Here is a 115,343-nt window from a genome sequence, read left to right as displayed (position 1 = left end):
ATCCCGTCAACAATGCCCAGGCCCGCTTCAACCGCTCCATCGCCCTGCTGACGCTCGGCCGGCTGGCGGAGGGGTGGGACGAGTATGAGCAGGGTTGGACGGTATCCTCCGGCCGCTTCCCGCGGGTCGGCTTTCCCCAGCCGCTTTGGGACGGGAGGCCCTTGGCCGACGGCGGGCGGGGCGGCGGCGGGCGGGGCGGCGCCCTGCTGGTGTGGGGCGAACAGGGGCTGGGTGACGAGGTGATGTTCGCCAGCCTGATCCCGCAGCTGGTCCGGGATGGCTTGCGGGTGGTGCTGGACTGCGACGCGCGGCTGGCCCCGCTGTTCGCCCGCGGCCTGCCGGACGTCACCGTGGTCGCGCGCACGGAACCGTTGAGCAGCCGGCTGACCGCGCCGGAGGTGGTCGCGCAAATCCCGGCCGGCAGCCTGCCGCGCCTGATGCGCCGGCGGATCGGGGATTTCACCGGCCGCCAGCCTCCCTTCCTGAAGGCCGATCCCGGACGGGTGGCCGAGCTGCGGCGGCGGATCGGGGGTGGCCATGGGAATGGACACCGGCTGGTCGGGCTTTCCTGGAGCAGCAAGAACGCCTCGGTCGGGCATCTGCGCTCCATCCCGCCCGGCCGGCTGGCCGGCGCGCTGGACGGTGCGGATGTCAAACTGGTCAGCCTGCAATATGGCGATGTCGCGGCGGAGGCCGCCGCCGCCGGCATCGCCGATCCGGGACTGGATGCCTGGAGCGACATCGACGGGCTGGCGGCGCTGATCACCGCCATGGATCTGGTGGTGTCGGTGGACAACTCGACCGTCCATCTCGCCGGCGGGCTGGGACGTCCGGCCTGGGCGCTGCTTCCCCATGCCGCCGACTGGCGCTGGATGCAGGGGGGCGGCGACACGGTCTGGTATCCGTCGGTCCGTCTGTTCCGGCAGGATGCGCCGGGCGATTGGGGCGGCGTGCTGCGGAAACTGCGCGCGGCGCTCTTGGAGAGTTAGGGGCAGCCGCGGAAGGCGCGATTTTGCACCCGCCATTCGGCTTGCCTTTTGCTTTCAAGAGAACATATTAGGAACATCGGAACGGGAGAGGAAAGCCCCCACGGTGGATGACGCGCTGCTCGACAAGCTCGGGATTCTCGCCGACGCGGCGAAATACGACGCCTCCTGCGCGTCCTCGGGGGCGAAGCGGCGGACGGGCGGGCCGGACGGCATCGGCTCCACCACCGGGGCCGGCATCTGCCACGCCTATACGCCGGACGGGCGCTGCGTCTCGCTGCTCAAGATCCTGCTGACCAACCACTGCCTGTTCGACTGCGCCTACTGCATCAACCGCCGCTCCTCCAACGTGCGCCGCGCGCGGTTCAGCGTCGATGAGGTGGTGCGGCTGACCTTGGGCTTCTACAAGCGCAACTGCATCGAAGGGCTGTTCCTGTCCTCCGGCATCATCCGCTCGCCCGATTACACGATGGAGCAGCTGATGCTGGTGGCGCGCACGCTGCGGCGCGACCATGGCTTCGCCGGCTACATCCATCTGAAGACCATCCCGGAGGCCAGCCCCTGGCTGATCGAGCAGGCCGGGCTGTGGGCCGACCGGCTGTCGATCAACCTGGAACTGGCCTCCGACCGCAGCCTGAAGCAGTTCGCGCCGGAAAAGAACGGCGGCGCGATCAAGGCGGTGATGGGGCAGGTCGGCGAACGCATCCTGGAGGCGAAGGAGGAGAAGCGCCGCTTCTCCCCCGCCGGGCAGAGCACCCAGATGATCGTCGGCGCCGACGCCTCCACCGACCTGTCGGTGCTGGAGACCAGCGACACGCTCTATCGCCGCTACGGGCTGCGCCGGGTCTACTATTCCGCCTTCAGCCCGATCCCGGAGGCCAGCTCAGCCCTGCCGGCCAAGCCGCCGCCGCTCCAGCGCGAGAACCGGCTGTACCAGGCCGACTGGCTGCTGCGCCATTACGGCTTCACCGTGGAGGAGATCGCCGCCGGGGGCGAGGGCGGGATGCTGGATCTCGGCATCGATCCCAAGCTGGCCTGGGCGCTGAAGAACCGCGAGCGTTTTCCGGTGGACGTGAACAGCGCCGACCGCGAGATGCTGCTGCGCGTGCCGGGGCTGGGGGCGCGGGCGGTCGACAGGATCGTCGAGGCGCGGCGCCACACCAGCTTGCGGCTGGAGGATGTGGCCCGGCTGTCGTCGGGGCTGAAACGGGCGCGCGCCTTCCTGATCGCCGCCGACCACCATCCGGGCGGGCTGACCGACCGCGCCGACCTGCGGCAGAGGCTGGTGGCGCCGCCCAGGCAGCTCAGCCTGTTCTGACCATGTACAGCGTGGAGCTGAAGGACGGCGCCGATCTGGACGGCTTCCGCCGCGCGCTGCGCGGGCTGGTCGCGCTCGATGTCGAGCCGGAGAAGGTGGTGTGGAGCGGCGGGGCGGCGCCGTCCCTGTTCGGCGATGAGGCTCCGCTGCCGGCGGACGCACCGCCGGTTCCGCTGCCGCGCCCCGTGGGAGCGCTGATCGAAAGCGTGGTCTGCCACCGCGACCCGGAACGCTACGCCCTGCTGCACCGGCTGGTCTGGCGGGTGCTGCGGGGAGAGCGCGACATGCTCGGCCACCATGCCGATCCGCTGGTCCACCGGCTGGCGCTGCTGGACAAGGCGGTGCGGCGCGACCTGCACAAGATGCACGCTTTCCTGCGCTTCCATGAGGTGCGGGATCCGGATGGGGCGGAGCGCTATCTCGCTTGGTTCGAGCCCGACCATTTCATCGTCGAGGCGACCGCCCCCTTCTTCGTCGAGCGCTTCGAAAGCCTGGTCTGGACGATCCTGACGCCGGTCGGATCGCTGCTGTGGGACCGGCGCTCGCTGACGGTCGGGCCGGCGGCTTTGAGGCCGGAGGGGCTCGACCGCGACGACCGCTTCGCCGAGGGCTGGCAGCGCTACTATGAGAGCACCTTCAACCCGGCGCGGGTGAACCCCACCGCGATGCGGGCGGAGATGCCGCGGAAATACTGGGCCAATTTGCCGGAAGCCGCCGCCATTCCGGCGATGATCCGCTCCGCCCCGGCGCGGGTCCGGGCGATGATCGAGGCGGAAGCCGCCGCCCCCCGCCGCCGCTCCCCCGACAAGGCCGTCGCCGCCATGGCCCGGCAGGAGCCGGCGACGCTGGCCGAGCTGAACCGCATCATCCGGACAGCAGACCCCCTGGTGCCGGGGGCGACGCAGGCGGTGCTGGGCGAGGGGCCGGTGGGAGCCGCCATCGCCATCGTCGGCGAGCAGCCCGGCGACCTGGAGGATGTGGAGGGCCGCCCCTTCGTCGGCCCGGCCGGACAGCTGCTGACCCGCGCGCTGGAAGAGGCCGGGATCGGGCGCGGCGCCGCCTACCTGACCAACGCGGTGAAGCATTTCAAGTTCGTCGTCCGCGGCACGCGCCGGCTGCACCAGTCGCCGACCGCCGGCGAGGTGAAGCATTACCGCTGGTGGCTGCTGAAGGAGCTGGCCTTTGTCCGCCCGCGTCTGGTGGTGACGCTGGGCGCCACCGCCGCCCTCGCGCTGACCGGGCGCAGCGTCCCGGTTTTGCGGGAACGCGGGCCGATGGGATTCGGCGATTGGGAGGGGTTCGTCACCGTCCACCCGTCCTATCTGCTGCGCCTGCCGGCCGGGGCGGGGGCGGAGCAGGCCTATCAGGACTTCGTCGCCGACCTGCGGCAGGCACGGGGGATGGCGGAGGAGAGCGCGATAGGCGTTGAACCGGATCGCGTAAAATCGGACTCGATGTGAAGCCTGGCCCGATCGTCAGTCGAAAAGCCATGGCGCCGTGCGTTTCATAGCAAACGCACGGCGCCATGGTAAGCCCAGCTCTTTACTTCGACATTTCGACGATGGCGTTGACCAGCTTGTCGCCATTGGCCTTGGTGAAGCCATCCCAGACCTTGCGGACGGCGGCCTGGAAGGCGGCCGAATCGACGTCGCGGTTGACCTTCATGCCCTCCTTCTCCAGCGCCGCGATCATGCCCTCTTCCTTGGCGATGTTCATCTCGCGCTGCTTGGCGACGGCGTCGCGCGCGGCTTCGACGACGATCTTGCGGTCGGCCTCGCTCAACGACTGGAACTTCTTGTCGTTCATGACCATCGCCAGCGGCGAATAGGCGTGCTGGGTCAGCGACAGGTACTTCTGCACCTCGTTGAACCTGAAGGAGACGACGATGCCGACCGGATGGTCCTGGGCGTTCACGACGCCGGTCTCCAGCGCGGTGTAGAGCTCGGCAACCGGGATCTGCTGGGGGTTGGCGCCAAGCAGGGCGAACATGTCGTTGAGGGCGCGCGAGTTGTTGACGCGCATCTGCAGACCCTTGAGGTCGGCGGGAACGCGGATCGGGCCGCGGCTGTTGGTGATGTTGCGGTAGCCGTTCTCGGGGAAGCCCAGGACCTTGAGGCCATGCTTGCCGAACTGTGCGGCCACACCCGAACCGATCTCACCGTCGAGAACCTTGTAGGCGACCTGGCGCGTCGGGAAGATGAAGGGCAGCTCGAACACGCCGGCTTCGGGAACCAGGCCGGTGAAGTTGTTGAGGCCGGAGATGGTGATGTCGGTGATGCCGGACCGGGTTCCGTCGATCATCTGGGCATCGTTGCCGAGCTGCCCCTGCGGGAACACGGTGACGGTGATCGCGCCCTTGGAGCGGGATTCGACCTGCTCCTTGAAGTAGAGCGACATCGTCTGCTGCAGGTCCGTATCCGGCGCCGCGTGGCCGAGCTTCAGCTTGACCTGCGCGGAGGCCGAGACGGAGACAAGGGCCAGGACGGCCGCCAGTCCCAGGGTCTTGAGCGTGTTCATTGGTATTCCTCCCTTGATTGACTTGGCCTTGAGTGACCGGCCCCGATCAGCCGGCCCCGATCAGCCGGCGAAGAACTTCATCGGGACGATGATGAGAGACGGGAACAGGACGAAGACGACCAGCAGAAGGGTGTAGGCGACGATGAAGGGCAGCGCTCCTCTCACCGCGGTGCTCATCTGCGCGTGGCCGACGCCGCAGACCACGTTGAGGACGGTTCCGACCGGCGGCGTGATGAGGCCGATCGAGGTGTTGATGACGAACATCACCCCGAAATACACCGGGTCGATGCCCGCCATCTTCACGATCGGCATGAACAGCGGCACCAGGATCAGGATCGTCGGGCTGAGATCCATCACCATGCCGACCATCAGAACGATCAGCATGATCACGCCCATCAGCACGCGTGGATGATCGACCAGCGGACCGAGAAGTTCCGCCAGCTGCTGCGGCAATTGCGCGACGGTGATCAGCCAGGCGGCGACCATCGCGGCGCCGACCAGGAACATCACCATGGCGGTGGAGCGGCCGGCAACGATCAGGATGTCGTAGAAGCCCTTCAGGGTCAACTCGCGGTAGACGAGCGTGGACACGGTGATGGCATAGACGGCCGCGACCACCGCCGCCTCGGTCGGCGTGAACAGGCCGAAGCGGATGCCGCCGATGATGATGATCGGCAGAAGCAGCGCCCACACGCCTTCACGCAGGGCGGCAAGACGCTCGGCACCCGTGGCGCGCGGCGTGGTTTCCACCGTTTCCTTGCGCATGATCATCCACCAGACGACCATCAGGACCGCGCCCATCATCAGGCCGGGTGCGATGCCGCCGAGGAACAGCTTGGCGATGGAGATGTTGCCGGCCACGCCGATGATGATCAGCGGCAGCGACGGCGGAATGACCGGCGCGATGATGCCGCCCGACGCCAGCAGGCCGATGGACGGGCCTTCCGGATAGCCGGACTTCCGCATCATCGGGTAGAGGATCGACACCAGCGCCGCCGCGTCGGCCACGGCCGAACCGGACAGGCCGGCCAGCAGAACCGAGGTGATGACCGCCACATAGCCCAGCCCGCCCTTGCGATGGCCGACCAGGGTGGCCGCCAGTTGGACGATGCGCCGCGACAGGCCGCCATGCGCCATCACCTCGCCGGCGACGAGGAAGAAGGGCACGGCGAGAAGCGGGAAGCTGTCGACGCCGTTCATCAGCGACTGGGTCAGCACGTCGGCGCTGAACAGGTCCAGATGCAGCATCAGCGCCATGGAGGAGAGAAGCAGCGCGAAAGCGACCGGCAACCCCATCAGGATGCTGATGAGGAGAACCGAGAGAAACAGAAGCATGACCATTATTTGCTCTCCGGCGCAGGCTTGACGGTTTCAGGCGGACCGAAAAGCCGCATGATCGCCACGAACGCCATGAGGAGGCCGGACACGGCGCCGGCCAGATACATCACCCCGGTCGGAAGCCCGGTGAGTGGCGAAATGTTGTGCCAGTTCGCGATGGTCTGCCCCACGGCGCCCCAGAACAGCATCGAAACCGACACGAGAATGACCAGCCACGAAAAGCGGCGCAGGATGGGGACGGCGCGCGGAAAGAAGGCTTCGGAAAATTCGGAAACCGCTAAGTGTTCGCCCCGCCGCAGGGCGACGACGGCGCCCAGCATCACCACCCAGACGAAGCCAAGGCGGGACAGTTCGACGGAAACCCGAAGTCCCGACGAAAAGCCGTAGCGCATGACCACGTTGGTAAACACAAGGACGATCATCGCCGCCATCAATATTGCCATGATGGCGTCGATCCAGGTCCAGAGGAACGACACAAGTCGGCCCATGGCACTTCCCCCCAATTGTATTCTTCTGCTGCCCCAATCACCGTGCTGTGCACTTGACAATAGGGCGCACCTTGAACGTACCGTTTAGTGTTATCGATAACACCGCATGCGTCAAGGGGGAACGGGGCCGCAGGGCGCCATTTTGTCGGGGGCACGCGGGCTCTGGCGCATCGGAAAACGACGCGGGGACGGATCCAGCCGCCGGGCTTGAGGCCGCCCGCGCTCCGGTGGTATCTGTGACGGATTCTTCGTGCCAAAGCGCCAGGGTATGATATCGTTAACATCTGCGACAAAAGGTCTGACCCTGTGGATGGCGGCGATGGCGGGCAGCCGTCCGTATCGGCGGTTCGCGGGGCCGTCTCCAGAATGCCGTGCGTCGCGGTGATCCCGAATCGGATGCCCCAAGCCAGAAGAGGCACATGACCAAACGCCCAGCAAAGCCCACGATGCGCGACGTGTCGCGCCTGGCCGGCGTGTCCACCATGACGGTGTCGCGTGTCCTGACCGACCCCAGCCTGGTGGCGGAGGAAACCCGGCAGCGCGTCCTCCAGGCAGTGGAGCAGTTGCGCTATGTTCCCGACCGGGTGGCGGGCAGCCTGTCGTCGCGCCGGAGCGGGTTCGTGGCGCTGATCCTGCCCACACTGATGAACTCGAATTTCGCCGATACCGCCCAGGCCTTGAGCGAGGGGCTGCACAGCGCGGGCTATCAGCTGCTCATCGGCTACACGCTCTACCGGCTCGACGAGGAGGAGCGCGTCATCCAATCCGTGCTGACGCGGCGTCCGGAAGCGATCGTGCTGACCGGGATCGAGCATTCCCGGAAGACCACGGCGATGCTGTTCGAGGCCGGCGTGCCGGTGGTGGAAATCTGGGACCTGCAGGACCGGCCCATCGACTATGTGGTCGGCTATTCCAACTTCGAGGTCGGCCGCGCCGCCGCCCATCATCTCGTCGGGCTGGGGCACCGCCGGGTCTGCGCCGTCGGCCCCTGCGACAGCGGGGAGGCGCGCGATTTCCGTGCCGAACAGCGCCTCGCCGGCTTTGCCGCCGGCCTGCGGGAAACCGGCACTCCCGACGACCTGATCTTCCGCCACTCCCATGTGCCGCTGTCCTTCACCGAGGGGGCCGAGGCGATGGAGATGGTGGCCCGCGAGGCCCCGGACGCGGAGGCCATCTTCGCGGCGTCGGACCTGCACGCCGTCGGCGTGCTGATGGAGTGCCAGCGGCGCTCGATCCGCGTGCCGGAGGACCTGTCCATCATGGGATTCGGCGATTTCGAGATCGGCCGGCAATCCGTTCCGCCGCTGACGACGATGCGGGTCGATGCGCGGGCCATCGGCCTCAGGACCGCCGAGGTGATCCTGGGGGCCCTCGGCGTGCAGCCGCCCCAGGAGAGCACATCCGAGGAAACTGCATCCAAGAACTCTCCAGCGCGGGTTCACGACCTGGGATTCGAGGTGCTGACCCGCGGCAGCACGCGCCCCGGAAACTGGAAACGCTGAGGCCGGCCGGCGGTTGACGGGCGGCGCTTGTCGGGCGGAGGCGGCGGGGCTCCCTCCCCGCCGCCGGTCCGGTCAGTGCTGCAGGCTGGAGCTGGGGAGCGTCGGATCGAAGGCGATCTGCACCTTCATCGCCCGGCCGCGGTCGGCGGCGAGGTCGAAGGCGGCGCGGGCGTCGGGCAGCGCGATGGTGTGGGTGATCAGCGGCTTCACGTCGATCAGGCCCTTGCGCATCAGGCCGACGCCGATGGCGAACTCCTCGTGGAAGCGGAAGGAGCCGCGCAGATCCAGCTCCTTGGCGGTGATCGCCATCATCGGCAGCGACATGTCGCCGCCGAGGCCGAGCTGGACGATCACGCCGCGCGGCCGGAGCGCCCCGATCCCGGCGGTGAGCGCGGCGACCGCGCCGGAGCATTCGTAGAGAACGTCGAAAGTGCCCTTGTCGGCCGAATAGGCCGCGAGCGCCTCCGGCTCCTCCCTGGAATTGATCGTGCGGTCGGCGCCCGCGGCCTTCGCGAGGTCGAGGGTGAAGTCCATCAGATCGACGGCAACGATCTCGGACGCGCCGGCGCGGCGGGCGGCGAGGATCGACAGCACGCCGATCGGGCCGCAGCCCGTCACCAGAACGCGCTTGCCAAGCAGATCGCCGGCCCGCCGCGTGGCGTGCAGGGCCACGGCCAGCGGTTCGGCCATCGCCGCCTCGCCGGCGCTGAGCCCGTCGGCCGGGACGCATTGCACGGCGTCGGCGACCAGCGCTTCCCGGAAGGCCCCCTGGATGTGGGGAAAGGGCATGGCGCTGCCGTAGAAGCGCATGTTGAGGCACTGGTTGTGCAGGCCCTGCTGGCAGTAGCGGCAGGTCCGGCAGGGCCGCGACGGCGACACCGAAACCAGCTGGCCGACCTCCAGCCCGGTGACGCCGGGACCGATCTTGGCGACCCGGGCCGAAACCTCGTGGCCGAGGATCATCGGCTGCTTCAGCCGGACGGCGCCGAAGCCGCCATGCTGGTAGTAATGCAGGTCGCTGCCGCAGATGCCGCCGGCGGCGACCGCGAGCCCGACCTCGCCTTCGCCCGGCTCGGCATCGGGATGCTCCTCGATGCGCAGATCCTTCGCGGAATGGGCGACGATGGCTTTCATGGAGGATCTCCTCAGAGGACCGGTGTCGGAAGCGGCTGCCCGGCGAATTGGGCGGCGATGTTGTCGCGGACGAGCTGGCCCATGGCCTTGCGCGTCTCGACCGTGCCCGAGGCGTGGTGCGGCTGGAGCAGCACGTTGTCGAGGGCCAGGAAGCGCGGATTGAGTTTCGGCTCGCCTTCGAAAACGTCAAGGGCGGCGGAGCCCAGCGTCCGGGCCTCCAGCGCGTCGAGCAGCGCCTCCTCGTCGATGTTGGACGCGCGGGAGATGTTGATCAGCATTCCGTCCGGCCCGAGCGCAGCGATCACCTTGCGGTCGATGATGTGGCGGGTGGCGGCCGACGCCGCAAGCGTCACGAACAGGAAGTCGGAGCGCTCGGCGAGGGAGACCGGATCGGCGATGAACGCCATGTCGGCCGCATAGCTCTTGGGCGCCACGTCGGTGTAGGCGATCTCCATGCCGAAGCCCTGGAGGCGCTTGGCCACCTCGAAGCCGATGCGGCCCAGCCCGACGATGCCGGCGCGCCGGCCCCAGACGCGGCGCTTCAGCGGATAGAGGCCCTTGGCCGCCCAATCGCCGTTCCGGACCCAGCCTTCGGCGCCGATCATGCCGCGCGACTGGCAGAGCATCATCGCGACGCCGAGATCGGCGACGTCGTTGGTCAGCACGTCGGGGGTGTTGGTCACCCGGATGCCGCGTTCGCGGCAGGCCTCCAGATCGACGGCGTCATAGCCGACGCCATAGACCGCGACGATCTCCAGCTTCGGGCAGGCCTCGATCATGGCGCGGTTGGCGCCGAGTTCGCCACGCGTGGCGATGGCGCGGACCGACGGGCCGACCTGGGCCAGGAAGGCCGCCTTGTCGGCCGCTTCGAAATAGCGGTGCGTCCGGTAGGCCTCGTTCAGCGGCCCCTCGTCCCACTCCGGATAGGGACCGACCTGCAGAATCTCGGGTTTTTCCATTTTGAATTCCTCCCTCGGAAAGCGCTTGACCGTAGTGTTATCGATAACATAAACAGGGGGTGCGATGCCTGTCGAGGCAAAAAAATCGGGAGGAAACGGTGTCTCTGGAACTTTTCAGTCTGAAGGGCCGGCGCGCTCTCGTGACCGGCTCGTCGCAGGGCATCGGGCTCGCCCTGGCCAAGGGTCTCGCCGCCGCTGGCGCCGCCGTGGTCCTGAACGGCCGGGATGGCGACAAGCTGGCGCGGGCCGCCGAACAGATCGGCCAACAGGCCGCCATCCTGGCTTTCGACGTGACCGACCATGGGGCCGTGCGCGAGGCGGTCGACCGGTTCGAGGCGGAAAGCGGGCCCATCGACATTCTCGTCAACAATGCCGGCATGCAGTTCCGCACGGCGCTGGAGGATTTCCCGGCCGACGCCTTCGAGCGGCTGATGCGGACGAACGTCTCCAGCGTCTTCAATGTCGGGCAGGCCGTCGCCCGCCACATGATCGGCCGCAAGGCCGGCAAGATCATCAACATCGCCAGCGTCCAGACCTCGCTGGCCCGCCCGTCCATCGCCCCCTACACCGCGACCAAGGGTGCGGTCGGCAACCTGACCAAGGGCATGGCGACCGACTGGGCGCGCCACGGCCTGCAGTGCAACGCGATTGCGCCCGGCTATTTCGACACCCCCCTCAACGCAGCCCTGGTTGCGGACGCCGACTTCTCGGCCTGGCTGGAGAAGCGGACGCCGGCCGGTCGCTGGGGCCGTGTCGAGGAACTGGTCGGCGCCTGCGTGTTCCTGGCGTCCGACGCCTCCTCCTTCGTGAATGGGCATGTGCTCTATGTCGACGGCGGCATCACTGCTTCGCTCTGACACGGGCGGCGTCAGCCGCTTCGTGCTGATGGGGGTGTCGGGCTGCGGAAAATCATCGGTCGGCGCTTCGCTGGCCGAGCGGCTCGGCGCCACCTACGTCGATGGGGACGATCTCCATCCCGAACCCAACATCCGCAAGATGGGCGCCGGCATCCCGCTCACCGACGAGGACCGCTGGCCCTGGCTCCTGCGTGTCGGACAGGCGCTTGCCGAAGGCGGGCCGATGACCTTCGTCGGCTGCTCGGCGCTGAAACGGGCCTACCGCGACCGCATCCGCGAGACGACCGGGATGCCGGTTCGCTTCATCCACCTCGCGGGCGCCCGGGACCTGATCCTGGCACGCATGAATGCCCGTCCCGGCCATTTCATGCCATCCTCCCTGCTCGACAGCCAGTTCGCGGCATTGGAGCCGCCAACCGCCGACGAGGGCGCCGTTATCGTTAACATCGACCAGCCGCTGGACCGGATCGTCTCGGCGGTGATCGCAGCGTTGCAGGAGGGGGAGCGATGAGCAGGGCAATCGCGCTGATCGGCGCAGGCGCCATGGGCGGCGCCATCGGTGCTCGGTTCCTGGAGACCGGCAACAGCCTGACCGTCTTCGATCTCGATCCCGTAAAGGTCGCCGCGCTGGAAGCCAAGGGAGCCGCCGCCGCAGCCAGTGCCGCGCAGGCGGCGAGCGTGGCCGATTGCGTCATCCTCAGCCTCAATTCGCCGGGGATCGTCCGCGCCGCCGTGTTCGGTCCGAACGGCGTCGCCGAGGGGGCAAGGCCCGGAACGCTGATCGTCGACATGTCCTCGATCGATCCCGACGCCACCAGGGCGCTTGCCGCCGATGCGGCGGCCAAGGGCCTGCGCTGGGTCGACAGCCCGCTGTCCGGCGGTGCGCCCAAGGCGCTCATCGGCCAGCTCACCCTGATGCTCGGCGGGGCGGACGGCGACGTCGCCGACGCCCGCGAGGTGCTCAAGGATGTGGCGGGCAACATCACCCATATGGGTCCGTCCGGCGCCGGCCAGACGACGAAGCTGATCAATCAGGTTCTCTGCGGGCTGAACTTCCTGGCGGTGGCCGAGGCGACCCAGCTTGCCATCGATGCCGGCGTCGATGCCGCCAAGATCCCGATGGCGCTGAAGGGCGGCAGGGCCGACAGCGCCATCCTCCAGGAATACATGCCGCGCTATGTCGCCAGGGATTACCGGCGCACCGGCCGCATCGACAACATGGTCAAGGACCTCAACGGCGCCCAGGACCTCGCGCGGCGCACCGGCACGGCCATGCCGCTGACCGCCGTCTGCGCGGAGGTTCACCGCATGCTGACCGCCGCCGGCCTCGGCGGCGAGGATCAGGCGGCGCTGATGGAGTTCTTCACGGGAGCAAAGAGGGAGTTTCCGCAATGATCACGCGTTTTGCCCTGTTCGAGGGCACGGTCAAGGCCGGCCAGACGGAGGCCTTCCGGGCCGCGGTGCTGGAGACCATCCTGCCGAGATGGAAGGCAATGCCCGGCGCCCTGGATGTCCGCGTGTCCTTCACGGAAGACCGCGATCCCGGCGCGCCGGAATATCCGCTGATCCTGGCGGTCAATTATCCCGACCGCGAAACCGTGGAGCGGGCGCTGGTAAGCCCGGAGCGCGACAGGGCGCGGGAGGCGACGGAAGCCGTGCTCGCCCGCTATTTCGAAGGCCGCATCCATCACCATGTGACGCAGGCCAACGAGTTCCCTCTCTGATTGGAGGTGCCGGGCGCAGGCCCGGCGACCTGCTCCCGGTTTCCCGACTCTTGCACACATTCTTCGTCGATCACCCGCTCAGGAGCGTTTGTCCCCGAATCGGATCCCGGCTGGAGGGCCGCCGTCTCTCGACAGAATGAGGCGTGATCATTATCGTGCTCGGCACAAGAATAATTGTGCAAAGCAAGCAGATCGATGTCGAGCGAGCCCCTGTCCCAGATCGGTCCATACCGGCTGACCCATGTGATGGGAAAGGGGGGGATGGGGGTGGTCTATGCCGGGGAGCATCTCCGGACGGGCATGAGAGCGGCGGTCAAGACCGTCACCAGCGTCGAGCTTTCGAAGCTAAGCCAGATTCGCCGGGAAATCCGCTCGCTCGCCCGGCTGTCCCACCCGGGCGTCGTCGTGATCCGCGACCACGGCATGAACGACGGGGTGCCCTGGTATGCCATGGAACAGCTGCGGGGCTCCACACTCGCCGATCTGTTCGACCGCCTGTGGGTCGCCCATCGCAACGGGACCGACAGCGAGGGAAGCAAGACCTCCGCGGAGATGGCGACCGACGTCGACGCGACCGCCGAGATCGGTGGCGTGCCGGACGGCTCTGCCGGAGCGGCTGGAGAAACGGCCGACGACGGGTATGCCTTCGGCGCCGGACGGAAGGCCGCGGCGGGCCATCTCCCCGAAGTGCTGTCGCTGGCATACCGGATTTGCGAAATCCTCTCCTACGTTCACGGCGAAGGGATCGTCCACCGCGATCTGAAACCGGCCAACATCTTCATCCGCAGCGACGGCTTGCCGGTTCTCGTCGATTTCGGTCTGGTCAGCGAGACGCGCGACGCCGTGGGGCGCGAGGTCGCCGATCCGGCGCAGCGGGTCAGCGGATCGCCGCCCTACATGGCTCCGGAACAGATCACCGGCGATGTCCTGGATGCACGGTGCGACCTTTACGCGCTCGGCTGCATGCGCTACCAGCTAGTGACGGGGGTCCTGCCTTTCACCGGCACCCGCAGCCAAATCTTCAACGGACATTTGGAGTAGAAATTATCATGACTGAAAAATTCCAAGATCTGAGCATAGACTACGAGTTTAAGAATGAAGAGCGCGATGAGATCATAAGCCATTTAGAGGAAATTAAGGTAAATCCTTACAAACACTACCCGTCATTCCGAAGGGTTGTTTTGAACGAAACAATTTCTTTGGCACCGATTAGGCGCTTCATTAAATTTCTTGAGCGCAGAAATTCTACGTCAAACTTCGCGAATCCCTTTGTTTTTATTAGAAATTCTCCTATCGATCGTACACTTCCAATTTTTAGCAATGACAACCCTGTCCATGAAAAATATCAGAAGAAAAAGACCTATGTTACAGAAGGTTTCTTGCAGATTTACGCCGAACTAACTGGACAACATATTATATCATACATGAATGTAAATGATGGAGATGCTTTTCACGATATTTTTCCATCTACTGAGATGGCAGAATCACAATCTCAAAAAGCATTTGGACCAATTTATTTCCATGGAGATCTATCAAATCATTTTGTTAGGCCGGATGTTGTGAATATCGTAAGCTTAAGGAGCTCGATTCAGAATGAAATATACACAACATTTGTTTCAAACAAAGAAATTTTTGAAATTCTGAGTGAAGAAACCAAAAAAATTCTTTCTGAAAAAATTTTTCTTACGCCTTATGGAGATCTAAATTCAAGAAAAAGCAAAGTCCTTCTCGGATCAGCTCCCAAACATTCCATAATTACAAATGGCATTAATATCTGTCTTGCAGAAAACCGTACATTTTCAGATGAACAGCGCGGACAAGATGCGCTCGCAGAACTTTTGAAGGCAGCACATATGAAGAAGAAAAAACTTCTGATGATGCCCGGAGATTTTGTATCGATACACAATAATCTATCTTTGCATGGAAAAGAAATAGGAGTTGTTTCAGATATTGAACAACAATGGCTTCGTTGGAGTATGAAAACTATAAATGTATACTCTATTTCTCCGCACTTAAAATATATCGAACCCGGGTCTGATTATCTTGTACATGGGTAAAAAATCCAGCCCATGCTTTATGCAGAAAAATAAAGCAGAATCATCTAAATGTGTGTTGACAGTCAAACACACATTCAACAAAAATGCTTTTGTTGCGTGCATTCTATGGATGCAACAGAAGATTGAAAATACCGGAGACAGAGATATGACGAAAAAAAGCAATGCGCTGATGGAAAAAGTTATCAATCTGGTTAACAATGGTGTTTCCAAGAAATCAGTTCATTCTCTTTCAGAGAGCTCGGAAAGCCGGCTTGGAGCAACCTGCTATCTACAAAATCTGGGTGCGACATGTTATGTTAATAATATAGATTTCTTGAGCCGCGCATGACCGTTACTTCCCAAAATTTTGGGGAAAAAAATAACGCTGGGGATGAAGGAATACCATCCCCAGCGTCAATCGGATTTTCCTCTACACAAGTCAAGCGTTATCGCTATGGAACTCATAGATCAATTTCGCCAGATGAAACACTCGAACGAATTATGCCGCATTTAAAGAAATTCGGCATAACAAGAGTGGCAAATATTACTGGATTAGATAGTATTGGCCTTCCTGTTTTTTCTGTTTATAGACCAAACTCACGATCTCTAGCAGTATCCCAAGGAAAAGGATTGGATTTATCCGCTGCCCGTGTTTCCGGCCTTATGGAAGCAATAGAATTTTATCATGCGGAACGTGTGAAGCTGCCGCTCCGCTGGGCCTGTTTCACGGAATTGCAACAAGAAGCCTCCGTTCTCGACGTGTCTCGCCTGCCCCGCATGACGACCAGCCGCTTTCACCCCTTCCGGCCAATCCTGTGGTGCGAGGGTCGAGACCTGATAGGCGGTGAACAGGTCTGGGTGCCCTATGAATCGGTTCACACCGATTTCTCATTGCCGCTTCCCGGCGGCAGCGGCAATTTTCAGATGAGTTCAAATGGTCTTGCAAGTGGCAATCATTGGCTCGAAGCCGTCGGCCACGGCATCTGCGAGGTGGTGGAGCGCGACGCCCTAGCACTTTGGTCCATCGACGGCGCCAGCGCCAACCCGGCCGGACGTCTCGATTTGTCGACGGTTGACGACCCAGCCTGCCGACAAGCGATCAACCTCTTCCGCGCAGCTGGACAGGCGATCGGCGTATGGTCGATCACCACGGATATCGGACTTCCGGCCTTCGCCTGCGTCATCGCCGACCGAGAGCCCAACCATCTTGACCAATTCTATTCAAGCGACGGCAGCGGTTGCCATGCAACGCGTGAGATCGCGCTGTTGCGTGCCCTGACCGAAGCCGCACAAACTAGGCTAACCTATATCGCCGGCGCCCGCGACGACGTCCATCGTGACTTCTTCAAATCGGCCCGCGATCCGGCCCGAGTCGCGCTGATGCTCGCCCGGATCGAACGGGACGAGATCGCGCCGGCGCTGTCCTTTCAAGCTATCCCGACTATGGACCAGGACAGCTTTGACGACGACATCGCCCATCAACTCGCCCGACTGCGCGCCGTCGGTATCGAGCAGGTGGTCGCCGTGGATCTCGGCGGCTATGTTCCGGGTATTGAGGTGGCGCGGGTCATCATTCCCGGTCTGGAAGGGTTGCACGACGCTCCGGGCTATTGTCCCGGCCCCCGTGCCCGCATTCGCGCCCGCAGGGAGTGCGATCATCAATGAAAGTCGTGGTGTTCCTCGGCCCTAGTTTGCCAACTCCGACGGCGAGAGCGGTCCTTGACGCCGATTTCCGACCTCCCGTCTCCCAGGGCGATGTCTATCGCGCAGTCCAGGACGGCGCCCATGTCATCGGAATCATCGATGGCTTCTTTGAGCGCATTCCCGCCGTCTGGCATAAGGAGATCCTCTGGGCACTGACCCAGGGCGTCCATGTGTTCGGCGCCGCCAGCATGGGAGCCCTACGGGCGGCGGAACTGGCCGACTTCGGAATGATCGGCGTCGGACGGATCTTCACCGCCTTCCGTGACGGGATCCTGGACGACGACGACGAGGTGGCAATCGTCCATGGTCCCGCCGACCTGGAATACCCGACCCTCAGCGAGGCGATGGTCAACATCCGCGCCACACTCGACCGGGCGGTCGAAGACGCAGTGATCGGTGGCACGGTCCGCGACCAATTGCTGATCATCGCGAAATCGCTGCATTTCCCTCAGCGCAATTACGAACGTATCTTCGCCATAGGCACGGACCAGGGACGAGAAAAAGACATCGGAGCCCTGCGCCGCTGGCTTCCAACCGGTCGCCTCGACATCAAACATGACGACGCCCTGTCAATGCTGCATGCTATCTCCGACTTGCTGGCCCATCCTCTGGAACCGAAGACGACGAATTATCCCTTCGTCCATACCGACACCTGGGAACGGATGATCCGTCAGATGGAACCGGCGTCCAGCGACGCGGCACAGGAGGATCTGCTGGAAGAACTCCGACTGAATCCAATGATCTACGACCACATCATGGATCTGGCGATGGCACGTGCCCTGGCCCTGCGCGATGCCGACCGGCAGGGCGTGACATCCGATGCGGAGCGGTTCGACGAGACTCTCAACGGCTATTTCGTGCGCCGCAACCTCGTTTCCGGGCCAGATATTCAATCCTGGATGGCCGACCAGGAGTTGGATGCCGCCGGACTGACCACGCTCATCGAACACGAACAGCGCATCGACATGATGAAGACCCTGCTCCGGTCTGATGTTCACAACGCGGTTCCCGAAAGCCTGCGCGTCTCCGGTCGTTTCGGCGTTCTGTCGCGCCGGGTGCGGGACAAGCGACGCTGGCTGGCCGAAAACGGCTTGGAGGGAGCCGACCTGAGCGCCACCGGCCTCAGCGAGAAAGAATTGGTCTTCTGGCACTTCAGAACCCGTCTTGGCATTCCGGTTCCAGTGCATCTCGACACCCATATCCGCGCTCTGGGCTTGGAGAACCGACGGTCATTCCTCCAGGCCCTTGCGCGGGACTATCTCTATAGCCGGCGCGGCGTCGAAACCGATCAGAGCCTGTTTGAAAAGGGCTTGCGTTAACAGCATGATATGATTCAAATTTTAGATGTAAACTGAAGCGGCTCGCAGCCGGAGGCCAGGATCGAGATGAAAACGAAGCGGTATTCGAACGGACCTGACCGATGAGGAATGGTCTCTGATAGAACCGCTGATGCCACAGAAGGACCCCACCGGCCGTCCGAGGTGTGTGGACCTTCGGGAAGTCTTGAACGCCTTGCGCTACTTGGCCCAAATGGGCTGTGGCTGGCGGCTTTTACCAAAGGACTTCCCGCCGTGGCAGACGGTGTATTGGAGGTTCTGGCATCTCCTGCGGCGCTTGCTGTTTCAGACGATCCAACGGTCTCTACGTCAATGGCAAGCGCGTGGACCGTTGCTGGCTCAACAATCAGGACGTGATTCGCATCGGCGGGGAGACGATGCTTCGGTTCTCGTTGCTTTCTGCCAACGAGATCGAGTTCATGGAGAAAATGTATGAGGCAGCCGTCCTTGATCCGTTAACTCGAATTTACAACAGAAGATATTTCTTCGGACTTCTTCATCAGTACATTGAAAAAAACATGCGGGCCAAACAACGGCTGGCATTGATAATTATTGATATCGACCATTTCAAGATTCTGAACGATACATATGGTCATCAGGTCGGAGATTTTGCGCTGCGTCATGTTTCTTCTCTGATTTGCCTGACTGTTCGCGCCGGCGACAAGGTGTGCCGCTTCGGTGGCGAGGAGTTCACGATTTTGCTGAACGAGGTCGATCTGCCTGAAGCCACGTCGATCGCAGAGCGCATCCGGGCCACCGTGGAGGACAACCCCTTGCTCTATGAGGGTGCGGTCATTCCGATGACGGTCTCGATAGGGGTTGCGACCCTCGACCATGCCTTCGGCAGTCCCGACCGTCTGTTCGCCCTCGCCGATGCGCGGATGTATGAAGCCAAGAATGCGGGGCGCAATCAGGTCTGCAACGGTCCGGTGGCTTTGCCGCGTTGAAAGCGTCGTTGTCCGGGTAGAATGAAAATCACCGCAGAGGCGTCAGGCGCCGGCGGGACCGGATCGGGGAAATCGCCCGCCGGTCCGGAACGGCCGGCGGCGGGCGAACCACCAGACGGTGGAATGATCCGGGACATTCGGGAAGCCGAACAGGCGGGGGAGACGCTCCTGCACGAGCAGCGCGGCGCACCACGGCGTGGGCGAGCCGCGCAGATTTCAAATCACCCCGCGCCGCCGCAGCTCCCCGACCACCTGGGCGACCATCTCTTCGGTGCCGTGTTCGGCGCCCTTCAGCGTGATCTCCGGCGCTTCCGGCGGCTCATAGGCGCTGTCGATGCCGGTGAAATGGGGGAGCTGGCCGGCTCTCGCCTTCCGGTAGAGCCCCTTGGGGTCGCGGGCCTCGCAGACCTCCAGCGGGGTGTCCATGAAGATCTCCACGAACTCGCCGTCCTCCACCAGGGAGCGCGCCATCCGGCGCTCCTCGCGGAAGGGGGAGATGAAGCTGACCAGCACGATCAGACCGGCCTCCACCATCAGCTTCGACACCTCGGCGACGCGGCGGATGTTCTCCACCCGGTCCTCGTCGGTGAAGCCCAGATCCCGGTTCAGCCCGTGGCGGACATTGTCGCCGTCGAGGATCATGGTGCGGCGGCCGAGACGGTGCAGCTCCTGCTCCAGCCGGTCGGCGACGCTGGACTTGCCGGAGCCGGACAGGCCGGTGAACCACAGCACGCAGGGCTTCTGCAACCCGCCGGCCCGCGCCGCCTTGTCCAGCTTCGAGGCGTGGCGGTGGATATTGGAGGCGCGGCGCAGCGGGAAGCGGATCATGCCGCAGCCGGCGGTGGCGTTGGTCAGCCGGTCGATCAGGATGAAGCTGCCGGTCTCGCGGCTGTCGGCATAGGCGTCGAACGGGATCGGCCGGTCGAGCGCCAGATTGCAGAAGCCGACATCGTTCAGGTCGAGATGCTTGGCGGCGGCATGCTCCTGGGTGTTGACGTTGATGGCGTGCTTCAGCTCCGTCACCTGCGCGCCGACCGTCGCCGTGCCGGCGCGCAGCAGATAGGAGCGGCCGGGCAGCAGCGGCTGCTCGTCCATCCACACCACATGGGCCGCGAACTGGTCGGCCACCTCCGGCCGGCCGGCGGCGGCGACGATCATGTCGCCGCGGCTGGCATCGACCTCGTCGGCCAGCACCAGGGTGACCGCCTGTCCGGGCAGCGCCGTCTCCAGATCGCCGTCCATGGTGACGATCCGCGCCACCCGGCTGGTCCGCCCGCCGGGCAGGATGGCGACCTCGTCGCCGCTGCGCAGCGCGCCGCCGGCCACCGTGCCGCAGAAGCCGCGGAAGTCCTGGTTGGGCCGGTTCACCCACTGCACCGCCATGCGGAAGGCGCCGAGCTTTTCCTCCGCAGCGGCGTCGACGCTCTCCAGATGGCCGAGCAGGGTGGGGCCGCCATACCAGCCCATGGCGTCCGACGGCTTGGTGACGTTGTCGCCGGTCAGCGCCGAGACCGGGATGCAGGTGACCTCGTCGATGCCGATGCGCTGGGCGAAGACGCGGTAGTCGGCGGCGATCCGCTCGAAGGTCGCGCGGTCCCAGCCGACGGCGTCCATCTTGTTGACCGCCAGCACGACATGGCGCACGCCCAGCAGCGAGACGATGGTGCTGTGGCGCCGGGTCTGGGTCAGCACGCCCTTGCGCGCATCGACCAGCAGGACCGCGGCGTCGGCGGTGGACGCGCCGGTGACCATGTTGCGGGTATACTGCTCGTGGCCCGGCGTGTCGGCGACGATGAACTTGCGGCGGTCGGTGGTGAAGAAGCGGTAGGCGACATCGATGGTGATGCCCTGCTCGCGCTCCGCCGCCAGCCCGTCGACCAGCAAAGCGAGATCGAGCTGGCCGGCGCCGGTGGTGCCGAAGCGGCCCGAATCCGCCTCCAGGCTGGCCAGCTGGTCCTCAAAGAGGCATTTGCAGTCGTAGAGCAGCCGGCCGATCAGCGTCGACTTGCCATCGTCCACCGAGCCGCAGGTGATGAAGCGCAGCAGGTCCTTGCCGTTCTGGCGGGCCAGATACTCCTGCACTTGCGTGGCGGCATCCATGGGGGCGGCATCCGCAGGAGCGGCGGCGGGATCGAGATCCGTCAGCATCAGAAGTAGCCTTCCTGCTTCTTCGCTTCCATCGAGGCGGCGGCGTCCTGGTCGATCACGCGGCCCTGCCGTTCCGAACCGGTGGACAGCAGCATCTCGCGGATGATCTCGGGCAGGGTGGCGGCGGTGCTGCGCACGGCTCCGGTCAGCGGATAGCAGCCGAGCGTGCGGAAGCGCACCCAGGCCATCTCCGGCACCTCACCGGGCTTCAGCGGCAGCCGGTCGTCATCGACCATGATCAGCGTGCCGTCGCGCTCCACCACCGGACGCGGCTTGGCAAAATAGAGCGGCACCACCGGGATGGCCTCCTGGTGGATGTATTGCCAGATGTCCAGCTCGGTCCAGTTCGACAGCGGGAAGACGCGGATGCTCTCGCCCTTGTGAATGCGCCCGTTATAGAGGCTCCACAGCTCCGGCCGCTGGTTCTTCGGCTCCCAGCGGTGGGTGGAGGTCCGGAAGGAGAAGATGCGCTCCTTGGCGCGGCTCTTCTCCTCGTCGCGGCGCGCCCCGCCGAAGGCGGCGTCGAAGCCGTGGGCGTCGAGCGCCTGTTTCAGCGCTTGCGTCTTCATCACGTCGGTGTGGACGGCCGAGCCGTGGCTGACCGGGCCGATCCCCCGGCGCACGCCGTCCCGGTTGATGTGGACCATCAAATCGATGCCCAACTCCCGCGCCATGCGGTCGCGGAACTGGATCATCTCCCGGAATTTCCAGGTCGTGTCGACATGCAGCAGCGGGAAGGGCGGCTTGGACGGATAAAAGGCCTTCATCGCCAGATGCAGCAGCACCGCGCTGTCCTTGCCCACCGAATAGAGCATGACCGGCTTTTGGAACTGGGCCGCCACCTCGCGCATGATGTGGATGCTCTCCGCCTCCAGCCTTTGCAGGTGGGTGAGGCGGGCCGGCGTGGTCACGATGGCGGACAAGCTGGCCTCGGAGCCGGTGACTGAACCGGTGATGGGCCCGGAGCCGGGGATCTCCCTGGCCGCGGGGCGGGTGTCGAGAAGCGGATCAAGGAGCATAGCCGGCCTTCTTCTGCATGTCTCCGGCCACGGCATCGAACACGGTCCGACGCTTGCGCGACCATTGGATCGGGCGCTTCGACGGGTCGAAGCCTTCGGGTTTCTCGACGGGCGTCCAGCTGACCTCGCCATTGCTGCGCGAGGCGCGGGACGATCCCAGGATGGGAAGGTCGCCGATCCGCTCGAACGGATAGCGCCCCTCGTCCAGCTCCAGAAAGCGCATAAGGTCGCGGACCGTGCCGTCGGGGGCGGCCACCGCATCCTCGAAGCGGACCAGCCGGCAGGCGTCGGCGCTCATCCGGCTCTGCGCCTCCAGCGCCGCCTCGGTGCCGAAGCTCCATTCCCGGCAGACGTCGGCAAAGGTCCGGCCCAGGAAGCGCAGAGGCCAGGTGTCGATGGTGGACTGCACGGCGCGGCGGCCGTCGCGCAGCACGATCAGGCAGCGCTCCGCCGGGAACAGGTAGGGGAAATAGCGCATCATCCGGGTGTGGGGCGACTTGATCACCACCGTCTTGCCGGCCGGGAACTCCGCTTCGATCCGGCGCAGGAAGCCGCTCACCATATAGCAGAAAGTCTCCAGATCGTGGAACGAGTCCCGGTTGCGCCGGTAGAGGCGCAGAAAGCGCCCCTCATAGCTCCGCGCATCCTCCAGTGTGCTCAGGAAGGGCAGTTCCCGGATGCCGAAGGGGTTGACCGCCACGTCGGGATGCAATTCCAGCAGACTCTGCAGATAATTGGTGCCGCTGCGCGGCATCACCCCCTGCAGAAAGACGATCCGCGGTGCACGCCGCGGGCTGGCGCCGCCGACGGCAGCATCCTGCGGGAGCCCGCGGACCGACTGCGCCACCGACCTCAGATGACGGGCATTCTCTTCCCCGAACCAGGGATCGAAGAAACTCGACCGTTCCGTGCTGGGAAGTCGAAGAAGCCGTTTCCCGACGAAACCGATCTCCTTACGAAGTCGATGAACAGCGCCGCCTTCGAAGTGATTTCGAAGAGACGCGACATAATGATCGACGTTCAAGGTCTTCGCATTTCGAAACACACCGGCCTCCTTTTGCGTCACCTCTGCGCTTGGCATATCGGATTTTCCTGATCTTCGACGGTCGACGCGCCATTTCTGCAAATTCGGCAATCGCCGTCTTCCACAGCTTGTTATGGTCCTATCGGATTGGCTTTTTTAGTTCTAATCCGGATCTAACCCCATGGTCTTACAAGTATGCGGGTACGGTCTCCAATGGTGTGATGTTCATGACATAGACTTACCATTGAATTCAAAGTCTCTATCCTGCAAGTAGAGAAAGCGCACTTGGGCATCTCTTTGTTTTTATTGATACGGATGCGAGGATCTTTCCTTGTGTATTCTGTAGAATTAGCCCATTGAAGCCAGATTTTTGACTTATTTATTCAAAGATTTTCCCTCAGGATAACTCTTCTTTCTGAGCGAAACTGCCGTCTCTCCGATCTTTCGGGTAACAGGGTGAAACCGAAGGTTCGTGCCCCCGCCCGTTCTTTTTCCGTGAGGATGGTCGGGCGGGCACCCTGCCGCTTGGCCGGGATGCTTTCGCTTGAACGCCGCCGGAGCGGGGGTTATGGTCGGCCCGCCGCAGACGGGGAATACTCTAAATTGTTTAACTCTCAGTCAGGAAACCCCACAGTGGCGGGTTTCGGCGCCGGTCCCTTTGCCCTTTTCCAGACCGCCTGGCACCACAGGTCGCTGATCCTGCGGCTGGCCCGGCGCGAGATCGACGCCCGCTACCGCGGGTCGATGCTGGGCATCGTCTGGGCGGTGCTGAACCCGATCCTGATGCTGGCGGTCTACACCTTCGTCTTCTCGGTGGTGTTCCAGGCGCGCTGGGGCGTGACGGGGGAGAGCAACACCGAATTCGCCCTGCTGCTGTTCTCCGGCCTGATCCTGTTCAACGTGCTGGGCGAATGCCTGAACCGGGCGCCCGGCCTCTTGCTGGAGAATGTCAGCTACATCAAGAAGGTGGTCTTCCCGCTGGAAATCCTGCCGCTGGTGTCGCTGGCGGTCGCGCTGTTCAACGCCGGCATCGGCTTCGTCATCCTGGTGGTCTTCCACCTGGCGGTCGCCGGGTTGCCGCCGCCGACAGCGCTGCTGCTGCCGCTGGTGCTTGTGCCCTTGTGCCTGACCACGCTGGGCTTGAGCTGGTTCTTCGCCGCGGCCGGGGTGTTCCTGCGCGACATCCGGCAGGTGGTGGGGGTGGGTGTCACCGTGCTGATGTTCCTGAGCCCGATCTTCTACCCGATGACCGCGATTCCCGAGCGTTTCCGCGCCATCCTGCACCTGAACCCGATGACCGCGATCCTGGAACAGTCGAAGGACCTGCTGTTCTGGGGCCGCATCCCGTCGCCGGTCGAGTGGGGTCTGGCGACGCTGGGCGCCTGGGTGGTGGCGTGGCTCGGCTATCTCTGGTTCATGAAGACCCGCCGGGGGTTCGCCGATGTCGTCTGATACTCCTGTCGTCATCCGTGCCGAGGGGCTGGGCAAGGCCTACGCCATCTTCAAGCGCCCGCAGGACCGGCTGAAGCAGATGCTGGTGCGCGGCCGGCGCAAGTACTATGACGAATATTGGGCGCTGCGCGGCGTCGATCTGGAGGTCCGCCGCGGCGAGACGGTCGGGCTGATCGGCCGCAACGGCTCGGGCAAGTCGACCTTCCTGCAGCTTCTCTGCGGCACGCTGACGCCGACCTCCGGCCGCATCGCGGTGGATGGGCGCATCGCGGCGCTGCTGGAGCTGGGCGCCGGCTTCAACCCCGAATTCACCGGGCGCGAGAACGTCTATCTCGCCGCCTCGGTGCTGGGCCTGTCGAACGAGCAGATTGCCGAGCGCTATGAGTCCATCGCCGAGTTCGCCGGCATCGGCGACTTCATCGAACAGCCGGTGAAGCTCTATTCCAGCGGCATGTACGCCCGCCTCGCCTTCGCGGTGGCGGCGCATGTCGATGCCGACATCATGATCGTCGACGAGATCCTGGCGGTCGGCGATGCATCCTTCACCCAGAAATGCATGCGCTTCATCCACCGCTTCAAGGAGCGCGGCACCCTGTTCTTCGTATCGCACGACACCGGGCAGGTGGTGAACCTCTGCGACCGGGTGGTGTGGCTGGACAACGGGTCGGTGCGGGCGGTCGGCCCGGCCAAGGAGGTCTGCCACGACTATCTGGCCGCACTCTACAGCGACCAGGACACCTCGCGCGGCTTCCGCATCGGCGGGGCGCGGCAGGCGCTTCCCCAGGCCAAGCGCGAGGAGCCGGTGGAGGACGCCCGCGCCGAGCTGCTGAAAGCCTCGCAGCATCGCAACGCCATCGAAATCTTCGATTTCGATCCCAATTCGCCCTGGTTCGGCGAGCGCGGGGCCAGCATCACCGACGTCCGGCTCCTCGACAGCGGCGGCATGCCGCTGAGCACGGTGGAGGGCGGCGAGGAGATCGTCCTGCAGGTGGCCTGCCACGCGGAGAAGGATCTGTTCCAACCCATCGTCGGGTTCTACATCCGCGACCGGCTGGGGCAGAACCTGTTCGGCGACAACACCCATCTCACCTACCAGCTCGACCCCATCCGCGTGCCGGCGGGACAGGATTTCGCCGCCCGCTTCCGCTTCCAGCTGCCCTACCTGCCGAGCGGCGACTTCTCCATCACGGTCGCGATCGCCGAAGGCACGCAGAACGACCATGTCCAGCATCACTGGATCGAGGACGCCCTGTTCTTCAAGGTCCATTCCAGCCATGTGGTGCAGGGTCTGGTCGGCATCCCGATGCTGAGCATCTCCATCGACACGCTGACCGGCGGCACGCCGCCCGGGACGGCCTGATGCCGCTTGGCCTGATGCAGCAATGACGCAAGGTTCCGCGCATCTTGCCCGCCCGCCCGCGGGCGGGCGGGGGTCCAGGTTGACAGGGCTGGGGTTTGGCGATAAGCCACAGCATCTTGTGGTTTCTTGCCGTCGCTGCCGGCCATCGTGCCGGCCGGTCGAATGCGTGAGAACCCCATCGGGATTGGACAGGCCTTCAAGACGCCATGGCGCCACGCAACACAAAGCCGCCCCGCCTGTCGGCTTCCCGGCGCAGCAGCCAGCCTGATCCCCAGCCAACCATGACCGGCAGCACCCTTTCCCCTGCCGCCGATGCGGCATTCCGGGACGGCGCCGGCGCGCCTGGGGCTCCCCCCGCCGCGATGCCCCCCACTGTGCACAGCAGCCCCGAAGACCAGCCGGATATGCCGCATCAGATGCCCGATTCCACCCTCAGCCCCCACCCCGCCAACCATGCCGGGGACCGCCCCGGAACGCGGCCGCTGGATCTGCAGGCCCTCTACACGCCCATCGTGCTGAGCGAACCGAACCGGCTCGTCTTCCCGCCGCCCTGGATCGGCCACATCCCCTTCGCCTTCTGGATCATCGACGCGCTGCGGCCCGCGTCCCTGGTGGAGCTGGGAACCCACAGCGGCAACTCCTACTGCGCCTTCCTGCAGGCGATCGCCGCCTGCGGCCTGTCGACCTCCTGCTATGCGGTCGACACCTGGGAGGGCGACCCCCATGCCGGGCTCTACGGCGACGAGGTCTACGAGGATCTGCGCGCGCACCACGACGCCGCCTATGCCGGCTTCTCGCGCCTGCTGCGGATGACCTTCGACCAGGCGCTGGAGTATTTCCCCGACGCCAGCATCGACCTGCTGCACATCGACGGCCTGCACACCTACGAGGCGGTCGGCCAGGACTTCCGCAGCTGGCTGCCGAAGATGAGCGGGCGCGGGCTGGTGCTGTTCCACGACATCAATGTCCGCGAGCGCGGCTTCGGCGTCTGGCAGGTGTGGGAGGAGGTGAGCGCCGCCTATCCCTCCTTCTCCTTCCTGCACTCCAACGGCCTGGGCGTGGCCTATGTCGGCAAGCCCGAGGCGATGCCCCCTGCGCTTGCCTGGTTGTTCGAGGCTGCCGGCGAGCGCGACCGCAACGCACTGGTCCGCCGCCATTTCGACCGGCTGGGGCAGGGGCTGGTCGACCGCTTCTGGGCGCAGCACCGGCTGAAGCAGATCGGCGACTACACCCGGCACGCCGACGCTCTGTCCGCACAGGTCGCCGACCGCGAGGCGACGGTCGAGCGGCTGACCGGCTGGGTCGCTGACCGCGATGCCGACATCGGCGCGCTGCAGGCCCATGCCGCCGAAACCGACCGGCAGTTGCATGCCCTTGCCGTCGAGACCGACCGGCAGCTCCATCTGCTGATGGACCGGCTGGGCGAACGCGAAGCCCAGCTCGCCGAGGCCATGGCCGAGGCGGAGCGCCAGACCGCCGAGGCCCGGCGCCAGGCGGCCCATGCCCGCGCCCTCCAGGACGAGCTGGCACGCCAGACCCACCGGCTGGAGGCGATGGAAGGCTCTACCTCCTGGCGGGCCACCGCCGGCCTGCGCTGGGCAAGCGCACGCTCGCGCACCGCAATCGTCAAGGCGCGCTTCATCGTCGGCATCTCCCGGCGCGCCCTGCCGATGCTGCTCTGCCAGCCGGAGAGCCGGCACCAGACCCTGGAGTCCCTGCGCCGCGACGGCCTGCGCCCGGCATGGCGCCGGATCATCCAGCAGGTCCAGGGCGGGCGGACGCCGTGCGCCGCCCCGGCGGCGCTGGACGCCCCCTCCTTCCCGGAGGTCGCCCGCCCGATCGAGATCGACCACAGCGTGGCCGTGCCCTTCGGCCATCGCCCGGCACTCGCCACCGGCCCCGACGGCACCCCTCCGACGATCGCCGTCGTCTGCCACCTGTTCCACGAGAACCTCGCGGTGGAGTTCCGCCGCTATTTCCTGAACATCCCCGTCCCGGCCGACCTGTTCATCTCGACCTCCGACCCCTTCAAGAAGTCGGTGATCGAGAAGGCCTTCTCCGGCTGGGACCGCGGCACGGTCGATGTCCGCGTCACCCCGAACCGCGGGCGGGACATCGCGCCCAAGCTCCTCGGGTTCCGCGACGTCTACGACCGCTACGATCTGGTCCTGCACCTGCATTCCAAGCAGTCCGACCATGCCTCGGTTCTGGCCAACTGGCGCGGCCAGCTGCTGGAAACCCTGCTGGGCTCGCCGGAAACCGTCGAGAGCATCGTCGGCGCCTTCGTCCAGCGCCCCGACCTCGGCATGGTCGGCTCGCAGCATTTCGAGCCGGTGCGCCACTGGATCAACTGGGGCAACAACTTCCCCTATGCCGACAGGCTGATGGCCCGGCTCGGGCTGACGCTGAGCGAAACCCGGGTGCTGGACTTCCCCTCGGGCTCGATGTTCTGGGCGCGCTCGGCGGCGCTGAAGCCGCTGCTCGACCTCGGCCTGTCCTATGAGGACTTCGCCGAGGAGCGCGGCCAGATCGACGGCACGCTCGCCCATGCCATCGAGCGCACCTATTTCCATGTCTGCGAAGCCGCCGGCTTCGGCTGGATCAAGGTCGCCGACCCCGCCCTGTTCCCCGACACGCCGGCGATCGCGCCGATCGACAGCCCGGCCGACCTCGACCGCTTCATCGTCGAGCATGGCCTCAAGCTCACCGGCAGCGACCTGCCGGCGCCGCGCAGCGTCCACCCGACGCCGATCGCCCAACCCGATCCGGCACTGATCGACCGGCGCAGCGCCAAGGCCCTCGGCCTAGACCGCGCGGTCGCACCGGCGACGGTCGCCGTCGGCATCGTCACCTACAACAACGACGAGGCCGCCGTCCGCCGCATCGTCGAAAGCACCCGCCTTGCCCTGGCCGAGGCCGGCTGCCCGACCGACGGCCGCATCCTGGTCATCGACAACGGGGAGTCGAGCGCGGCGACGACGGCCGGCGATCCCGCCATCCATCGCCTGGACAGCGCCGGCAACATCGGCTTCGGCGCCGGCCACAACCGCCTGATGGCCGCCGCCTTCGCCGCGGGGGCCGACCATTACATCGCCGCCAATCCCGACGGCGCCTTCCATCCGCAGGCGGTCCTGGCGCTGCTGCGCATGATGCAGGCCCAGCAGGACCGGGCGCTCGTCGAGGCCCTGCAGTTCCCGGTCGAGCATCCCAAGCCCTACGATCCCTTCACCTTCGAAACCCCCTGGCTGTCGGGCGCCTGCCTGATGATCCCGCGCCGGGCCTTCGAGGAGCTGGGCGGCTTCGACGAAACCTTCTTCATGTATTGCGAGGACGTGGATCTGTCCTGGCGGGCGCGAGCCAGCGGCTTCGTCCTGTGCAGCTGCCCGACGGCGATCTTCCTGCACGAGGTGACCAACCGGCCGCGCAATCCGGCCGTCCTGCGCATGATCCATGAGTCCGGCATGCTGCTGGCCCGCAAATGGGGAGCGCCGCCGGCCTTCCAGAGCTGGGTCGCCGGCGAGCTGCGCGGGCTCGGCCATCCGCCGCCGGAGACGCAGCCCGAACCGGTGCCCGCCGACTGGCGGCGCTGTGCCGATTTCTCGCATCACTTCAGCTTCGCGAAGGCCCGCTGGTAAGCCCCATGCACGCCATGCAAGACGACACCCACCTGCTGGACTGCATCGTCCGCTTCCACGACCCCCGCCGTCTGGCGGAGCTGGAACGTTGCGTCTTCTCCCTGATCGGTCAGCGCTATCGGCCACTGAACATCGTCCTGGTGCTCCAGCGCTTCACGCCGGCCGAGGTGGCGGCGACCGAGGCGGCGCTCGCCCCCGTGCTGAGCCTGCCCGGCGCCCCCTCCCTGACGGTGCGGAACTGGAACGGGGAGACGGTCGCCGACGCCCGCACCCATCTGCTGAATTGCGGGGTGGAGGCCGCCCAGGGCCGCTATCTCGCCTTCCTCGACTATGACGACCTGCTGTTTCCCGAGGCTTATGAGCTGCTGGTGGCGAAGCTGCGCGACCAGGAGGCGGCGATCGCCTTCGCCTCGGTCCAGGTGATGCAGGTCGAGGTGCGCGACCGCTTCTTCCGCACCATCGGTCCGCAGACCCCCACATACCGGGGCCGGGATCTGGGCGACCTGCTCGACCATAATTTCTGCCCGATCCACAGCTACCTGCTCGACCGCTCGAAGCTCCCCGCCGATCTCCTGCGCTTCGATCCGACGCTGACGATCGAGGAGGATTACGATCTGCTGCTGCGGATCTGCGCCCAGTATCCCGCCGATTTCTCGCTGATCGGCACCGAGATCGGCTACTACATCTACAAGACCGACGGCAGCAACACCGTAGGCCAGGCCGGCGGGCTCAGCGGCGAGAAGCTGGCGCTCTACGAGACAGTGCAGCGCCGCATCCGCGAGCGCAAGGCGATGACCCCGGTGTCGGTGCCGATCCAGGCACGGCTCGGGCTGGCGCATCCACAGGCCGGCCGGTCGATCCTGGAGGTCCACCGGCAGCTCCAGACCAGCGGCCGGCTCAAGCAGAAGCTGGGCGAACTGACGAGCCTGCGCTGAGAGCGCGGGCACCCCGATCCCTGCGGATCGATGTTTGGACAACGTGCCGTCGGCGGCGGAACCGCCCGGCCGCCAGCCGGAGATGAGACATGGACGTGCTTTCCCTCGACATTCCCGACGTGAAGATCATCCGTCCTAAGAAGTTCGGCGACCATCGCGGCTTCTTCTCGGAAACCTACACGAAGAAGACCTTCGAGGCGGCCGGCCTGCACCATGACTTCGTGCAGGACAACCACTCGCTGTCGGCCGAGGTCGGCACGGTGCGCGGCCTGCATTTCCAGCTGCCTCCCTTCGCCCAGGACAAGCTGGTGCGGGTGGTGCGCGGCGCCATCCTGGACGTGGCGGTCGACATCCGCAAAGGCTCGCCCAGCTTCGGCCGCCATGTCAGCGCGGTGATCAGTGCGGCGGAGTGGAACCAGATCCTGGTGCCGGTCGGCTTCGCCCACGGCTTCTGCACGCTGGAGCCGGACACCGAGGTCATCTACAAGGTGACCAATTATTATTCGCCCGAGCATGACCGCGGCCTGCTGTGGAACGATCCGGCGCTGGGCATCGACTGGCCGGTGACGGCGGACAAGGCGCGGCTGTCGGACAAGGACCACAAGCATCCGCCCCTCGCCCGGCTTGGCGATTTGTTCTGACGGCGCTATGGAGTGGAAGCGGTCCCTCATGCTACCCAGGACGGACCGCTTTTGATTTTTCGGCATGGTCGGGTAAGGTGGTTTGATGACGCGCATTCTCGTCACCGGCGGCGCCGGTTTCATCGGCTCGGCGGTGGTCCGCCAGCTTCTCGCCGAAACCGACGCCTTCGTCGTCAATGTCGACAAGCTGACCTACGCGGCCAACCTGTCCTCGCTGCCGGGGGCCGAGGGCAATCCGCGCTACGCCTTCGAGAAGGTCGACATCTGCGACGCCGCCGAGCTGCGCCGTGTCTTCGACACCCACCAGCCCGACGCGGTGATGCATCTCGCCGCCGAATCCCATGTCGACCGCTCCATCGACGGGCCGGGCGAGTTCATCCAGACCAACGTGGTCGGCACCTTCCGCCTGCTGGAAGCGGCGCGCGGCTACTGGTCGGCCCTGCCGGCGGAGCGCAAGGAGCGCTTCCGCTTCCACCACATCTCGACCGACGAGGTGTTCGGCACGCTGGGCGACGACGGCTTCTTCACCGAGACGACCGCCTACAGCCCCAACTCGCCCTATTCGGCCAGCAAGGCGTCGAGCGACCATCTGGTCCGCGCCTGGCACGAGACCTACGGGCTGCCGGTGGTGCTGACCAACTGCTCCAACAATTACGGCCCCTACCATTTCCCGGAGAAGCTGATCCCGCTGATGATCCTGAAGGGTCTGGCGGGCGAGAAGCTGCCGGTCTACGGCAAGGGCGACAACATCCGCGACTGGCTCTATGTCGAGGACCATGCCCGCGCCCTGCGGCTGGTGCTGGAGAAGGGCCGGGTCGGCGAGAGCTACAACATCGGCGGCCACAACGAGCGCACCAACCTGGAGGTCGTCCGCGCCATCTGCGCGCATCTGGACGAGATGGACCCGGCCGGCGCCCCGCACGACCGCCTGATCAGCTTCGTCACCGACCGCCCCGGCCATGACAAGCGCTATGCCATCGACGCCGGCAAGATCGAGCGCGAGCTGGGCTGGACCCCGCAGGAGACCTTCGAGAGCGGCCTGCGCAAGACGGTCGCCTGGTATCTGGAGAACCGCGACTGGTGGCAGGCCATCCTGAACGGCTCCTACCAGGGCGAGCGGCTCGGCCTGAAGGAAGAAGGAGCGGCGTCGTGAAGGTCCTCGTCCTCGGCAGCAACGGCCAGCTCGGCTTCGAGCTGATGCGCGCCAACTGGGCGCCGGGCACCGATGTGGTCGGCCTGCCCTATCCCGAGTTCGACGTGACCCGGCCGGGCGACGTGGACAAGGCGGTCGCCGCCCACGCGCCGGACCTGCTGGTCAACGCCACCGCCCACACCGCCGTCGACAAGGCCGAGAGCGAGGTCGACCTGTCCTTCGCCATCAACCGCGACGGGCCGGGCGCCATGGCGGCGGCCTGTGCCGCACGCGGCATCCCCTTCATCCATGTCTCGACCGACTATGTGTTCGACGGGACGAAGGACGGCATCTACACCGAGGACGACCCGATCAACCCGCTGGGCGTCTATGGCGCCAGCAAGGCGGCGGGCGAGCAGGCGGTGCGGGCGGCGACGCCGAACCACGTCATCCTGCGCACCTCCTGGGTCTACAGCGCCTACGGCAACAACTTCGTCAAGACGATGCTGCGCTTCGGCAAGGAGCGCGAGGAGATGCGGGTGGTCGCCGACCAGCACGGCTCCCCCACCGCCGCCGCCGACCTCGCCGCCGCCATCGTGCAGATCGCCCAGACCATCGAGAAGACGGGCAGCGCCGCCTGGGGCACCTACCACCTGACCGGCAGCGGCTATACCACCTGGCACGATTTCGCCGAGCGGATCTTCCAGCGGCTGGAAGAGCGCACCGGCAAGCGGCCGCGCCTGACCGCCATCGGCACGGCCGACTACCCGACCCCGGCGCGCCGCCCGGCCAATTCGCGGCTGGACTGCAGCCGTGCCAGGGAGCGTCTCGGCGTCTCCTGCCCGCCATGGCAGGACAGCCTGGACCGCGTGATCGACGAGCTGTTCACCAACCCGCCGCAGGCGTGAGGACGAGGACCATGAAGGGCATCATCCTGGCCGGCGGGTCCGGCACCCGGCTCTACCCGGTGACGCGGGCGATCAGCAAGCAGCTGCTGCCGATCTACGACAAGCCGATGATCTATTTCCCGCTCAGCACCCTGATGCTGGCGGGCATCCGCGACATCCTGGTCATCACCACGCCGCACGACCAGCCGCTGTTCCAGACGGTGCTGGGAGACGGGTCGCAGTGGGGCCTGAACCTGACCTACGCCATCCAGCCCTCGCCCGACGGGCTGGCCCAGGCCTTCATCATCGGCCGCGAGTTCGTCGGCAACGATCCTTGCGCGCTGGTTCTCGGCGACAACATCTTCTACGGCCACGGCCTGACCAACATCCTGCGCGCCGCTGGCGAGAAGGCCGAGGGCGCCAGCGTCTTCGCCTACGCCGTGCGCGACCCTGAACGCTACGGCGTGGTGGAGTTCGACGGTCAGGGCCGGGCGCTGAGCATCGAGGAGAAACCGGTCAAGCCGCGTTCCAAATGGGCGGTGACGGGGCTCTATTTCTACGACAACGACGTGCTGGACATCGCCGCGGCGGTGAAGCCGTCGGCCAGGGGCGAGCTGGAGATCACCTCGGTCAACGCCGCCTATCTCGACATGGGCAAGCTGTCGGTCGAGCAGATGGGCCGTGGCTATGGCTGGTTCGACACCGGCACCCACGACAGCCTGCTGGAGGCGGCGGAGTTCGTCCGCACCATCCAGCACCGCCAGGGATTGCAGATCGCCTGCCCGGAGGAGATCGCCTACACCTCCGGCTGGATCGACGCCGAGCAGGTGAGCCGTCTGGCCGAGCCGCTGAAGAAGAATGATTACGGGCGTTACCTGCTGGGGTTGCTCGGCTGAAGGACCGAGTGGTCCTTCAGCAGCCGCTCCTCCCAGGCGAGCGCCGAGGCCACGATGGTTTCCAGATCGGCGTGACGCGGGGTCCAGTCCAGCGTCACGCCGATCCGCTCCACACCAGCGACCAGAGCCGGAGGATCGCCGGCGCGGCGCGGGCCGATGCGCATCGGCAGCGGCCGGCCGGTCACCCGCTCCACCATCGCCAGCACCTCGCGCACCGAATAGCCGCGGCCATAGCCGCAGTTCAGCACCTCCGAGGCACCGCCCGCCTCCAGATGGCGCAATGCCGCGACATGGGCGTCGGCGAGGTCGCTGACATGGATGTAGTCGCGCACGCAGGTGCCGTCCGGCGTGTCGTAATCGTCGCCATGGATCTGCAGCTCCGCCCGCTGGCCGGTGACGGTCTGGGCGGCGATCTTGATCAGGTGGGTGGCGACACGCGACACCTGGCCGGAGCGGCCCTGGGGGTCGGCCCCGGCGACGTTGAAATAGCGGAGCGCCACATAGCGGAACGCAGCGGGGCGCAGGCCGTGCGCCGCCGCGGTGTCGCGCAGCATCCACTCCGTCATCAGCTTGGAGGCGCCGTAGGGGTTGATCGGCATCAACGGCGTCCGCTCGTCGATCGGCAGCCGCTCCGGCATGCCGTAGACGGCGGCGGTGGAGGAGAAGATGAAGCGGCCGATCCCGGCCTCCACGCAGGCCTCGATCAGGGCGTGGCTCTTGACCGTGTTGTTGCGGTAGTAGGCGAGCGGCCGCTCCACCGACTCCGGCACCACGATGCTGCCGGCAAAATGCATCACGGTGCCGATGCCATGGCGGGCGAAGAGGTCGGCCAGCAGCGCCTTGTCGCCGACATCGCCCTCGACCAGCGGCACGCCATCGGGGACCGCGGAGCGCCGGCCGGTGGACAGATCGTCCAGCACCACCACGGCCCGGCCCCGGTCGCGCAGCGCCAGCACCGCATGGGAGCCGATATAGCCGGCGCCGCCGGTCACCAGCACGGTGGCGCTGTCGCTCTTCTCTCCGGTCATCATCCGCTCGCCTGCATCCAGTTGGCACGAAACCGCAAAGATAATGGTTCGCGCCTGCAGCAACGCCGGCTTTTTCGCGGGATGGTCCGCCTCATTCGAACAGCTTCGGATGGCTCTCTCCGGATGGCGGCCGGACGGCGGCGGCCATGCCCTTGTTCGGATAACCGACAGTCGACGGCCGGCGCTTTCCGATTTTCCAGGAAAAAAAGATCGGCGCACGTAAGCCGGATGCTTCCGACCATGTTCAGCACCGGCCAAGACGATCAGTTCCTCGCGGCATTTCACAATCAAACAACCATGATGGCGGCCTCCGCCGGCCAATCCGACCACCGCGGCGACTTGACAGCGCCGACTGGACTTCGCCGCCGGAGGCATTGTAATTCTTCCCCCATTGAAGGGCGGCGGTCCATTCGAGGGAGACGACCATTCGTATCGCAATGATCGGAACGGGCTATGTCGGACTGGTGTCCGGAGCCTGTTTTTCGGAATTCGGCGTTCATGTCACCTGCATGGACAAGGACAAGGGCAAGATCGACCAGCTCCTGCGGGGAGAAATCCCCATCTACGAGCCCGGTCTCGACGATCTCGTGGCCAAGAACGTCAAGGCCGGACGGCTGACCTTCACGCTCGACCTGGCCGAGGCGATGAAGGGCGCCGACGCGGTGTTCATCGCGGTCGGCACCCCGACACGGCGCGGCGACGGCCATGCCGACCTCACCTATGTCTATGCCGCGGCCGAGGAGATCGCCGCCAACCTCGACGGCTACACGGTGGTGGTCAACAAATCGACCGTCCCGGTCGGCACCGGCCGCGAGGTGGAGGCGATCATCCGCAAGGCGCGGCCCGATGCCGAGTTCGACGTCGCCTCCAACCCGGAGTTCCTGCGCGAGGGAGCCGCGATCGGCGATTTCATGCGGCCCGACCGCGTCGTCATCGGCGCCGAGTCGGAGCGCGCACGCGACACCATGCGCCGGCTCTACCGGCCATTGCACCTGATCGAAACGCCGATCGTCATGACCAACCGTGAAACGGCGGAACTGACGAAATACGCCGCCAACGCCTTCCTGGCCACCAAGATCACCTTCATCAACGAGATCGCAGACCTGTGCGAGAAGGTGGGGGCCGACGTCCATGACGTGGCCAAGGGGATCGGGCTGGACGGCCGCATCGGCAAGAAGTTCCTGCACCCCGGTCCGGGCTACGGCGGCTCCTGCTTCCCCAAGGACACGCTGGCGCTGGTGCGCACCGCCCAGCAGCACGAGGCGCCGGTGCGCATCGTCGAGACGGTGGTGGACATCAACGACAAGCGCAAGAAGTCGATGACCTCGCGCATCGTGGCCGCCTGCGAGGGCTCGCTGGCCGGCAAGACGGTGGCGGTGCTGGGGGTGACCTTCAAGCCGAACACCGACGACATGCGCGACGCCCCGTCGCTGGACATCGTCCCGGCCCTGCAGGCCGCCGGTGCGCATGTGCGTGCCTTCGACCCGGCGGGCATGCACGAGGCGGCGAAGCTCCTGCCCGGCGTGGACTGGCGTGCCGACGCCTACCAGACGCTGGAGGGCGCCGACTGCGTGGCGATCCTGACGGAGTGGAACGAGTTCCGCGCGCTCGACCTCAATCGCTGCAAGGCCCTGCTCAAGCGGCCGGCCATGGTCGATCTGCGCAACATCTACAATCCCGCCGAAATGGCCGCCGCCGGCTTCCTCTATTCCTCGATCGGCCGGGGAAGCGCACCGGCCGGCCGGCAAGCCGGCTGAGCCGGCCCCGCCCGTCCGCCGTCGCCCACCCCACACCCAGAAGAGAAGACCCCCGATGATTTCGCCACGCGGTTACAACAAGCGCATTCTTGTCACCGGAGGAGCCGGCTTCCTGGGATCGCATCTGTGCGAGCGGCTTCTGGCGGCCGGGAACGACGTCCTGTGCGTCGACAATTTCTTCACGGGATCGCGCTCGAACGTCGCGCACCTGCTCCCGAACCCGCATTTCGAGCTGATGCGCCATGACGTGACGTTCCCGCTCTATGTCGAGGTGGACGAGATCTACAACCTCGCCTGCCCGGCCTCGCCCGTCCATTACCAGCATGATCCGGTGCAGACGACCAAGACGTCGGTCATCGGCGCCATCAACATGCTGGGGCTGGCCAAACGGCTGGGCGCCAGGATCATGCAGGCCTCGACCTCGGAGATCTATGGCGACCCGGCGGTCCACCCGCAACCCGAGGAATATTGGGGCAACGTCAACACCATCGGCCCGCGCGCCTGCTATGACGAGGGCAAGCGCTGCGCCGAGACCCTGTTCTTCGACTATCACCGCCAGCACAAGCTGTCGATCAAGGTCATCCGCATCTTCAACACCTACGGCCCGCGCATGCACCCCAACGACGGGCGGGTGGTGTCGAACTTCATCATCCAGGCGCTGAAGGGCGAACCGATCACCATCTACGGCGACGGTCTGCAGACCCGCTCCTTCTGCTACGCCGACGATCTGATCGACGGCTTCATCCGCTTCATGGCCACGCCGGCCGACGTCACCGGACCGATCAACCTCGGCAACCCCGGCGAATTCACCATGCTGGAATTGGCCGAGAAGGTCATCCGCCTGACCGGCTCCTCCTCAAGGATCGAGCACAGGCCGCTGCCCCAGGACGACCCCAAGCAGCGCCGGCCCGACATCGCCAAGGCGCGCTCGCTGCTGGAGTGGGAGCCGAAGGTGCCGCTCGACGAGGGGCTCACCCGCACCATCGACTATTTCAAGACCCGCTTCTTTGCCTAGATGAAGACTTACCATGAGGTGAATGCTAGATGACGAATTCCTCCATGTCGGCATCCAGCGAAAAAAGACTCCGGTAATGAAGCTGGATCGATCAGCATGGATCGATGAAGAGATAAATTTTTGAGAGGCGTTATGGCTATTAGCAAGTTCAAATCAGTCAATATTTTTGCATTCATTGCAATAATAGTCATTGGCCTCTCTATAGCGATTCACTCAATATTCGTGTCTTTTATACATATGCATGTTTTCCCCTACATGGATATGGTTTCTCTTCAGTATATTTACTTTCACGCTTCAATCAAAGAATTACTCATATTTCGCGACAACGAACATCTTCCATTCGTTGCCATGCCTTTCTTCATCATGGACAATTTGCTGTTCAAGGCGAGTGGTGTCTTCCTGATCGCCATGCTCCTGGCACTGAATGGCCTGATCGCCGGTTTGGTGACGGATGAACTGCGACGGGCCTGGGGAAATCGGCACAAGCTGTCCTTGGCGGCGGCGGCAAGCTTCGTCGTCATGGCTCTGTTCTGGCTGATCCATTACGAGAATCTGCTTTGGCCCAAACAGATCCACATGTATCTGTCGGCGGCCTTCTTCGTGCTCGCGAGCCGCGTGTTGGTCGGCATCGACGAGCGGATGCGATCCGCTGCGCCGCCGGACTGGGGCCGGATTATGGGGGTGGCGGCCCTATTCAGCGCCTCGACATTCTCGTTCGGCTATGGCGCCATCGGTTGGATCGCGGCCCTGATGCTGGTGGTGACCGGCCGCTGGCCATGGCGGGCGACCTGGAGCCTGCTGGCGGTCTTTGCCCTCAACGCCATCGTCTATGCCGCCTTCTACAACTACTCCACGCTGGAGTATCATTCCTCGCCCCTGACTTCGATCGGCTCTCCCCTGGAGTTAGCCAAGTTCACGGTGGTCTATTTCGCCAGCCCGGCCTACGCCCTCCTCAACAACCATATGGCGGCGAACCTGCTGTCCCTGGCCGCATCACTGGCGGGGCTGTGGATTCTGTTCCGGAACCTCCTGCTTCGCCGCCACAGCGTCAGCAGGGTCGAGCTGTTCGCCTGTCTCCTGATGCTGTTCGGGTTCGGCAGCGCCTTGATGACCGGCCTGTCGCGCATGAAGTTCGGCCTCGAAGTGGCGACGGCGCCGCGTTACGCCATCGCCCAGGTCCAGTTCTGGATCGGCCTGTGGCTGATCGCCGCCGTGACGTTGCGCAAACCCCTGCAGGCATGGAAGACGCCCATCGCGCTTTCCTGCCTGGCGGTCGCCGGTCTGTTCGTGCTGTCCCAAGTCCGTTACGCACGCATGATCGAAGTCATGTCCCAGGCCCACTGGCAGGGGGTGCTGGCCGTTATCAATGGCGTGGCAGATGACGACGTTCTTTCGCGGGAAATCCATCCGGACCGTCAGGCGATTGAGGCTCTGGTTCCCGATTTTTCCAAGCGGCACTGGTCGGTCTATGCCAACCCGCAACCCTGGTGGCTGGGACAGCCGACCCGCGATCTGTTCCGTGTCGAAGCGGCCGACCGCTGCCGCGGCAGCCTCGACCTGGTCAGCGACCTCGGCCGGCTGAAGGGCCAGAGCTATGTCGAGGGATGGGCCTGGGACAAGCAGGCCGGCCGCACCCCGGAATGGGTCGTGCTGGTGGACGGCGCCGGCATCGTCCGCGGACTGGCCCGCAGCGGCCTGAAGCGCCCGGATGTGGAACGCGCCTTCTCCGCAGCGGCCGGCAGCGCTCCCGGCTGGCACGGCTATGTCGCCGCCCCCACGCCGCTGGCGGGAACGGAGGCCTATGCCGTGCTGGCCGACGGCACCTCGATCTGCCAATTGACCCGCAATGCGCCGCCCAAGGCCGGCGATGGAGTCCACTGACATGGAAAAGCCGACGCTCCGGGAGGACGGGCAGCCGACGCTCGCCATCGTCATTCCCGTGTTCAACGACTGGGAATCCGTGGCGATGCTGATCCGCGGGCTCGGCCGCTCGCTGGGAAGCGACGAGCGCGCCGTCCATCTGGTGATCGTCGACGACGGTTCGACCGAGCCGGAGGCTGGGCTGAAGGAGGCGGTCGCCGAGACGCCCTTCACGGGAACCCTGCTGCGGCTGGTGCGCAATGTCGGCCACCAGCGCGCCATCGCCATCGGCCTGTGCCAGGCGGTCGAGCTGGCCGCCGACAGGGTTGTCATCATGGACGGCGACGGCGAGGACCGGCCGGAGGATGTGCCCCTCCTCCTCGCCGGCCTGCGCGACAATCCCCGCTCCATCGTGGTCGCCGACCGCCGCAGCCGCAGCGAGGGACCGAGCTTCACCCTGTTCTACCGGGTCTACAAGAAGGTCTTCTCGCTGCTGACCGGCACGCCGATCTCCTTCGGCAATTTCAGCGCCATGGGGCTGGCGACGGCGACCCGGCTCGCCTCCATGCACGAGCTGCTGCTGCATGTCCCGGCCACCATGATCCGCTCGCGCTGCCCCATCGTCCGGGTGGGCACCGACCGGGGCCATCGCTATGCCGGACAGTCCAAGATGAACCTGGTCTCGCTGGTGGTGCACGGCCTCAGCTCGATCGCCGTGTTCAGCGAGCGCACCTTCACCCGCATCCTGCTGTTCTCGGCGGCGATCTTCGCACTGTCCGGGCTGGCGGCGGTCATCGCCGTGCTTCTCAAGATGCTGGGGATGGCGACGCCCGGCTGGACGACGACGGTGGCCGGCATCGTGATGGTCGTCCTGGTCCAGAATGCCGCCGTGTCGCTGGGCGGCCTGTTCGTCGTCCTCAACAACAAGCGCGACTTCGCGCTGATCCCCAGGCAGATCGCCCCGATCTTCCTGGCGGAAGCCGTCAGGCTCGATGGACGTTCCGAAACACGAAATGCTGGTTCAGAAGAAACGTCAGAATTGGCGATATGATCAGGGTGAGGAACAGCGGGGCCAGGTAATGGAGGCCGAGCGTGGCCTCCATCACGTACATCGCCCCGCCGTTGAAGCCCATGATGAGGGAATAGACCAGCAGGAAGCGGGGCAGATGGTGGGCATGCCCGCCCTGCGCCCCGAAGGTCCAGGCCCAATTTCCCAGATAGGATGTGGCGATCCCGACCACGGTCCCCAGGATGGTGGCGAGCGTCGGACTCGCCATGCCGATGCCGTCGACCAGCAGGATCGTCGTCCCGGCATGGGCGGCGGTGGCGGTTCCGCCGACAAGGATGAAGCGGACGAGGCGCTGGGCCAAGAGCACGCGGACGGCGTCCACCAGACGATGGACGAGCGGCCGGGAAGCGGCGGAAGGCATGGAAGAAGGCTCCGAAGCACCAGGGACTGAAGCGGGGGGAGGCGGAACCGCCGAGCCTTCGGCCCGCGGGGGCGGCGAACACCCCGTCGGTCCCTCTCCGACCCCGCAAGAGGCTCTACTGCATCGGCCCCTCCGCCGCAACTACGGCTCGCGGATGCCCTCGTCGAGCACGCGGATCACCGGATAGAGGAAGTAGGACAGCACCGACCGGGTGCCGACGCGGATCTCGGCCGAGGCGACCATGCCGGGGCTGAGCCGCGTGCCCTCCGGCACCTCCTCCAGCCTCGTGTCGGCCAGGCGGATGCGGGTGCGGAAGACGGCGCCGGCGGTCGGCCGGGGGCCGTCGGAGTTGGCGGCGCCTTGGGCGCCCTGGGCCGGGTCGTGGGTGAAGGCGTCGGCGCTGATGGTGCGGATCTCGCCGGGAAGGGTGCCGTGGCGCTGGAAGGGAAAGGCGTCCAGCTTCACCCGCACGACATCGCCGACCCGGACCAGACCGATGTCGCGCGATGGGATCTCCGCCTCCACCTCCAGCGGCACGTCGGCGGGAACCAGCGTGACCAGCGGCTCGGCCTCGCGGATGACCGAGCCGACGGAGCGCTTGGCCACCTCCAGCACCACCGCGTCGACCGGGGCGGTCAGGGTGACCAGCGAGCGGCGGCGCTCGGCCTTGGCGATCTGCTCCACCAGCGTGGCCCGCTGGCGGGTCTGCTCGACGAGATCCTCCGCCGTCTTGCGGCGCCACTCGTCGATGAAGGCGGCGCGGTCGGCCTGGACGCCGCGCAGTTCATGCGCGCTCGCCTGCTCGCGGTCCTGCAGGGCGGTCAGCTCGTCGCGCAGGCGCAGCCGCTCGACCCGCGCCTCGAGATACGTCAGGCGGGAACCGGTCTGGCGCTCCTGAAGCTGGCGGCGGATGTCCTCCACCTCGCCGACCACGGCGAGCCGTTCGGCAAGCCCGGCCTGGGCGCGGCGGCCGGCGGCGATGGCGCTGTCCAGCTGCCCCGCCTTCTCGTCCAGCGAGGCGAGGCGGGAGCGGTATTCGGCGCGGCGGCGCTCCAGGATGGCGGCCTGCACCGCCGCATCGGGGGTGTCGGCGGGGATGAAGTCGCTGCCGTCCAGCTCGGCGCGCAGCCGGCCGATCTGGGCCTCGACGCTGGCGAGCTTGGCGGTCAGGTCGGCCAGATCCGCCGCGGCGAAGGTGGGGTCGAGCGTCGCCAGACGGTCGCCGGCCCGCACCCGGTCGCCGACCTGCACGTCGACGCCGCGCACCACCGCGGTCTCCAGCGGCTGGGCCACCACCAGCGGGGCGGTGGTCACCAGCCGGCCGCCGGCGGTGACGATGCGGTCGACCTGGGCGAAGCCGGCCCACAGGACCAGCGCCACCAGGAGCCCGGCCAGCACATAGAGGGTGGAACGCGCCGCCCGGGGCAGCGGCGCATGTTCGATCGCCGCGCCGTCCGGCAGATAGTCCAGCGCGAAGCCCGGCGACGGGGCGGGCAGGGCGGTGCGGCGGCGGGCCGGGGGAGCAGGGGCAGGGGCTTCGGTCTTGGCCGGGACAATCTCGCGGCCGGTCCCGGCCTGGGCGGCATCCTGGCCGTCGATTTCGGGCATCCGCCTGTCGGGCATGGCTCAGCGCCCCCGGTTCTGCTGCTGCCACAGATGCCGGTATTCGGCGCAGCGGTCGAGCAGGGTGGGGTGGGGGGCGAGGTCGAGCAGGCGGCCCTGCTCCAGCACGGCGATGGTGTCGCAGCCGGTCAGGGTGGAGAGGCGGTGGGTGACGATCAGAACGGTGCGTCCGCGGGCGATGCGCCGCAGGTTGGCCATGACGATGGCCTCGCTGTCGGGGTCGAGCGCGCTGGTCGCCTCGTCCAGGATCAGGATGCGCGGCTGGGGCAGCAGGGCGCGGGCGATGGCGATGCGCTGCTTCTGGCCGCCGGACAGGTTGCTCGCCCCCTCCTCCACCAGCGTGTCGTAGCCGTCGGGCAGGCGGTGGATGAACTCGTCGGCGCCGGCCAGCCGGGCGGCCTCGACGATCTCCTCGCGGCTGGCCTCCGGCATGGTCATGGCGATGTTGTCGCGGATGGTGCCGCGGAACAGGAAATTCTCCTGCAGCACCACGCCGATGGAGCGGCGCAGATGGGCCAGATCCAGCTCGCGGATGTCGAGCCCGTCATAGCGGATGCTGCCCTCCTGCACCGGGTAGAAGCCCTGGAGCAGCCGCATCAGCGTGCTCTTGCCCGAGCCGCTGCGCCCGACCAGCCCGACGACCGAGCCGTCCGGCACGGTCAGGGTGACGCCGTCGAGCGCCGGCGGCCGGTTGCGGTCGTAGCGGAAGCACAGCCCCTCGATCTCGATGCGGCCGATCAGGGAAGGACAGGCGCCGCTGCCCTCGCGCCTGGGCTCGGCCGGGTGGTTCATCACCTCGCCCAGCATGCGCACCGACAGGGCGGTCTCCTGATACTGGTGGATCAGCGAGACGATCTGGACCAGCGGCGTCACCACCCGGCCCGACAGCATCTGGAAGGCGATCAGGGCGCCGACCGACAGCTGGCGGTCGAAGACGTCGAAGGCGCCGACGGCGACCACCGCCACCATCATCGCCTTCTCCAGGAACTCGGTCACTGTGCGGGCGGCGATGGAGATGCGGCCGACCCGGTAATGGCTGGTCACCGCGCGGGCGGCCTTGCGGTCCCAGCTGCGGCGCTGCTGCGGTTCCAGGGCGGAGGACTTGACGGTGCGCATGCCGTGGATGGTCTCCACCAGCATGGCCTGCCGCTCGGCGTCGGCGTTGTAGAGGTCGCCGAGCCGGCTGCGGTAGACCGGCACCAGAGCGACCATCACCCCGGCGATCAGGCCTGCGAACAGCAGGGCCACCAGCGTCAGCTTGACCGAATAGAAGAACAGCACCGGCAGGAAGACCACCAGCACCAGGCTGTCGAGCACGGTGGACAAGAGGTTGCCGGTCAGGAATTCGCGGATGCGCTCCACCTGCTGCATGTGGCGGACGGTGACGCCGGCTGAATGCCCGTCGAAGAAGGTGATGGGCAGGTCGAGCAGATGGCCGAAGGTGCGGTTCAAAAGGCGGATGTCGATGCGGTTGGCCGCCGCCAGCAGGATGAACTGGCGCAGGAAGCGGAAGGCCGCCTCGAACAGCAGGGCGCCCAGCACCCCGATGGTCAGCACCTGCAGGGTGGCGACGGTCTCGTTCACCAGCACCTTGTCGATCACGATCTGGAAATAGACCGGGACGGCAAGGGCGAGCGCGTGCAGGACCAGCGCCGCCGCCACCACGTCGCGGAAGGCCGATTTCTGGCGCAGGATCTCCGGCACGAACCAGCGCAGGCCGAAGGGCTGGCGCGGATCGCCGAGGCCGTGACGCGGCTTGAGGAAGACCAGCTCGCCGTCCCAGCGCTCCAGGAAGCGGTCGCGCGGCACGTCGATCACGTCCAGCCGGTCGGCCAGCGGATCGACGACGCCGACCACCGGTTCCTCATCGGGACGGGACGGACGCGACAGTCCGACCAGGATGACGGTGTTGCCGTTGGTCAGCCGCGCCAGCAGCGGGAAGACGGGGGGAAGGGACTGCAGCCCCTTCCAGTCGAGCCGTCGGGCGGTCGCCTTGAAGCCGGTGGCGGCGGCGATGCGCAGCAGGTCGGCGGTGGACGGCTCACCGTTTGGTCCGCTGGGGCCGGGGGCGACACGGGCGCGCAGGGCGGACGGCGAGGCCGACAGGCCATGGTGGCGCGCCACCAGCGTCAGGCAGCGCAGCGCGGTGCTCTCGTCGCGGTCGGGGGCGGCGTCCGGACCGGGCGGAGGGGACGGCGCGACGGTCGTGCTGGCGTCCGGCATCGGTCAGCCGAAATTCGGCGAGCGGGGCCGTCCGGGCGGGGAGGCAGGGGTCGCGGGGCCGGTGGACGGACCGGTGGGGGAGGCCGGCTGGATCGGGGCCGGCACCGGGCTCTGGAACGCCGGAGCGGCAGGGGCCGGCGCAGGCGGCGGCACCATGCCGGAATTGGGCGGCAGCACGCCGGCGGCCTCCAGCCGCTGACGCATGCCTTCCAGGGCGGACAGGCTGGCGAGGAAGCCCGGCAGGCTCATCACCACCCGCTGGCGGATGGCGGGCAGCGGGTGGCCGTTGGCGTCCTTGCGCAGGGCCGACAGGCTGAACAGGTCGATGCGGACCATGCCGTTGCCGAAGCCGATGTCGAAGACCCCGTCGGCATAGAGTTCGGGGATGCGGTCGTCCGGCGGCGGATCGATGGTCATGATGGTCCCGGCAGCAGAAAGCGGGGCGCCGCTGCGGCACCCTCGCATCGTCTTTTTACCGGAAGGCGGCGACCGGGACCAAGCCGCCAATGCCACCGCCCGCAAAGAGACACAAGCGACGCTTGCGCTTCATGCCTCTTTGCGGTCGGTCTGCGGATCAGTTGCGGCCGTACACGTCCTCGAGCCGGACGATGTCGTCCTCGCCCAGATAGGAGCCGGACTGCACCTCGATGATGGTCAGCGGCACCTTGCCGGGGTTCTCCAGCCGGTGGACCGTGCCGATCGGGATGTAGATCGACTGGTTCTCGTAGACCATCACCTGCTCCTCGCCGCGGGTGACCAGCGCGGTGCCGTTGACCACCACCCAATGCTCGGCGCGGTGATGGTGCTTCTGCAAGGACAGGCGCGAGCCGGGGGCGATGGTCAGGCTCTTGACCTGGAAACGGTCGCCGGTGTGCAGCGACTGGTAGGAGCCCCAGGGGCGATGGACCCGGCGGTGGCTGACCGACTCGCTGCGGCCCTCGGCCTTCAGCCGGTCGACGATGCGCTTGACGTCCTGGGCCTGGGAGCGGTCGGCGACCAGAACGGCGTCGTCCACCACCACCACCACGGCATTCTCCACCCCGACCACCGCGGTCAGGTGGTTCTCGCTGCGGACGTAGCAGTCGCGGGCCCCCTCCAGCAGCACATCGCCGACGATGACGTTGCCCTCGCCGTCCTTGTTGCCGACATCCCACAGCGCCGACCAGGCGCCGACGTCGGTCCAGCCGATCTCGCAGGGGACGACGGCGGCGCGGTCGGTGCGCTCCATCACCGCATAGTCGATGGAGATGCTGGGCGCCTTGGCGAAGGCGGCGGCATCCAGGCGGAAGAAGTCGAGGTCCCTGGCCCCCTGCTCCAGCGCCTCGCGGCAGGCAGCCAGCACCGCCGGGGCATGGCGCTCCAGTTCGGCCAGCAGGCGGGCAGCCGGGAACAGGAACATGCCGCTGTTCCAGGCATAGCTGCCCTCGGCGAGATAGCGCTCCGCCACTTCCAGCGACGGCTTCTCGACGAAGGCGGCGACGTTGTAGGCGCCGTCGGCCTCGTCCATCGAGTGGCCGCGGCGGATATAGCCGTAGCCGGTCTCCGGCCGGGTCGGGGTGATGCCGAAGGTGACCAGCCGGCCGGCCTGGGCGGCGCGGGCGGCGATGCCGACGGCGCGGCGGAAAGCCTCGGCGTCGCGGATCTCGTGGTCGGCCGGCAGGATCAGCAGCAGCGCATCCGGATCGTCGGCCGCGACCGCCAGGGCCGCGAGCGCGCAGGCGGCGGCGGTGTTGCGGCCGGCCGGCTCCAGAATGATGCCGCGCGGGGTGCAGCGCGACTGGCGCAGCTGCTCGGCGGCGAGGAAGCGGTGCTCCTGGTTGCAGATCACCAGGGGAGCCGCGAAGACGGCCTCCGCAAGCGCGCCGGACTGCATGGAGCCGGGTTGTTGCGCGCTGACCCGCAGGGCGGTGTCCTGGAGCATCGTCCGGTCAGAGCAGAGCGGCAGGAACTGCTTGGGATACAGTTCGCGCGACAAGGGCCACAAACGGGACCCCGTACCGCCGGACAGCAGCACCGGGACGATCTTCTGCGCGGAATTGCCGTTCATTGGGCTCTCCGTATAGAGGGCGCCGCCGATCGGCGGCAGAGGAAGTATGGGTGTTCGGCGGCAGAACAAAACTTGAACATTGCCGCAACTCCTGGTATAAGAATTCTATGAATCCGGTCGAATGCTCCTACCGTTTTCGTTTCTATCCCACGACGCAGCAAACGGACTTGCTGAATCGAACGTTCGGCTGCGTGCGTGTTATCTATAACCGTGCCCGTACACTGCGAGAAGCGGCGTGGAAGGAGCGCAAGGAGCGATGCGGCTTCACCCAGACGAACGCCATGCTGACGGCACTGAAAAAACAGCCCGAGTTTGTGTGGTTGAACGAAGTGTCCAGCGTCCCGCTCCAACAGTGCCTGCGCCATCTTGAGGCGGCTTACCAGCGCTTCTTTCACAAACGCGCCCGTTACCCACAATTCCGCCGGAAGGACAGCCGACAGTCGGCGGAGTTTACCAAGTCCGGCTTCACCTACCGCAATGGCATGCTCACGCTGGCAAAGATGAAAGAGCCTTTGGCCGTGGTGTGGTCGCGTGTACTTCCTGGTGAACCGAGCACGGTCACGGTGATTCGGGAGCCGGACGGGCGCTGGTACGTCGCTTGCCGTGTTACGGCCTCCATCAAACCTTTGAGCGGTGGCAGTGCGGTGGGCATCGATCTCGGGCTGACAAACCTTGCTGTCCTCAGCACCGGAGAGAAAATTGCCAACCCGCGCCATCTGTCCAAACGTCAGAAGCGGCTGGTTCGAGAACAGCGCCGTCTGGCGCACAAACAAAAAGGCTCCAGAAACTGGACGAAGGCTAAGTTGAAACAGGCGCGCGCCCATGCTGCCGTCCGCCACGCCAGACAGGACTTCCTGCATAAGCTGTCTCGTCGATTGATCAACGAAAACCAAGTGATCGCGGTTGAGACATTGTCGGTTGAAGGTATGCTGCGGACAAAGCGCCACAGTCGTGCGATCGCCGATGCCAGCTGGGGAGAGCTTCTCCGTCAGCTGAACTACAAAGCGGCGTGGTATGGAAGAACGCTGGTTCAGATCAGTCGGTTTTATCCGTCGACCAAAACCTGCAGCGCGTGTGGAGCGACCGGACATATACTGACACTGGCTGATCGTGCATGGGTGTGCCCGCACTGCGGTGCTCATCATGACCGGGACCATAACGCCGCACAAAATATTCTGGCCGCCGGACTGGCGGTGACTGCCTGTGGAGGGGATGTCAGTCCTGGGGTGCCTCGGCATCCTGGGCAGTCCTCGGTGAAGCAGGAACTCATGCCGTGAGGCTTGAGAATTTGCCGTCCATGGACGGTAAAGAAGGTCAACCTGCCGCCATCTGTTGTGTGAGCGTGTGGTGGGGCGCCGGAAGCCCCTGTAAGGCAAAGCCTGGGGGCCGGCGCCATGGCGGTTCGTTATAGACCGCGTTTTCCGCGCTTCACAAGCACCCCTCCGAGACCCACCCGACCGGAGCGCCCCTTCCGGGAGGAAGGCGAGACAAGACTCCAAACACGCCCCCTCGGGCAACGCGCATCCGGGACCAGGGGAAACACCAAGGCCAGGATGAAGGTTGGAGTCTTGTCGCGCCCCCCTTGCCGCCTTGCCGTCGGACAGCCCCGCCGCGAGCCGGATGGGGCTCTCGCGAACGGCTCACGGGAGAGCCGAGCCGGAAAGGGCGCGACAGAACTCCAAGCCCGGCTGCGGGCAAACCCGCGGGGAGCGGCATGGAAAGGTGTGAATCATCGACGAGTCGTCGTCGATTCGCTTACGCGACTCGGAAATGAGCGACTCCGAAGCGATTCGGGGCCGAATCGAAATGTCCCGCTTGGAGTCTTGTCGCGTCAGCCGAAAAATCCACAGGCAATGCGGACTATCCGCTGGAGTCTTGTCGCGGGAGTTCTGGAGTTTTGTCGCGCGACTCGCGATTCTCTACTGGAGTCTTGTCGCGCAAACTATTAACTGAATCAAATAACCGTACAAATAGTTTGAGCGACAAGACTCCAAATTGCTGGCACTAACCGAGCGTGATATAGCGTTGACCGCAAAGTCGTGCCAAGGTCAGCTCGCTATGGGACAGATACACACCCTGATCACCCAGTTGGGACGCGACCAGGCGAAGGCGCTCCAAACCGATCCGGATCAGCGTTCGCTAGTCGATGTCGCCGCTGCCGTCCTCGAAGAGGAGCGGCAGGAGCTTGGCATCACCTATTCAGGTTTTGCGCTGACGGCCCTGCCGCATCGTCGTCTTCCCGATGACCAGCCCTGGGAGCGTCGCGGACATAAGATCCGCTTGCTGATCGAACCCGGACGACTGCCGATCCGCAACGGTGGCTTTAAGCTTTACGGTGTTCCGTACGGCAGCCGCGCGCGGATGATCCTGCTGTATCTGCAGACACGGGCGATCCAGACAGACAGCCGCGAGGTCGAGCTGGGCCGCAGCATGCACGAGTGGCTGGACCGCATGGGCCTGTCGGTGGGCGGCCAGACCTATCGCGACATCCGCGAGCAGGCTTCGCGCATCGCCGCCTGCAACCTGACCTTCGCCTGGGAGGACGCCCACAGCATCGGCTTCGAAAAAGGGTCGATCGTCAAGGGCGGCATCCATTTCTCGACGAATGCCGGTGCGGAACCGGGCCAGGGATCGCTGTGGGAAGACCGCGTCCTGCTGTCCGAGGCCTTCTTCCGCGAGCTGAAGGCCCATCCGGTGCCGATCTGGGAACCGGCGCTGCGCCATATCCAGAACAACAGCACCAGCATCGACATCTATATCTGGCTGGCCTACCGGCTGCACAGCCTGAACCGCTCCACTCCCATCACCTGGCCGGCGGTGTTCGAACAATTCGGCGCCGGTTACAGCCGCCTGCGCGATTTCCGCAAGCGCTTCATCGAAGCGCTTCAATTGGCACTCGCCGTCTATCCCGACGCGCGGGTGGATGTGGAAGAGCAGGGATTGATGCTGCACCCCTCGCCGCCTCCGATCCCGGAGCGCAAGTTCGCGCAGCTTTGCCGGTGACACTGGCTTCGGAGTGCCGGTTCATCAACTCTCCAACCGACCGGAACCGGCGCTTCGTCTGCACAATCCTCATCCCTGCGGGGCCGGCACCCCCTGCGACAAGACTCCAAACCCCGTCTCTCAGGGATTGGCGCCCAACGCTTTCGCCAGCGGGTGGAACAGACGGCGAAGCATTGAATCCAAAAGATTTTCCTCAACTCCACCGGAGAGCGCCAAAGCCTGGGGCGGTGTCATGAAAAAGGGCGCGCCGCCGACGGATCCAGTGCGCTGAAGGGTCGCAGCGAGCGCAAGGAGCCGCCCGCCCTGTCCCTTGTCATCCGGGCGCAGCGTGGCATGGACCAGCAGCAGCAGGGTACCGGGATCGGCGATGCGGGCATCGTTGGGGGCGAATGCCGTGACCGCCGGGCCGGAGGCCAGCAGGTCCGACAACACCGCAGCGGCCCGGCCGCACAGCGCATCGTCGCCAAGGCCTGCCCCGAGATCGGCGGACAGGCCGCCGTCGGCATCCACCACGCAAAGCAGGCCGACGCGCTCGACCCGCTGGAAGAAGGGCAGGGGCGACATGGCGGAGATCCCGGACGTGTGAAGGAGCAGGCTGGCGGCGAACAGCAGCGCCGGACGGATCCGCATCATGGCAACACCCCGGTGTCCGCAGGGCCGCCGTCATCGTCCGGCAAGGCGGAGGTTCCGGGAGAGGATCCGGTGGAGGACAAGGAAGGGGCGCTCCATCTTGCGGTTCCCCGGCCAATGCCGGCAAACCGATACCTTATAGACCGGGCGGCAGGGACGGAACGATCCTTCCGGCTGGGTCTTCCCCATCGACAGCGGCGCCGGATGGTTGCAGGCTATCGCCCCGTTCTTCGTCTTCCGGGTACTGTTTTTCCATGCGGATCCTGTTCGTTCACCAGAACACTCCCGGCCAATACAAGCATCTCGTCCGCCATTTCGCGGCGGATCCGGCCCATCAGGTCGCCTGCATCGGCAAAGCCAGGCGCGAGCTGCCGGCCGGCGTGCAGATGGCGCTCTACCGGCCGACGCGCGAGCCGGGGGAGAACACCCACCCCTACATCCGTATGTTCGAAGGGCAGGTCCTGCACGGGCAGGGTGCCGTGCGCGCCGGGCTGGCCCTGCAGAAGGAGGGGTTCACCCCCGACGTGATCTGCGCGCATCCCGGCTGGGGCGAGGCCCTGTACCTGAAGGATCTGTTCCCGGACGCGCGCCTGCTGCTCTATTGCGAGTTCTTCTATCGGGCCGACGGCTCGGATGTCGGCTTCGACCCGGACCGGGCGGTGACGCTCGAGACACGCTGCCGCATCCGCACCAAGAACGCCGCCCTGCTGGCCGGGCTGGACGCGATGGACTGGGGCGTCAGCCCGACGGAATGGCAGCGGCGTCAGCATCCCGACGCCTTCCGTCCGCGCATCTCGGTGATCCATGACGGGGTCGATACCTCGGTATGCCGGCCGGATCCGGCCGCCACCGTCACCCTGCCCGACGGCCGCCGCCTGTCGCGCGAGGACGAGGTGGTGACCTATGTCGCCCGCAACCTGGAGCCCTACCGCGGCTTTCCCACCTTCATGCGGGCGGCGGCGGAGCTGCTGCGGCGCCGGCCCAATCTGCACATCCTGATGGTCGGCGGCGATGAGGTCAGCTATGGCGCTCCGCCCGAGGGCGGCGGCAGCTGGCGGGAGACGATGTGGCGGGAGACGATGCTGGACGCCGCCGGCACGCCCAGACATGAGGCGGCGCGGCTGCATGTGCTGGGAAAGCTGCCCTATGAGGACTACCTGTCGGTCCTGCGCATCTCGCGCGCCCACATCTACCTGACCTTTCCCTTCGTCCTGTCCTGGTCGATGCTGGAGGCGATGGCCTGCGGCACCGTCATCGTCGGGTCCGACACGCCGCCGGTCGCCGAGGTGATCGAGGATGGGGTGAACGGGCTGCTGACGGATTTCTTCGATCCCATGGCGCTCGCCGACCGGGTGGAGACGGTGTTGGACGACCCGGACCTGCGCGCCGCCCTGTCCGCCGCCGCAAGGATGACGGCGGTGGAACGCTTCGACCTCGCCTCCATCTGCCTGCCGGCGCAGATCCGCCTGCTGGAGGAGGTTCAGGCCGGCCGGTCGCCTGCCGGCCTGAACCCGCCGGCCTGAACCCGCCAGCCTGAACCCGGTTGTCTGCCGACGGGTCTTGCGCCCGGGGGCGTCCTGAATTAACCCGATCCTCAGAAAGCACCGGTTACGGTCGGGGTTCATTCCAGTCCCGATGCGATGCCCGTCCCGACCATCCGGCCGGCGGGCCGGTGGCTTCGGGCGATGCGGCTTCAACGGACGGAACCGGCGGTGACGACACACTCCAGCAAGACGGGCGGAGCCAAGCCATGGACTGCGGCCCCAGGGATCGGGAGTGGATCGGACGGTGCCGTCCCGTCCGGCGACGGCACCGGGCTTGAGGCGGGGCTGCGCATGCTGGATGGCCGCTCGATCCTGGTGACGGGGGGAACCGGGTCCTTCGGGCGCCGCTTCGTCGAGACGGTGATGCGGCATTCCAGGCCGCGCCGGGTCATCATCTTCTCCCGCGACGAGTTCAAGCAGTACGAGATGCAGCAGCGCATGCCGGCGGACTGGGCGCCGACGTTGCGCTATTTCATCGGCGACGTGCGCGACCGCGAGCGGCTGGAGCTGGCGATGCGCGGCGTCGATTTCTGCGTCCATGCCGCGGCGCTGAAGCATGTGCCGGCCGCCGAATACAACCCGATGGAATGCATCCACACCAACGTCTATGGGGCGGAGAATGTGGTGCGGGCGGCGCTGTCGATGGGGGTGCGGCGCGTCGTCGCGCTGTCGACCGACAAGGCGGCCAACCCGATCAACCTCTATGGCGCCAGCAAGCTGGCGTCGGACAAGATCTTCATCGCCGCCAACAACCTGTCCGGCGCGCTCGACACCCGCTTCGCGGTGGTGCGCTACGGCAACGTGGTGGGGTCGCGCGGCAGCGTCGTGCCGCTGTTCCGCAAGATGATCGCCGAGGGAGCCGACCATCTGCCGGTCACCGACGAGCGGATGACCCGTTTCTGGATCACCCTGCAGCATGGCGTCGATTTCGTGCTGTCCTGCTTCGCCATGATGCAGGGCGGCGAGATCTTCGTGCCGAAGATCCCCAGCATGCGCATCGCCGACCTCGCCCGCGCCATGGCGCCGGACCTGCCGCAGAGGATCGTCGGCATCCGGCCGGGCGAGAAGCTGCACGAGGTGATGATCACCGAGGACGATTCCCGCCAGACCTACGAACTGGCCGACCGCTATGTCATCGAGCCGGCCTTCACTTTCTGGCAGCATGCGCCCTATGAACGGCTGAACGCCCGCCCGGTGGCCGACGGCTTCCGCTATGCCAGCGACGGCAACGACGACTGGCTGGACGGCGAGCGGCTGCGCGACCTGCTGGCGGAAGCGCCCTGATGGCGGGCCCCTCGACAGGGGACCTGCCCTTCCTTCCCTATGGCCGCCAGTCGGTGGAGGAGGAGGACATCGCCGCGGTGGCGGCGGTGCTGCGCGGCGACTGGCTGACCCAGGGGCCGGCGGTGGCCGGCTTCGAGCGGGCGCTCAGCATGCGGGTCGGCGCGACCGAGGCCGTGGCCTGCGCCAACGGCACCGCGGCGCTGCGGCTGTCCTACGCCGCACTCGGCATCCGGCCGGGCGACGCGGTGGTGGTGCCGTCCAACACCTTCCTCGCCACCGCATCCGCCGCCCGCCACTGCGGTGCGGAGGTCGCCTTCGCCGACGTCGATCCCGACAGCGGCCTGATGGGCGTCGCCGAGGCCGAGGCCGCCATCGCCCGTGCGCGCAAGGCCGGCTGGCGCGTCCGCGCGCTCGCCCCCGTCCATTATGCCGGGCAGACGGCCCCGATGGCCACCCTTGCCGCGCTTGCGCAGGCGGAGGGGCTGGCGCTGGTCGAGGATGCCTGTCACGCCATCGGCACGGTCGATCTGTCCGAGGGAGGCGAGAGGCCGGTCGGCGCCGGCCGGCCGGAGGTGGAGGCGGGATCGCTGACCGTCTTCTCCTTCCATCCGGTCAAGACCATCGCGGCCGGGGAGGGCGGGGCGGTCACCGGCAACGACCCGGCGCTGATGGCGCGGGTGCGGCGCCTGTGCAACCACGGCATGATGCGCGCGCCCGAAGCGGGGCAGGGCTTCGCCGACCCCGACGCCGCCCTGGATGCGGAGGGGAAGCCCAATCCCTGGTATTACGAGATGGCGGAGCCCGGCTTCAACCACCGGCTTTCCGACATCCACGCCGCCCTGGTGCTGAGCCAGCTCGGCCGGCTGGACCGCTTCGTCGAACGGCGGGCGCGGCTGATGGCGCTCTATGCCGAGCGGCTGGCTCCGCTGGCCCCGCTGGTGCGGCCGCCGGCCCTGGTCCCCTGGTGCCGGCCGGCCTGGCACCTGTGCGCCGCGCGCATCGGCTTCGAGGCGGCGGGGCGGACCCGCTCGGCCGTGATGGCGGCCCTGCGCGCCCTGGGCATCGGTACCCAGGTGCACTATATCCCGGTCCATCGCCAACCCTACTGGCGCCGCCGTTACGGCGATCTCGCCCTGCCCGGCGCCATGGCCCATTATGCCCATACGCTGTCGCTGCCGCTGTTCCCGGCCATGGCCGACGGCGACGTCGACCGGGTCGCCGCGGCGCTGGAACGGGTCCTGTCCTGATGGAAGATCAGGGTCCACACAGTCCGGCCCGCGATTCCGTTAGCGTTTTGGGCAGGATGGACGGATAACAATGTCGTCGTCAGGACGGCATAGGCCTAGGTCTAACGGCTGAAGAGCCGAATGGCCGGGGTCGGGTCATCCCGAACGCCGCTCCACAGTGCCTTGCGTACGGACCTCCGAATTTGCTTCGCAACACGCTCTGGAATCTGCTTGGCGAGGGGCTGCCCATGGCGGCGGCCCTGCTGTCGATTCCGTTGCTCATCTCCGCCGTCGGGATGGAGCGTTTCGGCGCGCTGACCCTGATCTGGGCTCTGCTCGGCTATCTGGGCGTGCTCGATCTCGGGCTGGGGCGGTCGCTGGTGCAGGTCGTCGCCGACCGGATCGGGCATGCGGGCGGATCCGGGGCGGAGCATGAGGCGGGGCAGGACACTGCGAATACGGCGGGCATCGCCGGTCCGGCCATCGCCCTGATGGGCGCCATCGGCCTCTTGACCGGCGGGGCGGTGGCGCTGGGCGCCGGGCTGCTGGCCGACCGCTTCCAGCTCGACACCGGCACTTCGCCGGACGAGATCCGGATGAGCCTGCTGATCGCGGCGGCCATCGTGCCGATCGCGCTGGTTTCCGCCGGCCTGCGCGGCGTGCTGGAGGCCCATCAGCGCTTCCGGCCGATCAGTCTGGTGCGGATGACGGTGGGGGTGCTGAATTACCTGAGCCCGCTCTGCGTCCTGCCCTTCAGCCAGAGCCTGGTGCCGGTGATCGCCGCCATCGCGGCGGGCCGCTTCATCGGGCTGGTCGGCTATGGCGTGCTGGCGGTGCGACAGATGCCCGACCTGCTGCGTCCCGCCCGCTGGGGCCGCCCGTCCTTGCGCGGGCTTTTCACCATGAGCGCCTGGATGATGCTGAACAACCTGGTCGGGCCGGCGATGCTCTATGCCGACCGCTTCATCCTGCTCAGCCTGGTGCCGGCGGCGATGGTCGCCTTCTACACCACCCCGTTCGAGCTCTTGTCGCGGCTGATGGTGATCCCCGGCGCCCTGTCGGTGGCGCTGTTCCCGCTGGCCTCCAGCCTGTTCCGGCGCGATCCGCCGGCGCTGGGCCGCATCCTGGATGCCGGCGGCCACCTGACGCTGGCGGTGTTCCTGGCGATGCAGGCCGCCACCATCGTCGGCGGCGAGACGGCGCTGGAGCTGTGGCTGGGACCGGCCTTCGCCGCCAACAGCGCCACGGTCCTGTCGATCCTGATGCTGGGCGTCTTCTTCAACGCCACCGCCTATGTGCCCAACACGCTGATCCAGAGCGTCGGCCGCGTCGACGTGACCGCGCGCCTGCAGATGGCCGAGCTGCCGGTCTATCTCGGCGTGCTGTGGCTGCTGGCCGACCGCTATGGCGCGATCGGCGCCGCCGCGGCCTGGAGCCTGCGCACCGCGGTCGATTGCGGGCTTCTGCTGCTTCTGCTGCCGCGCGTGGCGCCGGGCACGGGGGCGGTGGCGCTGACCATCGGCCTGCGCGCGCTGCTGGCCGGGGCGGCGGGAACGGCCGGGCTGCTGGTCGGCGGGCCGGTGGGGGCGGCGATCAGCCTGACCGGTCTGCTGGCGGTCGGCCTGGGCGTCGCCGGCCGGCTGCTGCGTACCCGGTCCTGGGAGAAGCTGTCCGCCCCGCTGCGCAAGTCCCGCCCCGCCCGGCTGATCGACGGAACAGCGGCCGACCGTACGTAACATCACCGTGTCGGGACACGGCCGGGTGGTCCGGCCGCGCGCGACCGCCACGGTGCGCGGGTGGTTCCTTTGCCGCCGGAAATGCGCTATGTGAGCGGAAACTCTGTGCAACGCTGGTTGGAGTTCGAAGGCCATGGCCGAGGGTACTGTGGACTATTACGCGATGGTCGAAGAGGCTTGGCAGCTCAGCGACACCGCGCGCGACTATGTGAAGAACGCCGGCCGCGAGGTGGACAACACCGAGCTGTGGGATAAGGTGTTCGCCTCCTCGCCGCTGATCGACCTGGAGCGCACCCGCGCCGAAGGCGGCCAGCCGCTGCAGAAGATCTTCTTCAAGAATCCCTACGGTCTGCAGTACCGTGCCGACCACAAGGACTGGATCCCGTTCCGCCACGGCGCGCTCGACCCGGCCTATCTCCAGGTGATCTGAGGGCCAGGTCGTCTGACAGCCCGTTCCGCCGGCCGCTCCCGAACCTGACAGGCCGGGAGCGGGAGTGCCGGGACGGGGAGGGGCGCGAGCAGGGGAGAGGGCATGGCGCGGCTGGTGGCGGGGCAGGGCTTCGCCCTCGATCTGGATGAGGCCCGGCTGGCGAACGGGTTCGTCGCCGACGCCTTCACCACCGTGCCGGCCATCTCCGCCATCTCCGCCGGTGCCGGCAGCCTGACCGTCACCCGCCAGGTCGCCGGCCGGGCGCACGCCACCCTGCTGGATTATGCCGCCTCCGGCAGCGGGGCGACGGCATCCGTCCGCTTCACCGGTCTGACCGACCGCGATGCGGCCGGTCTCTTGCGCTACCGGATCGAGGGGCTGGACGTCGCGCTGACGGGCGGGACGCTCGACCGGCTCGGCGCCCGCATCTTCCAGCAGATCGACGGTTTCGCCGGAGCGGACGCCAACGACAGCCTCTATCTCGGCGTGCCGGGCGGGCGCAGCTTCGACGGCGGCGGCGGCATAGACCGCGCCATCTACACGGCCGACCCGCGCCGCTACGCCCTGCAGGGGGGCGCCTACCGCGCGGAGACGCCGGTGGTGGTGGCGCTCGACGGCAGCGGCCGGCGCTATGCCGTGGTGTCGAGCCGCAGCGCCGATACGCTGACCGACGTCGAGCTGGTCACCGTCGATGGCCTGACCGCCGCCCCGGCGGCGCTCGCCTTCGACGCGCGGAACTATCTCGCGGCCAACCGCGACCTCGCCGTCGCCTTCGGCGACAATGTGGTGGCCGCCGCCGCCCATTATTCCTGGCACGGCCGGAACGAGGGGCGCAGCCTGGGCGGTTTCGACGCGCTGGGCTATCTGGGTGCCAATCCCGACGTGCTGCGCGCCGTCGGTGTCGACGCCGCCGCGGCCTTGCAGCATTACCTCGGTCATGGAGCCCGCGAAGGGCGGACGGCCGGCTTCGACCCCTACGGCTATCTCGCCTCCAACCCCGACGTTCTGGCCGCCTATGGCGCCGATCCGGCGGGGGCGCTGACCCATTATGCCCAATATGGCCTGCGCGAAGGGCGGACGGCGTCCGGCTTCGACGCGCTGGGCTACCTCGCCTCCTATTCCGACCTGATCGCCGCCTTCGGCGCCGACAGCAGGGGCGCGACCCGTCATTACGTGACCCATGGGCGGCAGGAGGGGCGCGCCGTCACCTTCGACGCGGCGGCCTATCTGGCGGCCAATCCCGACGTCGCCGCGGCCACCGCCGGCAACGCCTCGGCGGCCGCGGCCCATTACATCGCCTATGGCCTGCGCGAAGGGCGGGCACTGCGCCCTGCCGCCCGTGCCGCCGCCGCCCCGGTGGCGGATCTGCCGCCACAGGCGGCCGCAATGGGCGCTGCCTTGGGAGCTGGGGCGGCAGCGGTCGTGCTGACCGGCACGGCCGGCAACGACACGTTGAGCGGCAGCGCCGCCTTCGATGCGCTGGGCAATCCGGTATCGGACGCGGTGGACGGGCTGGGCGGGATCGACAGCTTCGTGCTGACCGGCGTGCTCGCCTCCTATTCGCTGGCCATCGATGCCAACGGCATTCTCGTGGTCAGCGGTCCCGACGGCACTGACACGCTGACCGGCATCGAACTTCTGCAGGCCACCGACGGGATCTATCCGGTGGGATCGCTGGTCGGCTTCTCGCAGCCGTCGCTGACCGGGCTGACCGTTTCGGCTTCGGCTTCCTCGGGCGACGATTATCTGGTGGGCGGGGTGCAGGGCGACGCCATCGGCGGCGGGGCGGGCAACGACACCATCGCCGGACTGGGCGGCAGCGACACGCTGTTCGGCAATGCGGGCAACGATGTTCTGTTGGGTGGCGACGGTGCCGACCAGCTGGAGGGCGGGGCGGGCAACGACCTGCTGTTCGGCGGGGCGGGCGACGATCTGCTGCGCGGCGACATCATCGACGTCACCGGCAACGACACCCTGCTGGGTGAGGACGGCAATGACTGGCTCGACGCCGGAGCCGGCAACGACTGGCTCGACGGCGGCGTCGGCAACGATACCCTCTATGGCGGGGTGGGCGGCGACGTGCTGCGCGGCGGCGGCGGCGACGACATTCTGTTCGGCGACGTCTACTCCGACCGCAACCGCGAGATCTCGGTCAACGCCGCCGACACCGTCACCATCTATGAGGACGTTCTGCTGGGCGGCTCCGGCAACGACACGCTGGTCGGCGGCTATGGCGCCGACCTGATGGACGGCGGGGCGGGGGTGGACGTCTTCTCCATCCGCAACCTGACCGAATCCACCCTGGCCGCTCCCGACGTCATCATCAATTTCAACGGCCCCGTCGTGGCGGCCGAGGCGCTGAAGGGGTTGGCGAGCTATGCCACCGTCGGCGCCGAGGGCGACCGCATCGACGTTTCGGAGATCGACGCCATCGCCGGCACCACCGACAACGACGGCTTCACCTTCGTCGGCACCGCCGGCTTCAGCGCGGCCGGCCAGCTGCGCTACCAGGCGTCCGGCGCGGTGACGCTGATCGAGGGCGATGTGAACGGCGATGGGGCGGCCGACTTCCGCATCCAGGTCAACATCGCCAACTACAGCTTCTCCGCCTTCGACTTCGTGCTGTAGGCGGATGCCGGCCACCCTCATGATGTTCACGCTCGTCAGGACCGAACGGTTCGAACAGGAAATCAAGAAGAGCCGCTTCCTGGCCCAGGCTGCCCCGGCCGGCAGCGAGGAGGAGGCGCGCCGCTTCATCACCGAATCCAGCATGCCCGACGCCGGCCACAATTGCTGGGGCTTTCGGGTCGGCGACATCTATCGCTTCAGCGACGACGGCGAGCCGGGCGGGACCGCCGGGCGGCCGATCCTCCAGGCCATCGAGGGCCAGGAGATGGATCGGGTGGCGGTGGTGGTCAGCCGCTGGTTCGGCGGCATCCTGCTGGGGGCGGGCGGGCTGGTGCGCGCCTATGGCGGTTCGGCGGCAAGCTGCCTGAAGGCGGCGGCGCGCGAACCCATCGTCGCCTATGCCAGCCTGTCCATCGCCTGTGCCTTCGCCGACGAGGCGCGCATCCGCTCCAGCCTCGGCAGCTTTCCGGGCACGCGGGTGGAGACCATCGGCTTCACCGCTGACGGCGTCCAGCTTCAGGTCACGCTTCCCCGCGACCAGGCCGATGTGTTCATCCGGCTGGTCACCGACATCTCCCGCGGGCAGGCTGCGGTGGTGCGTGGCGAGGAATAAACGTGTGCGGACCGGCGGGGATGCATTTATTTCCATAAATCTGATTATGCGTTGCTGATCGCTGCTGCGGAGCGCGTTGCTCGCCTGAGCGTGGGTTGCTATCGTTGCTCCGGTGGTGCCGGGAGGGCGGATGACAGCCGATTCATTGCATGCTCTGAGCAGATTGTCGGATACGGAGATCGACCGGGAACCTTTTCCCCACTTGGTCGTGCCGGATTTTCTGCCCACCGACCTCTATGCCCGAGCCTGTGCCCATTGGCCGGACCCCGCTGCCTTCGGTGTCCTTCAACCCGACGAGTTGCCGTCGCGTTATCAGGTGCCGCTGACCGAAGGGTGGCTGGCACGATGCGGCGGCGAACAGGCAGCGGTGTGGCGTGCGGTGCGCGACTGTCTGTTCAACCCTGACATCGTCGCGTTGATGGCCGACCGCTTTCCCCAGGTCCGCGACAAGCTGGGCTGGGTCGATGCGCCGCCGGTGCTCAACATGCGTATCATCGAAGACCATACCGGCCATGCCATGTTGCCGCACACGGACATCGAGGTGACGCTGTTCTCGATGCTGCTTTACATGCCGGCGGACGACGCCCCGCCCAATCCCCTGGCACCGCATTTGGGGACGGCGCTGTACCGGTCCCGCAACCCCGATTTCCGCGGAAGGGGGATGGACCGATACCCGCGCACCGATTTCGAACTGGTGGCCCAGGCTCCCTACCGGCCCAACCATCTGTTGGCCTATGCGCCGTCCGACCGCTCGTTCCATGGGGTGGAGCCGGTTGCGGCTCCCTGCGAGCGGCGGTTGCTGATCGCCTTCGCGGTGATGGAGACCCGTCATCCGTCACGGCGCGGCACGATATGAGAAGGTGGCTGGACGGCGTGCCGGTAGCGCGCCGCCGGCACATGGCCGGCAGCGCATGGTCATCACAGCGCTCTGCCGGCCGCCGGTCCGCGGTCAGACCTCCAGGGCGTTGATCGCTTCGGCCCAGGCGTGGGCGCCCTGGATCGGATGCAGATGGTGATCGCGGGGGTTGGGGCTGCGGTAGGCGTCGGCGATCAAGCCGGTTCCGGCGTCCAGGACACGCGCGGAAATGTCGGTATAGGGAATTCGCCGCCGGGCCGCTTCTGCCGCAAGCTGTCGATTGTAGCGCATCGTCAGGTCGGTGCGTTCGCGCAGGCTTGCGCTCACCGTGTGACGGGCACGCGCCACGGCGCCCTGGCGGTGATTGTCGGGAATGGTGGGAGGGACGGCACCCGTCACCACGACCCGGCTGTAGCCGGCATCGATCAACGTGTCGATGAAACACGCATAAGCCTCTATGGAAGCCGCCAGCTGCGCATCCACCGATTCGCCGAGGGTTTGCGCCCGCCACCAGATGACGAAGCCGCAATCGACCTCGCCAAGCTGGATGACCGGCATGACGCCCGGCAGAACGGGCAGCAGCGCCTTTTGGAAATGGGCTATGGCCTGGGTGTGGCTTTCCGGATTGCGCAGGCCGACGGCGGTGGCGCCGGGGACGATGAGGAAGTGGGACTGGCGGCGGAACAGACCGAGCGTGGCGGCAATCTCGAAGGCCTGAACGTGACTGTCACCGACGAAATACCAACTGTGCATCGCGGGCCTCTGTCCATCTCGCCACCAAAAATACCGATATCTTGACCGAAGCCAATGCGTTTGGTCGCGAACTTCGATCGAATTTCAATCCATGGTTTTGATTGCCCGGACGGCCACGACCTGCTGCTCGACCGTTGCCGGCCATCAAGGGCATGATATAATGATTTGTTGTCATGTTTTAATAAGTTGATGAATGCTGCGATGGGATCGCGGCGGGGAACCTACCGCCGTCCGTCCGCCAGTTCGTCGATCCAGGCGAACTGGCGCGGCAGGCAGACGCTGCGCAGATCGTGGTTGGCACGGATGAAGGCACGGGCCACGGCGCCCAGCCGGTTGCGCGCCTCCCGGTCCGCCAGCAGGTCGGCCACGCTGTCGGCCAATCCGCGATGGTCGAAGACATCCGTCAGCCTCCCGGTCCGGTCATGCTCGATCATCTCGCGAACCGGAGCGGTATCGCCGGCGACCACGGCGGCGCCCGCGCTCATCGCCTCCATCACGCTCCAGCTCAGCACGAAGGGGTAGGACAGGTAAACGTGGACGGAGGAAAGCTGGAGCAGCGGAACGAAGTGTTCGTAGGGAATGTTGCCCAGGAAGAACACCCGTGACCAGTCGGCGTCCGGAATGGAGCCGCGCACCTCCTCTATGAAGAGGTCCCGCCAGTTTCCCGATGGCGGCGGCGGCCCATAGGTGGTGCCGGCTCCGCCGACGATCAGCACATGGGCCTGCGGGCGCCGGGCCAGAAGCCGCGGCAGGGCGCGCATGAAGCTGTGATATCCCCGATGGGGCTCCAGGGTCCGGTTGACGAAGGTCACCACCTCGTCCGTCCGCGCCAGCGTGAGGGTGCCGTTCAGCGTGGCCCTGGCGTCGGGGTTCGGGGCCACCGCCTCGGTGTCGATGCCGTCATGCACCACGGTGATGCGGTCGCGGAAGAGAGGGGGAAAGCCGTCGGCCTGCCAGCGGGTGGGAGACAAGCCGGCGTCGGCGGTCTCGAACTGCAGCAGGTTTGCTGCGTTCTTCAGGCGCACACGGCACGGATCGCCGGCATCGAGAGCCGGGAATTCGGGATCGAAGCCGATATCCGCGCCTTCCATCCGGTAATAATATTCGCAATAGATGCCCAGCCGGGCCTGCGGCCAGACCTCCTTCACGAACAGGCTGTCGCCCCAGCCGGGATGGGCGACGATCACGTCGGGGACATAGCCCTCCGCCTTCATGGTCAGCGCCCGTTGGAACAGCGCCTCGCCAAGAATCGCGTTGGTTTCGAATTCGGCGGCCCAGGGATGGACGCCAAAGGTCGGCAGCCGCAACGGCGCATAGGGAACCATGGTGATCCCGCCCCAGCCGGACGGAACCTCCATCGACCGGCTCAGGGCGTGGACCGTGTGCCCGCGCCTTACCAGGCCGGGTGCCAGGGCCTTGAATTGGCCGGGAAAGGCGGGGTGGATGAACAGGATCTTCATGGAGGGCGCCACGGTCCGGCAAAATGGGCTGCGGAGGGGGTATCATGCCATGGCGCCATCGTGAAGCACCGCTGGAATTTCCCGCATTCGGTGTGAGATTCCTCGAGCGCCGTCCTCCTGCGCTTTGGGGCTGTTCCAGTTTCGCGTGATCCGATCCGGCTTTCGGAGGCGCAGCACCGCCAGGCGGGCTGGCGGCGATCAGCGTCCGGCGCATATGGAGCGCAGTCAGGAGTCCGGCCGCCGGTCCGGTTCCGAGGATCGTTGAGTGCGTTGATTGACGTTGAACGCCCATACGGCCGGTTCGCTGCGGCGGACCTTCCTTTAGCGGGCCTTGCGGTCGGCCTTCGTCATGGAGGGCAGCGCCAGGTCGATCACCAGCCGGTGGCCCCGTTCCTTGTCGGGGGGCAGGGTCGAAACGGCGAGCAGCCGAACCGCTTCTCCTTTGCCATCGCCCTTGCCGTCGGTTCCGCCATTCTCGTCGCTGAACAGCAGGCGGGTGCCGGTGCCGGTGCGGTCCGCCCGGTAGCCGAGCGCCGTCGCCGGCAGGCGTCCGGACGGCGGGGCCCGCCACAGCGTGCCGGGAAGCGTCACCTCCAGCCGGCCGTCGGGGCGGCGCACCGGCGTCTCGAAGCGCGGGTCCTGGTCGAGGTCGAGCACGACGCGCAGCCCGTCGCCGCCATTGGCGGTGCGGATGCGCTCCACATGGCGGGGGGCCGTCGTGCTTGCCACGGCCTGGATCGGGGTCGGGCGGGCGGGCGCGTCGGGGACCGGCTTGACGCCGGGGCGCGGGAACTCGGCCGCCGGTTCCGTCCGCAGGGCTGGCGCGCCGCCCTGCGGTTCGGGCTTCGCCGCCGGCAGCGGGGGAGCCGGGGCTGTTTGGGCCGGGCCTGCTGGCGCGGCAGTCGGTTGGGCCGTGGCCGGCTGGGCTTCCGCCGGCGGCTTCCTGACCGTCTCAACGAAGCCGCCGCTGCGGCCTTCCGCGCGGCCCTGCTGGACATAGTGGACGTAGCCGCTGGAGATCTGTCCGTTGCGGACGGCGGCGGCGACGTCGGGGTTGGCGGCCAGATAGGCGCGCTCCCGCCAGCCGGTCGGCTGTGCCGTGGTGGTGTTGACGTCCGAGGCGCGGCGCCAGTTGGACATCAGCGACGGCATCGTCCCGTACAGGCCCAGACCTTCCACCGCCAGCGACAGCCACAAGGGCGTCAGCAGCAGGAGCAGAAGGCGCAGGAGCTGTGAGATCGGCGACAAGGCGTCTTGTGTCCGGCGAAGGGGGAAAACGGCGCCGGTCCCGCTGGTCCGGCTGTCCTGCATGCCTACTCCCAAGCACCGCATCCGGTCCAGGAAAAGCCGTGGACCGGGCGGGACCATCGGGAGAGCGCGGAAGAGTGTCAAGGCGATGACGCCGGATCGTGGGTCTCGCACCAGGCGTGCAGGCCATGGGCGGCGTTCTCGAAGCCGGAGACCGTCTCCGGCATCCAGGCGGCCATGCTGTCGGCGATTCCGTGCCACGCCGCATCGGCCGACACGGCGTGGCCCAGCAGGTCGCCGGCCTGAAGCTCCGCCACCTGCGCCTGGGACGGGGGCTGCGCACCGAACAGGCTCTTGTCGGCGGCGACCACCAGCGTGCCGTTCCACCACATCCCGCTCTGGCCCTCGACCACGTCGCGCCCGTCGGGCGCGCCCTTGTCGTAGGTCACCGCGGCGTCGGTGGCGGCATAGCTGCGGCCGTTCACGGTGACGCTGTCGACGAACAGGTTGCGGTCCTGGCCGCCGGCGAAGCCGTCATTGTCGTAGCGGATCTGCACCGTGTGGGCGCTGTCGGCCGACACGCCGGCGGTGAAGGCGTAGGTCTTCGCCGCGCTGCCGACGGTGGCGCCGCCGACGGCCTGGCCGTCGACCAGCAGGGTGAAGTGGGCGTTGACCCCGGCGGCGGCCGTGCCCTTGGCGTTGACCAGGATGGCGGCGGTCGCGGTCGCGTCCGTCCCGGTGCCTGGCGTCTCCGGCGCGCCGTAGGTCTCGCCGATCTTCGCCAGCAGCGCCTGGGCGTTCAGGTCGGTGTAGCCGGTGGCGCCGACCGGCGTCCCGGTCTGCTTCGCCAGTGACAGGAACTCGTCCTGGCTCAGGGCGCTGCCGCGCAGCGCCAGAGCCTCCTGCTGGGCGAGGGCGACCGCGGCGGTCACCGTCGGGGCGGCGAAGGAGGAGCCGTTGGCCGTCACCGTCCGCCCGGCCAGATCGGTCAGCCGGATGTCGGTGCCGTCGGCGCACAGGTCGGTGATGCCCGGATTGCGCTGGGCCCAGCCCGGCAGCGTCCCGTCGCCGGTGGAGGCGCTGACGCAGATCGTGTTGTGGTCTGCGGCGAAATAGGACACGTCGGTCGCCGTCCCGTTCTGTCCGGCATTGCCGGCGGCGGCCGACACCAGCACCCGCTTGGCGGCGAGGCTCGCCAGCTCGTCCGACAGGATGGTCGTCATCTCCGACGAGGCGGAGCCGCCGGCCAGCGACAGGTTGACGCCGACGACATTGTGGTCCGACGCATGGGCGACGACCCATTGCAGAGCCTGCTCGATCACCGCCCCCGATGCGGTGGTGGAGCCGTCCTGCATCACCTTCAGCGCGATGATGCCGACGTCCGGCGCTTGCGACAGGATGCGGGAGGCCACCAGGGCGCCATGGGTGTCGGCGGCGGGGTTGCGCGCGTCGCCGTCATTGTCGGCGTAGTCGTGCTGGTAGACCACGGAGGCGGCCGTCTCCCAGGTCGGCGACCAACCGCTGTCGATGACGACGACCGTCCCGCCGCTGCCGGTATGGATGCTGTTCGCCATGCTGTCGGTCCCCGCTGTCCGCCGTCGATGAAAGATGCGGAATGGAGTATGGCGGCGGGCGGTGTGGCCTTCGGATGATAAGGACGGGGCGGTTTTGGGGACCGATTGACTTTGTCGGACAAACGTCCTAGAAATTCCCATGTCGGTTGACCCAATAGGTGGCCGGGCCCGAGGGCCAGGCCGCTCATTCGAAGCGGTGGGACAGGCCGCACACTGGCGTGGGGAGAAGACGATGGGCGCAGCAGGCACACGCCAGCGGATCGTGGAGGCTGCCGACCGGCTCTTCTATGAGCAGGGTTTCGAAGCGACGTCCTTTGCCGACATCGCCGCGGCCGTCCGCTTGTCCCGCGGCAACTTCTATTATCACTTCAAGACGAAGGACGAGATTCTGGATGCGGTGATCGCCCTGCGCCTGATCAACACCGCCAGGATGCTGGAGGCCTGGGAGGCCGGGACCGACGATCCGGCGGAGCGCATCCGCAGCTTCATCCACATCCTGGTCATGAACCGGGCGAAGATCATGCAGCACGGCTGTCCGGTCGGCACGCTCTGCAACGAGCTGTCCAAACTCGATCACGTCGCCAAAGAGGACGCTGCCAAGCTCTTCGCCCTGTTCCGCGGCTGGCTGGCCCGCCAGTTCGCGGCACTTGGACGCGACGCCGACGCCGATGCGCTTGCGATGCATATCCTGATGCGGAGCCAGGGCGTCGCGACCCTTGCGACGGCCTTCCGCGACGATGCCTTCATCCAGCGCGAGGTCGAGGACATGTGCGCCTGGGCGGAGGCGCAGCGTTCCGGGGCGGGCCGGCGCGCCCCCCTTTCCTCCCCTCCCCCCTGACGGAGCCGTTCCGCATGTTCGTCGTCATGCTCAGATTTTCCGCAAACAGGGCGCAGGCCGCCGGACATATGGACGGGCACAACGCCTGGATCCGGCGCGGCTTCGAAGACGGCGTCTTCCTGCTGGCCGGCAGCCTTCCCGCCGGTGCCGGCGGTGCCGTTCTCGCGCATGGCCTTTCGCGCGGCGATCTCGACGCGCGTCTGCGGGAGGATCCCTTCGTGGCGGAGCAGGTCGTCGAGGCGGACATCCTGGAAATCGCGCCCGGCCGTGTCGACGACCGCCTGGCCTTCCTGCGGGGCGGCCGATGAGCACGACGGTTCCCGGGCCGGATGGCAGGCCGCGGTGCCGCTGGTGCGCGGCGGCGCCCGAATTCTTCGCCTATCACGACTCCGAATGGGGATTTCCCGTCGGCGACGACCGCCGCCTGTTCGAGAAGCTGTGTCTGGAGGGCTTCCAGTCCGGTTTGAGCTGGCGCACCATCCTCGCCAAGCGGGAGAATTTCCGCGCTGCGTTCGAGGGGTTCGATTTCGAACGGATCGCCGCCTTCACCCAGGCCGATGTCGAACGCCTGATGACGAACGTGGGCATCGTCCGTCACCGCGGCAAGATCGAGGCGGTCGTCAACAATGCCCGGCGCTTGCGGGAACTGGTGGAACGGGAAGGATCGCTGGCCGCCTATGTCTGGAGCTTCGAGCCGTCGTCTGACGAGTGCGCACCGCCGCAGACCGCCTCCAGTTCCCGGGCGTCGGTCGCCCTGTCGAAGGACCTGAAGAAGCGGGGCTGGTCCTTCGTCGGTCCGACGACCGTCTATTCCTTCATGCAGGCGATGGGGCTCATCAACGATCATGTTGAAGAGTGTGCGGTGCATGGCGCGGTGGAACGGGCGAGGGCCGAATTTCAGCGTCCGCGCCGCGTCGCGGCCTGACACCCCGGCGCCGGACTGCTGGAGCGGGAAGATCGCCGGCTCCCGGATCCGTTCCCTTATGCGTTGTCGCATAAACGGGGCATGCGGCATGACTCTGGTCTCCCCCGTCCGGCGCCCCACCTGTTGGGTGAAGGTCGGGCAAGAGGGAGCAGTGCCGTGCGAGGAGTCTGGATGAGGGTGCCGGTCCAATACTGCTGGGGGGTCGCCGCCCTGCTGTTCCTGCCGTCCGCGGCATCCGCCCAGCCGCCTGCCGGCCGTTTCCCAGCCGGGGCGCCGGCGCTGGAACTGCCGGTCCGCTGCCGGATCGGCGCGGACTGCTTCGTCCAGAATTATGTCGACACCGATCCGGGGCCGGGGATGCAGGACTTCGCCTGCGGGCGCCTGACCTATGACGGACACAAGGGGACGGATTTCCGCCTGCCCGACCTGGAGGCGATGCGGCGCGGCGTGGCGGTGGTGGCGGCGGCTCCCGGCACGGTCGCCCGCGTGCGTGACGGCATGGAGGATGTCAGCATCCGGCAGGCCGGCGGCTCTCCCGCCGGGCGGGAGGCCGGCAATGCGGTGGTGGTCGACCATGGCGACGGCTGGGAAACCCAGTACAGCCATCTGAAGCGCGGCAGCATCGCGGTCAGGCCGGGCGACCGGGTGGAGGCGGGTACGCCGTTGGGCCAGATCGGCCTGTCCGGCAACACCGAGTTCCCCCATGTCGATTTCGGCATCCGCCATGACGGCCGTACGCTCGATCCCTATACGGGCAGGGAGGCCGGCGGCGGCGGGGCGGCGTCCTGCACCGTCCCGGCCGGCGGAGAAGCCCTCCCCCCGGACACGCTGTGGAGCGCCGAGGCGCGCCGGACGCTCGCCTACCGGCCGAGCGCCCTGCTCGGCGCCGGTCTGGCGCCCGAGGCGCCGAAGGCTGAGGTGGCGCGGGACGGCGGTTATGGCGGCAAGCCACTGCCGGCCGGCACGCCGACGCTGGGCGTGTGGGCGGAGCTGATGGGCGGGCGGCTGGGCGACCGGGTGACGCTGGAGGTGAGCGGTCCCGACGGCCGCCGCCTGCTCCGCAGCGAAGGGGCGGTGCCGCGCCCGCTGGCCGTGCTGTTCTTCGGTACCGAGGTGAAGAAGCCCGCCTCCGGCCCCTGGGCGCCCGGTCCCTACCGGGTGACGGTGACGCTCCGCCATGGCGACGAGACGGTGCTGCGGGAAGAACGGCGGGTGGAGCTGCGCTGAACAGGGTTGAGCCGGAGGCGGTCAAGACAACGGCAAGGCTGTGGCAAGTGACAACTGCCTGCCTTGGTGTCGTTGTCACGAAATGAACACGGGATTTCCGTACGAAAGGATAGCTCCGAAAGGGTGAGACTACCTCCTTATTAAGTATTTGCGCCGTGAGATTGCCCTGTATCGGCAAGGCAATCCGGCAATGACAGACACGCAGCAGGCTTTCTACGTCGCGACCAACGGCAACGATTCCTGGTCGGGGCGTTTGGCGGCCCCCAATGCCGACGGGACCGACGGCCCCTTCGCCACGCTGGAACGCGCGCAGGGCGCGATGCGGGCGACCGGCATCCGCGACACCTATGTGCGCGGCGGCACCTATGCGATGGCGCGCACGGTGACGCTGACCGGGGCCGACAACGGCGTCCGCATCATGGCCTATCCTGGCGAGACGCCGGTCTTCAGCGGCGGCGAGCGGGTCGGCGGCTTCACCGCCATCGGTGGCGGGCTCTATGCCGCGGCGACCTCCGCGACGGGGCTGGACCTCTCGATCGGCGGGGTGCGGCAGACGGTGGCGCGGACCGGCGACTGGAACGCCGGCGATCCCCGCTCCGGCTGGTCGGTGCTGGAGGCGGCCTCCGGCGGCGCCAGCCGGACCAGCCTGCGCGTCGGCGCCGGCGACGGGGCGATGGCGGCGGTGCTGGCCGCCGGGGTGCAGCCCGGCACGCTGATCCAGACCTTCGACACCGAGCGGCTGTCCGACAATATCGTCGGCGTCGCCTCCACCGATGCCGGCAGCCGGACCGTCACCTTCACGCAAGGGGTGAAATACGCCCTGCGCAGCGGCGGCACCTATCGTCTGCTGAACGACGACGCCTTCATCCGCGACGCCGGCGAGTTCGCCTGGCAGGCCGAGACCGGCCGGCTGGTGGTGAAGCCGCAGGACCCCGGCGCGCTGCTGTCCCAAGGCGCGGTGGTGGCGCGGCTGGGCACGCTCCTGTCGCTGAACGGGGCAAGCGGCGTCACCCTGCAGGGGCTGACCTTCGCCGATACGACCTGGGACGGCTCGGCGCTGACGCTGACCAATGCGTCCGCCAACAGCATCGCCGGCAACCGCTTCGTCAATGCCGGCACCGCGATGACGCTGACCGGATCGTCCGGCAACGTGATCGAGGCCAACCGGATGGAGCATCTGGGGGCGGGCGGCATCAAGCTCGCCTATGGCAGCAACGGCAACCGCGTCAGCGCCAACAGCATCGCCGGCATCGGCGAGGTGCTGAAGGACGTCGCCGGCATCCAGCTCTACGGCACCAGCGGCACGCTGATCTCTGGCAACGACATCCGCAACAGCACGCGCTACGGCATCTCGATCAAGAACTGGGACGGCGCCACCGTCAACACCGACACGGTGGTGGAATACAACCGCCTCTACGACACGATGACCGAGACCGCCGACGGCGGCGCCATCGAGATGCTGGGGCGGTCCAACCTCGACACCCGCACGATCATCCGCGGCAACGACATCCGCACTGTCGGCGGGCTGGCGACCGACGGGTCGGGCTGGCTCGACCGCCACAAGAGTTTCGGCATCTATCTGGACGACATGGCCAACGGCGTCACCGTCCAGGACAACTTCATCCAGAACACCGGCTGGGCCAGCGTCTTCATCCATGGCGGCGATGCCAACAGCGTCGTCAACAACTTCGCCGTCCTGTCCAACCCGCGTGAACGCTTCATCCGGCTGGAATGGGTGCCGAGCGCCGGCGCCGTCGGCCTGCTGACCAACAACAGCGTCACCGGCAACGTCATCTCCTCCTCCACCGGCGCGGATTACTGGGAGTTCTGGACCCCCGGCTCCTACAGCGTCACCGGCAACCTGCTGCAGGGCGTGCGCGGGCTGAACGGTGGCGACAGGCTGTCGTCCGGCCTGTTCGTCGACCCGTCGGCCGGCGATTTCCGGCTCGGGAGCGGTGCCGCGGCGGAGCTCGGCATCCATGAGCTGGACTGGGCGCGGATGGGCAGCGCGCCGCTGACGGTGCCGGGGATCCCCGCGCCCGGTGCGGGGATCCCGTCGGGACCGGCCTTCTCGCCGCTGGCCTACATCGCCTCCTATGCCGACCTGTCGGCCGCCTTCGGCACCGACGCCGCGGCCGGCGCCGCCCATTACATCGCCAACGGCCGGAGCGAGGGCCGGACGGTCAGCTTCGACCCTCTGGCCTACATCGCCTCCTACGGCGACCTCGCCGCCGCCTTCGGGACCGACGGCAGTGCCGGTGCCGCCCATTACATCGCCAACGGCCGGAGCGAGGGCCGGACGGTCGGCTTCGACCCTCTGGCCTACATCGCCTCCTACGGCGACCTTGCCGATGCTTTCGGGACCGACGGCAGTGCCGGCGCCGCCCATTACATCGCCAGCGGCCGGCGCGAGGGTCGGACCGTCAGCTTCGACCCGCTGGCCTACATCGCCTCCTACGGCGACCTCGCCGATGCCTTCGGCACCGACCGCAGGAGTGCCGGAATCCATTACATCGCCAACGGTCGGAGCGAGGGCCGGACCGTCAGCTTCACCCCGCTCGCCTATCTGGCGGCCAACGGCGACGTGGCCGCCGCCGTCGGCACCGACGCCACCCGGGCCGAACTGCATTATCTGACCCATGGCCGGAAGGAAGGGCGGACGACCGGCTTCAACGCCTCCTCCTATCTGGCGGCCAACGCCGATGTGGCCGCGGCCACCGGGGGCGACCTGACGGCGGCGATGCGGCATTACGTCCTATATGGCCGGCAGGAAGGCCGAGCCTTGAGTCCCGTACCGTCCACCGTCCGCGCGGCGGGGCCGGCTCCCGCCGACGGCATGCTGGCGGCCGCCGGAGTGAGCTGATCCACCTCCCTTTTCCCGGCTTGTCCTGGTGGCAAGCCGGCTCGCTACCCACGCGGCTGTCGAGTTGCTCAACGACCTGCGTGCCCATCTCACCATCATCACGCGCTTGCGCCTGGATGCACGCTTGTTCGAACCGGCCCCGCTACGATTTCCAGGAACGATCGGGCGTCCTCGGGTATCGGGTGCCCGGTTGCCGTCCTTGGCGCAACTCCTGGAGGATGCCGGAACCTCCTGGCATTGCGTTCGGGTGAACGGCTGGTATGGCGGCTTCGAGCCGCAGGGCTTTCTCTGCACCGACCTCCACGTCGATCCACTCGATGTGCTGCGCTGGTTCGTTCGGCGCTGGGCCGTCGAAGTGACCTTCGCCGAGGCGCGCCGTCCCCTGGGGGGTGAGACCCAACGGCAATGGTCGGACCCGGCAATCGCACCCCGTGCCGCGCTGTGGTATCGAAAAGTTGAACCAACCTTCAGCGATGCTCTCGCGGCCGTACGCGTCCAACTCTGGCGCGATATGACTGTCTCATCATCAGGCCGTCTGCTTCCCTGCGTAATGCGCAAAGTCCAGCTAAGTTCCGGGCGCTCCGCCGTCGATGCGTCGGCTGCCACCGACTGTACCGTGTATGTTCTACAGGAGAGGGAGCGGATGTCGGGTAAAGCAATACTCCGCGGATGGTTCTATTGTTCCAGGGGAAAAGGCTTCAAGTCCTGTCGAGAGGTGCTATAGAGTGGCCGTTGGGCTCGAAAGACGCTTTGGAAGGATGTGCGTCCATGATGTCGATAGCGCGGTTGTTCGAGCTTGATGGCCGCAGCGTCCGTTTCCTACGGGTCTATGTCTTCTGTGCGGTGGCTCTGTGTATCCTCGCGGGGGTGGTGGTCAGCGCCGGCGATGTTTGGACGTTCGGCGGGATCGATTTCCGGGCCCGCTTGGTAGGTGCGCGTCTGCTGTGGTCCGGCATCGACCCCTACAGCTATGTCTGGATGCCGGACGATCCGTTGCGCTTCGGCGATCCCATCGCCCGTTATCCAGGACCGAGCCGGGCCACCTATCCACCTCCTCTGCTTGCCTTTTATGGTCTGTTCGACTGGCTGCCCTATACGGTACAGCGCGGTGTCTGGGCAATGTTGGAATGGGCGGCCTTCTTGACGACGGCGGCCCTGTCTCTCCGCTTGATCCCCACCCGCAGCGTACGCTTTCTCTTCGTTGCCGCGGTCATCGCCTTCATGGCGTCCAGCCATTACTGGCGCCTGCATGTCGAGCGTGGGCAATATTATGTGTTCATCGCGCTGCTGCTGGCCATCGAGCTTGTCCTGCTGGACATGTCGACCGGATGGCGCAGTCGCTTGCGTGGCGTGGCGCTCGGCATCGCCTGCGCATTGCGGCCGACGGTCGGACTCGTGGTGCTCCTGTTGTGGTTGGGACGTGACCGGACAGTGGCTGTCCGTGCCCTGGCAACGGCGGCGGTCCTGGCCGTGCTCGCCACCTTGCCCGTCGGCGGCAGCATGTGGCTCAGCTACAAGGCCAATGTCGATGCCATTTCGGAGTGGGTCGACCATTATGCGGAGACGGATTACGCCGATCGCACTTTCGGCCCGGTGACGCACACTGCCCCCACAGTGATCGAAGGGTACGACCTGACGCGTTCATTGGAGGCGCGTTCGCGCAATGCCACCGTGCAGGGGCTGATGAATGGCGGTGGCAAACCGTTGGCGACTGCTTTGCTTCTCGTTTGGGTGTGCATGTCGGCGGCGATGCTGGTCTGGCTCGGCCGCTGCCGGGCGTCCCGGCGGACGGTGGCTTTCGTCAGCCTGGTTTGCATGGTTGTCAGTGATCTTTTCATGCCGATCCGCTTCGGTTACGCCGATGTGCTGTTCCTGCCGCTGGCCGCGCTCGGCATGACCTTGTGGCCGGGATTGCCACGTCCAGTGCGGGTTGTCGCTGGCTTGATGGCGGCGATTGCCTGTGTGCTGTCGCTTCCCTGGCTCGACAGCGGCACCATCACGGTGGCACGAGACGTCTGCATGTTCGCCGCATGCGGCATTCTTGCGCTATGGTGCGTGGCCGCAGCCCGCCCCCATCCAAGCGCCCTGGCCGCTTCGGCCTGATCGGGGATGATCCGTGGCATGCCTGTTGTCTTGGTGGCGACCCCATGTCCGTCTCATGCTCGTTCATGCGCGCGGTCGGGCGATTTCCATTCTCGCCCTTGTCACGCTTTCGGCAATAGCTGGCAGGCCTCTATCCTTTCTTGAAATATCCTATGCAATTTCCCTCAAAACAGGCTGATGTCGTGGAAAACGTGCACCAAAATAAAATCGCATCGATTTCAATGAATCGAGATAAAAACTTAAGAAAAATCCTTTTGTCTATATTTTTATTATTCGCATTTTTATTGATGTCTGTCGCTATCGCGGCACGATTTTGGTTGTCGGTGGACTCTACGTATCTTGTGATCGGCGGTTTGCTTCCCTGGTCAGATTCCCATGGCCATGCCTTCAGCGGTCTTCATCTGCTGCAGGAAGGCGCGCTGGATGTCTTCGGAACCCGCCGATCACTGTCTTCGGCATTCAGCGCGACCCGCCTGCTGCTGGGGGGCCTGTCCCTGCAGGGTGCTCTGCTGGTGCAGGCGCTTCTGTTCGGGATCGCAGTCTTTCTGGCGGCGCGGGCCGTTCTGCGAACCCACGGCTGGCTGGCTGCGGCGATCCTGTCCGCCCTGTGTCTGTTCGCAGCCCAGGAAACCCTGCCGACCAGCCTGTCGGAAACCTCGGGTGTCATCTTCGGCGCGGTCGCCCTGGCCATTCTCTGGCAGGCGTTGGGTGCCGGCAGCGTCCGGCTCTATGCCTTGGGAGTGCTGGTCCTGGCGGTCGGACTGAACATCAGACCCGGCGATCTTGCCATTTTACCCCTGTGCGTTGTTGCTGCCGCCTATTTCTTTCCCGGCCGCGGCACCCGGTGGCAGGCCGTGGGGCTTGCGGCCTTGGCCGTTCTCGCCGCCAGCGGAGCGGCGATGGCCTGGGGGCTGGCCTTCGGCAATCCGGCGGGCGCTCCGCAAGCCAATTTCGCCTATACCCTCTATGGCCTGTCGGTGGGGCAGGATTGGGGCGCGGGGTTCCGCGACCATCCGGATCTGCTGCAACGCCTTGCCGTCGAACAGGAGCGCGTCGTCAGCGGCTTCCTGTTCGACCGGGCGGTCGCCAACATCCTGGCCGATCCGCGACCGCTCATCGGGCAGTGTCTGGCGAATCTGGGCCATTATCTCGTTTCGACGCCGCTGATCGGCTATCATGGCGGCATGGGCGGCACCAGTTTCCTGACCGCCGCCTTGAGTGTTGCCGTCCTTCTGTCGATACGGCGTTCGGCGTTCGACACGCTCGTCGCCCTGGCCATCGTTTCCACCTTTCTGTCGGCGGGCCTCGTCTATGGCGATGGCGGCTGGAAGTCTGCATCGACCCTTTTTCCCTTCTGGGCGGCGGCAATCGCCTTGACGGCCTCTGGGATCGTGACGGGGCTGCGGGGCTGGCTGGCCCGGCGCTCAGGTCGCTCCTTCCCCATTCCCTCGGCCCCCATCTCCTTGGACGGGAGGTCGGCCGGCGGCGTGGCCGCGGCGCCCCTGTTCGGCTGCGTGCTTGTCCTGTTCGCCGTCTTCGTGCCGGCGGTGGCGGCCGTGACCGGCCTTGCCCGCCAGCCGGTTCCGGGAAAAGCCGGAATGGCGGCCGTGCCGGACTGTCCGGAGGGACAGGACGGCATTGTCCTGCGTCCCGGATTTCCAACCGCCACGCTTCGTCTGCATCCATCGGGGCCGTCCAGTCCGCACCTCGTCCCGGATATCGGGATCGACGACTTCCGCAGGGGGCTGGAGCATTCGCAGAGCGAGGTCGTGCCCTATCTGAAGGATGTTCCGGCGGGTTTTTCCGTCTCGTATGTCTATGATCTGCGCCAGGACCGTCCCGAGTTGTCGCGCTGGGCCTTGCGCGCCGTCTATCTGGTGGCGCCAACCGGGCTGGTGCCTGCCTCCGGGGGGCTGATCGCGGTGTGCGGCACGCCCGTTTCCGTATCGCTGTTCGGTCCCCGTCTGTTGCGGGCGACGTCGGCGCGGCCGCTGCCTTGATCTGGAGTCCGGCTCGATGATGTCAAAACCGATCGGTACGGCTGCCGACCGCCTGCTGGTCCTGCTGCTGGGACTGGCGGCGACGCTGCCCTTCGTCAATTACCACGCCCGTCTGGTCCTGGAACCCGATTTCCCGCTCGACGCCATCGGCCTCTATGTCCGGACGATCAGGGACTGGTCGTGGGGCCGCCTGCCCGCCCCGTCCGCAGCGGTGTATTTCGACGGCCACAGCATGATCTATGCCGTCGCCACCTATGCTTATGAGATGGTGGCGGGTCTGTTCGGCCGCACCCCGTCCTTCGTGCACAGCGCGGTCGTGTCCGTGGGGCTGGTGAACGCGGCGGCGCATATCCTGGCGACCCTGGTCTTCTTCTCGACGGCGAAACTGCTGACCGGGGAGCGTCTCGTCGCCCTGTGCGTGACGGTTCTGTTCGCCATCTCGCCTCAGTTCCTGACCATCGGCTTGGAGCGGGTCGACCGTCTGATGATCTTTCCGCTCGTCGTTCTGATGCATGCCAGCGTCGTCATCCTGCGCGGCGGTGGCGGAGTCAGGCTGGGGGCGGCGGTTGGTGCGGCGATGGCGCTGTTGGCGGCGACGAAGATATCCGGCTTCCTGTTCGCCGTTCTTCCCGTTTCCGCACTGTCGATCGCATTTGCCGGCCGGGGCGCGTGGCAGGCCGGTGTCTGGCGGGGGATCGCCCGGCGGCTCGGCTCCACCCTCGCCGTCGCGGTCGCCGTCGGCGGGCCGCTGCTCGCCATCCTGATGCTGCGCCAGATCCTGTACTACGACGGCTTCATCGAGCGTCTGAAAGCCGGCTATGGCATGCAGATGCTGTGGACGGCGGTTCTGCCGTCCACGCCTCGCTTCTATTACAACATCGATCTTTTTGCCGGCTACGGACAGGTCTTTCTCCTTCTCTCCCTCGCCGCCTTCATCGCCGTCGTGATTCACGGTCTGCGGAACCGCGACCTCTGCTGCCTGTGGCTGTCCTTCAATTTCATCCTCTTCTCCGCTCTTGGCTTTGCCGCCTTCAAATATGACCGTGGGGGCTATCATCTGGTCCCCTTGTATCTCTATGCCCTGGCCATCGCCGGGGGGCTTGCCCGGCGGGGCGCGCATCGCATGCCCGTCCGGGGCCGGATTCCGGGCCGGCTCGCGGCGGCCTTGCCGGTTCTCTGCCTTCTGGTTCCAGTTGCCGTGGTCGCCCGGAACTATACGGACGTCGCGGCGGTGGCCTGGGGACGGCCGGAGGCGATCGAGCGAACCCGCTTCGAGCCGCGGGACTGGATTGTCCGGCATTTCGCGGCGGGGTCGCGCATCTGCATGCTGGGCGGATCGGAGTGGGCCGGCCCGGCGCTCAAGGATACGGAGATGCGGATCGTCACCACACCTTTCGACTTCCCCTATCTGGATGTTCCCGCCATGGGAAATTTCGTCACGCCACGGCCCTATCAGATCCGGTCGGCATGCGACGCGATGGTGTTCAACGACTTCCACAAGGGATTGTATCCGGGTTTCCTGCGCCTGCAGGGGCACGACGCTCGCGCGGCGGAGTGGGAGACGCTGTTTCGCTCCATGTCCGACGCCTATCCGCCGGTTGTCTTCGCGTCCGATCACCCGGCCTATTACGTCTCGAAGATCGAAATCCACGATCTGCGCGGCCCACCATCCGCTGGAGCAGCCCAGCCGGAGTGGGAGATGACCGATCCGAAGCTTTCCCCCGGTGCAGCGGTGCGGATCGGAGAGACCGGCTTGACCATCGGCGATGCCGACTTTCCCCTGCGCCGCGGCCGGTTCGCCGGTTCGGTCGACGTCGCCGGACTTCACATTCACAACGCCGCATCCGAGGTCGATGGCAAAGGAGCGGCGATCTCCGTGCAGGGGTGGGCTGTCGACCTGGAGCGGCGGGAGATGGCATTATGGCTTCTTCTCGTTCGCGGATCCCATCTCCAGGCGGTCAGCCGTGTGGAATTGGTCCGCAGGCCCGATGTTGCCGCCCATTTCACTCAACCCGATCTTCAGCTCGCCGGTTTCAGGGGATGTTTGCCCCTGGCCGGCGATTGGGGTGGCGGCGATGAGCCCATCCTCCTCTTCGTCCTGCAGCATGACGGGACTGCGGCGGAAATGCCGCTCCCGCCCCTGCGGAAATCCGGCGCGGACGATCCCGGAGTCTGTCACTGATGTGAGAGCGAGGAAAGCTGCCGAAAGCCGGGCCGTGTCGTGTCCGAGTATCCGTTCCGCGGTCGCTTGACCTGTCCACAAGCTATAGTGCCGATCGGACGCGCCTGCTTCTAACGGCTGTGGCGATCCTTGCACCTCTTCCGGAACGAAGGATGACAAGCCAGGAGAGAGCCGGTAAAAGAACAGCCTCCGATCTGTGATGAGGCCGTAGCCAAGGCGGTCCGGTGCAGGCTTTTCGCGTGGGGATGATGTCACAGTTTCCTCTTGCCCCTTCCCTTGCCGGGCCGGTCGGGGCACCCTCAGGCAAGCCGGTCGGACGGCGGTGGCCGCTGCTGGTCAAGCTGGCGGTGACGGTCGTGGTGCTGGGCGCGCTCGCCGCCGGAGCCGACTGGCCGGGCATCCTCGCGCGCCTGTCGGCCGCCGACCCCCTGCTGTTCGCCGCCGGCTTCGCCGTGAAGGCGCTGACCCTGCCCTTCGCTTCGCAGCGGTGGCGGGCGGTCGGCCGGGCCGCCGGTTTCCGGCTGACCCGCTGGACTGCCTTCCGCCTGCAGATGGCCAGCGGCTTCCTGGGGCAGGTCCTGCCGGGATCGGTCGGGGCCGACCTGCTGCGCGGCTGGTTCACCTGGAGGCTCGGCCATCCGGCCGGTCCGGTGATGCTGGCCCTGCTGGTCGACCGGCTGATGGCGCTCCTGGGCGTGGTGCTGATCGGGCTGGCCGGGCTGCCGCATCTGGCCGCGGTGGCGCCGCCCGCCGTCGCCGGCACCGTGCTGGCGGGCGCGCTGGTCCTGGCCGTGGCCATGGGGCTGCTGCTGCTGGCCGGCCGCATCCCGCGCGACCGGCTGCCGATCCCGAAGCGGCTGCGCGACGGAGCGCCGGTGCGGACCGCCTGGGGGGCGGTGGCGCAGCTGCGCGCCATGGCCGGCACCCCCGCCGCCTGGGCGGCGCTGGGCCACAGCGTCGCCGTCCATCTCGCCACCATCGCCGCCACCATCCTGTTCGCCCGCTCGGTCGGCCTGCCGCTCGGCTGGCTGGACGGGCTGGCGATCGTGCCGGCCGCCATCGTCGCCGCAGCCCTGCCCGTCTCGCTCGGCGGCTGGGGTGTGCGCGAGGGGGCGATGGTCGCCGGCTTCGCGCTGCTCGGCTTCGATGCCGACGCGGCGCTTCTGGTCTCGCTGCTGATCGGGCTGTCGATCGCCGTCCTGTCGCTGCCCGGCGGCCTGTTCTGGCTGCTGCTGCGCAACGAGACCTCCTCCCTGCCCGATCCTGTCGCCCCCGATCCTGTCCAGCCGGGCATCGCTGCGCCCGCTGCCCTTTCCACGGATTCCTCCCGATGACCGACCAGCCCTTGCCGACGCTCGACCGGACCGCCTCCCTGGAAGCCTCCTCTCCGGAAACCGATGCCGTGCCGCGCGCCCTCTCCCCCCGGCAGGAGCGCATCCGTGGGCTGTTCGACGCCATCGCCCCCTTGCGCGACCGCTGGGCCGAGCGCAACCGCGCTTTCCACGAGGCCGACCGCGCCTATCTGCGCTTCCTGATCCCGGAAGGGGCGACGGTGCTGGAGATCGGCTGCGGCGTCGGCGACACGCTGGCGGATCTCAAGCCGTCGCGCGGCGTCGGCATCGACCTCAGCCCGGCGACCATTGCGGTGGCGAAGGCGCGGCACCCGCAGCTGGAGCTGATCGCCGCCGACGCCGAGAATCCGGCGACCATCGACGCCGTGGAGGGGCCGTTCAGCCACATCCTGCTGTCGGGCACCATCGGCTTCCTCGACGACATCGAGGAGACGCTGCGCCTGCTGCGCCGGGTCGCCACCCCGAAGACCCGCATCGTCGTCAGCTATCACTCCCGCGTCTGGGAGCCGATCCTGTGGGCGGCCGAGAGGCTTGGGATGCGCATGCCGCAGGGCCAGCAGAACTGGCTGTCGACCAGCGACATCGTCAACTTGCTGGACCTGGCCGGCTGGGAGCCGGTGCGCCGCGAATGGCGCCAGCTGATCCCGAAGCGGCTGTTCGGGCTGGGCACGCTGGTCAACCGCTATGTGGCGCCCCTGCCGGGCATCCGCCGGCTGTGCGTGCGCAACTATGTTGTCGCCCGGCCGCAGCCCACCGTGGAGGAGGTCACCGTCGACGGCAAGCCGGCCTCGGTCACCATCCTGATCCCCTGCCGCAACGAGCGCGGCAACATCGAGAACGCCATCCGCCGCCTGCCCCGCTTCGCTCCCGACATCGAGGTGATCTATGTCGAGGGCAACAGCCAGGACAACACCTACGAGGAATGCCTGCGCGTCCGCGATGCCTATCCCGACTGGGACATCAAGGTCATGAAGCAGCCCGGCAAGGGCAAGGGCGACGCGGTGCGCGCCGGCTTCGCCGTGGCGCGTGGCGACATCCTGATCATCCTCGACGCCGACCTGACGGTTCCGCCGGAGACGATGGGGAAATTCTATCAGGCCATGGTGTCGGGACGCGGCGAGTTCGTGAACGGCACCCGGCTGGTCTACCCGATGGCGCCGGAGGCGATGCGCTTCCTGAACTTCCTGGCCAACCGGGCCTTCGCGCGCATCTTCTCCTTCCTGCTGAACCAGCGCTTCACCGACACGCTGTGCGGCACCAAGGTGCTGTGGCGCAAGGATTACGAGACCATCGTCGCCAACAGGCATTACTTCGGCGACTTCGATCCCTTCGGCGATTTCGACCTGATCTTCGGCGCCGCCAAGCAGAACCTGAAGATCGTCGAGGTGCCGGTGCGCTACGCCGACCGCAGCTATGGCGAGACGCAGATCTCCCGCTTCACCCATGGCTGGCTCCTGGCCCGCATGGTGGTGTTCGCCTGGAAGAAGCTGAAGGCTTTTTGAGCCCGGCCTCGGCTGGAGGGGTCACGCTTCAAGCAGAATCGCTTGAAGCGTGACTCACACGGAAACCCCTGATCCTCCTCGGCTGCGGCGACAAGACCATCGCAGGAGGGCGACCGTGCCGTCGCCGTCCCGCTGACTGGTGACAATCCTAACCGATGGCAGGTCGGCAGTGGGCCGATGACGCACGCGGAATGAGCGTCGGAGGCGAGATCCGGATGCGATCATTGGGCGTCGCCGCTCCCCGGCACAGCAAATCCAGGGCTTCCGCCGCGATCCGGTCAAAGGGCACGCGGACCGACGTCAGCGGCACGGACAGCCGGCTGACGATGGGAATGTCGTTGTACCCGACCAGGGAAATATCCTCCGGCACGGACAGCCCGAGCTTTATCAGGGCCGACAGCGCGCCGATGGCGGTATTGTCGTTCATGGCGAAGATCGCGGTCGGTCGTGCCGGTATGCCCATCAGCCGTTCGGCCGCCTCGGCACCGGAATCGATCCCGAAACTCGATTCGACGATCCAGTCAGGATCGATCGCCGCCCCCGCCTCGGTCATCGCCCACCGGTAGCCGGCGAGCCGTCCGCGGCTGCTCGACGCGTAGCCTGGCCCCGCGATGATGCCGATCCGACGATGCCCGAGATCCAGCAGATGACGGGTCGCCAGATAGCCGCCCAGCTTGTCGTCGCCGACCGACGACATGCTGCGGCCATCGCTTCTCAGCGCAAGCACATAGGGAATGCCGCGCTTTTCCAACCGGACCGGGAAATCGTCGCCCTCCCTGGCGGTCGACAGCACCAGACCGTCCACCCCCCGCTGGAGCAGGCTTTCCGCCGCGGCACGGTCGGCCTGCGGTTCGTCGTCGGTCGTCGCCACGATGGCGAAGCGTCCCGAGCGCGCACAGGCATGGGCCAACGCTTCGTAGAGCATCGCCATGACCGTGTCGGTCAGCCGCGGCACGATCACGCCGATGGTGTTGGTGTTGCCGCGGCGCAGGCTGGCCGCCGCCACATCGCGCATATAGCCGAGTTCCGCCGCGACCTGCCGGACCTTGCGGGCGGTCTCGCTCTCGGACCGGGGCAGACGCTCGTCGAGAATCCGTGACACCGTCGACTTCGATACCCCCGCCGCCGCCGCGACGTCATGCAGCGTCACCCGGCCGTGCTTCTCCTGCGGATCGTCTCTGGTGAACACGCCCGGCCCCTCATGAGTTCTCGTCCCGACCCAAGATAAAGGTTGACACCCCAATTGTTCAAGAGATACGTTGGGAACGTTCCCGGTATCGTTACCAGAGATGCAGGTGAACGCTTCCGGTCCGCTCAACGACGGCCCGGTCCCCACACATCCCATAATGTTTTTGGAAGGCATCGGAACCATGGCCATCGATTGGAAGGGACTGAACCCCGCGCCCGTCACGCTGTTCAAAGACAACGGCGACGTCGATTTCGACGGCAACGCCCGCCTGGCGAAGTGGCTGGCCTCGATCCCCGGCGTGAAGAGCCTCGTCATCCTTGGCCATGCCGGCGAGGGCACCTTCCTCACCCATGACGAGCAGATCGAGCTGATCCGCGTCTACAAGGACGCGACCCCGCTGCCGGTCGTCGCCGGCATCACCGGCGAAGGCACCAAGGTCGCCGAACTGGAGGCGAAGGAGAAGTTCGAGGCCGGCGCCAGCGGCGCCCTGGTCTACCCGAACCATGGCTGGCTGCGCTTCGGCTACCAGAAGGGCGCTCCCGTGGACCGCTACAAGGCCGTCGCCCAGTCCGGCCTGGAATGCATCCTGTTCCAGTATCCGGCCGTGACCAAGGCCAACTACGACCTCGACACCCAGCTTCAGATCGCCGCCGTGCCGGGCGTCACCGCCACCAAGAACGGCGTGCGCGACATGAAGCGCTGGTACAATGAAATCCCGGCTCTGAAGAACGCCTTCCCCGACCTCGCCATCATGTCGTGCCATGACGAATGGCTGCTGCCGACGATGTTCGACGTCGACGGCCTGCTGGTCGGCTACGGCAACATGGCGCCGGAACTGCTGATCGAGTATCTCGCCGCCGGCAAGGCGCAGGATTATCCGCTTGCCCGCAAGTACCACGAGCAGCTGCTGCCGATCACCCGCGCGGTCTACCACCGCGGGTCGCACATGGAAGGGTCGGTCGCGCTGAAGCACGCCCTGCGCGCCCGCGGCCTCATCGACAACGTCAATGTCCGCGAGCCGCTGAAGGCGCTGGGCGATGGCGCCGACGAGGAAATCCGCGCCGCGGTGAAGGCGTCCGGCCTGACCGTGATCCAGAACGCCCTCGCCGCCTGAGGGACCGGGGCCGCCTCCGGGCAGCCTCTTTCCGATACCATTGCACAATCGGTGGCGATCCCGGTTTTTCAGGATCGCCACCGTGGAACCAACTCTGGGGGGGCCTCCGGCGGCCGAAAGCTTCCGGCAATAAAAAACAAACAATCAGGCTTCAGAGGAAACGCCATGCTTATGCAGACATCCGAGGATATCGCCACCACTGCGCGCGATGCCGCGGCCGGGCCTTTCGATGGACAGGCCGATATCAGCGCCCGGCTTGAACGGCTTCCGGTCACTCGGCGGGTGTTCTGGACCCGCAACATCATCGGCGCCGCCACCTTCTTCGACGGTTACACGGTCATCGCCATTGCCTATGCCATGCCGGTGCTGGTTCGCGAATGGGGGTTGGGACCCGAACAGACCGGCCTGATCTTGTCGATGGGCTATTTGGGCCAGCTCATCGGCGCCGTCTTCTTCGGCTGGCTCGCCGAGCGGATTGGCCGGCTGAGCGTCCTCCTTTTCACCATCCTGCTGTTCGTCAGCATGGATGTCGCCTGCCTGTTCGCCTGGGGCGCGGCATCGATGATGGTGTTCCGTTTCATCCAGGGCATCGGAACGGGCGGCGAGGTGCCGGTTGCCAGTGCCTATATCAACGAATACATCGGATCGAAGGGGCGCGGCCGCTTCTTCCTGCTCTACGAGGTGATGTTCCTGCTTGGCCTCGTCGGCGCGGGACTCATCGCGCGGGCGCTGGTTCCCGTCTATGGCTGGCAGGCGATGTTCCTCGTCGGGCTTGTTCCTGCCGCCATCCTGATCCCGTTCCGCTTCTTCATGAGGGAATCGCCGCGTTGGCTGGCCTCCAAGGGCCGTTACGAGGAAGCCGACCGGATCGTCAGCCAACTCGAGGCGAGCGCCGTGGCCTCGGGCCACAGCTTGGAACCCCCGAAGCCCGTCGCCACCCGTACGAAGACCAGCTCCAACTGGCGCGAGCTGTTCTCCAGCTTCTACCGGCGCCGGACCTTCACCATCTGGGCGATGTGGTTCTGTTCCTACCTCGTCGCCAACGGCATGATCACCTGGCTGCCGACGCTCTATCGCCAGACCTTCAACCTGCCGCTCGAGACCAGCCTGCTGTACGGGCTGCTGACCTCGGTCGCCGGTGTCGTCGCATCGGTCGCCTGCGCCCTGCTGATCGACAGGGTCGGCCGCAAGCGCTGGTACATGATCGCCTTCTTCGCCGCCCCGCTGCCGCTTCTGGCACTCGCCTTCCTCGGCGCCACATCGCCGCTTGAAGTGCTGATCCTCGCGGGTCTGGCCTATGCGATCCTCCAGACCATCACCTTCTCGCTCTACCTCTATTCGGCGGAGCTTTATCCCACCCGCATGCGGGCGCTCGGCACCGGTCTCGGCAGCGCGTGGCTGCGCCTCGGCTCCTCCACCGGCCCCATCCTGGTCGGCGTGCTGATGGGATCGGTCGGCGTCCAGTATGTCTTCGCGACCTTCGCCGCCGTATCGCTGGTTGGCGCGGTCGTCACCACCCTCTTCGCGATCGAGACCAAGGGCCGGGTTCTGGAAGAGCTGTCTCCCTGAACGGAGACAGCTGAACCGGCAAGCTCCAGGGTGGCGACGGATGTGCACCGGTGCGGGAAACGCACAGGACAAGGCCCAGCCGCCACCCATGGGCACCCTGCCCCTCCACCGGCCTTGGATTTCGTGAGTTTCAAGGCACCTTGCCGAGAGAGGCCGGAGGATCGGATCGCACCGCGTTGGAACTCACGACGTACGTCTCTCGGCCGTGATTCCCGCGAAGGCGGGACACCAGTCCATTTCGAGCGCCCCTGCGCGGGGGCCTCCGGATCCCCGCCTTTGCGGGAATGATGGTGGAACAGCAGTTCCCATAAGCGCGCAGCGCTCTCACTTGGGAACGCATCACAGCCGCCGACGCAGTCCTTAACCCCGGATCGCGTGACAAGCGCCTCCGACGGAAGATCGGCGTGACCGGACCGACCCGGCCGCGCCTCCCGACCGGGCGGGAGGCCATGGGATTTCCATCCACCTCCTTTCATCAGCGGTATTCTTCCATGAAGCAAACGCAAACCATTGCTCTGTGCGCCCTCCTGGCTTCGTGCATCACCGGGCCGGCTCAGGCGCAAAGCCGGTTCGACATCCAGCTCAGCGGTGACGCCTATTTTGAAATCGGCCTCGTTTCGCAGAGCAACGACCGCAATCTCCGATCCACCGAGGCCCGCAACCGCTTCCGCCTGACCGTCGTTCCGCTGGCGAAGGCCGACAACGGTCTGGAATACGGCGCGAACCTGCGCCTGCGCAGCGCGCTCGGCAGCCGGGCGGCCGACATCGACCGCAGCTACCTGTTCTCCTCGGGATCCTTCGGCACGGTGCGACTGGGCGTCACGCCGGGCTTCGACGGTGAGATCTCCCATCTGGCCAACGGCACCGGCCGTCCCATCGCCTATCTGCCCTTCGGTCTGTACGATCATGCGGCGGCCTGGGTCGGGCCGGCCGGCGGCGCCCAGGGAACGGACCCGACGACCGGGCGCTATACCGGCGGCGATTTCCGGGGCGGTGTCGGCGGCGCGCTGCAGCCGCCCGCCACCCTGATGTGGCCCTGGCTCAATGCCGACGCCGGTGCGACGAAAATCCTCTACGCCTCGCCGCGGTTCGCCGGCCTGCAAGTCGGCGGCAGCTACACGCCGCGCAACGACAGCTCGAACACCGATATCAGCCGCGCCAAGACCGGATCGACCCCCGCGGCGCAGTTCACCGGGAACTTCCAGGACATCGTCGAGGTCGGCGCCAACTACAAGGCGACGCTGGGTCCGGTGAAGGCGACGCTGTCGGCGGCCTACATGGGCGGCAAGGCGATCGGCAGCGGAGCGGCCGCGGACTCCTTCAAGGATCTCCGGGGCTACATCGGCGGCTTCCGGTTCGAATATGCCGGCTTTTCTCTTGGCGGCGACTATCTGAACTATGGCAAGAGCGGGCAGAACGCGCGCTATGCCCACATGGACGACAGTTGGACCTGGCAGATCGGCGCGCAGTATGTCACCGGCCCCTATGTGCTGGGCGCCGCCTATATCCGGACCGAGGATCCGGGGCAGGTGAACCGTCCCGGCAAACGGACCGCCGACATCTACGAGGTGGGGGCCGGCTACACCGTGGCGCCGGGCCTGAGGGTGCAGCTCCAGTACGACTATTTCGACACCAGGAGCGACAAGGCCGTGACCCTGGCCTCCGGATCGCCCGACGATCGCGCCCATGTGCTGCTGGCGAGGACGATGGTGGCCTTCTGACACGGGGGCTTCTGACGATGCGGCGTTCCGTGCAGACGCTGGAAGCGTGTCTGCGCGGAGCGCCTTCGATACGGAGAATCCCTCAATACCGTTAAACGGGATTTCATTCTCCGGGATACTTCATAACCATCCATCGAGACGCTCGCCGACCCGAGGCGGGGAGGACATGGCCATGCGATCTGTCATTTTCGGCCTCAACAGTCGCATCAATCTCATCACCTGCGTCGCGCTGGTGGGATTCGTGATTGTCGGTGCTCTGTCGATCCGCACGATCGGAACGGTGACCGGGGATGAGCGCCAGGCGCGTGCCCGCGTCGTCGTCGAGGCGGCGGTGAAGATCGTCCAGTTCTATGAAGCGAAGGTCGCCAAAGGCGATCTCCCGGAAGCCGCCGCGAAGGACGCCGCGAAGGAGGTGCTGCGCGCGGTCCGCTTCGACGGCAACGAATACATCCTCATCCTCGAACAGGATGGCACCGTCGCCATGAGCGGCATGTTCAAGGACCGGGATGGACGCTCCGCGCTCGACAACAAGGATGCCAACGGCGTCTATTTCAGCCGGGAGATGATCAAGGCCGCCCAGGCCGGCGGCGGCTTCACCGAATATTCCTGGCCCAAGGCGCCGAACGCGCCTCCCCAGCGCAAAGTGGCCTATGCCCTGCAATCGGGCGCCTGGAAATGGGTCGTCTGTTCGGGCGTCTATCTCGACGACGTCGAGGCGGCGGTCTGGCGGAACGCCACGACCATCGCCGAGGTCGGCGGGGCCCTGGCGGTGCTGATCTTCGGCATCGCCTTCTGGCTGGGCCGCAGGATCACCCGTCCCATCCTGCGCCTCACCGCCGTGACGCACCGCCTCGCCGACGGCGACCTGTCGGTCGCGGTCCCCGGGCAGGGGCGGCGGGACGAGATCGGGTCGCTGGCCCATTCGATCGGCGTGCTGAAGCTCCGCTCGGAGGAGGCTTCGCGCCTTTCCGCCGAACAGGACCAGATGAAGGCGCAGGCGGCCCGCGAGCACCGGCATGAGATGGACAGGCTCGCCAATGCATTCGAAGCCTCGGTGATGGCCGTGGTCGATTCCATCGCATCCTCGGCTGGCACAATCGAAAGCTCGGCCAACGCGCTGTCGGAATCCTCACACCTCGCGGAGCGCGAGACGACGCTGGCCGCTGGTGCCGCGGAACAGACGAGCGAGAATGTCGGAACCGTCGCGTCCGCCACCGAGGAACTCGCCGCGTCGATTCAGGAAATCTCGCGGCAGATCTCGCACTCCTCCCAGATCGCTTCCGGGGCGATGGGCGAGGCGGGCGAGGCTCAGGTCGCCATGACCCAGCTTGCGGATGCCGCCAAACGGGTCGGGGCCATCGNGCCACCATCGAGGCTGCCCGCGCGGGCGAAGCCGGCAAAGGGTTCGCGGTCGTGGCCGGCGAGGTCAAGGCACTGGCCGCGCAGACCGCCAAAGCGACGGATGAGATCCAGGCAACGGTGTCGGGAATCGAATCCATCTCGGAGACGGCGGTGACGCGCATTCAGGAGGTCAGCGCAACGGTCACCCGGATGAATGAGATCACCGCAACGATTGCCGCCGCCATCGAGCAGCAAGGTGCGGCAACGCGTGAGATCGCCGACAACATCAACAATGCTGCGGAGAGCACCCGCCGGGTATCGGGCAATGTCGGCGTGGTTCGCCAAGCGGTCGACAGCACGGCTGGCGTTGCCCTTGATGTGCTCGATGCGGCAGGCGCGCTCTCTGAAGAGAGCAAGCGGCTCAACCGCGAAGTGTCGAGCTTTCTTGGCACGGTCCGGGCCGCTTGATTGCGCATTTGGAGGCGTCCATTTCCCGCTGTTCCATGGCGTCCCCTCTTCACACCGGCTCGGCGGCGGCGAGTGGCAGGAAGGCCTGATAGCCGTCGCGCTGTTCGGTCAGGCTCAGCAGCAGGTCGGTCAGACTGTCGCGGGCGAACGGGTCGGTGGTCGCCGCCAGCTTGCGGCGCACGACGCCGATGAACTCCTCCAGCACGTCCAGGTGCAGGGCGGCGGAGGCGAGAACGTCCTTGGCGATGGGGGCGGCGATGGGGGCGGTCATGATGGCGGTCTTTCGCGGAAGGGAGAAGGCGCGGACGGAGTGTGTGGATCAGGCGGCGAGCGCGATGGCGGGCTGAACGGTCGCGAGCACCGCGCGGTAGGTCTCGCGCTGTTCGGTCAGGCCCGACAGCAGGTCGGTCAGGCTGTCGCGGGCGAATTCGCTGGTGGTGCCGTTCAGTTTCGACTGGGTTATGGCGATGAATTCATCGACCACATCCAGGTGCAGAGCGGCAGACTTGAAGATCTCGGCGGAGCAATCGGTCTTGGACATGGCGGCGATCCTTGTATTCGTGGCGAAGGCTTTTGCCCGTTCTGATGATCTTATTGAGCCATCCGGCCAGTTAACGAGGTGTTAAGATCACCGATTGGTTCTAGGTCGATTGGTGATTACCACTTCCAAGAAGAACGCAGCGGCGCGATTTGGCGGTAGGATTACTTCTTTCGATGGAAGGCATGAAAAAACGCGGCCGGTTGCCCGGCCGCGTTCCTCATCGGTCGATATCGGGCCGGTCAGGCCGGCGCCATCAAACCGGCCTCATCAAACGGCCTGGGGCAGCCCGTGGATGTAACCGACGCCGCCGCTGCGGCGGTTGCGGTAGGCATCGTCGATCAGGGCGGCGACGCTGTCCTTGACCTTGTCGTGCAGGCCCTTCTCCCAGTCGCCGGGGTGCTGGAAGTTGCTCATGATGTAGGAGAAGCCGTTGACGTCGTCGGCGGCCTGCAAACCGGTCGACTCGGCCCCCGCCGGGCAGGACAGGATGCGGGCCAGCTTCTTGCTGTCGACGTTGTAGGCCCACAGGAAGTTGTTGACGTGGTTGCCGCTGTCCTCGCCGATGAACAGCGTGCGCAGCTTCTCGGAGAACTTCAGATTGTCCGGGTTGGCGATCAGCTCGGCGTCGGCGGTGTTGCCGAGCGCGTCCGGGGTGGCGAGGTCGCGGCCGACCAGGGCGGGGACCGGGCTGAAATGCACCGGCACCCAGTCGCTGGCGATGGCGGCGCCGGCGAGGTCGGTCTGGCCGCCCTTCATCGGCAGCTGATAGACGGCGCCGGCGTTGATCGCCTTCACCTTGATGCCGCTCTTGCCGTCGCTCATCGACTTGTAGATGTAGGACACCGCCATGTAGGCGGTCTTGTCCTTGGCGTTGACGGTGACGCCTTCCAGCTTCGACAGGGCCAGCGTTGCGCCGACGGTCGGGGCGTAGCGGTGGGTCTCCAGGAAGGCGGCGGCCTTCTCCATGCCCGGCTTGAACTTCACCCACTGGGTCTTGCCGTTGAAGCCGATGGCGGTGAAGGACGGATCCTTCGGATCCTCCTTCTTCACCTCGACGATGTCGGCGGCCTTCAGGCTGTCGGCCAGCGTCTCGATCTCGGCGCTGGTGGCGTGGCCCAGCTTGACCCACTTCAGCGCGAAGGCGCCGCCCTTGTCGATGTCCTTGCCCTCTTCCTGCTCCATCCTGGCGGCATAGAGGGTGCCGGCCGACAGATCCCTCGCGTGATCGGCGATGAACATGAACAGGCCGCCGTTGGTGGCGTCGTCACCCATCAGCACGGTGCGGTCGTCCGGCATCACCTGCACCAGCTCGTGCGAGATGCGGCCCAGGCAATAGTGCTTCCTGATCGTGCCGGTGCCGTCGGCGTTCACCATCACTTCCGGCAGGTGGCCGTAGTGATAGGGGTTGGCCTTGGTCTCGTCGCCGAACAGGTTTTTGCTGTAGGCGCGGAACTGGTCGTCGATGGCGGTGGCGTCCGGCTCGTACTCCTCGCTCGACAGATGGGTGTTCCAGGGCGACAGGCTGGCGCCGCAGGTGATCCACAGGCCGTGCACCGGGCTGGTGTCGACATTGTGGTACTGCACCAGCTTCAGCGCGCCGGTCTCCTTGTTCTGGTCCAGAGTCAGGACGGCGATCGGCGACGGCAGCTTGCCGTACATCGAGGCATCCTTGGAATCGCGGGTGGCATATTCGAACTGGACGACGGCGAACAGGGTGTTGCCGGTGACGCCGGCCACCTTGGCGCCGGGGATCGGGGCCAGCAGGTTGCAGCCGTCCGGGCAGTCGGAGAAGAAGGGCGCCGGGGTCGCCATCGACTGGTCGAGGATCGGCTTGCCGTTGATGTCGGTATAGCCGCCGGCCAGGATCGTGCCGCCCTTGCCGTCCGGAACCTGATCGCCGGTGATGAACAGCGGCTGATAGCCGAGAGCGAAGCTCTGCTTGGTGCCGTCGGCCCAGGTCACGACCATGCTGGACTCGACCACGGTCTTGGCCTGCGCCGCGGCGGTGGTGGGGGCGGCCATGCCGACGAACTCGACGGCGACCGGCGCGCCCTTGGCGGCTGCTGCTTCGGCGCCCGAGGCGAACAGCAGCTCCCCGGCGCCGATGCCGGCGACCGGCAGCAGCGGCAGGCCGGCGAGGGCGCGGAGCACCGAACGGCGCGACGTTTCAGGCATTTGGACGGACAGGTTGGTCATGGCTGGTGTCTCCCGAACCCTCAACAGGGTAAGCGGCTGGCATGAGCGGCGCCGCCGGGCCGGAGAGGCCCGTTCGGCGCGGCCTTGTTCTTGGCGAGCGTCGGGAAGCTACAGCGGGGATGTTACAGTTTGACGGTCGGCTCCCGTTCGCCGTCAGCGCGCGCTGAGCATGCAGGTGCGGTCGGACGGCATCGGCAGGACCATCGGCTTGCCATCGGTTCCGGTGCCGCGCACCTCACGCCCCCCCGCCTGTCCGCCGACGGCGGGCCGATCGACGATCTCCGGATCGCTGAGCTGTCCGGCGACGGTCCACTGCCGGGTCTGCGGGTCCTGGCAGCGCAGCTCGTAGCGGCCCTTCATCGGCTCGGCGGCGGCCGGGGACGCGGCCGGGAGTGCGAGAGGCCCGGTCAACAGCAGGGCGGCCATCGGAGCGAACAGGGCGAAGCGGGTCATCCGGCTTTCCTCAGCTGGTTGCGTCTGGTGAATGGGGGCGGGACAGAACCCGCGCGATGTCGGCCTGCCAGACCATGCTGACCAGCGCGATCTGGGTCAGCAGGTGCATCTCGCCGCGGCCGATGGCCTCCAGCAGTTCCGCCTGCGTCAGGAACAGGATCTCGGTGTCCTCGAGATCGTCGGCGATCGGGTCGCCGACCCGGCGGCAGCCGGTGGCGTGGAACATGTGCGACCAGGCCCCGCCCTGGTTGGCGTTGACGATGTAGGCGCCGAGATCGGTCCAGCTCTCCGCCTCCATCCCCGTCTCCTCCATCAGCTCGCGCTTGGCCGCCGCCAGCGGCTCCTCGCCGGGCGACAGATGCCCGCCGGGGAAGACCAGCCCGACCTTGCGCGGTCCGTGGCGGTACTGGCGGTAGGTGACGACCCGTCCGTCCGCGGTCTCGGCGAAGATGCAGGCGAAGGAGGGCTGGTCGAACTGGTAGTAATCGTCGATCCGCCGCCCGTCCGGCAATTCCACCGTCTCCACCCGCACCTTCAGGAAGGGATCGGCGTCGAGCAGCTCGCGGCTGCCCAGCACGGTCCAGGGGCGGTGGAGGCGGTAGGAGCGATGTCCGGGCATGGGAGGGCCTGTTCTGTGACGGGATCGCCTTCCGTGGCAGGGCGATGCCGGGGAGAGGCCTACCAGCAGCCCTCCATCCTCGTCCAGTCCCTCTCTCGGGGGAGGGGAAAAGGGGAGCGGCGCAAGTCATGAATGAAAATTCATCTTTATCTTGCAGAATGTCGCATCTATTCTGAAATAATACGCAACAAAAACGATAGCAGTCTGCGAAACATCCTCCTCTAGCGTGTGCGAAATGAAACAAAATGTGATCAGATATTACCGATCATCCATTTCCATTGAGCCGCTCCGGCAAAATGCTTATCGGTTCGGTTTCCATCTCCATTCAATTCCATGAAGATCGAAGCCAATTCCCTCGTTCCGCGCCTGATCCATCAGACCTGGAAGACCCGCGACGTCCCGCCGGAACTCCTGGCCTTTCAACGCAGCTGGACCGGCCGCAATCCCGGTTTCGCCTACCGGTTCTGGACCGATGACGACATCGGGCGCTTCGTGGCGGAGGAGCATCCGGCGCTGTTGCCGGTCTTCCGTGGCTATGCCGATCCCATCGCGCGGATCGATCTGGCGCGCTACCTGATCCTGCGCCGCTTCGGCGGGGTCTATGCCGACCTCGATTTCGAATGCCTGCGCCCGATCGACGGGCTGCTGGAGGGCCGGAGCTTCGTCGTCGGGCAGGAGCCGGAGGAGCATGGCCGGCTGGCGAAGGCGGTGGAGCGCGGGTTGCCGCGCATCCTCTGCCCCTCCTTCCTCGCCTCCGTTCCCGGCCATCCCTTCTGGGACCATCTGCTGTCCCGGCTCGTCGAAGCGCGGCACTGCGGGGATGTGCTGGACGCCACCGGCCCCTTCCTGCTGACCCGCGCCCATGCCGACTATCGGGGGGAAGGACGGGCCGCGGTGACGGTTCTGGCGCCGGAGCTGCTCTATCCCGTCACCAAGGACGAGTGCTGGAGCGGCCGCCTGTTCGACCCGGTCTTCTGGGAGCGGGCGACGCGCGACGCCTATGCCGTCCATCACTGGGAGGGGACATGGTTCCGCGGCGCGGCGGACCGCGGTGGCGGACCGGCTGCCGGATTGCCCCGGCAGGTCGCGGCGGTGGTGAGCGACGGCCGGCCGGACGGGGAGCGCCCGGCCGGTGTGGCGGCGGACGGCTTGCCGCTGATCTCCTGCCTGATGGTCACCAGGGGACGGAGCGAGCTGCTGAGGTTCGCCATCGAGGGCTTCGTGCGCCAGACCTATCCGAACCGCGAGCTGGTCGTCGTCTGCGACAGCCCGGCGCTGCCGCAGGATGACCCGCTGGAGCGCGCCATCCGCGATGCCGCCTGTCCGAACATCCGCCTGATCCGGGTGGAGGCAGCCTCCCGATCCGGTTCCCAGCCCGGCGGCCTGACATTGGGCGAGCTGCGCAACATCGCCGTCGACCGGGCGGCCGGCCGCTATGTCTGCCAGTGGGACGATGACGACCTCTACGACCCCTGCCGGCTGGAGATGCAGCAGCGGGTGCTGGCCGCCGCCGGCGCCCAGGCCTGCCTGCTCGGCCGCTGGATGATCTGGTGGCCGGCGGAAGACCGGCTGGCGGTGTCCTGCGAACGGGACTGGGAGGGCTCGCTCCTGTGCGAGACGGCGGCGATGCCCCGTTACCCCGCCCTTCGCCGTGGCGAGGATACGCCGGTGGTCGAGCAGCTGCGCCGCAGCGCCCGCGTCGTCCGCATGGACCTGCCGCGGCTCTACACCTATGTCGTCCATGGCGGCAACACCTTCACCGTTTCCCATTTCGAGGCACACTGGCAGGCGGCCACCGCCTGCTTCGACGGCGGGCGCTGCCGGGCCATGCTGGAGGAGATGGGCAAGCGCCTGCCGGTGGAGGCCTACCGCCGGGCCGTCCCCGTCTCTGCCCCTGCCCCTGTCCCGGCCACCGCCGCGGCGCGGCAGGGCAGCGTGCTGGTGCTGACCCCGGTGAAGGACGCCGTCGTCCATCTGCCGCGCTATCTGGAACTGCTGGGCCGGCTCGACCATGATCCATCCCGCCTGTCGCTGGGCTTTCTGGAGGGGGACAGCCGCGACGGGACGCACGACTGGCTGGCCGGCCGGTTGCCGGAGCTGCGGCAGCGCTACCGCCGGGTGACCTTGCTGCGCCACGACCATGGCTTCCGGCCGGACGGCCCGCGCTGGGCGCCGGCGATCCAGCGGCGGCGGCGGGAGGTGCTGGCGCGTGCGCGCAACCGGCTGCTGTCCGGCGCGCTGGGGGATGAGGACTGGGTGCTGTGGCTCGACGCCGATCTGGTCGATTATCCGCCGGATCTGCTCACCCGGCTGCTCGCCGCCGGGCGCGACATCGTCGTTCCCCATTGCGCCCTGCCCGATGGGCGGACCTTCGATCTCAACAGTTTCCGCCTGGAAGGGGAGACGGAGGACCCGCGCCATCTGGCCGACGGCATCTTCCAGCCGCCGCGCGGCGCCGGACGGCGCTATCTGGACGATTTCGCCGGCGAGGAGGCGGTGCCTCTGCATGGGGTGGGCGGCACGGCCTTGCTGGTGCGCGCGGACCTTCACCGCGAGGGGCTGTGCTTTCCGCCCTACAGCCATCGCGGCTACATCGAGACGGAAGGGCTGGCGGCGATGGCGCGCGACATGGGGATCACCGCCTGGGGCCTGCCGGGCCTGCGCATCGTCCATGCCGATCACTGACAGGCCAAGCATCATGTCGAGCACCCAACATCCCGCCGCCGCCGTCAGCGCAGCTGTCCCGGAGATCGCGGCCAGCATCGTGATCTGCACCCATCGGCGGCCCGAACTGCTCGGCGCCTGTCTGGACAGCCTGCTCGGGCAGCGGGCGGGCGGCGGTTCTCCCGCCCTTGCCGGGGAAACTCCAGGGGCACACGAGATCCTGGTGATCGACAATTCCCCCCTGGCGGAAGGCCGGCCGGTCGTCGAGAGCCGGCAGGTCGCCTTCGCTCTGCGGGGCGTTCCGTTGCGCTACATCCTGGAGGAGCGTCCGGGTGTCGGCTTTGCCCGCAACCGCGGCGTGGTCGAGGCGGCGGGGGCGCTGATCGCCTTCATCGACGACGATGAACGGGCCTGCGGCGGGTGGCTGGAGCTGCTGTTGGAGCCGTTCCACCGGCTGGGCGATGCCGTCGACATCGTGGCGGGCGAGGTCGAACCGGATTTCGGCACGCTGTCCAGGCCCGACTGGCTGGCCGACGACATGATGCATCTCTTCTCGTGCCGCTGGGGGTGGGACAGCGAAGCCCGCTTCCTGCGCGAGACTGAATGGTTCGGGGAAGGAAACTGCGCCTTCCGCAAGCGGCTGATGGCCGCGCGCTCCTTCCCGACCGATCTCGGCCGCAAGGGGGATGGGCTGCTGGCGAACGAGGGCATGGTCTTCATGGAGATGCGCAGCGCGGGAGCGGCGACCTATTACGTGCCGGCTGCGACCGTGTCCCACCTCATCCATCCCGACCGGCTGAACCGCCGCTGGCTGATGCGGCGGATGTTCTACCAGGGCGTCTCCAACCGCCTGATGCAACGGCATTATGGGGTGAAGGAGCAGCGCTGGGACTTCAACGTCAACCTGGCGAAGCTCGCCGACATCGATGTCGAAACGCTGGACGGGGAGTCCCTGCGGGCGTTGATCCGGCTGTATTACCAGCTCGGCTACGCCTCGGCCCATGCCATGAACTGACGACGCCGGAAGGCGGTCCCCATCCCTGTCCTACGGCGCCACGTAGATCCGGTTCACGAAGGGATCCAGCCCGTCCGGCAGGTCCGCCGAACGGCGGTCGAGGGGCGGGACTATCGGGCCGTGGGGACTGAGGTTGACGTTGTACTGGCCCGACAGCAGCAGGCGCCGGCCGAGCCGCGGCAGGGCGCCCTTGTGGATGCCGTAGGTGTCGCCGAGGAAGCGGCTGCCGGCCGCACCGGTCATCGTCACCGTGCCGGCGGTGCCGAAGGCGGCCTCCACCTGCGCGTCGGTCAGGGCGCGGCCGGTGGAGAGGCTGCGGCTGCGGTGGCTGCCCTTGACGTAGATGTGCGGGCCGCCGTCCTCGTCCACGTCGGTCAGGTAGAAGAAGATCTTGAAGCCGCGCAGGCTGTCCAGGTCGCGGTGGTGGCGCTGGGTGCCCTTGGCCGCCTCCCGTCCGCCGAAGCTCGCGCCGCCGTAAGACCACCAGCAGCCGATGTTGTCGAGGGTCGGCTTGCAGCCGAGATACAGTTCCGCCGTCTCCAGCACCTGGGGATCGTTGAAGAGAGCCAGCACATGGGGAGCGCGCAGGATCTGCTCGATGCCGTGATAGCCCATGTTGGAGTCCGGGCTGGGCGGGCTGTCGGGCCGGAACCAGCCCAGATGCGGGCGGAAGGGATCCTGGCAGGGGGTGTTCTCGAAATAGGTGCGCAGATCGGCGACTATGGAGGGGGCGATCGGCGGCAGCAGCGGGGTGATGCCGTCCCTTTCCAGCGTCCGGCACCAGTCCCGTGCCTCCAGCGACGGGTGGAAACCCGGCGTGCGCGGCCGCCGCGCCGCGATCAGCGCCGCCAGCCGGTCGCGCAAGGCCGGATCGGTGACGATGGGCAGGATGTCGTAGATGGCATAGCGCGGATCGGCCTTCGCCTTGCGCCAGTAGGCCCGCGGCGATGCGATGCGCGTGCGCACATTGTCCAGAAAGCTGCCGATGGGAGCGGAGGCGGGCAGGAAGGAGGACGCCATGGTATGCTGCACCGCGCCAGTGGAGAGTTGTTGCGATGAATACTCTCCATAAGGGCATCCGCCTTTCAAGACGCATCTCCGTCGCCGCACCGTCATGCTGCTGAGGCACGGCGTCGCGGGAGGTCAAGGCGGACGGTCTTTCATGAACGGAGGAGGCAGGAGAACCCGATGGCCATGGCCGGTGTCGAACATCGCGTGCTGTACCGCGACCCGCGTTTCTACGCGTCCTTCCCGTCGCTGACCGCGATGGCGGACGGTTCGGTTCTGCTCGCCTTCCGGCGGGCGCGCGACCATCGCTGGCTGCGCGGGGCGGACTACCGGGCGGGAGAGGCCGGCTTCAACCATGTCGACCATCTCGATTCCCGCTCCCAGACCGTCCTGCTGCGGCTCGGTCCCGATGCGGATCCAATGGGGGAGGCTGTCGCCCTGCCCCCCGACCCGCAGGCGGCCGACCAGGACGCCAGCCTGCTCACCCTTCGCGACGGCCGCATCCTGCTGACCGGCTTCTGCTGGTATCCGGTGCCGTCGTCGCAAGGGGACGATCTGCGCGCGCTGGGGATCGGGCTGACCGGAAACCCACAAAGGACCGGCGACCTCTATATCTTCTGGGGCGGCTACAGCCGTCACAGCGACGATGGCGGGCGGAGCTGGACCCCGCACCGCGACCTGCCGCCCCTGCCCGGCCATCCCGACATCGTACCTGGCCGGCGGCCCTTCCATGGCGGGGCGGTGCGCGGCCGGGCGGTGGAGGTGCCGGACGGCACCATCCTGCAGACCGGCTACACCCATCATCCCTCCACCGGCACCTATGCCAGCCATCTCTTCGCCTCCACCGACCGGGGGGAGAGCTGGATGCACCGGGCGATCATCGCCATCGATCCGGAGGCCAAGGCCGGCTTCTGCGAGACGGCGCTGCATCTGGACGCCGACGGGGTTCTGCATGCCTTTCACCGCACCACCGGGCTGGCCGACCATCTGGCGACCTCGCGCTCGACCGACCTCGGCCACAGCTGGGAGCCGTGGCGGCGCCAGGCGGTGATCGGCCATCCCTATGACGCCTGTCCGCTGCCGGACGGCCGGCTGCTGCTGGTCGGCGGCTACCGCCATGCCCCCTACGGCATCCGTGCCCGCCTCTACGACCCGCGCCGCCAGCAGCCGGACGAGGTGCCGGAGCTGATTCTGCGTGACGACGGGCCGGTGCCGGATCTGGGATATCCCTGGGCGTCGGTGCTGCCGGACGGCCGCGCCATGGTCGCCTATTACATCTGCGACGCCACGGGCCTGCGCGGCATCGAGGCGACGCTGTTCCGGCCCTGACGGCAGGTGCATCCTGCGACCCGCTGTACCCTGGACCGGGCGGCGGGGAGCGGGCTACCCTTCGCAACCATGGAAAAGACCCCGCCCTTCGCTCCGGCGAAAGCCGTCCCCGGCATTTCCCCCGCCGCCTACCACGACCCGGAGATCTTCCGGGCCGAGGAGGAGCGGATCTTCCGCCGCTCCTGGGTCTTCGCCGGCTTCACCGACGAGCTTGCCCGGCCCAACGACTATCTCACCCGGCGGATCGGTGGGCTGGACGTGCTGGTGCAGAATTTCGACGGGGAGCTGCGCGGCTTCCGCAATGTCTGCACCCACCGCTTCGCCCTGATCCACCGCACGCCGCGCGGCAACGGCATGCTGCGTTGCGGTTATCACGGCTGGACCTTCGACCGTGACGGCGTGCCCTACGGCATCCCCGGCAACGAGGCGAATTTCGGCCTCGACCGCGAGGGCCGCTGCGGCCGTGCCCTGACGCCGGTGGCGGTGGCGGTGTGCGGCCGCTTCGTCTTCCTGCGGGTGGCGGCGGAGGGGCCGGGCCTCGACGACTGGCTGGGCGTCTATGGCGACGTGCTGCGCCATGCCTCGGAAATCTTCGTCCGCCCCTTCGACGGGCAGGCGATGGAGTGGGCCGCCAACTGGAAGATGGGGGTGGAGAGCGTGCTGGAGGTCTACCACGCCGACCTCACCCATCCCACGACCTTCCGCAAGCTGGTGAAGGGCGACTGGCGCTGCGATTACGACGGTGCCCATTCCCGCGGCGTCACGTCGGTGTCGGACAAAAGCGCCCGCTGGTGGGATGGCGTGTCCGACCGGCTGGGCTTCCGTCCCAGCAGTGTGTTGCGCGAGTATGACCACCTGCACCTCTTCCCCAACCTGGAGATCGGCTTCACCCGCGGCGCGGTGATGAGCGTCCAGACCTACGACCCGCTCGGCCCCGACCGTTGCGCGCTGAGCCTCCGCCTGTTCCTGGCCGATCCGGACGGCGATGCCGGAAAGGGCGGTCCCGCCGCCCGCCGCCTGATCGAGGAGGGCGCGCGGGATCTCAACGTCGCCCTGCTGCGCGAGGACCAGGAGGCGTCGGAGCTGGCCTTCCGCGGCTGCCGCCAGACGGAGCGCCCCGCCCTGCTGGGCCTGAACGAGGAGCGCATCCAGCAGTTCCACGCGGTGTGGCGGGAGATGGTGGGGGTGTAGGGGCGGTTACGGCCCCCTACCGCCACTCCCGCCCGTCCATGTCCTGGTAGATGCGGAAGCGCTCGCGCACCGTCAGCCAGTCATCGGCCAGCATCTCGAAGATGTGGAGGTCGATCTCCTGCCCGTCCTTCATCACCTGGCGCGTCAGCACGCCGACCGGGCGGTAGCCGATCATCGGCTGGCCTTTCAGCAGGCGGGGGCTGTTGGTGCCCAGGATGTGGTTCACCACCTTGCGCAGCCCCATGGTGAAGAAGACGTGGTTCAGCATGTAGGCGAAGTTCAGCGGCGCCGCCCCCATCCGCCCTGCCCGCTCACCCATCAGCACGCCGAAGGTGGCGATCTTCCACTCCGGCTCGGTCACGGTGATGGAGACATGGCCGGCCGGCACGCCGTCGACGCAGAGGATGCGGTGGACATAGTCGTCGCGCTCCGCGCAGCGCCGCAGCCATGCCTTCTGCCGCTCCACGTCGTAGGGCACGCTGCTCAGCATCTGGCCGGCGATGTCGGGCCGGGTGCGCCAGTCGAGCAGGAGTTGGGCGTGCTCCTCCGTCGGCTCGATGAAGGTCAGCGAACTGTTGGGCATCGCGGTGTCGGCCATGGCAAGCCTCAGGCGGTGCGGCCGCCGTCCACCGTGACGATGGATCCGGTCATCCAGCGGCTGGTGTCGGCGAGCAGATAGGCGATCATGTGGGCGATGTCGTCGGGATGGCCGAAGCCCAGCGGCTGCAGCGTGCGCAGATGCTCGTACTGTTCGGCGGTCAGCTTCTGCTTGCCGCGCTCGATCAGCTCGGTCTCGACGATGGAGGGGACCACGCAGTTGACGCGGATGCCGTCGTTCAGCAGTTCCACCGCCAGCCCCTTGGTGGCGGCGATGATGCCGCCCTTGCTGGCGGCATAGACGACGTTGCCCGGCGAGGCCGCTGTCGCCGCGGTGGAGGAGATCAGCGCCATCGCCGCCCGTTCGGCATGGCAGCCCTTCTGCCGCAGCCCGCGGGCGAGCGCCAATGCGCTGCCCAGATTGGCCCGCATCACCTCGTCGAAGAAGGCGGCGGAGAAGATACGGATCGGCCGCAGGGTCTGGATGCCGGCGCAATGGGCGATGCCGTCGAAGGGTGCGTCGTCGGCGCACAGCCCCTTCACCCAGCCCGGCACGGCTTCGAGATCGGACAGGTCGAAGGGGGCAATGGCGTGGCCGTCGCCGTCCAGCCGGTCGGCTGTTTCGGCCAGCCGTTCCTCGTCGCGGCCGTTCAGCACCAGCCGGGCGCCCAGCTTCGCCAGCACCACCGCCGTCGCCCGGCCGATCCCGGCCGACGCCCCGGTCACCAGGATGCGGCGGCCGGTCAGGTCCATGGGGTTGTAGGCGGCCGGGGAGCAAGCGGCTGTCATGGCGGGGAAATCCAGGTTGGTGGCATCTCGGGATGCGGACCATAGCACAGGCGCGTTCCGCATCCGGCTGCGGCTTTTTCGATGGGCGGCGGATGGAGCTTGGCCGGGACTTGGCTGAGTGCTATGCGCCTTAATTATCCGAAATCAAGGATCCGGAAACCAGTTCGCCGCCACTCTGCGCTATGGTGCCGGCCACCGGTTGCCGAAAAGGTCTCCGCCGGGCCCTTGAACACGCGAAGGACAGGACAGCCATGAAAGCCATCATCGACGGCATCCGGATCGCCGGCCTGCGCGCGGTGGTGCCGCCCCAACGCCATTCCTTCGTCGAGGATCCGGGCATGTTCACGGTGGAGGAGGCGAAGAAGCTGGCCGCCACCATCGGCGTCCAGGAGCGCCGCGTGCTGCCGCCGCCCTACTGCGCGTCGGACCTTTGCATCGCCGCGGCGGAAGGGCTGATGCAGCAGCTGGGCTGGGACCCGGCGACGGTGGAGGTGCTGGTCTTCGTCTCGCAGGACGCCGACTATGTGCTGCCGGCGACCGCCTGCATCATGCAGCACCGGCTGGGGCTGCCGACCAGTGCGGCGGCCTTCGACGTGCCGCTGGGCTGTTCCGGCTATGTCTATGGTCTGTGGATCGCGGCGAAGCTGCTGGGCGGGTCGACGGCCAAACGGGCGCTGGTGCTGTGTGGTGACAACGCCACCCGCCACCTGCACCCGGAGGACCGGGCCACCCTGCCCCTGTTCGGCGATGCCGGATCGGCCACCGCCCTGGAGGTGGATGCCGCCGCCCCGCCGATTCCGGTGGTCATCGGCACCGACGGCGCCGGCGCCCCGCACATCTTCGTCAAGGCCGGCGGCAAGCGCCATTGCCTGATCCCGCCGGTCGGCACCGCCGGCCGGATCGCCGACGAGGAGGCTGCCGCCCAGCTGGAGCGCGACTCCCGCCTGACCCTGAACGGGGCGGAGGTGTTCTCCTTCACGCTGCGCGCCGTGCCGCCGCTGCTGCGCGAGGCGATGGAGCATGCCGGCACCGACGTCGAGGGCATCGACCGCTTCGTCCTGCACCAGGCCAACGCCTTCATGCTGGAGCATCTGCGCAAGCGCGTGAAGGCGCCGGCCGACAGGTTCGTCATCGACATGCAGGGCTTCGGCAACACCAGCTCCGCCTCCATCCCGCTGGCGATCTGCCACAGCATGGGGGCGCAGCTGGCGGCCGGGCCGGTCAAGACGCTGATGGCCGGCTTCGGGGTGGGCTGGTCCTGGGGAGCGATGGTGGCGGAGCTGGGGCCGATGCCGGAGCCGCAGGTGGTGGATCTTTCGGAGGGATATCCGGTGCTGGCGGTGTGAGGGATCATTTGAAAAGGCTTGATCCTGAAGCTGTGTTATGATTCAAGCTTCGGATGTGTGCCGAAGCGACGCGCGACCGGATGGCCAAGATTGAGAAGAAGACGAAGCGGTATTCGACGGACCTGACCGATAAAGAACGGTCTTTGTTGGAACCGCTGCTGTTGCAGAAGGTCGGTACAGGACGTCCGAGGTCTATGTCGTGCTACGGCGCTGGGTGGTCGAACGGACCTTCAGATGGATAAACTGTTGGATACGTCCGGTTCGCGATTGCGAAGCGCGGCTCGACGTCTCTGGCGGAATGATACAGCTCGCTGTTGCAAGTCTGCTACTCAGACAAGTTTGCCATTGAAGTGGTTGTCAAACAGAATATGAGAACGGTTATGTCTAGAACGTGCAATGTTGGCTTTTATTTCTGAAAGATCGTTCAGACAGATGATGGTATTGGACAGCTCAAGAAATACAACATGGCAGATTTATCATGGTCCTTTTCTGCCGTCTTCCACGGAGACGAGAAGAAAAAATAATTCACTATCAATTTTCCAATAGACCACGAAGTTAATCGCAAATACAGATAAAAATAGGAAATAAAATGATAAAAAAAGCGAACGTATCTACGACAAATCCCCTTGACGTTATATTGCTTAGTAGCGGTCTGAATGGGGATTATGTCCCCACTCTTATTGACCATGTTACAGAAATTGTGAGATTCTCGAAAAATAACATTTATTGCCATAACTTCGTCTACGATATTGGTATCGATTTCGATTTCGATTCGTTTGATGTCATTGTCATCACTCACAATTTTTGGTTTAAAAATCTTCATAAAGATGTGAGGGAAAAGATTAAAAAGTCGAGAGCCTTAAAGATACAATTCCTCCAAGACGAATTCCTATATATCGATCATGTCAATAAATATATGAACGAGATGGGAATAAATATAATTTGCTCTGTAACTCCAAAAGAAACCCATGAGAGATATTATAAATCTGACAAAATTGAGTCTTTAATAAATACGTATGAGGTGTTTACTGGATATGTTTCCAGTACGTTCTCCAATCCTTCTCTTTTTAATCTTACGGACCGACCTATAGATATAGGATATAGATCAAGAGTTCCATATCCGTTCTTGGGAAAACTTGGGTACGAAAAGCAAAAAATATGCGAAAATTTTAAAAGAATTTCTAAAGAAAACGGTCTTGTTTCAAATATATCTATACATGAAGAAGACCGCCTATACGGGAAAAACTGGATAAAATTTCTGCAATCCTGTCGCACTCAATTGGGAACAGCAAGTGGCTGGAGTATCGTTGATTTCAACGGAGAGGTTGTAGAACCGGTGCATCGTTTCCGGTTGGAAAATCCGCATAGTGATTTTGAGACGATATGGAATGCAGTCCTTTTGGAGCATGAAGGCAATCTCGTCGCTGAAATGCTGTCTCCGCGGATATGGGAGTATGCGTCGACGGGGAGTACGATGGTGATGCATGAAGGAAAATACTCTGGTGTCGTATACCCATGGGTGCACTATATTCCAATCAAGAAGGACTATTCGAATATCAATGATGTGGTATCTGCATTGAAAGATAGAAAATTTTGCGAGAAACTATCTCTTAATGCTCATAGAGATCTTATCTTAAGTGGTAGATACGACTACAGACTTTTGGCAAAAACTCTCGATTCTATAATCGAAGAACATTGTTTTGTCTCTCAAGTGCCAATTAGAAAATCCTTAGTAAAGGAAAATTTCGACAATTATATGTCGAAATCACACGGGCAAATATATCGATATGGGAAAAATGGCAGGAAACTGAAGTTCGAATTTGGAGCTATACCATATGTTTACAGGCATCTTAGCGATGCTATACTGCGTAACTTGCCTTGGATTGGCTCTGCGATTCGGCAGGCTGGAGGTAGTCCAACGGATCGAATGACCAAAGGATTGGCAAGCCTTCGGGTTGGCATGGGACAACCGGCGTGGCGTGAACTGATAAAGCTATGGCTCCTGTCTCGTGACAATAGGCGCTCAATACCGGTGGCGTGGCTTCTGCGGGACATTCTGCTGCTTGCAATCATGGCTGCTCAGCGCAATGGATTGGGTCCAATTCTGAAGTCGCCTGACAGCCCTACCAAGGGATTAGGCATGAGAGTCAGTTCGAGCCAAGTTATCATATACGATATGCCGATTGACTCTGGAGAGATAGGATGGACTGATTCTCTTCTATCAGATGAACTACAAAAATCTCAGCATTTTATTCTATGGGACAGAACGCAATGTCTGAAAATCAGGAAATTTGATGCAACGCTGATTTTTTCTTGGCCTCTTGGTCGAAAAACGGGTTTGTTCCGTTCAGAAGCCGATGAATACTACCATATGCGGGGGCTGACGCTGATGGCCAGCAGCCACCCAAGTGCGGTTGCAAAAGCTATTATGGCGGCTTTGAAGCCAATGCCATCCAATCGGATTGCGCGCCTTGCTAAACTTTTAAGGATATGATGACATATGCCACAGTCTGTATCGGAAGTTACCTTCCCGGCGTCGCACGGTTGTGACTCGATTGCCTTGTGGTGGTTAGGCGGGGGGTAGTTTAAGGCGAGGTCACGAGGATGCGCGGACGGCGGTCGCATCAGAAGGCTATGTTCAGCGACCTGTCGCTGGAGGAGCGGGGTCCAGCCAAGCATCCGCTGCTAGCGATTCGGACGGTGGTCGATGAGGTGCTGGCTGGCATGGACACGGCGTTCGCCGGATTTTACGCCAGCTCCGGGCGGCTGATCATCCCGCCCGAACAGGTGCTCAAAACGCGGCTGCTGCAAGCCTTCTACTCAATCCGTTCAGAGCGCCTGCTTGTCGAGCAGATCAACTTCAACCTATTGTGGCGCTGGTTCGTTGGACTGATGTGCGATGAGCCACCGGGTCCCGGGCGCAGCGGCCAACGGAACTTCCACGGCGAACAGCACAGCAATGACACGCATGCCAGCGTGACCGATCCCGAGGCCAAGCTGTTCCGCAAGGGGCGCGGCAAGGAGGCCAAGCTCAGCTTTATGGGGGCATGTGCTGATGGAGAACCGCAACGGCCTGATGGTTGCAGCGACACTCACGCAGGCCAGCGGCATCGCCGAACTAGGCATAATCGGCGCCATGGAGAGCCGGCACCGTATCATGGTGGATACGGACAAGGGCGACGACACGGCAGACTTCGTGGCCGAGTTGCGGGCCTTGAAAGCGACGCCATATGTGGTGCAGAACACCTCTGGGCGGCGTTCGCGCATCGACGCGCGCACCACCCGGCATTCCGGCTACGAGGTGAACCAGTGCTGCCGCAAGCACATCGAAGAGGTATTCGGCTGGGTCAAGACGGTGGCCGGTCATCGCAAAAGCCGTTTCTGCAGCAGCGCTCGGGTCGGCTCGGCTTTCACCTTCGCCACGGCGGCCTACAACCTGATCCGGCTGCCCAAGCTGCTGAACGCGACGCCATGACAGCGGCACGACGTTGCAAGGCCCTCGGCAAGTGGCGTCTTACCGACGCCGATCAGTGGGACCGCGCGTATCTCGATCTCGTCGAACTGGCTGACATCCGCTTCGACGAGATCGGCCGCTGCAAAATGGTGTTCGGCGCCCTTCAGGCCGACCTGGTGTGCGAGACCGACGTCAGCGTCATCTCCTTTGGTTTCGAGGGCAGAGACGAGATGCTCCCATCCGCGGCACCTGCATGGTCGAATTGGACGAGGATAGTCGCCTTGAGGTCGAAATCAGCATCCACCACGCCGACGAGATCCAGATCAAGGCTCACTGCCTGGTAGTTTTTTAGAAAACTGCTGTAACCATAGCGAGAGAAAAATAGATAGAATGAGAAACATAAAGTCCTTGGAAGAAGTAAAAGATGGAGGTCCTATATTTATATACGGTTCCGGCTTGGCTGGACGCATGATGCTTCCTAAAATAGAAATTACTCTAGGGAAGGTTTCTGGATTTATTGATTCTCATAAAGATGGTATTATAGGTGATATGCCTATATTTTCTTTTGAGAGATTTTCAAAGGAAAACAAAGAGCCATCCAGAGTTATTATCGTCAGTATGTATTTCAAAGAAATATGGAAATATATATCGAACACTACTAACATTGATGTTTATAATGCCTATGAAATTTTTCTCGATATGCAAAGAAATCAACACAGAATCCTCAATCAAATTTACGAGCTGTCTTGAAAATTATAAATAAGGAATATTAAATTGAATATTCTTGTTCTGTACGGATCTCATTTGACAAATGTAGGTAATGTCAGGGCTTCTCTTGAATCAATCAAGATGTATTCTAAGAATGATGTTAAGTTTTGTAATGCCGTTTATGGAGCATTCCCAAATTTTTCTCTTCTTCAATTTGACTGCGTAATTGTTCATTACTCGTGCTTTCTTTATGATGAACAAATACCTAGTTCATTTTTTCTGAGAAATTTGGAAAAATACGATGGCCTGAAGGTTGTCATTTTGCAAGATGAGTTTGATCGGACAGAGACTATGCGGAGACGTGTAGAGAATCTGGCTCCGCATTTGATCTTAACATGTGCCAGAGATGAAGCTCTGCCGCTTGTATTCCCGCCTGAACGATTTGGCAACGTCAGGATTGAGAGCCAGTTGACTGGTTATGTCATCCCTTTGCCAGAAAAAATTCAAAAATTCATTATTCCTCTCCACGATAGACCCATAGCGCTTGGCTATCGTGGAAGATCTATTGACGCATATCTGGGTGAGCTTGGGTTTGACAAGATCGAGATTGGACGGCGGATGCGGACAATTTGCAGCAAACGGGGGATACCTTGTGATATCTCTTGGTTAGAGAAAGACCGCCTCTACGGTGATTCTTGGTTTCAATTTCTTGGTTCCTGCCGTGCGATTCTTGGCTCAGAAAGCGGAAGTACAGTTATGGACGAGTTCTTCCAGCTTAGGCCGGTATTTAATAAGTTGAAGATGGAAAATCCACGTATAAATTTTCAAGAGTACAAGCCATATATGAGTGGTCGTTGTCGTCCAGTGAATCTGGGACAGATATCTCCACGGATATTTGAAGCTGCGGCAATGAAAACACCTATGATTCTTCTGGAGGGTTCATATTCTAATATCATATCTCCGGATGTTCATTATATACCTCTTAGGAAAGATTATAAAAACATTGACAGTGTACTTGATATTCTTGAGGATGATAATCGCCTTTCTCAAGTTGCTGAGCGGGCTCATAATGACCTTATTCAAAGTGATAAGTATGGCTATCCTTATCGAATAAGAGAGATTGATAACCTAATCGATGAATTGTATGCGTCTCTGCCTCGGCGCTTGCGGGTAGAGAAGAAGGAAACCTTTGCGGCTCCGTATTTGATCATGGGGGAAGTTCCCACCGAGGAGGTTTGGGGTGCAGAGCACGCCAAGGCCTTGGAGCGCTCTTTCAGCACTCTTGTGAAACCGATGCGCCATGTCCGACATCTGTCGGGAAATGAACCAGTCATGATCTATGGTTGTGGGAAAGGAGGGCGGCTGGTCGCTTCCGCGCTGGCCGCCGGAGGGCGCCAGATCGGTGGATTCATCGATAGCCAAAGACGGGGAGAACTGAACGGGCTTCCAATCCTGTTGCCGGAGGATCTCGCGACAAACTATCCAAGGGATATCCCCATTGTCATCGGTAGTCAGTATGTTTACGAGATTGCTCATGCATTGCTAGCGGTCGGATTTCACCATCTCTTTGATGCGCGCCTCCTGATCAAAAGAATGATGCGAGAGGAAATGTTCAACGCCCCTCTTCCAGACTTGATCATATCCGATCCATAGGTTCTATTCTCAAATTTTGAGCTGTGATCTTTGAGCNTAATGAAAAGCTCTTGCTTTTCGGCTGATTTCCTCCAAAGAAGCAGGAGATTTTATCTCGCGCATCTGTTCCAGGAGGTGTCGAGAATAAAACTTTCCTCCATCTGTTAATCGTTTCTCTGGCAACTTTCCAGATGCAAGTGCTTGACAAAAACGTCGCAACAGGATCATTGAAGCGGAAAGAGATGATTCTCCCAAAGAACGTGCTGTTTCGTCGGGGCGAATGGCAATTGTCTCTTCAAAGATCAGAGACCCGCGATCAACAATTGCATCCATGCGATGTATAGTGACGCTATGGAATTTCTCGCCGTTTAATATTTCATGGCTCAATGAGTGGTGGCCTCGATAATCTGGAAGCTTTGCATTGTGAAGATTGTAAGCTCTTCCTCGCACTTCTTCAAGTATTTCTCCAGAAAGAACCCAAGAATATTGAATGGATAATAGGGCATCTATTTGAAAATCCTTCAAGGTCTGAAGAATTTTCTTGTCTTCTCGTCTGTCTCCAGGGATATAAGGAATTGGTTTTCCTGCCATCTTGGGCAGACGGCGAAGGAGTTTCATGTCCGCGTCATCACCAACAAACCCTTCGATATCAATTCCCTTGAGGTCAATACGTTCCGAAACAGCCTCCTCCAAGAATGCTTTCAAAATCGGCCCGCGACCTAATAGAAGAAGACGGCATGTCGATGTCATACTATGTATTCCCAGAAGGTCATTTCATAGGAGAGGCGGTATCATTCGCCTGGCGCAGCTCCCGCACCTCACGCTCCAGTGCCTTGATCCGTTCCTGCTCGTCCGTTGTCGGCCCCGGCCGCTTGCCCTGGTCACGCTCGGCCTGCCGGACCCAGCCCCGCAGCGTTTCCGGAGTACAGCCGATCTTCGCCGCGATCGAACTGATCGCCGCCCACTGCGACGCATGTTCGCCTTCGTGCTCGAACACCATCCGAACCGCGCGCTCGCGCACTTCAGGGGCGTATTTGGGTGATGCTTGCTTCGTCATGTTGACCCCAGTCTCTCAAGAAACGGGGCCTCCAGCAAACCTGGGGCGGTCCATGTCAAATCAATCGATTCCGCAGGCTCAATAGCAACCGTGACATGCTGTCCGGAACACTATGCCCGGAGATTTCCAAGTCCAGCAAACGCAGGGCACCAGGTTTGCAAGCGATAAGCGGCAGACCACCGTCCGTTCCCAAAACTTGTCCAGGTATCGCCAGATAGGGGAACGGCAAACTGCAAACTTCGGCACGCCATATGGTAACTCTAGTGACTCCATCCTCAAGATATGAGAAGGCCCCCTCAAGGGGACGAGTGCTGGAACGGATAAGGCGCAGGATGTCCTCGGCAGGCGCCGCCCAGTCAATCCTGGCGTCCTCGGCCTTGCGCGGAAAGCAACGCAGTGACAATTCGGCATTATCAGGCTGTTGCTGCAAAGCCAGTGTCCCTGCTTCCACCGCGCTAGCCAGATTGTGAAATAGGGCGGGAACCCGATCTTCAACCCAGCGCCAGACATCAAAAAAATCATGCCCAGCCATTGGAAACCGTTCCCGAAACGCCACGGGACCGGCGTCCAAATCATCGCTCATCAGGTGTATGCACAAGCCTACGTGAGATTCGTCAGCAAGAATGGCCCAAGTTGGGCAAGCGTTTCCACGATATCGTGGAAGATCCCCAGGATGAGCGTTGAAAACGCCTGCCCCAAAAAGAGCCCTCACCTGCGCAGGCAGAACCGTCAGCCAATTCATGGATATAGCCAAATCGAAGCCGTTGCCTGCGATCCAATCCAGTATGTCGGCATCCCGGATCCAGGAGGGACCTTCTGCAAAGCGGGCTTCGGCAGTAGCCGCAAGCATAGCGAAATCGCCTATAGCAGCTCCCTCATATCCAGCAGGCCGAGTCGTGGCAACGAAGCCAAGTCGGTGGCCTGCAGCCTGCAGCCGTTGAGCTGCCGTCAGCAACGGTTTGCCCCTACCTAAGACGGCAAAGCGGAGTGGACGAATCATGCTTGCTCGTTCTCCTGTTCCCATATGGTCGCGCATTGGGACACGGTCAGGCTTTGACTGTTGCGCAAGGAGGCAATCACTTGGCGGAACAGTGTACCAGCGCCAAGTGCAGCTGGATCACGCGGAGCAATATCTGTCGGACGAAGATCCGATAAGCGTCCTCTTTTCTTCAGATGCTCATATTCTTCCATACTTGAAGAATTCAAAGCCACATGTATCGGGTGAAAATCCATAATCTTCAGACCCGGATTCTGGAACCATGAGTTGTCCAGATTCCAGGGGCGTCCCAGAAACATGTACATATTGTCCTGAAACAGGTGAGGCAAACGGGTCATCCAAGGACTGTCGGCGCCGAACCGAAGCCGATGCGGCTTTAAGTCGCCGACTAGGGGAAGATGCAATGAGCAGTCGACCCGCATTCCATAGCTGGTAGCCATCAATTCTAGCAATGGCTCGCTTTGCATCAGCGAATGCGTGCGGACCGCGGTTGCTTGAGGCGCCAAGGCTCTGACATGATCCAGAACGGCGGCAGGCGTGTCTCCATGGCTGCTTCCTGCCAAGAAGTTCGGGTGCAGGCCAATTTCGAACAAGGGATCCTGCATCAGGCTTTGTATTGCAGGAGACATGTGCGTAATAAACCAAGTGGCGCGCACGCTAGAGATACGCAAATCGGATGCTGCCTGATCGATCATCCAATCAGGCGCCCAATCAACGTCCAATGTAATAATTGGCAGATCAATTTTTCTTTTCATGATAATCTCAGTTTAACCCAATTCATAGAATATAATCTTAAGATGGTGTCACATAGAATTTCTGTCCTTCAATTATAATGTAGGCCGGTTCATGAGGTGGATAATGAAAAGCTCTTGCTTTTCGGCTGATTTCCTCCAAAGAAGCAGGAGATTTTATCTCGCGCATCTGTTCCAGGAGGTGTCGAGAATAAAACTTTCCTCCATCTGTTAATCGTTTCTCTGGCAACTTTCCAGATGCAAGTGCTTGACAAAAACGTCGCAACAGGATCATTGAAGCGGAAAGAGATGATTCTCCCAAAGAACGTGCTGTTTCGTCGGGGCGAATGGCAATTGTCTCTTCAAAGATCAGAGACCCGCGATCAACAATTGCATCCATGCGATGTATAGTGACGCTATGGAATTTCTCGCCGTTTAATATTTCATGGCTCAATGAGTGGTGGCCTCGATAATCTGGAAGCTTTGCATTGTGAAGATTGTAAGCTCTTCCTCGCACTTCTTCAAGTATTTCTCCAGAAAGAACCCAAGAATATTGAATGGATAATAGGGCATCTATTTGAAAATCCTTCAAGGTCTGAAGAATTTTCTTGTCTTCTCGTCTGTCTCCAGGGATATAAGGAATTGGTTTTCCTGCCATCTTGGGCAGACGGCGAAGGAGTTTCATGTCCGCGTCATCACCAACAAACCCTTCGATATCAATTCCCTTGAGGTCAATACGTTCCGAAACAGCCTCCTCCAAGAATGCTTTCAAAATCGGCCCGCGACCTAATAGAAGAAGACGGCATGTCGATGTCATACTATGTATTCCCGTCCTATTGTGGGGTTACGCGCTGATACTTGTTGAATTTTTAATAAAAGGAAGGATGATTTTTCCATAAAAATCATTTCCATGACGAGAAAGATGAATTCCATCTTGGTTAAGATAGGATGCCGTTCGACCAAGACTTTCTTCTTCTAGCCAAGCTCTTTCAATATCTATGAGAACAGAACCTGTAAGATCAGCAACCGTTCGAATCAATTGATTGTAAATGATTAAATTCTCTAGATACGAGTTTGGTGCCAGAGGCGAACGCTTGTGTTCCAGCGGTCCATCCGGCTCTGTGCGATGGTTGGTTGCCAAAAAGACTTTGCGTGCACCGAATTGATGGCTTCGTATAACAAGTTCCGTCAAGTTGGCAACAAAAGCGTTGGCACTCACCCGCGGCAAGCCACGATCACTGTGCCAATAGTTACAATCATTCAATCCAAATTGGAGATAAACTGTCTCTGCGCATTCTGCTTGAAGATCCTTGGCAACACGATCCAGAGCCATACGGGTGGTATCGCCATTGATTGAATGATTGATGATGCGCGGGCATCGATTTCCCAATTCCGATTCTAATGCAACGGACACAAGACCAACAAAGGAAAATTGAGGAGAAACTCCTTCGCCGAAGCAAATTGAATCGCCGAAGAACAAAATCTTCCCATTGTGTTCATTTTCGTGAACTTTCATCATCTCCACCATCTGCATTAAAACTTAAAATCATCGATCAATGTTTTTTTCAACTAACGGGACGCTCTCCATTCAGAAAAATCCGACACCACCATTCAAAGCAAAGGAATGACCATATCAACAGGCGGTGGTTTGCGATTCTACCAGTATGTTCATCCACAATCCGCCGCACGAAATCAGGCCGGATAAAATCACTCATGATCAGTTTTTCCGACAGTAAGAAATTGCGCACATATGAGGCATTCTCTCCTTGATACCAGGATCCGTCGGGTGCAGAGAAGCCTTGTTTTGGCCGAGAAACAACTTCGGTAGGTAGAAATCCTTGAAGAGCGCTACGCAAGACGCTCTTGCCTGTATTATAAGTATTTTGGGCAAGGATGCGCTTGCTAAACAGATCTTCATCAATGAATCGGAATTGCTCCAAGTCGGGAAGCTTCAAATGGACAGGAATTTTCTGTGCAAGTGAGACCAAGTCGTTATCCAGAAACGGTACCCGTTCCTCCAACCCGCTGGCCATGGAAAGTTTATCGTTGACAATAAGAAGTCCTGAAAGAAATGTCTTGCATTCGAAGTAAAATGTATTAGATATCTGCTCTTCTGGAGTCAATAGGCTAAGATGCCCAGTATCTGGGAAAACCCCGCTGAAAACCTCCAGCATATCCTTGCTTGCAGCATCTCGAAATGAGCCGGATTGAAACATGCTTTGCCGTTCACTCTGTAGCATCAGTCTCTGCCAGAACTCATAGTAAGATCTGAGGTAAAATTTTTCATTAGCTGGATTCAGTACCCGGAAATACCGCCAAGGATATCCTCCGAACAATTCATCTCCACCAGCTCCAGATAGGCAGCCTCCCACAAATTTAGACGCCAGTCGAGCTATGTAATAATTAGGATAACACATTCCAAGACGCAAATCTTCCAGATGCCAGACCACACGCGGCAAAGCCCAGCGGATGTCTCCAGCATTCATCACCTGCTCGTAATGTTCTGTCTGGCAAGCATGGGCCATCAGTTCGGCATTGCGCCGTTCATCAAAGGTCTTTTCAATACCTTCGACACTTGACATCTCAAAACCAGCGGTAAAAGTCGCCAACCTCGGAACATGCTGCGACGCAATCGCGACAAGAGCGCCGGAATCGATACCGCCAGACAAATAAGCTCCGACAGGTACGTCCGACAGAAGTTGACGTTCGACAGCCTGCTGCAGATGGCGACGGGTTTCTTCAGCCGCCGCCGCCGCTTCCATCCTATTGTCAGGCTTTGAAAAATCAAAATCCCAATATTGATACTGCCTGTCATGGCCATTGGCTTCAATTTCCATGATGGTTCCCGCCGGCAGCATATCCACTCCCTGAAACAGGGTGTGTTGGCGGAATAAATTCTGGAAAGTGAAATACTCGTTCAAAGCTTCCTGGTTTAAAGTTACGCGAAAATCTGGATGGGCCATGAATGCTTTGATCTCAGAAGCGGCCGCTAGAGTAGAGCCGTGTCGCCAAAGGTAGAGAGGTTTGATGCCGTAGCGGTCACGGGCCAAAATCATACGTCGACGCCGACGGTCAACAATGGCTAGGGCTGCCATGCCATTGATCCGCCGCATAAGGGGTTCAATCCCCCAAAAACGATACCCCCACAGCAGAACCTCAGTATCGGTATTGGTTGTAAAGATTGCTCCTTCCTCCTCCAAAAGCCGACGCAGTTCTTGAAAATTATAGATTTCGCCATTGTAGGAAACGACCAGCTCACCGTCTGTCGAATGGAGCGGTTGATTAGCCCGAGGGCTTAGATCGAGAATGGATAGACGCCGGTGTCCAAGGCCAATTTCTCCATCACACCAAACCCCTTCAGCGTTAGGGCCGCGGTGGGCCAAAGCTCGGGTCATAGCCTGAACGACATCCGGTGAAACGGAACGACCGGCCAAGTTGATTAGTGCAACAACCCCACACACGATGGCATTCTCCCAGAATATCATCAAACGCTGTCATTAGCGTGCGGTCTATGCCGTGCTAAATTTTAGCGTTTGCTCCATGCTTGGTATACCAAGCGATGAAGGGTTAAGATTAGGTATGCTCAAATGGCCCTATAAAAATAAAGCCCCGCCATGAGATTTTTTACACCGGTGGCTTCTCTGACTTATTATTGATCAGAGCCGTCAGGCCGGCGCGCAGTCCGGTTGCTTGGCCACACAACCGTTCCATCAAGGCCGTGTCCGCGATATAGTCAAGCGCAGGGGGGGGCTTATCGATAAAGACAGGAGAACGCTTTAAGAGATCACCCAGTATTTCACAAATGCTCTTTAAGGTTTTCACCTCCGGTCCCGCTATATGCAGGATTTCCGGCATTGATATCACTGCCGCCATGACCGCTTTGGCGGCATCAGACGCATGAATTGGGTTGAGACGTGGTCCACATCCATTAGCAAGAGTAATTGGCTTACCCTCGCTAATAGATGTGATCAGCCTAGGAAACAAAAATTGATTTCCCTGTCCGGGCCCATAAACGAAGAAGAAGCGAAGTATCGAAACTTGCATATCCTGGCGAAAAAACCCTAAGAGATTCTCTGCGGCCATTTTTGTGGACAAATAAAATCCTAATTCCTTTTGCGGCCGCAGAGGATAATCTTCCCGAACTGGCTCCGGACTCGGACCACATACCCCCCCAGATGAAGCGTAAAGGAAGCGTGCCCCACTGTATTTGGCGAACTCGGCTAGGTGAATGGCTGCATTTAAAGAAACAGAGAAAACGTTCGCAGCTTGATCCGGAAAAGCATGAAATCCAGGGTGTTGAGCTAAGTGAATCACGACATCAGCAGGCTCAATATTCCGCAAAACTGAAGTAAAATCGCCACGCAGATCGGCTTCCACCGGACGAACGCTGGGAGGTAAGAGATAAGTATCTTCCTTTCCTGCCCTAACTAGAGCGGTCACATTGTAGGAATGCTCTTGCAGCAGAGGCAACAAGTGCCGACCGATCAGGCCTGTGACTCCGGTTAGCACCACATGCTTTTGCATACCCATCATTCCGGTTTTCTCAATAGGATGGACAGCCCATTAGGATTGGCAGGATTAAAGCTATAGTCCGAGATCCCGAGTTCCTCCAGCCATTCTCGGACTTCGGTCTCATCATGCTGCCATGCATAATGAGGATGGTACCAATCATAATTTA

General features: G+C 64.7%; 95 protein-coding genes and 4 pseudogenes (2 of these 99 only partly in view). 62 read left to right on the top strand and 37 right to left on the bottom strand.

Features of this window, described 5'->3' with window-relative positions:
- The 3 genes from A6A40_RS32235 to A6A40_RS24210 all read left to right on the top strand — a co-directional run.
- A protein-coding gene (locus tag A6A40_RS32235) for a tetratricopeptide repeat protein (protein WP_108548433.1) crosses the window boundary here: on the top strand, nucleotides 1-989 show its 3' portion. 817 nt of this gene lie to the left of the window's left edge; only the last 989 of its 1,806 coding nucleotides appear in the window; its start codon lies beyond the left edge, outside the window; its stop codon occupies nucleotides 987-989.
- 103 nt (nucleotides 990-1,092) lie between these two features.
- Nucleotides 1,093-2,304 (top strand): putative DNA modification/repair radical SAM protein, encoded by a 1,212-nt coding sequence (locus A6A40_RS24215; RefSeq protein ID WP_108548432.1) that lies wholly within the window; start codon nucleotides 1,093-1,095, stop codon nucleotides 2,302-2,304.
- A 2-nt stretch (nucleotides 2,305-2,306) separates the two neighbouring features.
- The gene (locus A6A40_RS24210) at nucleotides 2,307-3,764 is read left to right on the top strand and encodes a UdgX family uracil-DNA binding protein (RefSeq protein ID WP_108548431.1); all 1,458 of its coding nucleotides are present in this window, start codon (nucleotides 2,307-2,309) and stop codon (nucleotides 3,762-3,764) included.
- Nucleotides 3,765-3,846: 82 nt separating this feature from the next.
- On the opposite strand, the gene A6A40_RS24205 is transcribed toward A6A40_RS24210, so the two are convergent.
- From A6A40_RS24205 to A6A40_RS24195, 3 genes are read right to left on the bottom strand one after another with little or no spacing between them, the layout of a single operon-like run.
- The gene (locus A6A40_RS24205; protein WP_108548430.1) at nucleotides 3,847-4,821 is read right to left on the bottom strand and encodes a DctP family TRAP transporter solute-binding subunit; all 975 of its coding nucleotides are present in this window, start codon (nucleotides 4,819-4,821) and stop codon (nucleotides 3,847-3,849) included.
- 60 nt (nucleotides 4,822-4,881) lie between these two features.
- Nucleotides 4,882-6,162, bottom strand: coding sequence for a TRAP transporter large permease subunit (locus tag A6A40_RS24200; RefSeq protein ID WP_108548429.1), 1,281 nt, complete (start codon nucleotides 6,160-6,162; stop codon nucleotides 4,882-4,884).
- The gene (locus A6A40_RS24195; RefSeq protein ID WP_108548428.1) at nucleotides 6,162-6,647 is read right to left on the bottom strand and encodes a TRAP transporter small permease; all 486 of its coding nucleotides are present in this window, start codon (nucleotides 6,645-6,647) and stop codon (nucleotides 6,162-6,164) included. Before A6A40_RS24195 ends, A6A40_RS24200 begins: the two co-directional genes overlap by 1 nt.
- Before the next feature lie 446 nt (nucleotides 6,648-7,093).
- Here A6A40_RS24195 and A6A40_RS24190 point away from each other — a divergent pair, with 446 nt between their 5' ends.
- Nucleotides 7,094-8,149: a LacI family DNA-binding transcriptional regulator gene (locus tag A6A40_RS24190; RefSeq protein ID WP_108548427.1), complete on the top strand. Its 1,056-nt coding sequence runs from the start codon at nucleotides 7,094-7,096 to the stop codon at nucleotides 8,147-8,149.
- Nucleotides 8,150-8,221: 72 nt separating this feature from the next.
- Here the strand turns inward: A6A40_RS24190 and A6A40_RS24185 are convergent, their stop codons facing one another.
- Nucleotides 8,222-9,283, bottom strand: a complete 1,062-nt coding sequence (locus A6A40_RS24185) for an L-idonate 5-dehydrogenase (protein WP_108548426.1) — start codon at nucleotides 9,281-9,283, stop codon at nucleotides 8,222-8,224.
- Between the two features lie 11 nt (nucleotides 9,284-9,294).
- The gene (locus A6A40_RS24180) at nucleotides 9,295-10,242 is read right to left on the bottom strand and encodes a 2-hydroxyacid dehydrogenase (RefSeq protein WP_108548425.1); all 948 of its coding nucleotides are present in this window, start codon (nucleotides 10,240-10,242) and stop codon (nucleotides 9,295-9,297) included.
- Nucleotides 10,243-10,340: 98 nt separating this feature from the next.
- On the opposite strand from A6A40_RS24180, the gene A6A40_RS24175 reads away from it, so the two are divergent.
- The 11 genes and pseudogenes from A6A40_RS24175 (at nucleotide 10,341) to A6A40_RS24135 (ending at nucleotide 18,847) form a co-directional block, all read left to right on the top strand.
- On the top strand, nucleotides 10,341-11,099 hold the full coding sequence (locus A6A40_RS24175; RefSeq protein WP_108548424.1) for an SDR family oxidoreductase: 759 nt from the start codon (nucleotides 10,341-10,343) through the stop codon (nucleotides 11,097-11,099).
- A complete protein-coding gene (locus tag A6A40_RS24170) occupies nucleotides 11,068-11,610 on the top strand; it encodes a gluconokinase (RefSeq protein WP_108548423.1) in 543 nt (180 codons plus the stop codon). Before A6A40_RS24175 ends, A6A40_RS24170 begins: the two co-directional genes overlap by 32 nt.
- Complete coding sequence (locus A6A40_RS24165) at nucleotides 11,607-12,494, top strand: NAD(P)-dependent oxidoreductase (protein WP_108548422.1); 888 nt, start codon at nucleotides 11,607-11,609, stop codon at nucleotides 12,492-12,494. The genes A6A40_RS24170 and A6A40_RS24165 overlap by 4 nt, the downstream gene beginning before the upstream one ends.
- A complete protein-coding gene (locus A6A40_RS24160; protein WP_108548421.1) occupies nucleotides 12,491-12,823 on the top strand; it encodes a hypothetical protein in 333 nt (110 codons plus the stop codon). The genes A6A40_RS24165 and A6A40_RS24160 overlap by 4 nt, the downstream gene beginning before the upstream one ends.
- Before the next feature lie 195 nt (nucleotides 12,824-13,018).
- Nucleotides 13,019-13,864, top strand: a complete 846-nt coding sequence (locus tag A6A40_RS24155) for a serine/threonine protein kinase (RefSeq protein WP_108548420.1) — start codon at nucleotides 13,019-13,021, stop codon at nucleotides 13,862-13,864.
- 8 nt (nucleotides 13,865-13,872) lie between these two features.
- The gene (locus A6A40_RS30580) at nucleotides 13,873-14,880 is read left to right on the top strand and encodes a hypothetical protein (RefSeq protein WP_146191642.1); all 1,008 of its coding nucleotides are present in this window, start codon (nucleotides 13,873-13,875) and stop codon (nucleotides 14,878-14,880) included.
- Nucleotides 14,873-15,208 carry a hypothetical protein gene (locus A6A40_RS30575; protein WP_146191641.1) on the top strand — a complete coding sequence of 112 codons (336 nt, stop codon included), beginning with the start codon at nucleotides 14,873-14,875 and terminating at the stop codon, nucleotides 15,206-15,208. Before A6A40_RS30580 ends, A6A40_RS30575 begins: the two co-directional genes overlap by 8 nt.
- Nucleotides 15,205-16,524 carry a YcaO-like family protein gene (locus A6A40_RS24150; RefSeq protein WP_108548419.1) on the top strand — a complete coding sequence of 440 codons (1,320 nt, stop codon included), beginning with the start codon at nucleotides 15,205-15,207 and terminating at the stop codon, nucleotides 16,522-16,524. Before A6A40_RS30575 ends, A6A40_RS24150 begins: the two co-directional genes overlap by 4 nt.
- Complete coding sequence (locus tag A6A40_RS24145) at nucleotides 16,521-17,882, top strand: TfuA-like protein (protein WP_108548418.1); 1,362 nt, start codon at nucleotides 16,521-16,523, stop codon at nucleotides 17,880-17,882. The genes A6A40_RS24150 and A6A40_RS24145 overlap by 4 nt, the downstream gene beginning before the upstream one ends.
- Nucleotides 17,883-17,948: 66 nt before the next feature.
- Nucleotides 17,949-18,148: pseudogene (locus A6A40_RS24140) on the top strand (transposase); the annotation flags it as partial.
- 75 nt (nucleotides 18,149-18,223) lie between these two features.
- Nucleotides 18,224-18,847 (top strand): GGDEF domain-containing protein, encoded by a 624-nt coding sequence (locus tag A6A40_RS24135; RefSeq protein ID WP_146191640.1) that lies wholly within the window; start codon nucleotides 18,224-18,226, stop codon nucleotides 18,845-18,847.
- Between the two features lie 216 nt (nucleotides 18,848-19,063).
- Here the strand turns inward: A6A40_RS24135 and cysN are convergent, their stop codons facing one another.
- Genes cysN through A6A40_RS24120 form a run of 3 tightly spaced genes read right to left on the bottom strand, consistent with a single transcriptional unit; the run spans nucleotide 19,064 to nucleotide 22,861 of the window.
- Nucleotides 19,064-20,995: a sulfate adenylyltransferase subunit CysN gene (gene cysN, locus A6A40_RS24130; protein ID WP_108548416.1), complete on the bottom strand. Its 1,932-nt coding sequence runs from the start codon at nucleotides 20,993-20,995 to the stop codon at nucleotides 19,064-19,066.
- Nucleotides 20,995-22,014: a sulfate adenylyltransferase subunit CysD gene (gene cysD, locus A6A40_RS24125; protein WP_418208631.1), complete on the bottom strand. Its 1,020-nt coding sequence runs from the start codon at nucleotides 22,012-22,014 to the stop codon at nucleotides 20,995-20,997. Before cysD ends, cysN begins: the two co-directional genes overlap by 1 nt.
- Nucleotides 22,004-22,861: a sulfotransferase family protein gene (locus A6A40_RS24120; protein WP_108548415.1), complete on the bottom strand. Its 858-nt coding sequence runs from the start codon at nucleotides 22,859-22,861 to the stop codon at nucleotides 22,004-22,006. The genes cysD and A6A40_RS24120 overlap by 11 nt, the downstream gene beginning before the upstream one ends.
- 810 nt (nucleotides 22,862-23,671) lie before the next feature.
- Here A6A40_RS24120 and A6A40_RS24115 point away from each other — a divergent pair.
- The 8 genes from A6A40_RS24115 (at nucleotide 23,672) to rfbA (ending at nucleotide 33,976) form a co-directional block, all read left to right on the top strand.
- Nucleotides 23,672-24,490: an ABC transporter permease gene (locus A6A40_RS24115; protein WP_108548414.1), complete on the top strand. Its 819-nt coding sequence runs from the start codon at nucleotides 23,672-23,674 to the stop codon at nucleotides 24,488-24,490.
- Complete coding sequence (locus A6A40_RS24110; protein WP_108548413.1) at nucleotides 24,480-25,850, top strand: ABC transporter ATP-binding protein; 1,371 nt, start codon at nucleotides 24,480-24,482, stop codon at nucleotides 25,848-25,850. Before A6A40_RS24115 ends, A6A40_RS24110 begins: the two co-directional genes overlap by 11 nt.
- A 416-nt stretch (nucleotides 25,851-26,266) precedes the next feature.
- The gene (locus A6A40_RS24105; RefSeq protein WP_146191639.1) at nucleotides 26,267-29,485 is read left to right on the top strand and encodes a rhamnan synthesis F family protein; all 3,219 of its coding nucleotides are present in this window, start codon (nucleotides 26,267-26,269) and stop codon (nucleotides 29,483-29,485) included.
- A gap of 5 nt (nucleotides 29,486-29,490) precedes the next feature.
- Complete coding sequence (locus A6A40_RS24100; RefSeq protein WP_158279366.1) at nucleotides 29,491-30,420, top strand: glycosyltransferase; 930 nt, start codon at nucleotides 29,491-29,493, stop codon at nucleotides 30,418-30,420.
- Nucleotides 30,421-30,509: 89 nt separating this feature from the next.
- A complete protein-coding gene (gene rfbC, locus A6A40_RS24095; protein ID WP_108548410.1) occupies nucleotides 30,510-31,061 on the top strand; it encodes a dTDP-4-dehydrorhamnose 3,5-epimerase in 552 nt (183 codons plus the stop codon).
- 85 nt (nucleotides 31,062-31,146) lie between these two features.
- Entirely contained in the window at nucleotides 31,147-32,214 is a 1,068-nt protein-coding gene (gene rfbB / locus A6A40_RS24090) for a dTDP-glucose 4,6-dehydratase (RefSeq protein ID WP_108548409.1), read from the top strand.
- Nucleotides 32,211-33,101, top strand: a complete 891-nt coding sequence (gene rfbD / locus A6A40_RS24085; RefSeq protein WP_108548408.1) for a dTDP-4-dehydrorhamnose reductase — start codon at nucleotides 32,211-32,213, stop codon at nucleotides 33,099-33,101. Before rfbB ends, rfbD begins: the two co-directional genes overlap by 4 nt.
- Nucleotides 33,102-33,112: 11 nt before the next feature.
- Nucleotides 33,113-33,976, top strand: coding sequence for a glucose-1-phosphate thymidylyltransferase RfbA (gene rfbA / locus A6A40_RS24080; protein ID WP_108548407.1), 864 nt, complete (start codon nucleotides 33,113-33,115; stop codon nucleotides 33,974-33,976).
- Here the strand turns inward: rfbA and galE are convergent.
- Nucleotides 33,952-35,004 carry a UDP-glucose 4-epimerase GalE gene (galE, locus tag A6A40_RS24075; protein WP_108548492.1) on the bottom strand — a complete coding sequence of 351 codons (1,053 nt, stop codon included), beginning with the start codon at nucleotides 35,002-35,004 and terminating at the stop codon, nucleotides 33,952-33,954. The genes rfbA and galE overlap by 25 nt on opposite strands.
- Before the next feature lie 425 nt (nucleotides 35,005-35,429).
- On the opposite strand from galE, the gene A6A40_RS24070 reads away from it, so the two are divergent.
- The 4 genes from A6A40_RS24070 (at nucleotide 35,430) to A6A40_RS24055 (ending at nucleotide 40,687) form a co-directional block, all read left to right on the top strand.
- A complete protein-coding gene (locus A6A40_RS24070; RefSeq protein ID WP_108548406.1) occupies nucleotides 35,430-36,761 on the top strand; it encodes a UDP-glucose dehydrogenase family protein in 1,332 nt (443 codons plus the stop codon).
- A 55-nt stretch (nucleotides 36,762-36,816) separates the two neighbouring features.
- Nucleotides 36,817-37,776, top strand: a complete 960-nt coding sequence (locus tag A6A40_RS24065) for a UDP-glucuronic acid decarboxylase family protein (protein ID WP_108548405.1) — start codon at nucleotides 36,817-36,819, stop codon at nucleotides 37,774-37,776.
- A 255-nt stretch (nucleotides 37,777-38,031) separates the two neighbouring features.
- Nucleotides 38,032-39,657, top strand: coding sequence for a hypothetical protein (locus tag A6A40_RS24060; protein ID WP_236784004.1), 1,626 nt, complete (start codon nucleotides 38,032-38,034; stop codon nucleotides 39,655-39,657).
- Nucleotide 39,658: 1 nt separating this feature from the next.
- On the top strand, nucleotides 39,659-40,687 hold the full coding sequence (locus A6A40_RS24055; RefSeq protein ID WP_108548404.1) for a glycosyltransferase: 1,029 nt from the start codon (nucleotides 39,659-39,661) through the stop codon (nucleotides 40,685-40,687).
- Here A6A40_RS24055 and A6A40_RS24050 read toward each other — a convergent pair.
- From A6A40_RS24050 to A6A40_RS24030, 5 genes are all read right to left on the bottom strand, one after another.
- The gene (locus A6A40_RS24050) at nucleotides 40,620-41,066 is read right to left on the bottom strand and encodes a GtrA family protein (protein WP_108548403.1); all 447 of its coding nucleotides are present in this window, start codon (nucleotides 41,064-41,066) and stop codon (nucleotides 40,620-40,622) included. The genes A6A40_RS24055 and A6A40_RS24050 overlap by 68 nt on opposite strands.
- Nucleotides 41,067-41,207: 141 nt before the next feature.
- Nucleotides 41,208-42,689 (bottom strand): HlyD family type I secretion periplasmic adaptor subunit, encoded by a 1,482-nt coding sequence (locus tag A6A40_RS24045; protein ID WP_108548402.1) that lies wholly within the window; start codon nucleotides 42,687-42,689, stop codon nucleotides 41,208-41,210.
- A gap of 3 nt (nucleotides 42,690-42,692) precedes the next feature.
- A complete protein-coding gene (locus A6A40_RS24040; protein ID WP_108548401.1) occupies nucleotides 42,693-44,912 on the bottom strand; it encodes a peptidase domain-containing ABC transporter in 2,220 nt (739 codons plus the stop codon).
- Between the two features lie 3 nt (nucleotides 44,913-44,915).
- Nucleotides 44,916-45,329 (bottom strand): hypothetical protein, encoded by a 414-nt coding sequence (locus A6A40_RS24035; protein ID WP_108548400.1) that lies wholly within the window; start codon nucleotides 45,327-45,329, stop codon nucleotides 44,916-44,918.
- 157 nt (nucleotides 45,330-45,486) lie between these two features.
- A complete protein-coding gene (locus A6A40_RS24030) occupies nucleotides 45,487-46,959 on the bottom strand; it encodes a mannose-1-phosphate guanylyltransferase/mannose-6-phosphate isomerase (protein WP_108548399.1) in 1,473 nt (490 codons plus the stop codon).
- A 107-nt stretch (nucleotides 46,960-47,066) separates the two neighbouring features.
- On the opposite strand from A6A40_RS24030, the gene A6A40_RS24025 reads away from it, so the two are divergent.
- Together A6A40_RS24025 and A6A40_RS24020 are read left to right on the top strand one after the other, a co-directional pair.
- Complete coding sequence (locus tag A6A40_RS24025; protein ID WP_108548398.1) at nucleotides 47,067-48,236, top strand: RNA-guided endonuclease InsQ/TnpB family protein; 1,170 nt, start codon at nucleotides 47,067-47,069, stop codon at nucleotides 48,234-48,236.
- Nucleotides 48,237-49,017: 781 nt separating this feature from the next.
- Nucleotides 49,018-49,962 carry a replication protein RepA gene (locus tag A6A40_RS24020; RefSeq protein ID WP_042695567.1) on the top strand — a complete coding sequence of 315 codons (945 nt, stop codon included), beginning with the start codon at nucleotides 49,018-49,020 and terminating at the stop codon, nucleotides 49,960-49,962.
- A gap of 120 nt (nucleotides 49,963-50,082) precedes the next feature.
- On the opposite strand, the gene A6A40_RS24015 is transcribed toward A6A40_RS24020, so the two are convergent.
- Entirely contained in the window at nucleotides 50,083-50,595 is a 513-nt protein-coding gene (locus A6A40_RS24015) for a hypothetical protein (protein ID WP_236784003.1), read from the bottom strand.
- A 251-nt stretch (nucleotides 50,596-50,846) separates the two neighbouring features.
- Here A6A40_RS24015 and A6A40_RS24010 point away from each other — a divergent pair, with 251 nt between their 5' ends.
- From A6A40_RS24010 to A6A40_RS23975, 8 genes are all read left to right on the top strand, one after another.
- On the top strand, nucleotides 50,847-52,115 hold the full coding sequence (locus A6A40_RS24010; protein WP_108548397.1) for a glycosyltransferase family 4 protein: 1,269 nt from the start codon (nucleotides 50,847-50,849) through the stop codon (nucleotides 52,113-52,115).
- Between the two features lie 312 nt (nucleotides 52,116-52,427).
- Nucleotides 52,428-53,420, top strand: coding sequence for a UDP-N-acetylglucosamine 4,6-dehydratase (inverting) (gene pseB, locus A6A40_RS24005; protein ID WP_108548396.1), 993 nt, complete (start codon nucleotides 52,428-52,430; stop codon nucleotides 53,418-53,420).
- Complete coding sequence (gene pseC, locus A6A40_RS24000) at nucleotides 53,420-54,667, top strand: UDP-4-amino-4,6-dideoxy-N-acetyl-beta-L-altrosamine transaminase (protein WP_108548395.1); 1,248 nt, start codon at nucleotides 53,420-53,422, stop codon at nucleotides 54,665-54,667. Before pseB ends, pseC begins: the two co-directional genes overlap by 1 nt.
- 227 nt (nucleotides 54,668-54,894) lie before the next feature.
- Nucleotides 54,895-56,382: a flippase gene (locus tag A6A40_RS23995; RefSeq protein ID WP_108548394.1), complete on the top strand. Its 1,488-nt coding sequence runs from the start codon at nucleotides 54,895-54,897 to the stop codon at nucleotides 56,380-56,382.
- Between the two features lie 133 nt (nucleotides 56,383-56,515).
- Nucleotides 56,516-56,812 (top strand): hypothetical protein, encoded by a 297-nt coding sequence (locus tag A6A40_RS23990; protein WP_108548393.1) that lies wholly within the window; start codon nucleotides 56,516-56,518, stop codon nucleotides 56,810-56,812.
- 102 nt (nucleotides 56,813-56,914) lie between these two features.
- Nucleotides 56,915-59,440, top strand: coding sequence for a calcium-binding protein (locus A6A40_RS23985; RefSeq protein WP_108548392.1), 2,526 nt, complete (start codon nucleotides 56,915-56,917; stop codon nucleotides 59,438-59,440).
- Nucleotides 59,441-59,462: 22 nt separating this feature from the next.
- A complete protein-coding gene (locus A6A40_RS23980) occupies nucleotides 59,463-60,053 on the top strand; it encodes an IMPACT family protein (RefSeq protein ID WP_167562525.1) in 591 nt (196 codons plus the stop codon).
- 208 nt (nucleotides 60,054-60,261) lie between these two features.
- Nucleotides 60,262-60,909 (top strand): hypothetical protein, encoded by a 648-nt coding sequence (locus tag A6A40_RS23975; RefSeq protein ID WP_236784010.1) that lies wholly within the window; start codon nucleotides 60,262-60,264, stop codon nucleotides 60,907-60,909.
- Between the two features lie 93 nt (nucleotides 60,910-61,002).
- Here A6A40_RS23975 and A6A40_RS23970 read toward each other — a convergent pair whose 3' ends face one another.
- The 4 genes from A6A40_RS23970 to A6A40_RS23955 all read right to left on the bottom strand — a co-directional run bounded on the left by A6A40_RS23970 (nucleotide 61,003) and on the right by A6A40_RS23955 (nucleotide 65,944).
- A complete protein-coding gene (locus A6A40_RS23970) occupies nucleotides 61,003-61,662 on the bottom strand; it encodes an SGNH/GDSL hydrolase family protein (RefSeq protein ID WP_108548389.1) in 660 nt (219 codons plus the stop codon).
- A gap of 221 nt (nucleotides 61,663-61,883) precedes the next feature.
- Nucleotides 61,884-63,122, bottom strand: coding sequence for a glycosyltransferase (locus tag A6A40_RS23965; protein WP_108548388.1), 1,239 nt, complete (start codon nucleotides 63,120-63,122; stop codon nucleotides 61,884-61,886).
- Between the two features lie 321 nt (nucleotides 63,123-63,443).
- The gene (locus A6A40_RS23960) at nucleotides 63,444-64,370 is read right to left on the bottom strand and encodes a hypothetical protein (protein WP_108548489.1); all 927 of its coding nucleotides are present in this window, start codon (nucleotides 64,368-64,370) and stop codon (nucleotides 63,444-63,446) included.
- A gap of 140 nt (nucleotides 64,371-64,510) precedes the next feature.
- Nucleotides 64,511-65,944, bottom strand: a complete 1,434-nt coding sequence (locus A6A40_RS23955; protein ID WP_158279365.1) for a carbohydrate-binding domain-containing protein — start codon at nucleotides 65,942-65,944, stop codon at nucleotides 64,511-64,513.
- A gap of 232 nt (nucleotides 65,945-66,176) precedes the next feature.
- On the opposite strand from A6A40_RS23955, the gene A6A40_RS23950 reads away from it, so the two are divergent.
- From A6A40_RS23950 to A6A40_RS23905, 10 genes are all read left to right on the top strand, one after another.
- A complete protein-coding gene (locus A6A40_RS23950) occupies nucleotides 66,177-66,782 on the top strand; it encodes a TetR/AcrR family transcriptional regulator (RefSeq protein ID WP_108548386.1) in 606 nt (201 codons plus the stop codon).
- Between the two features lie 14 nt (nucleotides 66,783-66,796).
- The gene (locus A6A40_RS23945; RefSeq protein WP_108548385.1) at nucleotides 66,797-67,090 is read left to right on the top strand and encodes a YciI family protein; all 294 of its coding nucleotides are present in this window, start codon (nucleotides 66,797-66,799) and stop codon (nucleotides 67,088-67,090) included.
- A complete protein-coding gene (locus A6A40_RS23940) occupies nucleotides 67,087-67,707 on the top strand; it encodes a DNA-3-methyladenine glycosylase I (RefSeq protein WP_108548384.1) in 621 nt (206 codons plus the stop codon). Before A6A40_RS23945 ends, A6A40_RS23940 begins: the two co-directional genes overlap by 4 nt.
- 171 nt (nucleotides 67,708-67,878) lie before the next feature.
- Nucleotides 67,879-68,934, top strand: coding sequence for a M23 family metallopeptidase (locus A6A40_RS23935; RefSeq protein ID WP_108548383.1), 1,056 nt, complete (start codon nucleotides 67,879-67,881; stop codon nucleotides 68,932-68,934).
- Between the two features lie 190 nt (nucleotides 68,935-69,124).
- The gene (locus A6A40_RS23930; RefSeq protein ID WP_108548382.1) at nucleotides 69,125-71,797 is read left to right on the top strand and encodes a right-handed parallel beta-helix repeat-containing protein; all 2,673 of its coding nucleotides are present in this window, start codon (nucleotides 69,125-69,127) and stop codon (nucleotides 71,795-71,797) included.
- Nucleotides 71,798-72,565: 768 nt separating this feature from the next.
- Complete coding sequence (locus A6A40_RS23925; protein ID WP_158279364.1) at nucleotides 72,566-73,900, top strand: glycosyltransferase family 87 protein; 1,335 nt, start codon at nucleotides 72,566-72,568, stop codon at nucleotides 73,898-73,900.
- 152 nt (nucleotides 73,901-74,052) lie between these two features.
- Nucleotides 74,053-75,900, top strand: coding sequence for a hypothetical protein (locus tag A6A40_RS23920; protein ID WP_146191637.1), 1,848 nt, complete (start codon nucleotides 74,053-74,055; stop codon nucleotides 75,898-75,900).
- A 232-nt stretch (nucleotides 75,901-76,132) separates the two neighbouring features.
- Complete coding sequence (locus A6A40_RS23915; RefSeq protein WP_146191636.1) at nucleotides 76,133-78,082, top strand: hypothetical protein; 1,950 nt, start codon at nucleotides 76,133-76,135, stop codon at nucleotides 78,080-78,082.
- A 245-nt stretch (nucleotides 78,083-78,327) separates the two neighbouring features.
- Entirely contained in the window at nucleotides 78,328-79,416 is a 1,089-nt protein-coding gene (locus A6A40_RS23910; RefSeq protein ID WP_236784009.1) for a lysylphosphatidylglycerol synthase transmembrane domain-containing protein, read from the top strand.
- Nucleotides 79,413-80,936: a glycosyltransferase gene (locus tag A6A40_RS23905; protein WP_108548378.1), complete on the top strand. Its 1,524-nt coding sequence runs from the start codon at nucleotides 79,413-79,415 to the stop codon at nucleotides 80,934-80,936. The genes A6A40_RS23910 and A6A40_RS23905 overlap by 4 nt, the downstream gene beginning before the upstream one ends.
- 148 nt (nucleotides 80,937-81,084) lie before the next feature.
- Here the strand turns inward: A6A40_RS23905 and A6A40_RS23900 are convergent, their stop codons facing one another.
- Nucleotides 81,085-82,125 (bottom strand): LacI family DNA-binding transcriptional regulator, encoded by a 1,041-nt coding sequence (locus A6A40_RS23900; protein WP_108548377.1) that lies wholly within the window; start codon nucleotides 82,123-82,125, stop codon nucleotides 81,085-81,087.
- A 181-nt stretch (nucleotides 82,126-82,306) separates the two neighbouring features.
- On the opposite strand from A6A40_RS23900, the gene A6A40_RS23895 reads away from it, so the two are divergent.
- The 5 genes and pseudogenes from A6A40_RS23895 to A6A40_RS30570 form a co-directional block, all read left to right on the top strand.
- Nucleotides 82,307-83,239: a dihydrodipicolinate synthase family protein gene (locus A6A40_RS23895; protein WP_108548487.1), complete on the top strand. Its 933-nt coding sequence runs from the start codon at nucleotides 82,307-82,309 to the stop codon at nucleotides 83,237-83,239.
- Between the two features lie 165 nt (nucleotides 83,240-83,404).
- Entirely contained in the window at nucleotides 83,405-84,808 is a 1,404-nt protein-coding gene (locus tag A6A40_RS23890) for an MFS transporter (protein ID WP_236784002.1), read from the top strand.
- 491 nt (nucleotides 84,809-85,299) lie between these two features.
- Nucleotides 85,300-86,529 carry a porin gene (locus A6A40_RS23885; protein ID WP_108548376.1) on the top strand — a complete coding sequence of 410 codons (1,230 nt, stop codon included), beginning with the start codon at nucleotides 85,300-85,302 and terminating at the stop codon, nucleotides 86,527-86,529.
- Nucleotides 86,495-87,890 (top strand): annotated as a pseudogene (locus tag A6A40_RS32480) (cache domain-containing protein); the annotation flags it as partial. The gene A6A40_RS23885 and the pseudogene A6A40_RS32480, both read left to right, overlap by 35 nt.
- Before the next feature lies 1 nt (nucleotide 87,891).
- The coding region (locus tag A6A40_RS30570; RefSeq protein WP_211112049.1) for a methyl-accepting chemotaxis protein at nucleotides 87,892-88,338 on the top strand (447 nt) is incomplete at its 5' end.
- Nucleotides 88,339-88,387: 49 nt separating this feature from the next.
- Here A6A40_RS30570 and A6A40_RS23870 read toward each other — a convergent pair.
- From A6A40_RS23870 to A6A40_RS23850, 5 genes are all read right to left on the bottom strand, one after another.
- Complete coding sequence (locus A6A40_RS23870; protein ID WP_108548373.1) at nucleotides 88,388-88,609, bottom strand: hypothetical protein; 222 nt, start codon at nucleotides 88,607-88,609, stop codon at nucleotides 88,388-88,390.
- Nucleotides 88,610-88,657: 48 nt separating this feature from the next.
- The gene (locus tag A6A40_RS23865; protein ID WP_108548372.1) at nucleotides 88,658-88,879 is read right to left on the bottom strand and encodes a hypothetical protein; all 222 of its coding nucleotides are present in this window, start codon (nucleotides 88,877-88,879) and stop codon (nucleotides 88,658-88,660) included.
- 267 nt (nucleotides 88,880-89,146) lie between these two features.
- Complete coding sequence (locus tag A6A40_RS23860) at nucleotides 89,147-91,075, bottom strand: PhoX family protein (RefSeq protein ID WP_108548371.1); 1,929 nt, start codon at nucleotides 91,073-91,075, stop codon at nucleotides 89,147-89,149.
- Between the two features lie 153 nt (nucleotides 91,076-91,228).
- Complete coding sequence (locus tag A6A40_RS23855; RefSeq protein ID WP_108548370.1) at nucleotides 91,229-91,528, bottom strand: hypothetical protein; 300 nt, start codon at nucleotides 91,526-91,528, stop codon at nucleotides 91,229-91,231.
- A 10-nt stretch (nucleotides 91,529-91,538) separates the two neighbouring features.
- A complete protein-coding gene (locus tag A6A40_RS23850) occupies nucleotides 91,539-92,147 on the bottom strand; it encodes an NUDIX hydrolase (protein WP_108548369.1) in 609 nt (202 codons plus the stop codon).
- A gap of 333 nt (nucleotides 92,148-92,480) precedes the next feature.
- Here A6A40_RS23850 and A6A40_RS23845 point away from each other — a divergent pair, with 333 nt between their 5' ends.
- Together A6A40_RS23845 and A6A40_RS23840 are read left to right on the top strand one after the other, a co-directional pair.
- Nucleotides 92,481-94,832 (top strand): glycosyltransferase, encoded by a 2,352-nt coding sequence (locus A6A40_RS23845; protein ID WP_108548368.1) that lies wholly within the window; start codon nucleotides 92,481-92,483, stop codon nucleotides 94,830-94,832.
- A 13-nt stretch (nucleotides 94,833-94,845) separates the two neighbouring features.
- The gene (locus tag A6A40_RS23840) at nucleotides 94,846-95,826 is read left to right on the top strand and encodes a glycosyltransferase family 2 protein (RefSeq protein ID WP_108548367.1); all 981 of its coding nucleotides are present in this window, start codon (nucleotides 94,846-94,848) and stop codon (nucleotides 95,824-95,826) included.
- Between the two features lie 30 nt (nucleotides 95,827-95,856).
- On the opposite strand, the gene A6A40_RS23835 is transcribed toward A6A40_RS23840, so the two are convergent.
- Complete coding sequence (locus A6A40_RS23835) at nucleotides 95,857-96,846, bottom strand: hypothetical protein (protein ID WP_108548366.1); 990 nt, start codon at nucleotides 96,844-96,846, stop codon at nucleotides 95,857-95,859.
- Between the two features lie 168 nt (nucleotides 96,847-97,014).
- Between A6A40_RS23835 and A6A40_RS23830 the strand changes: the two genes are divergently transcribed.
- Nucleotides 97,015-98,163: a sialidase family protein gene (locus A6A40_RS23830; RefSeq protein WP_108548365.1), complete on the top strand. Its 1,149-nt coding sequence runs from the start codon at nucleotides 97,015-97,017 to the stop codon at nucleotides 98,161-98,163.
- Nucleotides 98,164-98,232: 69 nt separating this feature from the next.
- Nucleotides 98,233-99,354 (top strand): aromatic ring-hydroxylating oxygenase subunit alpha, encoded by a 1,122-nt coding sequence (locus A6A40_RS23825; protein WP_108548364.1) that lies wholly within the window; start codon nucleotides 98,233-98,235, stop codon nucleotides 99,352-99,354.
- A gap of 16 nt (nucleotides 99,355-99,370) precedes the next feature.
- On the opposite strand, the gene A6A40_RS23820 is transcribed toward A6A40_RS23825, so the two are convergent.
- Together A6A40_RS23820 and A6A40_RS23815 are read right to left on the bottom strand one after the other, a co-directional pair.
- Complete coding sequence (locus A6A40_RS23820) at nucleotides 99,371-99,952, bottom strand: GNAT family N-acetyltransferase (RefSeq protein WP_236784001.1); 582 nt, start codon at nucleotides 99,950-99,952, stop codon at nucleotides 99,371-99,373.
- Nucleotides 99,953-99,960: 8 nt separating this feature from the next.
- Nucleotides 99,961-100,740 (bottom strand): SDR family NAD(P)-dependent oxidoreductase, encoded by a 780-nt coding sequence (locus A6A40_RS23815; RefSeq protein WP_108548484.1) that lies wholly within the window; start codon nucleotides 100,738-100,740, stop codon nucleotides 99,961-99,963.
- A gap of 251 nt (nucleotides 100,741-100,991) precedes the next feature.
- On the opposite strand from A6A40_RS23815, the gene A6A40_RS23810 reads away from it, so the two are divergent.
- From A6A40_RS23810 to A6A40_RS30555, 6 genes and pseudogenes are all read left to right on the top strand, one after another.
- Nucleotides 100,992-102,086, top strand: coding sequence for a 3-oxoacyl-ACP synthase III family protein (locus A6A40_RS23810; protein WP_108548363.1), 1,095 nt, complete (start codon nucleotides 100,992-100,994; stop codon nucleotides 102,084-102,086).
- Nucleotides 102,087-102,675: 589 nt separating this feature from the next.
- Entirely contained in the window at nucleotides 102,676-104,580 is a 1,905-nt protein-coding gene (locus tag A6A40_RS30565; RefSeq protein ID WP_146191634.1) for a hypothetical protein, read from the top strand.
- A 110-nt stretch (nucleotides 104,581-104,690) separates the two neighbouring features.
- A pseudogene (locus A6A40_RS23805) lies at nucleotides 104,691-105,561 on the top strand (transposase).
- Entirely contained in the window at nucleotides 105,558-105,884 is a 327-nt protein-coding gene (locus tag A6A40_RS23800; RefSeq protein ID WP_108548362.1) for a hypothetical protein, read from the top strand. The pseudogene A6A40_RS23805 and the gene A6A40_RS23800 overlap by 4 nt, the downstream one beginning before the upstream one ends.
- 46 nt (nucleotides 105,885-105,930) lie before the next feature.
- Nucleotides 105,931-106,290: a hypothetical protein gene (locus A6A40_RS30560; protein WP_146191633.1), complete on the top strand. Its 360-nt coding sequence runs from the start codon at nucleotides 105,931-105,933 to the stop codon at nucleotides 106,288-106,290.
- 24 nt (nucleotides 106,291-106,314) lie between these two features.
- The gene (locus tag A6A40_RS30555) at nucleotides 106,315-107,901 is read left to right on the top strand and encodes an LbetaH domain-containing protein (RefSeq protein WP_146191632.1); all 1,587 of its coding nucleotides are present in this window, start codon (nucleotides 106,315-106,317) and stop codon (nucleotides 107,899-107,901) included.
- A 37-nt stretch (nucleotides 107,902-107,938) separates the two neighbouring features.
- Here A6A40_RS30555 and A6A40_RS32475 read toward each other — a convergent pair.
- The 9 genes and pseudogenes from A6A40_RS32475 to A6A40_RS23760 form a co-directional block, all read right to left on the bottom strand.
- A partial coding sequence (locus A6A40_RS32475) for a formyltransferase family protein (RefSeq protein WP_418208632.1) occupies nucleotides 107,939-108,471 on the bottom strand: 533 nt, incomplete at its 3' end.
- Nucleotides 108,472-108,670: 199 nt separating this feature from the next.
- Nucleotides 108,671-108,937: pseudogene (locus A6A40_RS23790) on the bottom strand (transposase); the annotation flags it as partial.
- Between the two features lie 55 nt (nucleotides 108,938-108,992).
- The gene (locus A6A40_RS23785; protein ID WP_158279362.1) at nucleotides 108,993-109,937 is read right to left on the bottom strand and encodes a methionyl-tRNA formyltransferase; all 945 of its coding nucleotides are present in this window, start codon (nucleotides 109,935-109,937) and stop codon (nucleotides 108,993-108,995) included.
- Nucleotides 109,934-110,689, bottom strand: coding sequence for a polysaccharide deacetylase WbmS family protein (locus tag A6A40_RS30550; protein ID WP_146191631.1), 756 nt, complete (start codon nucleotides 110,687-110,689; stop codon nucleotides 109,934-109,936). Before A6A40_RS30550 ends, A6A40_RS23785 begins: the two co-directional genes overlap by 4 nt.
- A gap of 37 nt (nucleotides 110,690-110,726) precedes the next feature.
- Nucleotides 110,727-111,482, bottom strand: coding sequence for a formyltransferase family protein (locus tag A6A40_RS23780; RefSeq protein ID WP_108548359.1), 756 nt, complete (start codon nucleotides 111,480-111,482; stop codon nucleotides 110,727-110,729).
- Nucleotides 111,483-111,509: 27 nt separating this feature from the next.
- Complete coding sequence (locus A6A40_RS23775; RefSeq protein WP_158279361.1) at nucleotides 111,510-112,184, bottom strand: SGNH/GDSL hydrolase family protein; 675 nt, start codon at nucleotides 112,182-112,184, stop codon at nucleotides 111,510-111,512.
- Between the two features lie 46 nt (nucleotides 112,185-112,230).
- Nucleotides 112,231-114,126, bottom strand: coding sequence for an asparagine synthase (glutamine-hydrolyzing) (gene asnB, locus A6A40_RS23770; protein ID WP_236784000.1), 1,896 nt, complete (start codon nucleotides 114,124-114,126; stop codon nucleotides 112,231-112,233).
- A 163-nt stretch (nucleotides 114,127-114,289) separates the two neighbouring features.
- Nucleotides 114,290-115,198 carry an NAD-dependent epimerase/dehydratase family protein gene (locus tag A6A40_RS23765; protein WP_108548356.1) on the bottom strand — a complete coding sequence of 303 codons (909 nt, stop codon included), beginning with the start codon at nucleotides 115,196-115,198 and terminating at the stop codon, nucleotides 114,290-114,292.
- On the bottom strand, nucleotides 115,195-115,343 hold the end of the coding sequence (locus A6A40_RS23760; RefSeq protein ID WP_108548355.1) for a methyltransferase domain-containing protein. It continues 979 nt past the right edge of the window; 149 of the gene's 1,128 nt are visible here — the last part of the coding sequence; the start codon falls outside the window, past its right edge; the stop codon is at nucleotides 115,195-115,197. Before A6A40_RS23760 ends, A6A40_RS23765 begins: the two co-directional genes overlap by 4 nt.

This window comes from Azospirillum humicireducens, from assembly GCF_001639105.2.
In the GTDB taxonomy this organism is placed as follows: domain Bacteria; phylum Pseudomonadota; class Alphaproteobacteria; order Azospirillales; family Azospirillaceae; genus Azospirillum; species Azospirillum humicireducens.
The sequence above is the reverse complement of the archived record's forward strand: the minus strand, read 5'-3'. Positions and strand labels throughout refer to the sequence as shown.

What these genes read in the sequence shown, in the direction of transcription:
- A6A40_RS24210 (WP_108548431.1), top strand. Translation starts at nt 2,307, where the DNA reads ATGTACAGCGTGGAGCTGAAGGACGGCGCCGATCTGGACGGCTTCCGC.
- A6A40_RS24205 (WP_108548430.1), bottom strand. Translation starts at nt 4,821, where the DNA reads ATGAACACGCTCAAGACCCTGGGACTGGCGGCCGTCCTGGCCCTTGTC.
- A6A40_RS24200 (WP_108548429.1), bottom strand. Translation starts at nt 6,162, where the DNA reads ATGGTCATGCTTCTGTTTCTCTCGGTTCTCCTCATCAGCATCCTGATG.
- A6A40_RS24195 (WP_108548428.1), bottom strand. Translation starts at nt 6,647, where the DNA reads ATGGGCCGACTTGTGTCGTTCCTCTGGACCTGGATCGACGCCATCATG.
- A6A40_RS24190 (WP_108548427.1), top strand. Translation starts at nt 7,094, where the DNA reads ATGCGCGACGTGTCGCGCCTGGCCGGCGTGTCCACCATGACGGTGTCG.
- A6A40_RS24185 (WP_108548426.1), bottom strand. Translation starts at nt 9,283, where the DNA reads ATGAAAGCCATCGTCGCCCATTCCGCGAAGGATCTGCGCATCGAGGAG.
- A6A40_RS24180 (WP_108548425.1), bottom strand. Translation starts at nt 10,242, where the DNA reads ATGGAAAAACCCGAGATTCTGCAGGTCGGTCCCTATCCGGAGTGGGAC.
- A6A40_RS24170 (WP_108548423.1), top strand. Translation starts at nt 11,068, where the DNA reads ATGTCGACGGCGGCATCACTGCTTCGCTCTGACACGGGCGGCGTCAGC.
- A6A40_RS24165 (WP_108548422.1), top strand. Translation starts at nt 11,607, where the DNA reads ATGAGCAGGGCAATCGCGCTGATCGGCGCAGGCGCCATGGGCGGCGCC.
- A6A40_RS24160 (WP_108548421.1), top strand. Translation starts at nt 12,491, where the DNA reads ATGATCACGCGTTTTGCCCTGTTCGAGGGCACGGTCAAGGCCGGCCAG.
- A6A40_RS24155 (WP_108548420.1), top strand. Translation starts at nt 13,019, where the DNA reads ATGTCGAGCGAGCCCCTGTCCCAGATCGGTCCATACCGGCTGACCCAT.
- A6A40_RS30580 (WP_146191642.1), top strand. Translation starts at nt 13,873, where the DNA reads ATGACTGAAAAATTCCAAGATCTGAGCATAGACTACGAGTTTAAGAAT.
- A6A40_RS30575 (WP_146191641.1), top strand. Translation starts at nt 14,873, where the DNA reads ATGGGTAAAAAATCCAGCCCATGCTTTATGCAGAAAAATAAAGCAGAA.
- A6A40_RS24150 (WP_108548419.1), top strand. Translation starts at nt 15,205, where the DNA reads ATGACCGTTACTTCCCAAAATTTTGGGGAAAAAAATAACGCTGGGGAT.
- A6A40_RS24145 (WP_108548418.1), top strand. Translation starts at nt 16,521, where the DNA reads ATGAAAGTCGTGGTGTTCCTCGGCCCTAGTTTGCCAACTCCGACGGCG.
- cysN (WP_108548416.1), bottom strand. Translation starts at nt 20,995, where the DNA reads ATGCTGACGGATCTCGATCCCGCCGCCGCTCCTGCGGATGCCGCCCCC.
- cysD (WP_418208631.1), bottom strand. Translation starts at nt 22,014, where the DNA reads ATGCTCCTTGATCCGCTTCTCGACACCCGCCCCGCGGCCAGGGAGATC.
- A6A40_RS24110 (WP_108548413.1), top strand. Translation starts at nt 24,480, where the DNA reads ATGTCGTCTGATACTCCTGTCGTCATCCGTGCCGAGGGGCTGGGCAAG.
- A6A40_RS24105 (WP_146191639.1), top strand. Translation starts at nt 26,267, where the DNA reads ATGCCCGATTCCACCCTCAGCCCCCACCCCGCCAACCATGCCGGGGAC.
- A6A40_RS24100 (WP_158279366.1), top strand. Translation starts at nt 29,491, where the DNA reads ATGCACGCCATGCAAGACGACACCCACCTGCTGGACTGCATCGTCCGC.
- rfbC (WP_108548410.1), top strand. Translation starts at nt 30,510, where the DNA reads ATGGACGTGCTTTCCCTCGACATTCCCGACGTGAAGATCATCCGTCCT.
- rfbB (WP_108548409.1), top strand. Translation starts at nt 31,147, where the DNA reads ATGACGCGCATTCTCGTCACCGGCGGCGCCGGTTTCATCGGCTCGGCG.
- rfbA (WP_108548407.1), top strand. Translation starts at nt 33,113, where the DNA reads ATGAAGGGCATCATCCTGGCCGGCGGGTCCGGCACCCGGCTCTACCCG.
- galE (WP_108548492.1), bottom strand. Translation starts at nt 35,004, where the DNA reads ATGACCGGAGAGAAGAGCGACAGCGCCACCGTGCTGGTGACCGGCGGC.
- A6A40_RS24065 (WP_108548405.1), top strand. Translation starts at nt 36,817, where the DNA reads ATGATTTCGCCACGCGGTTACAACAAGCGCATTCTTGTCACCGGAGGA.
- A6A40_RS24060 (WP_236784004.1), top strand. Translation starts at nt 38,032, where the DNA reads ATGGATATGGTTTCTCTTCAGTATATTTACTTTCACGCTTCAATCAAA.
- A6A40_RS24055 (WP_108548404.1), top strand. Translation starts at nt 39,659, where the DNA reads ATGGAAAAGCCGACGCTCCGGGAGGACGGGCAGCCGACGCTCGCCATC.
- A6A40_RS24050 (WP_108548403.1), bottom strand. Translation starts at nt 41,066, where the DNA reads ATGCCTTCCGCCGCTTCCCGGCCGCTCGTCCATCGTCTGGTGGACGCC.
- A6A40_RS24045 (WP_108548402.1), bottom strand. Translation starts at nt 42,689, where the DNA reads ATGCCCGACAGGCGGATGCCCGAAATCGACGGCCAGGATGCCGCCCAG.
- A6A40_RS24040 (WP_108548401.1), bottom strand. Translation starts at nt 44,912, where the DNA reads ATGCCGGACGCCAGCACGACCGTCGCGCCGTCCCCTCCGCCCGGTCCG.
- A6A40_RS24035 (WP_108548400.1), bottom strand. Translation starts at nt 45,329, where the DNA reads ATGACCATCGATCCGCCGCCGGACGACCGCATCCCCGAACTCTATGCC.
- A6A40_RS24030 (WP_108548399.1), bottom strand. Translation starts at nt 46,959, where the DNA reads ATGAACGGCAATTCCGCGCAGAAGATCGTCCCGGTGCTGCTGTCCGGC.
- A6A40_RS24025 (WP_108548398.1), top strand. Translation starts at nt 47,067, where the DNA reads ATGAATCCGGTCGAATGCTCCTACCGTTTTCGTTTCTATCCCACGACG.
- A6A40_RS24020 (WP_042695567.1), top strand. Translation starts at nt 49,018, where the DNA reads ATGGGACAGATACACACCCTGATCACCCAGTTGGGACGCGACCAGGCG.
- A6A40_RS24015 (WP_236784003.1), bottom strand. Translation starts at nt 50,595, where the DNA reads ATGATGCGGATCCGTCCGGCGCTGCTGTTCGCCGCCAGCCTGCTCCTT.
- A6A40_RS24010 (WP_108548397.1), top strand. Translation starts at nt 50,847, where the DNA reads ATGCGGATCCTGTTCGTTCACCAGAACACTCCCGGCCAATACAAGCAT.
- pseB (WP_108548396.1), top strand. Translation starts at nt 52,428, where the DNA reads ATGCTGGATGGCCGCTCGATCCTGGTGACGGGGGGAACCGGGTCCTTC.
- pseC (WP_108548395.1), top strand. Translation starts at nt 53,420, where the DNA reads ATGGCGGGCCCCTCGACAGGGGACCTGCCCTTCCTTCCCTATGGCCGC.
- A6A40_RS23995 (WP_108548394.1), top strand. Translation starts at nt 54,895, where the DNA reads ATGGCGGCGGCCCTGCTGTCGATTCCGTTGCTCATCTCCGCCGTCGGG.
- A6A40_RS23990 (WP_108548393.1), top strand. Translation starts at nt 56,516, where the DNA reads ATGGCCGAGGGTACTGTGGACTATTACGCGATGGTCGAAGAGGCTTGG.
- A6A40_RS23985 (WP_108548392.1), top strand. Translation starts at nt 56,915, where the DNA reads ATGGCGCGGCTGGTGGCGGGGCAGGGCTTCGCCCTCGATCTGGATGAG.
- A6A40_RS23980 (WP_167562525.1), top strand. Translation starts at nt 59,463, where the DNA reads ATGTTCACGCTCGTCAGGACCGAACGGTTCGAACAGGAAATCAAGAAG.
- A6A40_RS23970 (WP_108548389.1), bottom strand. Translation starts at nt 61,662, where the DNA reads ATGCACAGTTGGTATTTCGTCGGTGACAGTCACGTTCAGGCCTTCGAG.
- A6A40_RS23965 (WP_108548388.1), bottom strand. Translation starts at nt 63,122, where the DNA reads ATGAAGATCCTGTTCATCCACCCCGCCTTTCCCGGCCAATTCAAGGCC.
- A6A40_RS23955 (WP_158279365.1), bottom strand. Translation starts at nt 65,944, where the DNA reads ATGGCGAACAGCATCCATACCGGCAGCGGCGGGACGGTCGTCGTCATC.
- A6A40_RS23950 (WP_108548386.1), top strand. Translation starts at nt 66,177, where the DNA reads ATGGGCGCAGCAGGCACACGCCAGCGGATCGTGGAGGCTGCCGACCGG.
- A6A40_RS23945 (WP_108548385.1), top strand. Translation starts at nt 66,797, where the DNA reads ATGTTCGTCGTCATGCTCAGATTTTCCGCAAACAGGGCGCAGGCCGCC.
- A6A40_RS23940 (WP_108548384.1), top strand. Translation starts at nt 67,087, where the DNA reads ATGAGCACGACGGTTCCCGGGCCGGATGGCAGGCCGCGGTGCCGCTGG.
- A6A40_RS23935 (WP_108548383.1), top strand. Translation starts at nt 67,879, where the DNA reads ATGAGGGTGCCGGTCCAATACTGCTGGGGGGTCGCCGCCCTGCTGTTC.
- A6A40_RS23930 (WP_108548382.1), top strand. Translation starts at nt 69,125, where the DNA reads ATGACAGACACGCAGCAGGCTTTCTACGTCGCGACCAACGGCAACGAT.
- A6A40_RS23925 (WP_158279364.1), top strand. Translation starts at nt 72,566, where the DNA reads ATGATGTCGATAGCGCGGTTGTTCGAGCTTGATGGCCGCAGCGTCCGT.
- A6A40_RS23920 (WP_146191637.1), top strand. Translation starts at nt 74,053, where the DNA reads ATGCAATTTCCCTCAAAACAGGCTGATGTCGTGGAAAACGTGCACCAA.
- A6A40_RS23915 (WP_146191636.1), top strand. Translation starts at nt 76,133, where the DNA reads ATGATCTATGCCGTCGCCACCTATGCTTATGAGATGGTGGCGGGTCTG.
- A6A40_RS23910 (WP_236784009.1), top strand. Translation starts at nt 78,328, where the DNA reads ATGATGTCACAGTTTCCTCTTGCCCCTTCCCTTGCCGGGCCGGTCGGG.
- A6A40_RS23905 (WP_108548378.1), top strand. Translation starts at nt 79,413, where the DNA reads ATGACCGACCAGCCCTTGCCGACGCTCGACCGGACCGCCTCCCTGGAA.
- A6A40_RS23895 (WP_108548487.1), top strand. Translation starts at nt 82,307, where the DNA reads ATGGCCATCGATTGGAAGGGACTGAACCCCGCGCCCGTCACGCTGTTC.
- A6A40_RS23890 (WP_236784002.1), top strand. Translation starts at nt 83,405, where the DNA reads ATGCTTATGCAGACATCCGAGGATATCGCCACCACTGCGCGCGATGCC.
- A6A40_RS23885 (WP_108548376.1), top strand. Translation starts at nt 85,300, where the DNA reads ATGAAGCAAACGCAAACCATTGCTCTGTGCGCCCTCCTGGCTTCGTGC.
- A6A40_RS23870 (WP_108548373.1), bottom strand. Translation starts at nt 88,609, where the DNA reads ATGACCGCCCCCATCGCCGCCCCCATCGCCAAGGACGTTCTCGCCTCC.
- A6A40_RS23865 (WP_108548372.1), bottom strand. Translation starts at nt 88,879, where the DNA reads ATGTCCAAGACCGATTGCTCCGCCGAGATCTTCAAGTCTGCCGCTCTG.
- A6A40_RS23860 (WP_108548371.1), bottom strand. Translation starts at nt 91,075, where the DNA reads ATGACCAACCTGTCCGTCCAAATGCCTGAAACGTCGCGCCGTTCGGTG.
- A6A40_RS23855 (WP_108548370.1), bottom strand. Translation starts at nt 91,528, where the DNA reads ATGACCCGCTTCGCCCTGTTCGCTCCGATGGCCGCCCTGCTGTTGACC.
- A6A40_RS23850 (WP_108548369.1), bottom strand. Translation starts at nt 92,147, where the DNA reads ATGCCCGGACATCGCTCCTACCGCCTCCACCGCCCCTGGACCGTGCTG.
- A6A40_RS23845 (WP_108548368.1), top strand. Translation starts at nt 92,481, where the DNA reads ATGAAGATCGAAGCCAATTCCCTCGTTCCGCGCCTGATCCATCAGACC.
- A6A40_RS23840 (WP_108548367.1), top strand. Translation starts at nt 94,846, where the DNA reads ATGTCGAGCACCCAACATCCCGCCGCCGCCGTCAGCGCAGCTGTCCCG.
- A6A40_RS23835 (WP_108548366.1), bottom strand. Translation starts at nt 96,846, where the DNA reads ATGGCGTCCTCCTTCCTGCCCGCCTCCGCTCCCATCGGCAGCTTTCTG.
- A6A40_RS23830 (WP_108548365.1), top strand. Translation starts at nt 97,015, where the DNA reads ATGGCCATGGCCGGTGTCGAACATCGCGTGCTGTACCGCGACCCGCGT.
- A6A40_RS23825 (WP_108548364.1), top strand. Translation starts at nt 98,233, where the DNA reads ATGGAAAAGACCCCGCCCTTCGCTCCGGCGAAAGCCGTCCCCGGCATT.
- A6A40_RS23820 (WP_236784001.1), bottom strand. Translation starts at nt 99,952, where the DNA reads ATGGCCGACACCGCGATGCCCAACAGTTCGCTGACCTTCATCGAGCCG.
- A6A40_RS23815 (WP_108548484.1), bottom strand. Translation starts at nt 100,740, where the DNA reads ATGACAGCCGCTTGCTCCCCGGCCGCCTACAACCCCATGGACCTGACC.
- A6A40_RS23810 (WP_108548363.1), top strand. Translation starts at nt 100,992, where the DNA reads ATGAAAGCCATCATCGACGGCATCCGGATCGCCGGCCTGCGCGCGGTG.
- A6A40_RS30565 (WP_146191634.1), top strand. Translation starts at nt 102,676, where the DNA reads ATGATAAAAAAAGCGAACGTATCTACGACAAATCCCCTTGACGTTATA.
- A6A40_RS23800 (WP_108548362.1), top strand. Translation starts at nt 105,558, where the DNA reads ATGACAGCGGCACGACGTTGCAAGGCCCTCGGCAAGTGGCGTCTTACC.
- A6A40_RS30560 (WP_146191633.1), top strand. Translation starts at nt 105,931, where the DNA reads ATGAGAAACATAAAGTCCTTGGAAGAAGTAAAAGATGGAGGTCCTATA.
- A6A40_RS23785 (WP_158279362.1), bottom strand. Translation starts at nt 109,937, where the DNA reads ATGATTCGTCCACTCCGCTTTGCCGTCTTAGGTAGGGGCAAACCGTTG.
- A6A40_RS30550 (WP_146191631.1), bottom strand. Translation starts at nt 110,689, where the DNA reads ATGAAAAGAAAAATTGATCTGCCAATTATTACATTGGACGTTGATTGG.
- A6A40_RS23780 (WP_108548359.1), bottom strand. Translation starts at nt 111,482, where the DNA reads ATGACATCGACATGCCGTCTTCTTCTATTAGGTCGCGGGCCGATTTTG.
- A6A40_RS23775 (WP_158279361.1), bottom strand. Translation starts at nt 112,184, where the DNA reads ATGATGAAAGTTCACGAAAATGAACACAATGGGAAGATTTTGTTCTTC.
- A6A40_RS23765 (WP_108548356.1), bottom strand. Translation starts at nt 115,198, where the DNA reads ATGATGGGTATGCAAAAGCATGTGGTGCTAACCGGAGTCACAGGCCTG.